At 58.5% G+C, this 115,343-nt stretch carries 107 protein-coding genes and 2 tRNA genes (1 of these 109 running past the window's edge); 52 read left to right on the top strand and 57 right to left on the bottom strand.

The window, feature by feature from the left end:
- The first annotated feature begins 111 nt into the window (after window positions 1-111).
- Window positions 112-188, top strand: a tRNA-Met gene (locus G5229_RS16545).
- 8 nt (window positions 189-196) lie between these two features.
- A tRNA-Leu gene (locus G5229_RS16550) sits at window positions 197-280 on the top strand.
- A 218-nt stretch (window positions 281-498) separates the two neighbouring features.
- Here the strand turns inward: G5229_RS16550 and G5229_RS16555 are convergent.
- A complete protein-coding gene (locus G5229_RS16555; RefSeq protein ID WP_421209694.1) occupies window positions 499-2,331 on the bottom strand; it encodes an SLC13 family permease in 1,833 nt (610 codons plus the stop codon).
- A 263-nt stretch (window positions 2,332-2,594) separates the two neighbouring features.
- Between G5229_RS16555 and pnuC the strand changes: the two genes are divergently transcribed.
- From pnuC to nifJ, 8 genes are all read left to right on the top strand, one after another.
- Window positions 2,595-3,311, top strand: coding sequence for a nicotinamide riboside transporter PnuC (pnuC, locus tag G5229_RS16560; protein ID WP_421209696.1), 717 nt, complete (start codon window positions 2,595-2,597; stop codon window positions 3,309-3,311).
- 3 nt (window positions 3,312-3,314) lie between these two features.
- A complete protein-coding gene (locus tag G5229_RS16565; RefSeq protein ID WP_421209698.1) occupies window positions 3,315-4,040 on the top strand; it encodes a nucleoside phosphorylase in 726 nt (241 codons plus the stop codon).
- Between the two features lie 105 nt (window positions 4,041-4,145).
- Window positions 4,146-4,817 (top strand): Crp/Fnr family transcriptional regulator, encoded by a 672-nt coding sequence (locus G5229_RS16570; RefSeq protein ID WP_040066930.1) that lies wholly within the window; start codon window positions 4,146-4,148, stop codon window positions 4,815-4,817.
- Window positions 4,818-4,860: 43 nt separating this feature from the next.
- Window positions 4,861-5,181: a N(4)-acetylcytidine aminohydrolase gene (gene yqfB, locus G5229_RS16575; protein WP_421209700.1), complete on the top strand. Its 321-nt coding sequence runs from the start codon at window positions 4,861-4,863 to the stop codon at window positions 5,179-5,181.
- An 87-nt stretch (window positions 5,182-5,268) separates the two neighbouring features.
- Window positions 5,269-6,189 carry an alpha/beta hydrolase gene (locus G5229_RS16580; protein ID WP_421209702.1) on the top strand — a complete coding sequence of 307 codons (921 nt, stop codon included), beginning with the start codon at window positions 5,269-5,271 and terminating at the stop codon, window positions 6,187-6,189.
- Window positions 6,190-6,250: 61 nt separating this feature from the next.
- The gene (locus G5229_RS16585; RefSeq protein ID WP_421209704.1) at window positions 6,251-6,631 is read left to right on the top strand and encodes a DUF1622 domain-containing protein; all 381 of its coding nucleotides are present in this window, start codon (window positions 6,251-6,253) and stop codon (window positions 6,629-6,631) included.
- A gap of 199 nt (window positions 6,632-6,830) precedes the next feature.
- Window positions 6,831-8,471, top strand: coding sequence for an alpha-glucosidase (locus G5229_RS16590; RefSeq protein WP_421209705.1), 1,641 nt, complete (start codon window positions 6,831-6,833; stop codon window positions 8,469-8,471).
- Between the two features lie 228 nt (window positions 8,472-8,699).
- Window positions 8,700-12,245 (top strand): pyruvate:ferredoxin (flavodoxin) oxidoreductase, encoded by a 3,546-nt coding sequence (gene nifJ / locus G5229_RS16595; protein ID WP_421209707.1) that lies wholly within the window; start codon window positions 8,700-8,702, stop codon window positions 12,243-12,245.
- 111 nt (window positions 12,246-12,356) lie between these two features.
- On the opposite strand, the gene G5229_RS16600 is transcribed toward nifJ, so the two are convergent.
- Entirely contained in the window at window positions 12,357-13,733 is a 1,377-nt protein-coding gene (locus G5229_RS16600) for an MDR family MFS transporter (RefSeq protein WP_421209709.1), read from the bottom strand.
- Window positions 13,734-13,906: 173 nt separating this feature from the next.
- On the opposite strand from G5229_RS16600, the gene G5229_RS16605 reads away from it, so the two are divergent.
- A complete protein-coding gene (locus tag G5229_RS16605; RefSeq protein ID WP_227341148.1) occupies window positions 13,907-14,509 on the top strand; it encodes an HAD family hydrolase in 603 nt (200 codons plus the stop codon).
- 54 nt (window positions 14,510-14,563) lie between these two features.
- On the opposite strand, the gene G5229_RS16610 is transcribed toward G5229_RS16605, so the two are convergent.
- Window positions 14,564-14,911, bottom strand: a complete 348-nt coding sequence (locus G5229_RS16610; RefSeq protein ID WP_254204217.1) for a hypothetical protein — start codon at window positions 14,909-14,911, stop codon at window positions 14,564-14,566.
- 868 nt (window positions 14,912-15,779) lie between these two features.
- Between G5229_RS16610 and G5229_RS16615 the strand changes: the two genes are divergently transcribed.
- A complete protein-coding gene (locus G5229_RS16615; RefSeq protein WP_421209712.1) occupies window positions 15,780-17,045 on the top strand; it encodes a RidA family protein in 1,266 nt (421 codons plus the stop codon).
- A gap of 72 nt (window positions 17,046-17,117) precedes the next feature.
- On the opposite strand, the gene G5229_RS16620 is transcribed toward G5229_RS16615, so the two are convergent.
- The 3 genes from G5229_RS16620 to G5229_RS16630 all read right to left on the bottom strand — a co-directional run bounded on the left by G5229_RS16620 (window position 17,118) and on the right by G5229_RS16630 (window position 19,718).
- Entirely contained in the window at window positions 17,118-17,840 is a 723-nt protein-coding gene (locus tag G5229_RS16620; RefSeq protein ID WP_216979310.1) for a PA1136 family autoinducer-binding transcriptional regulator, read from the bottom strand.
- A complete protein-coding gene (gene hchA / locus G5229_RS16625; protein ID WP_058057895.1) occupies window positions 17,837-18,700 on the bottom strand; it encodes a glyoxalase III HchA in 864 nt (287 codons plus the stop codon). Before hchA ends, G5229_RS16620 begins: the two co-directional genes overlap by 4 nt.
- Window positions 18,701-18,845: 145 nt before the next feature.
- Window positions 18,846-19,718: a LysR family transcriptional regulator gene (locus G5229_RS16630; RefSeq protein ID WP_201955215.1), complete on the bottom strand. Its 873-nt coding sequence runs from the start codon at window positions 19,716-19,718 to the stop codon at window positions 18,846-18,848.
- Window positions 19,719-19,853: 135 nt separating this feature from the next.
- Between G5229_RS16630 and G5229_RS16635 the strand changes: the two genes are divergently transcribed.
- Entirely contained in the window at window positions 19,854-20,885 is a 1,032-nt protein-coding gene (locus G5229_RS16635; RefSeq protein ID WP_421209715.1) for an NAD(P)H-quinone oxidoreductase, read from the top strand.
- Window positions 20,886-21,061: 176 nt separating this feature from the next.
- On the opposite strand, the gene G5229_RS16640 is transcribed toward G5229_RS16635, so the two are convergent.
- The gene (locus G5229_RS16640) at window positions 21,062-21,595 is read right to left on the bottom strand and encodes a hypothetical protein (RefSeq protein WP_421209717.1); all 534 of its coding nucleotides are present in this window, start codon (window positions 21,593-21,595) and stop codon (window positions 21,062-21,064) included.
- Window positions 21,596-21,730: 135 nt separating this feature from the next.
- Window positions 21,731-23,722, bottom strand: coding sequence for a transketolase (gene tkt / locus G5229_RS16645; protein WP_421209719.1), 1,992 nt, complete (start codon window positions 23,720-23,722; stop codon window positions 21,731-21,733).
- A gap of 349 nt (window positions 23,723-24,071) precedes the next feature.
- Here tkt and metK point away from each other — a divergent pair, with 349 nt between their 5' ends.
- The 7 genes from metK to ruvX all read left to right on the top strand — a co-directional run bounded on the left by metK (window position 24,072) and on the right by ruvX (window position 29,736).
- Window positions 24,072-25,223 carry a methionine adenosyltransferase gene (gene metK, locus G5229_RS16650; RefSeq protein WP_421209721.1) on the top strand — a complete coding sequence of 384 codons (1,152 nt, stop codon included), beginning with the start codon at window positions 24,072-24,074 and terminating at the stop codon, window positions 25,221-25,223.
- Between the two features lie 68 nt (window positions 25,224-25,291).
- On the top strand, window positions 25,292-25,819 hold the full coding sequence (locus tag G5229_RS16655; RefSeq protein ID WP_421209723.1) for a SprT family zinc-dependent metalloprotease: 528 nt from the start codon (window positions 25,292-25,294) through the stop codon (window positions 25,817-25,819).
- Between the two features lie 74 nt (window positions 25,820-25,893).
- Window positions 25,894-26,598, top strand: a complete 705-nt coding sequence (locus tag G5229_RS16660; RefSeq protein WP_266134110.1) for an endonuclease — start codon at window positions 25,894-25,896, stop codon at window positions 26,596-26,598.
- Between the two features lie 119 nt (window positions 26,599-26,717).
- The gene (gene rsmE, locus G5229_RS16665; protein ID WP_227341158.1) at window positions 26,718-27,449 is read left to right on the top strand and encodes a 16S rRNA (uracil(1498)-N(3))-methyltransferase; all 732 of its coding nucleotides are present in this window, start codon (window positions 26,718-26,720) and stop codon (window positions 27,447-27,449) included.
- A gap of 114 nt (window positions 27,450-27,563) precedes the next feature.
- Window positions 27,564-28,514 carry a glutathione synthase gene (gene gshB, locus G5229_RS16670; protein WP_040066605.1) on the top strand — a complete coding sequence of 317 codons (951 nt, stop codon included), beginning with the start codon at window positions 27,564-27,566 and terminating at the stop codon, window positions 28,512-28,514.
- Between the two features lie 201 nt (window positions 28,515-28,715).
- Entirely contained in the window at window positions 28,716-29,270 is a 555-nt protein-coding gene (locus G5229_RS16675; RefSeq protein WP_005349793.1) for a YqgE/AlgH family protein, read from the top strand.
- 43 nt (window positions 29,271-29,313) lie between these two features.
- Window positions 29,314-29,736, top strand: a complete 423-nt coding sequence (gene ruvX / locus G5229_RS16680) for a Holliday junction resolvase RuvX (protein WP_005343821.1) — start codon at window positions 29,314-29,316, stop codon at window positions 29,734-29,736.
- 60 nt (window positions 29,737-29,796) lie between these two features.
- On the opposite strand, the gene dtpB is transcribed toward ruvX, so the two are convergent.
- From dtpB to ampC, 4 genes are all read right to left on the bottom strand, one after another.
- The gene (gene dtpB, locus G5229_RS16685) at window positions 29,797-31,302 is read right to left on the bottom strand and encodes a dipeptide/tripeptide permease DtpB (RefSeq protein ID WP_421209728.1); all 1,506 of its coding nucleotides are present in this window, start codon (window positions 31,300-31,302) and stop codon (window positions 29,797-29,799) included.
- Between the two features lie 709 nt (window positions 31,303-32,011).
- Window positions 32,012-32,974, bottom strand: a complete 963-nt coding sequence (yidZ, locus tag G5229_RS16690; RefSeq protein ID WP_216979315.1) for an HTH-type transcriptional regulator YidZ — start codon at window positions 32,972-32,974, stop codon at window positions 32,012-32,014.
- Between the two features lie 18 nt (window positions 32,975-32,992).
- A complete protein-coding gene (locus G5229_RS16695; RefSeq protein ID WP_421209730.1) occupies window positions 32,993-34,165 on the bottom strand; it encodes an MFS transporter in 1,173 nt (390 codons plus the stop codon).
- A 296-nt stretch (window positions 34,166-34,461) separates the two neighbouring features.
- Window positions 34,462-35,622, bottom strand: a complete 1,161-nt coding sequence (gene ampC / locus G5229_RS16700; protein WP_421209732.1) for an FOX/MOX family class C beta-lactamase — start codon at window positions 35,620-35,622, stop codon at window positions 34,462-34,464.
- 172 nt (window positions 35,623-35,794) lie between these two features.
- Between ampC and G5229_RS16705 the strand changes: the two genes are divergently transcribed.
- Genes G5229_RS16705 through G5229_RS16715 form a run of 3 tightly spaced genes read left to right on the top strand, consistent with a single transcriptional unit; the run spans window position 35,795 to window position 39,712 of the window.
- On the top strand, window positions 35,795-36,715 hold the full coding sequence (locus tag G5229_RS16705; protein WP_201937293.1) for an AAA family ATPase: 921 nt from the start codon (window positions 35,795-35,797) through the stop codon (window positions 36,713-36,715).
- Entirely contained in the window at window positions 36,715-37,710 is a 996-nt protein-coding gene (locus G5229_RS16710; RefSeq protein ID WP_376901510.1) for a DUF58 domain-containing protein, read from the top strand. Before G5229_RS16705 ends, G5229_RS16710 begins: the two co-directional genes overlap by 1 nt.
- Window positions 37,697-39,712 carry a transglutaminaseTgpA domain-containing protein gene (locus G5229_RS16715; protein ID WP_421209734.1) on the top strand — a complete coding sequence of 672 codons (2,016 nt, stop codon included), beginning with the start codon at window positions 37,697-37,699 and terminating at the stop codon, window positions 39,710-39,712. Before G5229_RS16710 ends, G5229_RS16715 begins: the two co-directional genes overlap by 14 nt.
- A 62-nt stretch (window positions 39,713-39,774) precedes the next feature.
- Here the strand turns inward: G5229_RS16715 and G5229_RS16720 are convergent, their stop codons facing one another.
- A complete protein-coding gene (locus G5229_RS16720) occupies window positions 39,775-41,205 on the bottom strand; it encodes an alanine/glycine:cation symporter family protein (protein ID WP_421209736.1) in 1,431 nt (476 codons plus the stop codon).
- 701 nt (window positions 41,206-41,906) lie between these two features.
- On the opposite strand from G5229_RS16720, the gene tal reads away from it, so the two are divergent.
- Window positions 41,907-42,857, top strand: coding sequence for a transaldolase (gene tal, locus G5229_RS16725; RefSeq protein ID WP_005338545.1), 951 nt, complete (start codon window positions 41,907-41,909; stop codon window positions 42,855-42,857).
- A 160-nt stretch (window positions 42,858-43,017) separates the two neighbouring features.
- On the top strand, window positions 43,018-43,200 hold the full coding sequence (locus G5229_RS16730; RefSeq protein WP_005338547.1) for a DUF3545 family protein: 183 nt from the start codon (window positions 43,018-43,020) through the stop codon (window positions 43,198-43,200).
- Window positions 43,201-43,512: 312 nt separating this feature from the next.
- On the opposite strand, the gene accA is transcribed toward G5229_RS16730, so the two are convergent.
- The 17 genes from accA to rpsB all read right to left on the bottom strand — a co-directional run bounded on the left by accA (window position 43,513) and on the right by rpsB (window position 62,779).
- Window positions 43,513-44,463, bottom strand: coding sequence for an acetyl-CoA carboxylase carboxyl transferase subunit alpha (gene accA, locus G5229_RS16735; protein ID WP_005338549.1), 951 nt, complete (start codon window positions 44,461-44,463; stop codon window positions 43,513-43,515).
- 15 nt (window positions 44,464-44,478) lie between these two features.
- Window positions 44,479-47,958 (bottom strand): DNA polymerase III subunit alpha, encoded by a 3,480-nt coding sequence (gene dnaE, locus G5229_RS16740; protein WP_108539953.1) that lies wholly within the window; start codon window positions 47,956-47,958, stop codon window positions 44,479-44,481.
- A gap of 38 nt (window positions 47,959-47,996) precedes the next feature.
- Entirely contained in the window at window positions 47,997-48,587 is a 591-nt protein-coding gene (gene rnhB, locus G5229_RS16745) for a ribonuclease HII (RefSeq protein ID WP_421209739.1), read from the bottom strand.
- Between the two features lie 117 nt (window positions 48,588-48,704).
- Window positions 48,705-49,844: a lipid-A-disaccharide synthase gene (gene lpxB / locus G5229_RS16750; protein WP_040098041.1), complete on the bottom strand. Its 1,140-nt coding sequence runs from the start codon at window positions 49,842-49,844 to the stop codon at window positions 48,705-48,707.
- Complete coding sequence (gene lpxA, locus G5229_RS16755; RefSeq protein ID WP_005338557.1) at window positions 49,837-50,628, bottom strand: acyl-ACP--UDP-N-acetylglucosamine O-acyltransferase; 792 nt, start codon at window positions 50,626-50,628, stop codon at window positions 49,837-49,839. Before lpxA ends, lpxB begins: the two co-directional genes overlap by 8 nt.
- Window positions 50,629-50,633: 5 nt before the next feature.
- On the bottom strand, window positions 50,634-51,095 hold the full coding sequence (gene fabZ, locus G5229_RS16760; RefSeq protein ID WP_005338559.1) for a 3-hydroxyacyl-ACP dehydratase FabZ: 462 nt from the start codon (window positions 51,093-51,095) through the stop codon (window positions 50,634-50,636).
- A gap of 24 nt (window positions 51,096-51,119) precedes the next feature.
- Window positions 51,120-52,139, bottom strand: coding sequence for a UDP-3-O-(3-hydroxymyristoyl)glucosamine N-acyltransferase (lpxD, locus tag G5229_RS16765; RefSeq protein WP_005338561.1), 1,020 nt, complete (start codon window positions 52,137-52,139; stop codon window positions 51,120-51,122).
- 3 nt (window positions 52,140-52,142) lie between these two features.
- Entirely contained in the window at window positions 52,143-52,655 is a 513-nt protein-coding gene (locus G5229_RS16770) for an OmpH family outer membrane protein (protein ID WP_005338563.1), read from the bottom strand.
- A gap of 149 nt (window positions 52,656-52,804) precedes the next feature.
- Window positions 52,805-55,336 carry an outer membrane protein assembly factor BamA gene (bamA, locus tag G5229_RS16775; RefSeq protein WP_421209741.1) on the bottom strand — a complete coding sequence of 844 codons (2,532 nt, stop codon included), beginning with the start codon at window positions 55,334-55,336 and terminating at the stop codon, window positions 52,805-52,807.
- Between the two features lie 34 nt (window positions 55,337-55,370).
- Entirely contained in the window at window positions 55,371-56,723 is a 1,353-nt protein-coding gene (gene rseP, locus G5229_RS16780) for a sigma E protease regulator RseP (RefSeq protein WP_266134120.1), read from the bottom strand.
- Window positions 56,723-57,919, bottom strand: coding sequence for a 1-deoxy-D-xylulose-5-phosphate reductoisomerase (ispC, locus tag G5229_RS16785; RefSeq protein WP_005338569.1), 1,197 nt, complete (start codon window positions 57,917-57,919; stop codon window positions 56,723-56,725). Before ispC ends, rseP begins: the two co-directional genes overlap by 1 nt.
- A complete protein-coding gene (locus G5229_RS16790; RefSeq protein ID WP_227341179.1) occupies window positions 57,919-58,776 on the bottom strand; it encodes a phosphatidate cytidylyltransferase in 858 nt (285 codons plus the stop codon). Before G5229_RS16790 ends, ispC begins: the two co-directional genes overlap by 1 nt.
- A gap of 27 nt (window positions 58,777-58,803) precedes the next feature.
- On the bottom strand, window positions 58,804-59,580 hold the full coding sequence (gene uppS, locus G5229_RS16795; RefSeq protein ID WP_421209742.1) for a polyprenyl diphosphate synthase: 777 nt from the start codon (window positions 59,578-59,580) through the stop codon (window positions 58,804-58,806).
- Window positions 59,581-59,652: 72 nt separating this feature from the next.
- On the bottom strand, window positions 59,653-60,210 hold the full coding sequence (gene frr / locus G5229_RS16800; protein ID WP_216951882.1) for a ribosome recycling factor: 558 nt from the start codon (window positions 60,208-60,210) through the stop codon (window positions 59,653-59,655).
- A 48-nt stretch (window positions 60,211-60,258) separates the two neighbouring features.
- Complete coding sequence (pyrH, locus tag G5229_RS16805; RefSeq protein ID WP_005343782.1) at window positions 60,259-60,993, bottom strand: UMP kinase; 735 nt, start codon at window positions 60,991-60,993, stop codon at window positions 60,259-60,261.
- A gap of 71 nt (window positions 60,994-61,064) precedes the next feature.
- A complete protein-coding gene (gene tsf, locus G5229_RS16810) occupies window positions 61,065-61,946 on the bottom strand; it encodes a translation elongation factor Ts (RefSeq protein ID WP_005343781.1) in 882 nt (293 codons plus the stop codon).
- Between the two features lie 104 nt (window positions 61,947-62,050).
- Window positions 62,051-62,779, bottom strand: a complete 729-nt coding sequence (gene rpsB / locus G5229_RS16815; RefSeq protein WP_204385178.1) for a 30S ribosomal protein S2 — start codon at window positions 62,777-62,779, stop codon at window positions 62,051-62,053.
- 371 nt (window positions 62,780-63,150) lie between these two features.
- Between rpsB and map the strand changes: the two genes are divergently transcribed.
- The 4 genes from map to G5229_RS16835 all read left to right on the top strand — a co-directional run bounded on the left by map (window position 63,151) and on the right by G5229_RS16835 (window position 68,187).
- Window positions 63,151-63,939 carry a type I methionyl aminopeptidase gene (gene map / locus G5229_RS16820; protein ID WP_421209744.1) on the top strand — a complete coding sequence of 263 codons (789 nt, stop codon included), beginning with the start codon at window positions 63,151-63,153 and terminating at the stop codon, window positions 63,937-63,939.
- 86 nt (window positions 63,940-64,025) lie between these two features.
- On the top strand, window positions 64,026-66,674 hold the full coding sequence (gene glnD, locus G5229_RS16825) for a bifunctional uridylyltransferase/uridylyl-removing protein GlnD (protein WP_219263297.1): 2,649 nt from the start codon (window positions 64,026-64,028) through the stop codon (window positions 66,672-66,674).
- Between the two features lie 174 nt (window positions 66,675-66,848).
- Complete coding sequence (gene dapD, locus G5229_RS16830) at window positions 66,849-67,676, top strand: 2,3,4,5-tetrahydropyridine-2,6-dicarboxylate N-succinyltransferase (protein WP_005338581.1); 828 nt, start codon at window positions 66,849-66,851, stop codon at window positions 67,674-67,676.
- 127 nt (window positions 67,677-67,803) lie between these two features.
- Window positions 67,804-68,187 (top strand): DUF3461 family protein, encoded by a 384-nt coding sequence (locus G5229_RS16835; protein WP_005338583.1) that lies wholly within the window; start codon window positions 67,804-67,806, stop codon window positions 68,185-68,187.
- 248 nt (window positions 68,188-68,435) lie between these two features.
- Here G5229_RS16835 and ptsG read toward each other — a convergent pair whose 3' ends face one another.
- The 6 genes from ptsG to G5229_RS16865 form a co-directional block, all read right to left on the bottom strand.
- Complete coding sequence (ptsG, locus tag G5229_RS16840) at window positions 68,436-69,866, bottom strand: PTS glucose transporter subunit IIBC (RefSeq protein WP_005338586.1); 1,431 nt, start codon at window positions 69,864-69,866, stop codon at window positions 68,436-68,438.
- Between the two features lie 423 nt (window positions 69,867-70,289).
- Window positions 70,290-71,261 (bottom strand): MalM family protein, encoded by a 972-nt coding sequence (locus G5229_RS16845; protein ID WP_421209746.1) that lies wholly within the window; start codon window positions 71,259-71,261, stop codon window positions 70,290-70,292.
- Window positions 71,262-71,352: 91 nt separating this feature from the next.
- Window positions 71,353-72,672 (bottom strand): maltoporin, encoded by a 1,320-nt coding sequence (locus G5229_RS16850; protein WP_302054505.1) that lies wholly within the window; start codon window positions 72,670-72,672, stop codon window positions 71,353-71,355.
- Between the two features lie 530 nt (window positions 72,673-73,202).
- A complete protein-coding gene (locus G5229_RS16855; protein ID WP_201991790.1) occupies window positions 73,203-73,643 on the bottom strand; it encodes a flavodoxin in 441 nt (146 codons plus the stop codon).
- 90 nt (window positions 73,644-73,733) lie between these two features.
- On the bottom strand, window positions 73,734-74,507 hold the full coding sequence (truC, locus tag G5229_RS16860; protein WP_019445213.1) for a tRNA pseudouridine(65) synthase TruC: 774 nt from the start codon (window positions 74,505-74,507) through the stop codon (window positions 73,734-73,736).
- Window positions 74,504-74,839 carry a YqcC family protein gene (locus G5229_RS16865; protein ID WP_005338596.1) on the bottom strand — a complete coding sequence of 112 codons (336 nt, stop codon included), beginning with the start codon at window positions 74,837-74,839 and terminating at the stop codon, window positions 74,504-74,506. Before G5229_RS16865 ends, truC begins: the two co-directional genes overlap by 4 nt.
- A 276-nt stretch (window positions 74,840-75,115) precedes the next feature.
- On the opposite strand from G5229_RS16865, the gene G5229_RS16870 reads away from it, so the two are divergent.
- From G5229_RS16870 to G5229_RS16890, 5 genes are all read left to right on the top strand, one after another.
- Window positions 75,116-76,156, top strand: coding sequence for a DUF3549 family protein (locus G5229_RS16870; RefSeq protein ID WP_421209748.1), 1,041 nt, complete (start codon window positions 75,116-75,118; stop codon window positions 76,154-76,156).
- A gap of 111 nt (window positions 76,157-76,267) precedes the next feature.
- On the top strand, window positions 76,268-76,567 hold the full coding sequence (locus G5229_RS16875) for a DUF3301 domain-containing protein (RefSeq protein ID WP_421209750.1): 300 nt from the start codon (window positions 76,268-76,270) through the stop codon (window positions 76,565-76,567).
- 74 nt (window positions 76,568-76,641) lie between these two features.
- Window positions 76,642-76,878 carry a DUF2789 family protein gene (locus G5229_RS16880; protein WP_005338602.1) on the top strand — a complete coding sequence of 79 codons (237 nt, stop codon included), beginning with the start codon at window positions 76,642-76,644 and terminating at the stop codon, window positions 76,876-76,878.
- 84 nt (window positions 76,879-76,962) lie between these two features.
- Window positions 76,963-77,259, top strand: a complete 297-nt coding sequence (locus G5229_RS16885; RefSeq protein ID WP_421172790.1) for a hypothetical protein — start codon at window positions 76,963-76,965, stop codon at window positions 77,257-77,259.
- A gap of 3 nt (window positions 77,260-77,262) precedes the next feature.
- Window positions 77,263-78,048: a Zn-ribbon-containing protein gene (locus tag G5229_RS16890; protein WP_421172789.1), complete on the top strand. Its 786-nt coding sequence runs from the start codon at window positions 77,263-77,265 to the stop codon at window positions 78,046-78,048.
- A 92-nt stretch (window positions 78,049-78,140) separates the two neighbouring features.
- On the opposite strand, the gene syd is transcribed toward G5229_RS16890, so the two are convergent.
- On the bottom strand, window positions 78,141-78,689 hold the full coding sequence (gene syd, locus G5229_RS16895; RefSeq protein WP_075114996.1) for a SecY-interacting protein: 549 nt from the start codon (window positions 78,687-78,689) through the stop codon (window positions 78,141-78,143).
- A 204-nt stretch (window positions 78,690-78,893) separates the two neighbouring features.
- On the opposite strand from syd, the gene queF reads away from it, so the two are divergent.
- The 7 genes from queF (at window position 78,894) to G5229_RS16930 (ending at window position 88,078) form a co-directional block, all read left to right on the top strand.
- Window positions 78,894-79,742: an NADPH-dependent 7-cyano-7-deazaguanine reductase QueF gene (gene queF, locus G5229_RS16900; protein ID WP_216951892.1), complete on the top strand. Its 849-nt coding sequence runs from the start codon at window positions 78,894-78,896 to the stop codon at window positions 79,740-79,742.
- A 177-nt stretch (window positions 79,743-79,919) separates the two neighbouring features.
- A complete protein-coding gene (locus G5229_RS16905) occupies window positions 79,920-82,202 on the top strand; it encodes a hypothetical protein (RefSeq protein WP_216951893.1) in 2,283 nt (760 codons plus the stop codon).
- Between the two features lie 79 nt (window positions 82,203-82,281).
- Entirely contained in the window at window positions 82,282-83,895 is a 1,614-nt protein-coding gene (locus G5229_RS16910; protein ID WP_421209752.1) for a diguanylate cyclase, read from the top strand.
- A gap of 148 nt (window positions 83,896-84,043) precedes the next feature.
- A complete protein-coding gene (gene ppnN, locus G5229_RS16915) occupies window positions 84,044-85,399 on the top strand; it encodes a nucleotide 5'-monophosphate nucleosidase PpnN (RefSeq protein WP_019445906.1) in 1,356 nt (451 codons plus the stop codon).
- 135 nt (window positions 85,400-85,534) lie between these two features.
- On the top strand, window positions 85,535-86,335 hold the full coding sequence (gene xni / locus G5229_RS16920) for a flap endonuclease Xni (protein ID WP_421209754.1): 801 nt from the start codon (window positions 85,535-85,537) through the stop codon (window positions 86,333-86,335).
- 159 nt (window positions 86,336-86,494) lie between these two features.
- Window positions 86,495-87,502 carry an isocitrate dehydrogenase gene (locus G5229_RS16925; protein WP_005349723.1) on the top strand — a complete coding sequence of 336 codons (1,008 nt, stop codon included), beginning with the start codon at window positions 86,495-86,497 and terminating at the stop codon, window positions 87,500-87,502.
- 117 nt (window positions 87,503-87,619) lie between these two features.
- Window positions 87,620-88,078, top strand: coding sequence for a hypothetical protein (locus tag G5229_RS16930; protein WP_136501476.1), 459 nt, complete (start codon window positions 87,620-87,622; stop codon window positions 88,076-88,078).
- 82 nt (window positions 88,079-88,160) lie between these two features.
- On the opposite strand, the gene rlmM is transcribed toward G5229_RS16930, so the two are convergent.
- From rlmM to dinB, 6 genes are all read right to left on the bottom strand, one after another.
- Complete coding sequence (gene rlmM, locus G5229_RS16935) at window positions 88,161-89,255, bottom strand: 23S rRNA (cytidine(2498)-2'-O)-methyltransferase RlmM (RefSeq protein ID WP_005338617.1); 1,095 nt, start codon at window positions 89,253-89,255, stop codon at window positions 88,161-88,163.
- Window positions 89,248-89,634: a DUF423 domain-containing protein gene (locus G5229_RS16940; protein ID WP_227341194.1), complete on the bottom strand. Its 387-nt coding sequence runs from the start codon at window positions 89,632-89,634 to the stop codon at window positions 89,248-89,250. Before G5229_RS16940 ends, rlmM begins: the two co-directional genes overlap by 8 nt.
- 51 nt (window positions 89,635-89,685) lie before the next feature.
- Window positions 89,686-90,315, bottom strand: a complete 630-nt coding sequence (locus G5229_RS16945) for an alpha/beta family hydrolase (protein WP_227341196.1) — start codon at window positions 90,313-90,315, stop codon at window positions 89,686-89,688.
- Window positions 90,308-91,228, bottom strand: coding sequence for a transcriptional regulator GcvA (locus G5229_RS16950; protein WP_005338622.1), 921 nt, complete (start codon window positions 91,226-91,228; stop codon window positions 90,308-90,310). The genes G5229_RS16945 and G5229_RS16950 overlap by 8 nt, the downstream gene beginning before the upstream one ends.
- Window positions 91,229-91,512: 284 nt before the next feature.
- Window positions 91,513-93,654: a methyl-accepting chemotaxis protein gene (locus tag G5229_RS16955; RefSeq protein ID WP_113739001.1), complete on the bottom strand. Its 2,142-nt coding sequence runs from the start codon at window positions 93,652-93,654 to the stop codon at window positions 91,513-91,515.
- Window positions 93,655-93,720: 66 nt separating this feature from the next.
- Window positions 93,721-94,776 carry a DNA polymerase IV gene (gene dinB, locus G5229_RS16960; protein WP_031227617.1) on the bottom strand — a complete coding sequence of 352 codons (1,056 nt, stop codon included), beginning with the start codon at window positions 94,774-94,776 and terminating at the stop codon, window positions 93,721-93,723.
- Between the two features lie 131 nt (window positions 94,777-94,907).
- Between dinB and G5229_RS16965 the strand changes: the two genes are divergently transcribed.
- Complete coding sequence (locus G5229_RS16965; protein WP_245131523.1) at window positions 94,908-95,114, top strand: hypothetical protein; 207 nt, start codon at window positions 94,908-94,910, stop codon at window positions 95,112-95,114.
- 111 nt (window positions 95,115-95,225) lie between these two features.
- On the opposite strand, the gene G5229_RS16970 is transcribed toward G5229_RS16965, so the two are convergent.
- Together G5229_RS16970 and G5229_RS16975 are read right to left on the bottom strand one after the other, a co-directional pair.
- Entirely contained in the window at window positions 95,226-95,786 is a 561-nt protein-coding gene (locus G5229_RS16970) for a DJ-1 family glyoxalase III (protein ID WP_421209757.1), read from the bottom strand.
- Window positions 95,787-95,823: 37 nt separating this feature from the next.
- A complete protein-coding gene (locus tag G5229_RS16975; protein WP_266134133.1) occupies window positions 95,824-96,777 on the bottom strand; it encodes a ketopantoate reductase family protein in 954 nt (317 codons plus the stop codon).
- Window positions 96,778-96,978: 201 nt separating this feature from the next.
- Here G5229_RS16975 and G5229_RS16980 point away from each other — a divergent pair, with 201 nt between their 5' ends.
- Entirely contained in the window at window positions 96,979-97,461 is a 483-nt protein-coding gene (locus tag G5229_RS16980; protein WP_216951900.1) for a YajQ family cyclic di-GMP-binding protein, read from the top strand.
- 97 nt (window positions 97,462-97,558) lie between these two features.
- On the opposite strand, the gene G5229_RS16985 is transcribed toward G5229_RS16980, so the two are convergent.
- The 5 genes from G5229_RS16985 to G5229_RS17005 form a co-directional block, all read right to left on the bottom strand.
- Complete coding sequence (locus tag G5229_RS16985) at window positions 97,559-98,401, bottom strand: outer membrane protein OmpK (RefSeq protein WP_216951901.1); 843 nt, start codon at window positions 98,399-98,401, stop codon at window positions 97,559-97,561.
- Window positions 98,402-98,557: 156 nt separating this feature from the next.
- Window positions 98,558-99,937: an AmpG family muropeptide MFS transporter gene (locus G5229_RS16990; protein WP_421205914.1), complete on the bottom strand. Its 1,380-nt coding sequence runs from the start codon at window positions 99,935-99,937 to the stop codon at window positions 98,558-98,560.
- 174 nt (window positions 99,938-100,111) lie between these two features.
- Entirely contained in the window at window positions 100,112-100,687 is a 576-nt protein-coding gene (locus G5229_RS16995; RefSeq protein WP_216954445.1) for a peptidylprolyl isomerase, read from the bottom strand.
- A 2-nt stretch (window positions 100,688-100,689) separates the two neighbouring features.
- Window positions 100,690-101,274: a YajG family lipoprotein gene (locus G5229_RS17000; protein ID WP_047435490.1), complete on the bottom strand. Its 585-nt coding sequence runs from the start codon at window positions 101,272-101,274 to the stop codon at window positions 100,690-100,692.
- A gap of 17 nt (window positions 101,275-101,291) precedes the next feature.
- Window positions 101,292-102,425 carry a methyltransferase gene (locus tag G5229_RS17005; RefSeq protein ID WP_421209759.1) on the bottom strand — a complete coding sequence of 378 codons (1,134 nt, stop codon included), beginning with the start codon at window positions 102,423-102,425 and terminating at the stop codon, window positions 101,292-101,294.
- A gap of 203 nt (window positions 102,426-102,628) precedes the next feature.
- Between G5229_RS17005 and G5229_RS17010 the strand changes: the two genes are divergently transcribed.
- The 9 genes from G5229_RS17010 to nqrM all read left to right on the top strand — a co-directional run bounded on the left by G5229_RS17010 (window position 102,629) and on the right by nqrM (window position 110,508).
- Complete coding sequence (locus G5229_RS17010) at window positions 102,629-102,943, top strand: BolA family protein (protein ID WP_227341207.1); 315 nt, start codon at window positions 102,629-102,631, stop codon at window positions 102,941-102,943.
- 451 nt (window positions 102,944-103,394) lie between these two features.
- The gene (locus tag G5229_RS17015) at window positions 103,395-104,738 is read left to right on the top strand and encodes a Na(+)-translocating NADH-quinone reductase subunit A (protein WP_421209761.1); all 1,344 of its coding nucleotides are present in this window, start codon (window positions 103,395-103,397) and stop codon (window positions 104,736-104,738) included.
- 3 nt (window positions 104,739-104,741) lie between these two features.
- On the top strand, window positions 104,742-105,971 hold the full coding sequence (locus tag G5229_RS17020) for an NADH:ubiquinone reductase (Na(+)-transporting) subunit B (protein WP_216951905.1): 1,230 nt from the start codon (window positions 104,742-104,744) through the stop codon (window positions 105,969-105,971).
- Window positions 105,961-106,749 carry a Na(+)-translocating NADH-quinone reductase subunit C gene (locus tag G5229_RS17025; RefSeq protein ID WP_421209763.1) on the top strand — a complete coding sequence of 263 codons (789 nt, stop codon included), beginning with the start codon at window positions 105,961-105,963 and terminating at the stop codon, window positions 106,747-106,749. Before G5229_RS17020 ends, G5229_RS17025 begins: the two co-directional genes overlap by 11 nt.
- Window positions 106,742-107,374: an NADH:ubiquinone reductase (Na(+)-transporting) subunit D gene (locus G5229_RS17030; RefSeq protein WP_033114212.1), complete on the top strand. Its 633-nt coding sequence runs from the start codon at window positions 106,742-106,744 to the stop codon at window positions 107,372-107,374. The genes G5229_RS17025 and G5229_RS17030 overlap by 8 nt, the downstream gene beginning before the upstream one ends.
- Window positions 107,375-107,377: 3 nt before the next feature.
- A complete protein-coding gene (gene nqrE, locus G5229_RS17035) occupies window positions 107,378-107,974 on the top strand; it encodes an NADH:ubiquinone reductase (Na(+)-transporting) subunit E (RefSeq protein ID WP_227341212.1) in 597 nt (198 codons plus the stop codon).
- Window positions 107,975-108,006: 32 nt separating this feature from the next.
- Window positions 108,007-109,230 (top strand): NADH:ubiquinone reductase (Na(+)-transporting) subunit F, encoded by a 1,224-nt coding sequence (nqrF, locus tag G5229_RS17040; RefSeq protein WP_216951907.1) that lies wholly within the window; start codon window positions 108,007-108,009, stop codon window positions 109,228-109,230.
- 3 nt (window positions 109,231-109,233) lie between these two features.
- Entirely contained in the window at window positions 109,234-110,274 is a 1,041-nt protein-coding gene (locus G5229_RS17045; RefSeq protein WP_216951908.1) for an FAD:protein FMN transferase, read from the top strand.
- A 9-nt stretch (window positions 110,275-110,283) separates the two neighbouring features.
- Window positions 110,284-110,508, top strand: a complete 225-nt coding sequence (nqrM, locus tag G5229_RS17050) for a (Na+)-NQR maturation NqrM (RefSeq protein WP_216951909.1) — start codon at window positions 110,284-110,286, stop codon at window positions 110,506-110,508.
- A gap of 66 nt (window positions 110,509-110,574) precedes the next feature.
- Here the strand turns inward: nqrM and G5229_RS17055 are convergent, their stop codons facing one another.
- The 7 genes in view from G5229_RS17055 to G5229_RS17085 are tightly spaced (at most 14 nt apart) and all read right to left on the bottom strand, a layout consistent with a single transcriptional unit that may run on beyond the window.
- The gene (locus tag G5229_RS17055; protein WP_216951910.1) at window positions 110,575-111,120 is read right to left on the bottom strand and encodes a DUF3833 domain-containing protein; all 546 of its coding nucleotides are present in this window, start codon (window positions 111,118-111,120) and stop codon (window positions 110,575-110,577) included.
- Window positions 111,121-111,134: 14 nt separating this feature from the next.
- Window positions 111,135-111,677 carry a chalcone isomerase family protein gene (locus G5229_RS17060; RefSeq protein WP_216951911.1) on the bottom strand — a complete coding sequence of 181 codons (543 nt, stop codon included), beginning with the start codon at window positions 111,675-111,677 and terminating at the stop codon, window positions 111,135-111,137.
- On the bottom strand, window positions 111,634-111,855 hold the full coding sequence (locus G5229_RS17065) for a TIGR02450 family Trp-rich protein (protein ID WP_005338671.1): 222 nt from the start codon (window positions 111,853-111,855) through the stop codon (window positions 111,634-111,636). The genes G5229_RS17060 and G5229_RS17065 overlap by 44 nt, the downstream gene beginning before the upstream one ends.
- Window positions 111,852-112,328, bottom strand: coding sequence for a DUF2878 domain-containing protein (locus G5229_RS17070; protein WP_064338593.1), 477 nt, complete (start codon window positions 112,326-112,328; stop codon window positions 111,852-111,854). Before G5229_RS17070 ends, G5229_RS17065 begins: the two co-directional genes overlap by 4 nt.
- Before the next feature lie 2 nt (window positions 112,329-112,330).
- The gene (locus tag G5229_RS17075) at window positions 112,331-113,587 is read right to left on the bottom strand and encodes a cyclopropane-fatty-acyl-phospholipid synthase family protein (protein WP_335841662.1); all 1,257 of its coding nucleotides are present in this window, start codon (window positions 113,585-113,587) and stop codon (window positions 112,331-112,333) included.
- Window positions 113,587-114,369, bottom strand: coding sequence for a DUF1365 domain-containing protein (locus G5229_RS17080; RefSeq protein WP_421209765.1), 783 nt, complete (start codon window positions 114,367-114,369; stop codon window positions 113,587-113,589). The genes G5229_RS17075 and G5229_RS17080 overlap by 1 nt, the downstream gene beginning before the upstream one ends.
- On the bottom strand, window positions 114,366-115,343 hold the 3' portion of the coding sequence (locus G5229_RS17085) for an NAD(P)/FAD-dependent oxidoreductase (RefSeq protein WP_421209767.1). Its footprint extends 282 nt past the window's final position; the window shows 978 of its 1,260 coding nt (coding positions 283-1,260); the start codon falls outside the window, past its right edge; the stop codon is at window positions 114,366-114,368. Before G5229_RS17085 ends, G5229_RS17080 begins: the two co-directional genes overlap by 4 nt.

Below are 115,343 nucleotides of genomic sequence, written 5' to 3' on the forward strand. Positions count from 1 at the left end.
GGTATCGCCAAGCGGTAAGGCAGCGGGTTTTGATCTCGCCATCCCTAGGTTCGAATCCTAGTACCCCAGCCATTTTTCTGTTCTCTTCCACATCAGTGGTCGATAACAAACGGCTATGTAGCTCAGTTGGTTAGAGCATCGCACTCATAATGCGGGGGTCACAGGTTCGAATCCCGTCATAGCCACCATTAATATTGCGGAAGTGGCGAAATTGGTAGACGCACCAGATTTAGGTTCTGGCGCCCTAGGCGTGAGAGTTCGAGTCTCTCCTTCCGCACCATTAATAGCAGTACCAAACAGACCAGCTCACGCTGGTTTTTTTGTATCTGAAATTTGCCTCTCCCCAGTTTTTCTCTCGCTCCTCTATTAACCCGGCTCCACGTTAATTCCCGTCCACATCACTCTTCACTGATTCCGATCACGCCTTGCCACTCTTGTCTCTCGGCCACAAAAAAGCGGCCCGCAGGCCGCTGGTGCACACATTCATCATCCCGGTTATCAGAACGGGAAGAACCAGGGGATCGCTACCACGCTGACCGCCATCACCAACAGGGTGAATGGCACCCCGATACGGATAAAATCGGCAAACTTGTAGTTGCCCGGCCCCAGCACCAGGGTATTCACCGGTGACGAGACCGGCGTCATAAAGGCAGCCGAGGCGGCGATGGCAATGGTCATGGCAAACGGATAGGGCGATACCCCCATCTGCTGGGCCGTGCCCAGCGCAATGGGCGCCATCAGCACTGCGGTGGCGGTGTTGGAGATAAAGAGCCCGATCACCGCGCAGAGGGCAAACAGGCTGGCCAGCATGACCCGCGGCCCCATCTCCCCTACCGCATTGATCAGACCACCGACGATCAGATCCACCCCGCCGGTTTTTTGCAGCGCCAGCGCAAAGGGGAGCATACCGACGATGAGGATCAGGGTCGGCCAGTGGATCGACTTGTAGGCACTCTCCATATCGATGCAGCGAAACTTGCCCATCAGCAGACAGGCGATCAGTGCGGCAATCACGTTGGGCACAGGATCGGTCACCATCAGCAGGATCATCACTCCAAGACAAAAGAGGGCATGGATCGCCTGGCTGCGGGCGGGAGCCATCTCGTCCACTTCAGCGGGCAACCCCATCAGCAGAAAGTCGCGACTATGGGTCTGCAACTGTCTGATATGGCTCCAATTCCCTACCACCAGCAGGGAGTCCCCCATCTGCAACGGCTCGTCCACCAGCTTGCCTGCCAGTGCCTCACCGTCGCGGCGCAGCCCCACCACGCTCAGACCATAACTGGAGCGGAAGGTCACCTCACGCACGCTTTTACCCAGCAGCTTGGATTCGGGGATCAGCGACACCTCGGCCATCCCCACCTCCCGCGCCTGATCGGAGAAATACTCCCCGCGCAGGATCATGGGTTCGAGCCGTGCCTCGCTGCAAAACGCCCGCACATCCACCTCGGGATCTGACATGTCGATCAGCAGAACATCCTTCGCCTGAAATTCACTGATCCCCGACACCGGCACCATCACCCGGCGAAACTTGCGCCAACGCTCCACCCCGATGACGTGGGCACCATAACGGGCGCGTAGTTGCAGCTCGTCCAGGGTGTGACCAATCAGCGGGGAGTCAGGCCGCAGCGCCAGACGACGGGCCCTACCGGCCAATTGGTAGTCTCGGATGAGATCGCGCAGGGTGCGGCGCCCGGTCGGCTTGCCCTTGCCCTCTTCCCCTTCGCCCACCAAGGAGCCGCGCACCAGCAGCATGTAGAGGATGCCCAGCCCCAGGATCAGCACGCCCATGGGGGTGAAATCGAAAAACCCGAAACCATGTATGCCGTGGCGCATCAGCTCGCTGTTGACCACCATGTTGGGGGGTGTGGCCACCAGCGTCATCATGCCGCTGATCAGCCCGGCAAAACCGAGGGGCATCATCAGGCGACCGGCCGGGATCCCCATCCGGTTCGCCACGCTCAGCACCACCGGGATAAAGATGGCCACCACTCCGGTGCTGCTCATGACAGCCCCCAGACTCGCCACCGCCACCATCAGCAGCACCAGCAGCTTGGTCTCGCTGCTACCCGCCACCTTCACCAATGCATCCCCCACCTGATAGGCGATGCCGGTGCGAACCAGCCCCTCCCCCACCACAAACAGGGCGGCAATCAGAATGACGTTGGGATCGCTAAAGCCCGCCAGCGCCTCCGACAGGGTGAGGGTGCCGCTCAGCACAAACAAGATGACCACGCCCAGGGCGACCACGTCCATGCGCACCTTGTTGGTCATAAAGAGATAGATGGCGCCAGCCAGCAGACAGAGCACCCAGACAAGCTCGGAATTCAATGCAACCTCCTTTTATCACGTGATTCTCCTCCCGGAGAGTGGACTCTATCAGACCACAGCCATGGCGCTATCATCTTGCTACATATCAATAAAGTCCGGCCAGCGGGGGCACCATAACCCATCACTGCTGGAATAACCGGGCAGCAGCAGTGATTTCTTTGATATGGGCCAAGTACGGGGCGGACAAAAGTCCTGCCCCTCCTCCCCCTCACCCCTTAGAATGGCGCCCTCGCATACTAACCCTCATGCCCAAGGATCAGAAAATGAGCATATTCGAGCTGTTCAGCATCAATAACACGCTAGTGACCATCCCGCTGGGTGGCGGCTATGCCATGTCATGGATTGAAGCCATCGGCACCCTGTTTGGTCTGGCCTGTATCTGGTTCGCCAGTCAGGAGAAGACCATCAACTACCTGTTTGGCCTGATCAACGTCAGCCTGTTTGCCATCATCTTCTTCCAGATCCAGCTCTACGGACTCTTGATGCTGCAGCTGTTCTTCTTCTACGCCAACGTCTACGGCTGGTACGCCTGGACTCGCCCGGTCAACGATCAGGGGGATACCCTGCAGATCCGCTGGCTCAGCAAATCCAAACTGATGGTGACCGCCGCCGTGAGCGTGCTGGCCATCGCTCTGCTGACACGCTATATCGACCCGGTCTTCGCCACCCTGGCGCGCACCTCGGTCGCTTTGCTCAACCTGTTTGGTGCCGGACTTGCCACTCCCGAGCCCTCCCCTGATGCCTTCCCGTTCTGGGATGCCACCATGACGGTGCTCTCGGTGGTCGCGCAGATCCTGATGACCCGCAAATACGTGGAGAACTGGATCCTCTGGGTCGTCATCAACATCATCAGCATCGGTGTCTATGCCGCGCAGGGCGTCTATGCCATGTCGCTCGAATACCTGATCCTGCTGTTTATCGCCGCCAACGGCACCCGCCTCTGGGTGATTGCCGCCAAGCGCCAGCCACAAGGTCTGTAAGCCATGAGTCTGTTACCCCATCTGCAGTGCCGCCCCGACCAGATTGCCGAGCGGGTGGTACTGTGCGGCGACCCGGCCCGGGTCGATCGCATCGCCAGCCAGCTCGAGCAGTGTGAAGTGCTGGGGCAAAACCGGGAGTTTCGCCTCATCAACGGCCGCTATCAGGGGCTGCCCATCACGGTTTGCAGCACCGGCATCGGCGGTGCCTCGGCCATCATAGCGCTGGAGGAGCTGGTGCAGGCGGGGGCCCGCTCGCTTATTCGGGTCGGCTCCGCCGGTGCCCTGCAGCACGACATCGGGCTCGGCGACCTTATCGTGGTAGAAGGCGCTGTGCGCAATGAGGGGGCCTCGCAGGCCTATCTGCCCGCCGAGTACCCCGCCTGCGCCGATATCTGGCTGCAGGCCGCCCTGCTCAATCAGGTGGCGGCCTGTGGCCAACCTCATTGGCACGGGCTGGTGCGCTCCCACGACAGCTTCTATCGAGATGATGAGCAGGAGGTGTGCCGCTACTGGCATGCCCGTGGTGTGCTCGGCGCTGACATGGAGACCGCCTCCCTGTTGACCGTGGGTCGCCTGCGCAAGGTGCGGGTCGCCGCCGTGCTCTGCAACGTGGTGCTGTTCGAGCAGGATGTGCAGCAAGGGGTAGCGGATTACGCCAGCGCCGAACAGGCGATGATGGCCGGTGAGCAGCACGCCATCGCGGCTGCCCTCAACGCGTTGGTGCAATAAAGCGCAAACCGTTAACTGCGGCACATCCGCTACCGTGCGGGCTGGTATCCGGCCCGCACTCTTGCTAGCCTCATGGCCCTCGTCATCCGGTGCGACAGGCAAGTCATGCAGCAACAGCCCTACCCCCTCGGCCGTTTTCACGCCGAACTCCAGCAGCTTGAACCCCGCTTTGCCGCGGCGCTCGACGCCTGCACCCTGTTTCTGCGCCGTTACCTGCCGGGCGAATTGATCATGCGGCAGGGGGAGCAGAGCGAGCAGCTCTATCTGGTCGAACATGGCCGGGTCTCCCTCAACAGCACGGTACACTCTGGCCGCCGCTTCCAGCTTGGCGAAATTGAGTGTCACAGCCAGATCTTCGGCGAAATGGAGTTCTTCAGCGCCACCCCGGTGCAGTGGAACGTGGTGGCCGAGACCGAGCTGGATGCCCGGGTCATCTGCGCCCACAAGCTGGCCCTGCGGCTGCTGGCCGAACCCGAGCTGACCCTGTTCTTTGCCGCCGCGCTTGCCAGCGACTATCTCGATACCCTGGAGATCACCACCAGCCGACTGCTCCACCCCATCGCCTACAACATCGCCTATGAGCTATGGCGTGAGCGCCAGCGCACTCCGATGCTGGGATCGCGCAAGCGGGCCCACGAGGCAGCACGCTTCGGCACCACCGAGCGGGTCTACCGCCGCGCCCTCAAGGAGCTGGTCGAGCAGGGCATAGTTGCCGACGGCAGTGACGGCCCCGTCATCGCCGATCTGGCCAGGCTGCGTGCCTATCTCGATCTTTGATTTCCATTCACCTCATTTCGATTAACCCTGTCAGGAGAGAGCCATGTCTACCCATCCCGAATTCACCTTCTTCAGCCGCTTCGTCGCCGATATTCAGGCGGGCCACAAAACCATCACCATTCGCGACGAGAGCGAAGCCAACTGGCAGCCTGGCCAGCGGTTGGCGCTGTTTACCAACCCGGAGCACCAGCCCTTTGGCACCATAGAGGTGCTCTCGGTCAAGGCGGTAGCCTTCGATGAACTGAACGACGAGCACGCCCGTCAGGAGAACATGACACTCCCCGAGCTCAAACAGGTGATCCGCGAGATCTACCCCGATCTACCGCCGCTCTATGTGATTGAATTCGTGCTGATTGAAGCCTGATTTTGTGAGCTGCCTCAGCTAACGCCGGTTGCGCTCTTTGGCTAAAAGCGCAAAATAACTGTTTTTATATACAGTTATTGGTGCGTTATGGATACACAACTTGAACCGGCCATTGCGGCCATGGTGACAGAGTTCATTGCCGCAGGCCGCCCCAAGGCGAGCAGCCTGAGCTGGCAGGAGCGGCGTGAAGGCTATCTTGCTTCAGCCATATTGGGTGGTGAACGGGAGGAGGTTGGCGCTGTCGAAGAGTGGCAACATGGCCATTATTCCGTTCGCCTCTATCAACCAGCACCAACCTCAAGTGCAAGCCGTCCGGCACTGATCTACTTTCATGGCGGCTGTTTTGTCAGCGGCGAGTTCGACACCCACGACCGCCAGATGCGGATGCTGTGCAATCGCGCCGAGGCACTGGTGTTTGCGGTACATACCCGCCTTGCCCCTGAACACACCTATCCTGCAGCACATGACGATGCACTGGCAGCCACGCTCGCCATCATGGCCGATGTGGAGAAATGGCATGGGGATCCGGCAAGGATTGCCCTTGCGGGCGACAGTGCCGGCGGCCACCTCGCCCTGATCACCACCTTGCGACTCAAGGAGCAAGGCGCCCCCTTGCCTGCAGCCCAACTGCTCATCTATCCGATGCTCGATGCTGCGAGCGACAGTGACAGCTATCGGCATCTAGGGGATGACTACCTCATCACCCGCGACATGCTGTTAAGCGGTTTTCACGCCTATCTGGGTGAACTGCCCGCCACTCATCCCGAAGCCAGCCCGCTCCACCATCCTGCCCTGTCAGGATTGCCGCCGACCCATATCGTAACGGCGGAATATGATCCGCTGCGCGATGAAGGGGAAGCCCTCTATCGCAAACTGCTGCAAGCCGGAGTCACAGCTACCTGTCAGCGGCAACTGGGTGTTATACACGGCTTCTTCCAGTTGGCAGGTGTGAGCCAGGCAGCCCGTCAGACAATTGAGCAGATCGCGATGCTTATCAGGCACCTCTGATTTGGCCTTTGCCGAGCGATGTGTTAATAGTGTCCTCTTTTGAATCAGGGAGGTGACCCGAGTGTTTGAGATAGCGAGCCTGAGAGAAGGGATGATGCACGGGGTCGAGCTGTTCCAGCTGCTGCTGGAGATCATCTCCATCGCCTGTGTGGTAATAGGGCTTGGCAAGACCCTTTGGCTGGCGGCACGGATGGAGGATCACGAACCGGGCTTTCCGCGCATTCGCCTCTGTTTCGGCAGTTGGCTCATTCTGGCGCTGGAGTTCCAGCTCGCCGCCGATATCCTGGCCACCACGGTCGCACCGAGCAAGGAGGAGCTGATCCGCCTCGCCATCATCGCGGTGATCCGCACCTTCCTGAACTACTTCCTCGGCAAGGAGCTTGAGGCACAAGCGGAACACCAGCAGGAGCAGCGCAGCGAGCAGACCAAGGCTGCTCAATAACCAGTATTCCTGCATAGCATCATCGCTGAGTGCCGTGCCATCCCGACCACAGCCGTGGCCTGGGATGGCACCTTTGTGACCCTTCCCGCACTTTTGGCAATCAGCCAACAATGGAACCCTTTTCAAGGTTTCCCCTGCCCTGTCGAGTAGCAGCTCATCTGCGTAAGATAGAAAATCTCCTCCCCAACCGGCCACGCTGATGAACCCGCAACCCCTCCACACGCCCGATATAGACCTCGATAGCTGCGTCATCTACCAGATCTACCCCATGAGCTTTCAGGACAGCGATGGCGACGGACTGGGCGACATCAACGGCATCCGTCAGCGCCTCGACTATCTGGCCACCCTCGGGGTCGATATGCTCTGGCTCACCCCCATCTATCGCTCCCCCAAACGGGACAACGGCTACGATGTGGCGGACTACCGTGCCATCGACCCCGCCTTCGGCACCCTGACCGAGATGGAGCTGCTGATAGCCGAAGCGGCCGCTCACGGCATCGGCATCATGATGGATATCGTCGCCAACCACACCTCCACCGAGCACGAGTGGTTTATGAAGGCACTGGCCGGGGATCCCCGTTATCAGAGTTATTACGTGTTTCGCGACCAGGCCTTCGTTGACGCTCACCCCATTACCTCGATTTTTGGCGGCAGCGGCTGGCAGTACGTGCCGGAGCTTGATCGCTACTACCTGCACAACTTCGATCCCAGTCAAGCCGATCTGGACTGGGACAACCCGGCGGTGCGCGCCGAAATGGCGGCGGTGATCAACTTCTGGCTGGGCAAAGGGATCAAGGGATTTCGCTTCGATGTGATCGATATGGTGAGCAAGGAGTGGGACCAGCTTGCCATGAGCAATGGCCCGCGCCTGCACGACTATATCCGCGAGCTCAATGCCGCCAGCTTCGGCGGCAAGGGGATCATCACGGTGGGGGAGACCTGGGGAGCCGATCTCGCCCATATGCAGAACTATTCGAACCACGATGGCAGCGAGTTCAGCATGGTGTTCAACTTCGAGCATCTGGGGCTGGGCAGTGACAAGTGGTCATCCCGCTTTGATCCCCTCGCCTTCAAGCGAGCCATGACCCGCCACCAGCAAGGGCTACACGGGCGTGGCTGGAACAGCCTGTTTCTCGGCAACCACGACCTGCCTCGCGCCGTCTCCCGCTTTGGCGATGACAGGCCAGAGTGGCGGGAAACCAGCGCCAGGCTGTGGGCCATGGTGCTGCACATGATGCAGGGCACTCCCTTCATCTATCAGGGGGAGGAGCTGGCCATGACCAACCGTCACTGGCAGCCGGACGAGCTACGCGATGTGGAGGCAATCAACTACCGCGCCAGCCAGTCAGGGCTGGATCCTGCCGAGCTGAGTCGGCGGCTCGATGCCATCGGCCGCGACAACGCCCGCACCCCGATGCAGTGGGACGCTGGCCTCCACGCCGGTTTCAGCACGGCCCCCCCCTGGATCGCCCTCAATGCAAACCACGTCGAGATAAATGCTGACGAGCAGCTGGCCCGCCCCGACTCACCGTTTCACTGCTATCGCCAGCTTATCGCCCTGCGCAAGGCTCACCCGGTCATTCGCCACGGCAATTTCGAGCTGCTGGATGGGGATGATCCCGAGCGTATCAGCTATCGCCGCCACTGGCAGGATCCGGCCAGCGGAGAGCAGCACACCCTGCTGCTGCTCGCCAATCTCACGGCCAATCCCTTGCCGATGCCCCACTTCGACAAGGTGACAGACAAGATGCGGTTGCTGCTGGCCAATTACCCTGGCGAACCACTGCCACTCTTCGCCCCTTATCAGTGCGCCATCTGGCTGCAAGTGGATCAGGGTTAACCCCGTGTTGACGGGCCATGTCAATGGCCCGTCAGCCACCTCCCGTTGGCTGTTAGCAGAAAATCATGCCCCCACGCTGTGGGATTAAATTAACCACTATTACTGACTTATTAATTGATTATTTATCCCGTTTGATACGCTCTCATTGCCCCTTTTACTATGCCTGCGACCTATCCATTGCCGATGCAACTATCGGCTTTCAAACTGGCATAGCAAAGTGGAAAACAGATGATCACCACAGACGGGAATAACGCAGTCGCCTCGGTGGCGTACCGCACCAGCGAAGTCATCGCCATCTACCCCATCACCCCCAGCTCGGCCATGGCTGAGCAGTCGTCAGCCTGGTCGAGCGAGCGAGGCAAGAACCTGTGGGGGGATGTGCCCCGGGTTGTCGAGATGCAGTCGGAAGGGGGCGCCATTGCCGCCGTCCACGGCGCCCTGCAGACCGGCGCGCTGGCGACCTCGTTTACCTCGTCGCAGGGTTTGCTGCTGATGATCCCCAACCTCTACAAGCTGGCGGGTCAGCTCATCCCCTTCGTGCTGCATGTGGCGGCACGCACCGTGGCGACCCACGCGCTATCGATCTTTGGCGATCACTCGGACGTGATGGCGGTGCGCCAGACCGGCTGTGCCATGCTCTGTGCCAGCAATGTGCAGGAGGCGCAGGATTTTGCCCTGATCTCCCAGATAGCGAGCCTCAACAGCCGCCTCCCCTTTATCCACTTCTTCGACGGCTTTCGTACCTCTCACGAGATCGCCAAGATAGCGCCGCTCGCTGACGACACCCTGCGTGCCCTGCTGCCCGCTGATGCCATCCGCGCCCATCGTGACCGGGCGCTCACCCCCGACAAACCGGTCATTCGCGGCACCGCCGCCAACCCGGACACCTACTTCCAGTGCCGGGAGGCGAGCAATCCCTGGTATGACGCCGCCTATGGCCATGTGAGCGAAGCGATGCAGGCCTTTGGCGAGCAGACCGACCGCCACTACCGGCCGTTTGAATATGTCGGCCACCCGCAGGCGGAGCGGATTGTGGTGCTGATGGGCTCGGCCATCGGCACCTGCGAGGAGGTGATCGAGCGCCTGCTGGCCCAAGGGGAGAAGGTTGGGCTGGTGAAGGTGCGGCTGTTCCGTCCCTTCTCGGCCGAGCATCTGCTGGCCGCTATTCCCGAGAGTGCACGCTCCATCGCCGTGCTGGATCGCACCAAGGAGCCGGGCGCACAGGCCGAGCCCCTCTATCTCGACGTGATGACGGCGCTGGCCGAAGCGGTCAGCCGGGGCGAGCGGGCAAGCCTGCCGCGGGTCATCGGCGGTCGCTACGGCCTCTCCTCCAAAGAGTTCGGCCCCGCCTGCGCGCTGGCGGTGTTTGCCGAACTGGCACAGGAGAACCCGCGCCCGCGCTTTACCGTCGGCATCTTCGATGACATCACAGGTCTCTCGCTACCGCTAAACGCGCTGGACACCTCAAGCCCCATTCACAGCCAGCAACACAAGCTGGAGGCGCTCTTCTACGGCCTTGGCAGCGATGGCACCGTCTCGGCGGCCAAGAACAGCATCAAGATCCTCGGCAACCACACCGAGCTCTATCCGCAGGGCTATTTCGTCTACGACTCGAAAAAGGCGGGGGGTCTCACCGTCTCTCACCTGCGGGTGGGCGAGCGGCCGCTACAATCGGCCTATCTGGTGGAAGAGGCGGACTTTATCGGCTGCCATCAGTGGCAGTTTGTCGACAAGTACCGGATGGCGGAACGCTTGAAAGCGGGCGGCATCTTCCTGCTCAACACCCCCTACAGCGAAGCGGATATCTGGCAGCGCCTCCCCAGCGAGGTACAGCATGCCCTGCGCGAGAAAGAGGCGCACTTCTACATCATCAACGCCGCCAAAATTGCCCGCGACTGCCAGCTCGGCAACCGCATCAATACCGTGATGCAGATGGCCTTCTTTCAGCTCAGCGCCATCATTCCCCCCGCAGAGGCGACCAGCCTGCTGAAGCAGGCCATCGCCACCAGCTATGGCAGCAAGGGGCAGACACTGGTCGAGCGCAACTGGATGGCACTGGAGGCAACCTGCGCCGCCCTGACCCGGGTGCCGCTGGGTGAGCTGGATCCCGCCAGCCGCCCCCGTCCGCCGGTGGTTTCGGCCAAGGCCCCCGACTTTGTCCAGACCGTCACCGCAGCCATGCTGGCTGGGCTGGGTGACAGCCTGCCAGTCTCCGCCTTCCCGCCGGATGGCACCTGGCCAGTCGGTACCACCCGCTGGGAGAAGCGCAATATCGCCAAGGAGATCCCCATCTGGGAGGCGGAGCTCTGTACCCAGTGCAACTACTGCGTCGCCGCCTGTCCCCACTCGGCCATTCGCGCCAAGGTGGTGGAACCGGATGCGCTGGCCGCAGCTCCCGCCACTCTCGACGCGCTGGATGTGAAATCCCGTGACATGCGCGGCCAGCAGTACGTGCTGCAGGTGTCGCCGGAGGATTGCACCGGCTGCAACCTCTGCGTCGAGGTGTGCCCGGCCAAGGATCGCAACAACCCGGATCGCAAGGCGATCAATATGGCTTCACGGCTCGCTCACCTCGACGAGCAGAAGGCCAACTACGACTTCTTCCTCGACCTGCCTGAGCGCAGCGCCGAACAGCTGGAGCGCATCGACATCCGCACCTCCCAGCTCATCTCGCCGCTGTTTGAATACTCGGGCGCCTGCTCCGGCTGTGGCGAGACCCCCTACATCAAGCTGCTGACCCAGCTCTATGGCGATCGGCTGCTGATTGCCAACGCCACCGGTTGCTCGTCCATTTATGGCGGCAACCAGCCTACCACCCCTTACACCACCAACGCCGACGGGCGCGGCCCAGCCTGGGCCAACTCGCTGTTTGAAGACAACGCCGAGTTCGGACTGGGCTTCCGCCTCACCGTCGATCAGCACAGGGAGCGGGTGCGCCGTCTGCTGGCGAGCCTGGGCGACACCATACCGGCAGCGCTGCGCGAGGCGCTCGGCGATGCCACCCTGCCGGTTTCCGAGCAGCGGGCCCATATCCAGCAGTTGCGAGCGCTGCTGCAGGAGAGCCAGACCCCGGCAGCCCAAGAGCTGGCTCGCGATGCGGACTATCTGGTGGAAAAATCGGTCTGGCTCATCGGCGGCGATGGCTGGGCCTACGACATCGGCTTTGGCGGGCTCGATCATGTGCTGAGTCTGGGGGAGAACATCAATGTGCTGGTGCTAGATACCCAGTGCTACTCCAACACCGGCGGCCAGCAGTCGAAGGCGACGCCACTCGGTGCCATTACCAAGTTTGGCGAGCAGGGCAAGCGCAAGGGGCGCAAGGATCTCGGGGCCAGCGTGATGATGTATGGTCACGTCTATGTGGCGCAGATCTCCCTCGGTGCCCAGATGAACCAGACCGTGAAGGCGATTCAGGAGGCGGAAGCCTACCCGGGGCCGTCGCTCATCATCGCCTACAGCCCCTGCGAGGAGCATGGCTACGACATGGCCGAGAGCCACGAGCAGATGAAACAGCTGACTGCCACCGGTTTCTGGCCTCTCTACCGCTTCGATCCGCGCCGCGCTGACGAGGGCAAGTTGCCGCTGGCACTCGACTCGCGGGCACCCAATGCCTCGCTGGCCGAGACCTTGCGCCATGAGCCCCGCTTCCAGCGGCTGGAGCGCCAGCTGCCGGAGGTGGCCAGCCAGCTCTATCAAGAGGCAGAGCAGGAGGCCAATCGCCGCTTCGCCTGGCTGAGCCAGCTGGCGGGCAAGGAGAGTCCGGCGCAGGAGTAACCTGAGAATGGCTTGATGGCAACAGCCACTCTATTCGCCAAATAACAATCAGGGCTCCCCGCGGGGAGCCCTGATGCTAGCTATGGTGAGCCTATGTCGGCGCAGGTCAAATCAGGCGCTGATAGATGCCAGCTCGTGGCGCTTCAACGCCAGCAAGGTGATGAGCAGCGCCAGTGTGGCGATCAATGCCATGCCGATATAGGTTGCGCTGAAGCCCGGGGCCAGCAGACCGGGGGCGAGTCGGCTCAGATCGCCATCGCTGCCGGCTGGCAAGCGCAAGTGGAACAGCATGGAGCAGATAGCCACGCCAACGGCACCGCCTAGCTCCCGCCCGAAGTTGAACAGCGACATACCGATGCCGCGATCCTGCCGTGGCAGGGCATTTTGCACCACCACCGAGAGGGCGGGCAGCACCAGACCCAGACCAATACCGGCAAACCCGAGGGCCAGCTTGACCCAGGCATCGAAGTGGATCTGCCAGAGCGCCACCGCGGCCAGCGCAAACCCGACCGCAACAAAGCTCTTGTAGTGACCGGTACGGCCAATCAGCTTGCCGCCGACAAAGGCCCCGGCGGTGATGCAGATCATGAAGATCACCATGCTCATCCCGCTCTCGCTGGCGCTCAACCCCTTCTGCCACTGCATCTGCAACGGCAGATAGACCAGCACGGCAAACATCAGCAACTGGGAGAGCATCACCAGCAGCACGCTCACCAGATAGCCGGGCAGCCGCGCCAGATGGGCGGGCAATATGGGGTCGTGGGCACGCCGCTCAATCAGAATCAGCAGCAGCAACGCGACGCCCAGCGCCGCCGAGAGCCAGACTGCAGGCAGCGCCGCTTCCGGCGAGAGCAGCAACAGGGTGAGCGTGGTGACGGTAATCAGCAGACCCGCCCCCTTCCAGTCGAAGCGACTGTGGCGACGCACGTTGAGTTGCTTGAGGTTGCGGTTGATGAGAAAGACTGCCAGCGCCCCGAGCGGCAGATTGATCCAGAAGATCCAGCGCCAGCTGAGCTGCTCGGTGAAATAACCGCCGAGCAAGGGGCCAGCGATGCTGGAGACCGCATAGACCGCCGAGATGTAGCCCTGATACTTGCCCACCTCCCGCGGTGGAATGGTGTCGGCAATCACGGTAAACGCGAGAGCAATCAGGCCGCCGCCCCCCAGCCCTTGCAGCACCCGCGCTGCCAGCAAGGTCGGCAGATCCTGGGAAAGAGCACAGGCCACCGAGCCCGCCAGAAACAGGCCGATGCCGATATTGAGCATCCGCACCCGACCAAAGAGATCGCTCAGCTTGCCGTAGAGAGGCAGCACAGCGGTGGCCGCCAGCAGGTAGGCGGTGACCACCCAGGTGAGGGCGGCACCGGCATGCAGCTCGGCGCCAATCATGGGCAGCGGGGTGGTGACTATGCTCTTTTCCAGTGAACCGAGCGCGATCACCAGCGCCACGCTAGAGAAAATGGTTTTGGGGGATATTTTCGAGGTCATAAGCGGACTCGCTGATCTGATATGCCAAAGTATCCGGCAATGAACGGATTATTGTCTCACAAATCAGCAAGAGATAGAAAAAACGGCGGCCACAATCTGCCCAACCATGAGGCCGATCCCACAAAACGCCGACCGTTTCTGCTAGCCTGCTCTATTTGATTCGAGGAGCCCCCATGAGCGAGCGTGAGCAGTACGGGTTTGATCACTACGATGCCCTGATTTTCGATATGGATGGCACTTTGGTAGATTCCATGCCCCTCCATCTGGATGCTTGGGAGCTCACCTGCGCCGAGTTCGGCATCCCCTTCGAGCGGGATCAGCTCTATCAGTACGGCGGCATTCCCACCCGCAAGATCATCGCCATGCTGGCCGAGCAGCAGGGGCTGACGGTGGATGTCGAGGCTTTTACCCGTCGCAAGATTGCCCTCTATATGGAACATATCGACAAGGTCAGCGTCTTTCCCAAGATGTGGGAGCTGGTCAGGCACTATCACGGCAAGGTGAAGATGGGGATTGGCACCGGCTCACCGCGCAATCAGGCAGACTCCATCCTCAAAAGCACCGGACTCGACGCCTATATCTCTGTGGTGGTCAGTGCCGATGATGTCACCAACCACAAACCGCACCCCGACACCTTTTTGCAGGTGGCCGAGCTGCTCGGCGCTAATCCGGCCAACTGTCTGGTGTTTGAAGATACCCGGATCGGGCTTGAGGCTGGCAAGGCGGCAGGGATGGATACTCTACTGGTAATGGAAGGCGAACTGCACCAGAGGTAGCTCGCAAGCGGACAGCGGCAACATGGCGCCACCTCGATGGTGCCATGATGCTGTTCAACTCGCGGATAAAGGGTTCTCCTGCAAACAGGAGACGAGCGTCGGCCCGGTGGCAACTGTCAAGGAGAGTGCATCGACCATGGCTTCCTCCTTCCATGCCTGATGCTGGCGCAGCAACGCCAGTGCTTCAACCGGCGTATCTGCAAAGATGGGGGCCGCCATGGCGGCAAATCCCTGCTCAACCAGTTGACGACGCTCATCGCTATAGCGCGGGGCATTGGCATCGAGATAGGTAAGCGCCTGGCCCAGCGTGAAAAAGTGATAGTTGGGCATCGAATGACCCTCAAAAATAAAGTGCCATTCTACTCCTTTCTGCTCCATTTCCAGCCTTAAACCCTTGTCCATCCGGTGATCTCGTTCACATTTTTGTTAACAATCCCGCAGACAACCATGCCACGGCAGCTGGCCTCGCCCGCGACCCTTTCATCCCTGGCAGGCTGTAGACTACAACCGGCGCAGAGAGCCCGATCCATAGCGCTGCGTCGAGCCAAGGTCATCCTCTTGTTTGATGCCTTGACCATGCCGCACCTGGTCAGCCGATATATTGCCAACCCTGGTCACCTCGATATGGGACCACTGGGCTGTGTCACGCATATTTCACCAGATATATAAAAAGATAAAAACGCTCCGAGTCTTGGCCAACCGTCAGCCTACCGATAATTAACAAGCATCCCCCATGCAAATATTTGAATTATATTCCAGCCACATCTTTAACTACTGTTACAGTAATCTCTGCTAGCATATTTTTGCGCGGCAAGATAGATGACTAAAAAAACATAAAGTACATATCTATGCACAATAAAATCGTTTGATGGCAGCTTGATGCATCGCATTAACCCTTTCTTTACACTCCTTCACTGCCAAGGTATCTGCCCCAACCCCCGCCCGGACTGGACTATTGTTCGATGCATGGCCATTGGCGGACAAACAGGTGACTATTCAGCATGAATTGAATAGCAATATGATTAAATTTGCGCCCATTGAGCCATCTCATAGAAATGCAATCAGCGGTTTGCAACCCCTGATAGCCACTCATAGAATCGCAGCGTCTGAAATATCTACCCTGTCCTCTTCTCCCTTATTCCTCTCAGTAATTGAGTGGATCACAAATAATAACCGGGGATGCCGCCGCTGGCGCAGTGGCCGAGGCGTACAACGAGATGGGGTAAACCTGTACCTGAATGAACAACAAATATTAAAAAGAGGCATATCTATGAGTGGCACCATCATCAAATCGGCAAGAAATACCCCCCATGCACCCCAGGATCTGGGCCCCTGCACCCAAACGGTGGCGTTTTCTCATTACAACAATATCTCCGCCCAGCTGCCGGTCGATCCCGCCACCGGCAAGATGGTGAGTGGCGATGTCACCGCGCAGGCCAGACAGTGCCTGAGCAACCTCAAGGCGATCATCGAGAGCATCGGCCATGTGATAGACGATATGGTCAAAGCGACCATCTTCCTGAAAGAGATGGCCGATCTGGAGGCGGTCAACACCGTCTATCGCGAATTCTTCCCGGGCTATCTGCCGACCCGCACCACCCTCGCCGTCGCCGCCCTGCCGCTGGGCGCACTGGTGCAGATCGATGCCATCATCTCCAACGGCGAAGGTACCTTCCCACAAGATCCTTGCCCGCTAGTGAAGCTCGCCCGCAATAGCGACAAGGCGCCGCACAATCCGCTCTCCACCCATACCGTGGCCTTCTCCCACTACAACAATATCGGCGCCCAGCTGCCGGTCGATGCAGCCTCTGGCCAGCTGGTTGCCGGTGGCATCAAGGAGCAGGCGGGCCAGTGCCTGCGCAATATCAAGGCGGTACTGGAGGGGATCGACGTGCCCTTCGACGATATCGTCAAGGTGACCGTCTATCTGACCAATCTGGCCGATCTGGATGCTGTCAACGAGGTCTACACCACCTTCTTCCCCGACTCCGCCATTGCCCGCGCCGTGGCCTATCTGCCCGCCCGCTCGGTGGTCAGTGCCGCCGCTCTGCCCATGGGGGCACAGGTGCAGATGGATGCGGTCATCTCCCACGGTGACGGCACCCCGCCGCAACTGGTGGAAGATCGTCACAATCTGGTGATCCGTGCCCGCAATACCGACAAGGCACCGCGCAGCCCCTTGCACACCCAGACCGTCGCCTTCTCCCACTACAACCATCTCTCTGCCCAACTGCCGATTGACCCCGCCACCGGCAAGATCCTGGCTGGCTGCATCAAGGAACAGACCGCCCAGTGCCTCAGCAATATCAAGGCGATTGTGGAGAGCATCGGCCATGTGATGGACGATATCGTCAAGGTCAATATCCAGCTCGCCAATATCGCGGATCTGGATGCGGTCAACGCCGTCTACACCAAATACTTCCCGGCCTACCTGCCGGCCCGCACCGTGATCGCGGTGCGCGAACTGCCCGCCGGTGCTCTGGTACAAATCGATGCAGTGATGTCCAACGCCGAAAGCACCCCGCCGCAGGCGTAAGGGTTGCAATAAATAAAAAGAGACCGGCTATATGCCGGTCTCTTTTTACATGTCAGACAAAGAGGTAGCCCCTCAGCCCTCGATATCGCGGTTCCTGATCGCCACTCTGACCGCCTCTGCCGTGGTGGCCACCCCCAGCCGACGGCGGGCACTGCGCAGATGGTTCTCGACCGTGCGCACCGAGAGCTTCAGGGTGGTGGCGATGTCGGCATGGCGCCAACCCCGAGAGACCCACTCCAGCACTTCGCGCTCACGACCAGTGAGGCCGCGCTCGTGGCCCGCTACCGGCATCTCCATCAGGCGACGAGCTGCATGAAAAGCTGCCACCGCGATCAGCGCAAGGCCAACCCGAGCGGGAGCGCTGGCATCGATCTGATCACCGCCAAAACTCATCGCCCCCTCCAGTCCCAACGGCCCATAGACGGGTACCTGCAAGCCATGTCGGCCCGGCACTTCGGGCTGGCGAACGATACGGTACTGCTCACCAGAGGCGCCAACCGTTTTGCTCCAGAAGAAGGGCTGGTCTCGCTCCCTGATATGCATCGCCATCGGGCACTCGCGCATATAGGCATGCAGGTCGACCACCTCACCGCTCTCCAGCCACGCCCCCTCCAGCCAGTAGAGATGCTCGACCACCCCCTCCTCGCTGGCGCTGATGGAGAAAAGCGCAAAGCGGTGATACCCCAGCGGGGTGGCAAAGGCGCGCACCAGTTGCTGGATCTCCTCCAGCCGCTGGCACCCTTCCAGCGCCACCGCGACCTGCAATGCATTCGCTGGCGATGACGACAACCTCATCGCTTGGCAACCGCCTCCAGCAAGGTGGTGGCGGCCAGCTTGCCGAGGTTATTACCCGCCAGCGGGCTGTCACCGGTCAGCAGATTGCGATCCCGGCACACCTCTCCCGAGATGCCGTTGTTGACGATCTCGAAGCCAATCTCTTTGAGCTTCTCGCCAAACTTCCAGGTGAGGTGGCCCGGCATATAGCCAATTGCCGGGGTCTGGGCATCCAGCTCGTCGGGGAAGGCGCAGATCTTGTAGCCCGCGAAGGTCTCTGGATTGGCCACCGCCAGCAACGCAGCAGGCCCGTGACAGAGGGAGATGATGAAGCGATCGTTGGCCATCGCCCACTCCAGCAGCGCTTTCACCTCGGCACTCTGCGGCAACCCCATCAGGGCGCCGTGGCCGCCGGGAATAAAGACGCCGATATAGTCCGAGTCGGCGGCCAGCGCCTCTTTCAGCAGATCGGCCAGCTTGGCCGGTTGGCGGAACTGCGCCTGATATTTGGCATAGAGCCCCAACACCTCTTCATCTTCGCCGGGCATGGCCCACCACTCGAACTTGACCGGATTGCCGGAGAGGGTGGCCACGTCAAAGGCAAAGCCCGCCTTGTCGAGGTGATACATGGGCAGCAGGGTTTCGACCGGATGGTTGCCGGTGGAAAACAGGGTGCCGTTGTCGGTGGGCAGATAACGCTCATCGGCCCCGATCAGCAGGATCTTCCAGCGCCCCTCCCGATAGGGAGCGGGATAGTCGGCCCCGGCAAGGTCAGATTTGCGCGAGGTGAACTGGCTCAGGGAGTAGGGCGATGGGAAGAAGGCATTCTGCTCTGCCGGATCCGGGGTCGGTTGTTTATCGTCAACAAGCATATCGGTCATGGGTCAGGCTCCAGTAGTGGTGGACTCGGTCTCACAGTATTGACTGTCAGAGACCAAGTAAATGAGGGTTTTCCCTCAACCGCCATGACTATGGCAAGAGGTGTGACCGCGCTGCGACAAAACCTGAACAGAATCCCCGCCAGACTTAGGCCATCGCGGCAAATGCCCTGACGATGGCATCCATGACGGCCCTGACCCGCGCGGCATGCTGCACATCCTGATGGGTCACCAGCCACACATCGTAGGATTGCTGTAACTGCCGCTCGGGCCAGACCCGCACCAACCCGGCTTGCTCGGCGAGCGGAACCGCCACCTCGCCAAGCCCCAACCCCATCAACAGGGCCTGACGCAGCATCAGGCTGGTATTGACCCCCGCGGCGACCGTGGCCCCCTCGGCCGCCTCTTCGAGCATCATGGGCGAGCGCGCGCTCTGCCAGTGGGGCTCATACACCACCAGCGAATGGCCCGCAAAACCGGTGCCCGCTTCGGGAATGCCATGGCGAGCCAGATAGTCGGCGGAGGCATACAACCCGACCGGCCAAGAGGCCAGCTTGCGAATAATCAGGTCGGGATTGTCCGGCTTCACCGTCCGGATCGCGATATCCGCTTCCCGCAGGGACAGATTGACCACCTGGGTCGAGGTATTGAGGATGACCCTGATATCTGAATAACGCTGATGCAGCTCGGTCAGAGCAGGTATCAAAAAATCCATCCCCAGGGTGTCTGTGGTCGCCACGCTGACCTCCCCAACCAGGCGGTTATCGACCCCTTGCGCCGCCCGCACAAAATCAATGGCCGCCAGCTCCATCTGCTGGGCGCTGGCCAGCACTATCTCTCCGACATGAGTCAGCACATACCCTTTGGATGTGCGGAGAAACAGCGTGGCCGCCAGACGATGCTCCAGTGCGGCAATCCGCCTGCCAATGGTGGCCTGATCGACCCCGACCACACGGGCGGCGCCCCTCAGGCTCCCCTCCCGATGCAACGCCAGAAAAATTTTCGCATCATCCCAGTTCATCACGACTCCCGGTTGAAATGCATTTTTGCATTACAGATAAGGGATAATACTGCGTTTATTCATCAGCAATCTCCACTATCTTGGTGCTCATCCCACTCGGGGAACCTCATATCACCTCGTTACAAGGAGCCGCTGATGCATAACGCCTATTCCATTCCCGCCACCATGAGCGCGGTAGAAATTACCCAACCCGGTGGCCCCGATGTCTTGCAACTGACCACCCGCGCCACACCAGCGCCCAAGCCCGATGAGGTTTTGATCCGGCACTATGCGACCGGCATCAATGGGCCGGATGTGATGCAGCGCAAAGGGCTCTACCCGCCTCCGGCAGGGGCATCGGATATTCCCGGGCTGGAGGTCGCCGGGGTCGTGGTCGCCAAGGGGGAGCAGGTGACCCATCTCAAGATTGGCGACAAGGTCGCCGCGCTGATTTCGGGTGGCGGCTATGCCGAGTACAGCGTCGCCCACCGGAGCAATGTCCTGCCTCTGCCGCCCGGATTGAGCTTTGTCGAAGCCGCGGCGCTGCCGGAAACCTTTATGACGGTCTGGTCAAATATGTTTGAACGGGGTCAGTTCAAAAAAGGGGACATTATCTTGATCCATGGCGGTGCCTCCGGCATCGGCACGACCGCCACCATGCTGGCCAAGGCATTTGGCGCCGCCAAAATCATCACCACGGTCGGCTCACCCGAGCAGCAGGCCGCCAGCCTCAAGCTGGGCGCGGATGTGGCCGTGCTCTACAAGGAGGAGGATTTTGTCGAGGCAGTGCATGCCGCCACCGATGGCCATGGCGCCGACATCATTCTCGATATCATTGGCGGGGAGTATGTCGCGCGCAACTATGCGGCGGCCGCCATCAATGGCCGCATAGTCCAGATCGGCATTATTGCGGGCGCCGCCCCCAATCTGGATCTGTTTCCCATGCTGCAAAAGCGGCTGACCCATATCGGCTCCACCCTGCGCTCGCGTACTCCGCAGGAAAAAGCCGAGCTGATTGCCCAGCTGCAAACTCATGTCTGGCCATTTATCGAACGCGGCGAGGTCAAACCGCAGGTTTACCAGACCTTCCCGCTGGATGAGGCCGCCGCAGCCCACCATTTGCTGGACTCAGGCCGCCATATCGGCAAGCTGGTATTAACCATGGTGCCCTTGTCATCAGATAAATAAGGCCCATAGCAGACTTGGTTGAGGTGGGTGCGGTGATATCCAACGCGGAAAGTACCCCGCCGCAGGCGTAAGGGTTGCAATAAATAAAAAGAGACCGGCTAAATGCCGGTCTCTTTTTAGGTAACAGGAAGGGGTATTATTTTTATGGCATCGTCTTAAAGAACGCGAACGTCCGATTACGCTTCGCTAATCGAACCTACAGACTTTCTTGACTTATTTGACCACGACTTAATCTTTCTACGTTCTTTTTCAACCAATCTTGAACGCCACATTAAATCTGACAGTAATATTGCTATAGAAAAATTAAAGCGCATTCTTGGTGTTGAATTCGATGCCAGCTCATCTGGGCCACACCAAGGTAACTGGCTCACAAGATTTAGTACTTTACCAGAACAAAAATCAACCCCCCTCCAACTATGACCGAACTCATTTCTAATCTTACGGATTATAGTTATCTCATGATACTCACTTTCTTCAATAAGACCGAGCGCATGAGCAGCAGTTACCTTAGCGGCAAACGTTCCAAGTGGTGCATTGAAACCACTCACAAGTTCACTACCTGATTTGTTTTTAACAAAAAATGACTCAAGAATATTTTTTAGCCAGTCATCTAACACTGCGGCTGCATTAAGCACAGCCCCTCGGTCACTCTCTTTATTGAACTCCAACAGAAATTCAGATAGTTCAATGATTTCTGTTTCTGCCTGCATAAAACGCCCCTGGTATTAACTCTTGAATCAGATAAACATTTTTAACATTAATAGCTAAATAAAACGCCCCCCATCTTGCAATGGGAGGCGTTTCTTATTCAAGTTATTGGGCCTGTCAGGCCCAATATTCAGCTATTAAAGGGACTCAGCGGTCGCAACCACGTTTTCCACGGTAAAGCCAAATTCCTTGAACAGCAGCTCGGCCGGTGCGGACTCACCGAAGGTGGTCATACCGATGATCTTGCCGCCGAAACCGACGTACTTGTACCAGTAGTCAGCGATGCCGGCTTCGATGGCCACACGCTTGGTGACGGAGGACGGCAGGACGGACTCTTTGTACTCGGCAGACTGGGCGTCGAACACATCGGTAGACGGCAGAGAGACCACGCGCACGGCACGGCCCTTGGCTGTCAGCTGCTCATAGGCGGCAACGGCCAGTTCCACTTCGGAACCGGTGGCGATCAGGATCAGCTCCGGAGTACCGGCGCAATCCTTCAGCACGTAGCCACCCTTGGCGGTATCAGCCAGCTGCTGGGCAGTACGGTCCATCTGGGCCAGGTTCTGACGAGAGAAGATCAGAGAGGTCGGGCCGTCGGTACGCTCGATGGCGTGTTTCCAGGCGATGGCAGATTCAACCTGGTCACACGGACGCCAGGTGCTCATGTTCGGAGTCAGACGCAGGGAGGCGATCTGCTCAACCGGCTGGTGAGTCGGGCCATCTTCACCCAGACCGATGGAGTCGTGGGTGTAAACGAAGATAGCGCGCTGCTTCATCAGGGCGGCCATGCGCAGGGCGTTACGGGCGTACTCCATAAACATCAGGAAGGTAGCGCCGTAGGGGATGAAACCACCGTGCAGGGCGATACCGTTCATGATGGCGGACATGCCGAACTCGCGTACACCGTAGTGGATGTAGTTGCCGGAGGCATCGTCGTTGGTCAGAGACTTGGAGCCGGACCACATGGTCAGGTTGGAAGGCGCCAGGTCGGCAGAGCCGCCCATGAACTCCGGCAGCAGCTTGCCGAACGCTTCCAGAGAGTTCTGGGACGCTTTACGGGTCGCAATCTTGGCCGGGTTGGCTTGCAGGGTTTCGATGATCTTGGCGGATTCAGCAGCCCAGTTGGCCGGTAGTTCGCCAGCGGTGCGGCGCTTGAATTCGGCAGCTAGAGTCGGGTGAGCGGCTTCATAGGCGGCGAACTTGGCAGCCCAGTCGGCTTCCAGTGCAGCGCCCTTCTCCTGAGCGTTCCACTCGGCAGCGATATCGGCCGGGATAACGAACGGCGCGTGATCCCACTTCAGGAAGGCACGAGCAGCGGCGATCTCGTCGTTGCCGAGCGGTGAGCCGTGGCAGTCGTGAGAACCGGATTTGTTCGGAGAACCGTAACCGATGATGGTGCGGCAGCAGATCAGGGTCGGCTTGCCGGTCTCGGCCTTGGCGGCTTCGATGGCGGCATTGATGGCTTCCGGGCTGTGACCGTCAATAGCCGGGATAACGTGCCAGCCGTAGGCTTCGAAGCGCTTGACGGTGTCGTCGGTGAACCAGCCTTCTACGTGACCGTCGATGGAGATACCGTTGTCATCCCAGAACGCGATCAGTTTGCCCAGTTGCAGGGTACCTGCCAGGGAGCACGCTTCGTGGGAGATACCTTCCATCAGGCAGCCGTCGCCCATAAAGGCATAGGTGTAGTGGTCAACGATGTCGTGACCCGGCTGGTTGAACTGCTCAGCCATGGCTTTTTCGGCGATCGCCATACCAACGGCGTTGGTGATGCCCTGACCCAGCGGGCCAGTGGTGGTTTCAACGCCCGGTGCATAGCCGTACTCCGGGTGACCCGGGGTGCGAGAGTGCAGTTGGCGGAAGTTTTTCAGATCGTCGATGGAGAGGTCATAACCGGAGAGGTGCAGCAGGGAGTACAGCAGCATGGAGCCGTGGCCGTTGGAGAGAATGAAACGGTCGCGGTCGGCCCACTTGGGGTTGTTCGGGTTATGTCTGAGGTGGCTACGCCACAGCACTTCGGCGATATCCGCCATTCCCATGGGGGCGCCCGGGTGACCGGAGTTGGCTTTTTGAACGGCATCCATACTCAATGCACGAATGGCATTGGCAAGCTCTTTACGAGAAGGCATCTGAATCTCCTGCGATTGCTTCATTTGATGGCCAAGATTAAGGCGCGTTATTGTCCCAGCAGGGCGCGCGGCGTGCAAATATTATCTGGATGAATAAAGTGGCTTTGGGAGGACAATCGCTTTTCTTGCCCTCTATTGGCCAAAGCAACCAGAGAAAAACGTTTGATTTCCATCCCTTTCGGGATAGGAGAGCACCGCTTGTGACCCATTGGACACTGCGCGACAAAATAGTGCTGGCAATCGCGGGGGGCGCTAATTAATATAGACGTCCAGATGTAGATACCTCTACACCATCCCATTCACCCGGTTATTGCTGTGGCGATAACCCAGACAAGCTGAGATTCATATCATGGCAAAGCTGTTTACTTCCGAGTCGGTCTCCGAAGGCCATCCAGACAAGATTGCGGACCAGATCTCCGATGCGGTACTGGACGCCATCCTCAAGCAAGATACCAAGGCCCGTGTCGCCTGCGAGACCCTGGTCAAGACCGGTATGGTCATGGTGGCCGGCGAAGTAACCACCTCTGCCTGGGTTGATATCGAAGAGATCGTGCGTGATACCGTGCGTGAAATCGGCTACACCCACTCCGACATGGGCTTCGACGCTGACTCCTGCGCCGTGCTGAACGCCATCGGCAAGCAGTCCCCGGACATCAACCAAGGTGTTGACCGCAGCAATCCGCTGGAGCAGGGCGCTGGCGACCAGGGCCTGATGTTCGGCTACGCCACCAACGAAACCGACGTGCTGATGCCGGCCCCCATCACCTACTCTCACCTGCTGGTGAAGCGTCAGGCTGAAGTGCGCAAGAACGGCACCCTGCCGTGGCTGCGTCCGGATGCCAAGAGCCAGCTGACCTTTGCCTACGACGACGCAGGCAAGATCATCGGTGTCGATGCCGTTGTACTGTCTACCCAGCACGCTGAATCCATCAGCCACAAGGATCTGGTTGAAGCGGTACGCGAAGAGATCATCAAGCCGGTGCTGCCGGCCGAGTGGGTCAACAAGGACACCAAATACTTCATCAACCCGACCGGCCGTTTCGTTATCGGCGGCCCGATGGGTGACTGCGGTCTTACCGGTCGCAAGATCATCGTCGACACCTACGGCGGCATGGCCCGTCACGGTGGTGGCGCCTTCTCCGGTAAGGATCCGTCCAAGGTTGACCGTTCTGCAGCCTACGCCGCCCGCTACGTTGCCAAAAACATCGTTGCCGCCGGTCTGGCCGATCGCTGTGAAATCCAGATCTCCTACGCCATCGGCGTGGCCGAGCCGACCTCCATCAGCGTCGAGACCTTCGGTACCGCCAAGGTCGCCGAGGAGCTGCTGGTCAAGCTGGTGCGCGAGCACTTCGAACTGCGCCCGTATGGCCTGATCGAAATGCTGGATCTGAAGCGCCCGATCTACCAGGCTACCGCTGCCTACGGTCACTTCGGTCGCGACGAGTTCCCGTGGGAGCAGACCGACAAGGCCGAACTGCTGCGTTCTGCCGCTGGCCTGTAAGGCTCGCTGTTGTGATAAAAGGGGAGCCTGGCTCCCCTTTTGCTTATCCGCTATCTGACGAGATGTTGATGTCTGCCACCCCTTCCCAGCTTGTCGCCCTGCTGCAACAACGCGTAGAGGCCTGCTTTGTGCAGGCCGAGGCGCGCCTTGGCCGCACCTTCCCACGCCCGCGGATCTACTGCAATATGCGGGGCCGGGCGGCGGGCTCGGCGCGACTGCAAACCTGGGAGCTACGCTTCAATCCCGCCCTCTATCAGGCCAACCAGCAGGCGTTTCTGGATGAGGTGGTGCCCCACGAGGTGGCCCATCTGCTGGTCTATGCCCTGTGGGGTGAAGGGCGCGGCAAAAACCGGGTCTTGCCCCACGGCAAGCAGTGGCAATCGGTGATGCGGGAGGTGTTCGGCCTTGAGCCCAGAACTACCCACAGCTTCGATCTGGCGGTACTGGCCCAGCGCACCGTGCCCTATCGCTGTCACTGCCAGCAGCATCAGCTCTCTACTCGCCGCCACAACAAGGTGGTACGTGGCGAAGCCCGCTATCACTGTCGTCGCTGCAAGCAGCCGCTGGAGCGGGAACGGCCGGAGCCAGAGCAGTAAGCCAGCTTGTGTCGCGCCCCTGTGGTAGGGTGCCCGCCATCGTTCGTCAATCACCCTGTTTTGCAAGGAATCCCATGCGTTTCATCTCCTCCCTCGCCCTGACCCTGCTGGCCGGTTTACCGCTGCTCAGCTCCCCCCTGCACGCCCAGACCTTTCGCGAAGCCAAGCAGGACCTGGTGAAGCTCTATCGCAGCCAACCCGCGGTCACCACCTTCTACTGCGGCTGTGACATCGACTATCAGGGCAAGAAAATGAGCCCGGATCTCGCCAGTTGCGGCTATGAGCCACGCAAGCAGGCCAAGCGCGCCGCCCGCATCGAGTGGGAACACGTGGTCCCGGCCTGGGAGTTCGGCCACCAGCTGCAATGCTGGCAGGATGGCGGTCGCAAGAACTGCGAAAAAGCGAGTCCCGAGTTCAACAAGATGGAGGGGGACATGCACAACCTCTTCCCCGCCATCGGCGAGGTGAATGGAGATCGGGCCAACTACCGCTTCTCCGACTGGAACGGCAAGCCGGATCAGTACGGCCAGTGCCAGATGCTGGTGGATTTCAAGGATCGTCGGGTGCAACCGCCCAAGGGGCCGGTGCGGGGCCAGATTGCCCGTGCCTACCTTTACATGAGCCAGCAGTATGGGCTGCGTCTGGCAGCGCAACAGCGTAAACTGTTTGAAGCTTGGGATCGCCAGTACCCGGCAGAAGGCTGGGAGTGCGAGCGCAACCGCCGCATCGGCAAGCTGCAGGGCAATACCAATCCCTTTATTGAAAAGCAGTGCCAATAACCCCATTTGACCAGGGAGGGGGATCGCCCCTCCAACCATGAAACCCTTCCCCACTGCCGCGTGAGCCTTGCTCGCCGCAGGATATAAAGGGTTTCCAAGCAAGAGACTGACAAGCAGCCATGCGCATTCCACGTATCTATGAACCGGCCACCCTGCAAGTTGGCCAGACCATCGCCCTGTCGGAAGACGGCGCCAACCATATCGGCCGGGTACTGCGCATGCAGCCGGGCCAGCAGCTTGAGCTGTTTAACGGCGATGGCAATCAATATCCCGCCACCATCGCCAGCATTGGCAAGAAGTCGGTGGAAGTAACCATCGACCGCTGCGACGTCCAATCGGTGGAGTCACCGCTGGCCATCCACCTCGGTCAGGTGATCAGCCGTGGCGACAAGATGGACTTCACCATCCAGAAATCGGTGGAGCTGGGCGTCACCTGCATCACCCCGCTCTTCTCCGAACGCTGTGGCGTCAAGCTGCCGGCAGACCGCTTGGAGAAGAAGCGCGAGCAGTGGCAAAAGGTGGTGATCAGCGCCTGCGAACAGTGCGGCCGCAACGTGGTGCCAGAGGTGCGCATGCCGATGGAACTGGACGCCTGGCTGGCAGAAGAGACCAAGGAACTCAAGCTCAACCTGCACCCGCGCGCCGAGTACAGCATCAACACCCTGCCCGTTCCCGAGCATGGGGTGCGCCTGCTGATTGGCCCGGAAGGGGGATTGTCGAGCGACGAGATCGCCCGTACCGTGCAGGAAGATTTCAAAGAGATGCTGCTGGGGCCGCGGGTGCTGCGCACCGAAACCGCCGCCCTGACTGCGATCACTGCGCTGCAGTGCCGCTTTGGCGATCTCGCTTGATACTATCGGCCGCATCAATCAGCCCCATGGCTGCATCGACGCAGCCGCAAGCGGCCGATTACGCTGCGCTAATCGACCCTACAACCCTATCGAGCCATTAAAAAGGAACAGCGGATGACCATTAAACTCGGCATCGTGATGGACCCCATCTCGGCCATCAACATCAAGAAAGATTCCAGCTTTGCCATGCTCGAAGAGGCGCAAAAGCGCGGCTATGAGCTCTTCTATCTGGAGATGAAGGATCTCTACATGGAAGCCGGTCGCGCCTTTGGCACCATGCGCCCGCTGACCGTCAAATATGACTATGCCGACTGGTACACGCTGGGCGAGGTGGTGGATCAGCCCCTCTCCAACCTCGATGTGATCCTGATGCGCAAGGATCCGCCGTTCGACACCGAATTTATCTACGCCACCTACATGCTGGAGCGGGCAGAGGATGAGGGTTGCCTTATTGTCAACAAGCCGCAGAGCCTGCGCGATGCCAACGAGAAGCTCTACACCGCCTGGTTTGCCGAGCACACCCCGACCACGCTGGTGACCCGCCGCGCCGACAAGCTGCGCGCCTTCCACGCGAAGCACAAAGACGTGATCTTGAAGCCCTTGGACGGCATGGGCGGCGCCTCCATCTTCCGCATGAAGGAGGATGACGCCAACGTCGGGGTGATTATCGAGACCCTGACCGCCCACGGCAGCCAATACTGCATGGCGCAGACCTATCTGCCCGCCATCAAGGATGGCGACAAGCGGGTGCTGGTGGTGGACGGTGAACCGGTTCCCTACTGCCTCGCCCGCATTCCGGCGCAGGGTGAGACCCGTGGCAATCTGGCGGCCGGTGGCCGTGGTGAAGCGCGTCCCCTGAGCGAAGCTGACTGGGCTATCGCCCGCGCGGTGGGCCCGACGTTAAAAGAGAAGGGCCTTATCTTCGTCGGCCTCGACATCATCGGCGATCGGCTGACCGAGATTAACGTCACCAGCCCGACCTGCATTCGCGAGATTGAAGCGGCCTTCGATGTGCACATCACCGGCATGTTGATGGATGCCATCGAGCGTCGGCTGGGCAAATAATCGCCAGGCAGGCTAACCGGCCTGTTCAGGGGTAACCCGTCCCTGACAAGCCCGGAAACAGAGAGGGAGGCCCAGCGCCACCCTCTCTGTTTCAAGGCAATCCGGAAAGAGGCGGGATCTCGCCCAGCCCAAAAAGCGGTTTTTCCCATGGGGATCAACTGCCATAATTGACCTCAAATACCTTTGCACTATTTGGCCTCTATGCAAACACTGCAAAATCACTTCCTGCTTGCCATGCCAAGCCTGACGGATCCCTACTTCGAGCGCTCGCTGGTCTATCTGTGCGAGCACAACGAAGAGGGCGCCATGGGACTGGTCGTCAACATTCCGGTGGAGATGTCGCTGGAAACCATGCTGACCCAGCTCCAGCTCAATCCGCCCAACAACCCGGAGCTCAAGCAGCCGGTACTGCAAGGGGGGCCGGTTCACGCCGATCGCGGCTTCGTGCTGCACAGCTTCCGCCCCGGTTTCAACTCCACCCTGCAGGTGGGGGATGAGATGATGGTGACCACCTCCAAGGATATTCTGGAAACCCTGGGTACGAGCGAGGCTCCTGCCCATTGGCTGGTGGCCCTTGGCTATGCCGGCTGGAGCGCCGGGCAGCTGGAGCAGGAGCTGGTGGACGGCGCCTGGCTGGTGATCCCCCCCAATCCGGCTCTGGTGTTCAAGACCCCCATTCACAAACGTTGGCAGCAAGCTGCCGCCAGCATAGGGGTGAACCCGGTTCACCTCTCCAGCGACATCGGCCACAGCTGATCGGCTGGCCCGCTCCGCTCTCTATTTCGAGGATTTATCAGTTATGTCATCACGCAGCATCATGGGCTTTGACTATGGCACCAAGAGCATTGGTGTCGCCATCGGTCAGGAGCTGACTGGCACCGCCCAGCCTCTGCGCGCCCTCAAGGCCAACGACGGCATCCCCAACTGGGACGAGATTGAGAAGCTGCTCAAGGAGTGGCAACCGGACCTGCTGGTGGTCGGTCTGCCGCTGAACATGGATGGCACCGATCAGGAGATCACGGTACGGGCCCGCAAATTCGGCAACCGGCTGCATGGCCGTTTCGGCAAGCCGGTGGAGTTCAAGGATGAACGACTCACCACCACAGATGCCCGCGCCCGCCTGTTTGAGCGAGGCGGCTATCGCGCGCTGGAGAAAGGCAGTGTGGACGGGGTATCGGCGCAGCTGATCGTCGAAGCCTGGATGGAAGAGCAGTACAACTAAGCCATCAACAGCAAGGCAAGGGTCGCCGCCCTTGCCTTGTCTCGCACTATCCTCCCCTCATTACGCCTGTGATGGACCCGCGACCAGACCTTCGGCCTCTGTCGGCGTCGCATTCATCATCCGGTTGAGCCAGGGCACCATCAGCCCCATCACTACCGCAATCAGCAGGGTCGCCATCCCGATCTTGCCAAATACGCCGGTGTAAATGGGCAAAGTTTGCAGCGGATCCGTCATCCCTTGCGGCACGGCGGTAAAGGTCGCCACATAGCCACCCAGCAGGGATGCCATCGCCTGAGTCAGGAACCACATTCCGAGAATGAAGCCCATCAACCGTTGTGGCACCAGCGCGGCGACCATCGCCAGCCCCAGCGCACTGATCATCAGCTCGCCCAGACTCTGGAACAGGTAGATAAGCACCATAAACCAGGGGGAGGTCAGCCCCTGCTCATCGGCAAACCACCAGCCGGATGCCGCCGCCGTCAGAAAGCCCAGCGAGCAGAAGAACATCCCGAGGGTGAACTTGAGCGGCATGGTGAGATCCCGCCCCTTGCTGCCCATCCGGGTATAGATCATCGCGAGTACCGGGCTACCCACCACCACCCAGAATGGGTTGAGCGCCTGGAAGCTGATTGGGTTGACGCTCATGCCCAGCATCTCGTGGTGCATGTTGTTGATGGCAAAGAAGTTCAGAGACGTCGGCATCTGGGCATACAGCACGTAGAAGAGCACCGCCTCCAGCATCAGCACGAAGGCCACATACATCTTGTTGCGGCCCACGGTGTCAAGCTTGAACGCCTCACGAAAGAAGAAGATCACCACGGCGATGGTCACCGTCATCAGCACCATGTTGGCGATCACCACGTGGTGCATCAGCCAGGCGCAGAAGAAGACCATGGCTACCGAGCCCAATATAACCAGCAGCAGCTTGCTGTAATCGAGCGGCAGGTGATCCGGCGCGGAGCCAATATCCTTGACCATATTGCGGCAGGCAAAGAAGGTAAGCAGCGCAATAATCAGCCCCACCCCGCACAGGTTATAGGTCACGGTATAGCCGTAGTGTTCGGCAATTACCGGCGCGAGCGAGAGGGAAATAAGGGAGCCGATATTGATCGACATATAAAACAGGGTAAAAGCCCCATCCAGCCGCGGATCTTTTGGCTGGTAGCATTTTGACAGCAGGCTGGCCGGATTGGCCTTGAACAGGCAGTTACCGACCGCAATGGTGCCCAGCGCATAGAAAATCAGGTCGGGATTGTAGATCGACAGACCGGTCATAAAGTAGCCTATCACCAGCACTACGGCCCCCAGCACCATGGTGCGCTTGGTGCCGAGAACATGGTCACCGACATAGCCACCGACCGAAATCAGGCCATATACCAGCGCCGAGAAGGCACCGAAGGTAATAAAGGATTGCTCTTGGGAAAATCCCAGTTGTTGCACAAAGAAGACCGCCAATACCCCCTGCACGCCGTAATAACCGAAGCGCTCCCAGAGTTCGACGAAAAATATCATAAAGAAGGGTTTGGGTTGTTGTAACAACCCGGTCGGTGCTGTTGCTGGACGCATATCAACCTGCCTTTGCTGAGATTTATTTTTATTAATCTGATGGTGGCTGCCGCACTATTTTTTGCCCGCCATTGCTATAACGGAGAGCACAGTCAGCCTGCCAATCTGGCTATTTTCGGGTGCAAGCGCCCCGTTCGATGAAAGGTGTTTTTCATCTAGCCGGTTTCAATTACGGGTTATCGGGGGATGGTGAGTGGCGTCTCCCAGTACAGTTACCGGCTCCGGGTTCTACCTTTGCTGCATCCCTTCACTCAAGCCGGTTTATCAACCTTGATGCTTATTCCTCTCTGCTCCGTCACTCATGGCTGGTGGCCAGATAGCCGGGGCATGACACGGCCACAGACGACCTGTGGGGCTGGCTCACGCCGCGCTCTACTGACAGTCACCTACGCAGGCGCTATCTAACCCCGCCATTCCAAGGGGTGTCATGCTATATCACTGCAAATACAGGAACTTAATGGTCGATCACACTTTAAAAGTGACCATTAGTGAAGTTTTCTAATGAAACCACATGAATTTTTTTCGTGAAAAGAGCTTCACTCGAGACGTGCAACCAAGGCTAATCTGTGCATAAAGAGAGTTGAATGGCACACAGTTGAACCCGAACTCGGCACTTAAGTCGTGCAAAAGCCCACTCATCCGGGCGATACGACAACAAAAAGCCGGAGCAGATGGCTCCGGCTGCTCGATGGGCACCGTCACGGCCACATTAGCGTGGCGATTCGTCGTTGTAGAGCCGCCGGATCTCGTTGCGCAGCCACATCACCTTGGCATCCTGATTGTGCCGTTTGTGCCACAGCAGGATGAAGGCGATCTCCAGCTGGGCGTAGAGCTTCTCGGGGAGCGGCAGCGGCATGGCGATCAGATTGTCGTGATGCCGACTGGCATAACCACCACAGTAAGAGGGCGCCACCGCAATCAGCTCGTGGCTCGACTGGGAGGCAATATGCAGCGCCTGCTCGAAGCTGGAGACCATGATGGGCACCTCCCGCTTCAGCCCCTCGTCCTCCAGCAGACTGTCGAGGGCCCAGGTATCGTTCGCTTCCCACACCATGCTGATCTGGGGGCAGGCCAAAAAATTCTCCAGCGACCACTTCTGCTGGAGCAAGGGGTGATCCTTGCGCAGGAACACCACCGGGCGATCGGTGAACAGCACCTCGTGATCGATGTAATAAGGCAAGCGGTTGACCTTGGCCAGGGAGCGGCCATGGGTCTCGCGGGCGCAGAAGCCGAGATCCGCATCGCCATTGACGATGTCGTTGAGGGAGTGGTGATCCCACCCCAGCATCCTGACCACCGAGTTGGGGTACTTCTGGTAGATGGTCATGGGCAGATCGCTCAGGAAGCTGATGTAGAAGGGGGACTCCATCACTAGGGTGAAGCGGGCACCATCGGGGATCGCCTCGCTATTGAGCGAGGTGATGTTGTCAGTGAGCTGGAACCAGACCTTCAGCTCCTCCTCCAGGGTCAGGGAGAGGTTGGTGGGCTGCAACCCCTGCCGTACCCGTACAAACAGGGGATCGTCAAACCACTCCCGCAATTTGGCCAAAGACTTGCTCACCGCCGACGGAGTGACACAGAGCTTTTTCGCCGCCCCTGCCACACTGCGCTCCTGCATCAGGTACTTGAATACCACCAGCAGGTTCAAATCGAGTTCACCCAGATTGCGCATATCCCCTCTCATCTTCCATCAGCCCTGCGACCGCGCTTCACGAAGCGCGAGCCATGGTAACAGCCCTTTGACAGCCAGGTAACTGAGCAGTGCCAGCAGCAGAGCGCAGATCAGCATCTCGGACGGAGTAAAGCCAAGTTGGCCCAGCAGCCAGATATAGAGGCCGGAGAGGCTGATCTGCATGATGCAGAGCACGGCGCTGGCAAAGGCCACGTTATGCTGACAACCATCGAGCGCCTCCCCCATCGCTACCCCGAAGCCACAGGAGAAGCCGACACAGACCAGCGCAAACCCCGGCAGCAAAAGATGGATATCGCCCCCCGCCTGCCAGCTGCCGATCAGTGAGCACGCCGCCAGCAGATAGGAGAGATGAGACACCGCCAGCACCTTCTGTTTGCCCAGCCAGCGCAACAGCAGGGGCATCAGAAAGGAGGTGGACATACTCACGCCGGCCATCACCATCATCACGATGGAGTACTGCTCGGTAGTGAAGCCAAACTCCTTCATCAGGATCAGCGGCGAGACGCTGACATAGACCAGAATGGCGGTCACGCTGGCACTGGTCAGCAGGGAGAGCAACATAAAGCGCGGGGAGCGCAGCAGGGCAAAGGGTTGCCCCGCGCTACTCCCCGGTTGCCGCGCCGGGCGGGTCTCCTTGAGCAGCAGCAGGTTGACAAGACCGCTGACAGCCGCCACCAGCGCCATCGCCACGAAGATCCCGCGCCAGTCAAAATGGGACAGAATTAGGTAACCGAGCACCGGCGCCAGCACCGGGATCACGCAGATCACCCCGTTGATCATCGAGAGCGCCATCGCCAGCCGCTCCTGACTCAGCACATCCCGCAGCACGGTAAAGGTCATGATATAGAGCGCCCCCGCCCCGACTCCCTGCCAGAAACGGCCGAAATAGAACTGGCCAATCTCCTCCGCATTGCCTGCCACCAGCGAGGCGAGGACAAAGATCAGCGCCCCCCCGAGCACCACCCAGCGCCGCCCGTAGCGATCGGCAATCATCCCGCCCAGCAGCACGGTGGCCGCCATACCGAACAGATAGATAGAGAAGGCGGTGTGGATCTGCGCCTCGCTCGCCTGCAAGGCATCGGCAATCTGGGGCACAGCGACCAGATAGAGATCGATCCCGACCGGATAGAGGATGATCATCAGAAAGGCGCACAGCAAAAAAGTTCTCATGGAGGCTCCGTAACAGAAATCTGGCCCCTGTTCGGCCAAAAGCGCGACAAACAGCAGGCAAACTGGTGACTATGCGGAGCACTATAGGAGGGGGCTACCACCACACCTAGTGAAGAGATGGCGATCTATACATTCCAAAATGGAAATATTGTTTCTATCGGTGTGCTATTCAGGCAACTAGATGGACAAGCCGCCGGGCAGAAGAGCACCGTGAGCTGAGTAAAAATAAACGCGATAAAAAGTGCACCGGGTACAATCCCGGCGCACTCGCTTGCGGTAAAACGCAGCCCCCGTGATTAGTCGGCCAGCTTGCTCAAAATGGCGTAGGCCGCCTTGATCCGGGCATCATTGGGATAGTTGCGGTTGGCCAGCATGACGATGCCAATCCCCTTGGCCGGGACAAAGGCAACATAGGCACCAAAGCCGTTGGTCGATCCCGTCTTGTTGTAGAGCCGCGGCTCCCCCATATCTTTGGGCGCGGCAAAGCGTTCCACCGGATTGGCCTTGAAGCTCACTGCCGGCGAGTTGCCCGCCAGCAGTGCCTGCTCGGTGACGGGATAGGCATAACTCTCCCAGCCCAGCCCCTGAGTCATCTCTCCTACCGAGAAGAAACCGGTATGAGTCATGGCAATGGCCTGCTGCATGGTTACATCACCGCGTTTGGTCATGTTGGCCTCGACAAACTTGATGAAATCCGCCGAGCTGGTCTTGATGCCATAGGCCTCGTCCGCCAGCACTCCCGGATTGACCCGGATCGATTTGTCCTCTTTGGAGTAGCCATAGGCGTAATCACCCATGGCTGCCGCAGGCACCTTGAGGTAGGTGTGGGCAAGGCCGAGCCCCGGCAACAGAGTCTGGCTCATCAGTTGCTCGAAGGGTTGGCCCAGAGAGCTCGCAGCCAGATAGCCGAACAGACCTATGCTGGGGTTGGAGTACTCCCGTTTGGTACCGGCGGCAAAGCGCGGCGTCCACTGGCGGTAGTAGGCTTGCATCTTCTCTGCCGAGTCGACCGCATCGGGGAACTGCAGTGGCAAGCCACCTGCACTGTAGGTGGCAAGATCGGCCATGGTCACACCATCAAAGGCAGACCCTTTCAGCCAGGGCGCGTGCAGGCTCACCTTGTCATCCAGCTTGAAGCCCCCCTTGACCACGGCGTAGGCACCGAGGGTCGCGGTCAGGGTCTTGCTGACCGAGCCGATTTCAAACAGGGTCTGCTCGCTGACGCGCTGACCGCTCTCCCGGTTGGCAACGCCATAGTTGAAATAGTGGGTCTTGCCATCTTTCAGTACGGCAACCGCCATTCCCGGGATCCGGTACTCCTTGAGCACCGGCTGAATGGTGCCATCCACTATTGTGCTCAGGGATACCTCACCGGCAGCATAGGAGAGCGAAGATGACAATGAAGAGAACAGCAGGGTGGCCAGCGTTAATAGGGAAGTCGTGGTTCGTGATTGCATTGGGTTATTCTCGTGGCAAATGAAATTGGGATTAGCATAAACAAGATGTATGTGCCCACGATGAAACTGTGTGAAGTCTCGGTGAAGTGAGCATCGCTTACCGCTCGATGAGCCCTTACTCTGCTCGCTGGCGTATAAGCTGTTGGGGCCAAGGAAAGAAACGGAGGCGCAGGTGAGATCACAAGAACAGATCACGACCGTACTGGGGACACTGGAGCAAGTCATTCTGGGCAAGCCGCTACAGCTGAAAATCGCGCTGGTGACCCTGCTGGCGCGCGGTCATCTGCTGATCGAAGATCTGCCCGGCATGGGCAAAACCACCCTGGCCCACGCCCTGGCGCAGGTGCTGGGGCTGGCATGCAGGCGGATGCAGTTCACCGCCGATCTGCTCCCCGCCGACCTGCTGGGGCTTCAGATTTTTGACCCCCAGCAACAAACATTTCGCTTTCACCCCGGCCCCATCTTCACCCAGGTTCTACTGGCGGACGAGATCAACCGCGCCAGCCCCAAAGTACAGAGCGCCCTGCTGGAGGCGATGGCCGAAGGCAAGGTGAGCATCGAGGGCCACACGCACCCACTCCCCGATCCGTTTTTCGTCATCGCCACCCAGAATCCGGCGGATCAGGCGGGCACCTATCCACTGCCGGAGTCCCAACTCGACCGATTCGCCGTGCGACTCTCGCTGGGTTTTCCGCCGCGAGAAGCGGAGCGCCAGCTACTGCGCGGCCACCAGCCGACTGGCCCTTTGCCCGCCATGCTGGATGCCGCCGGACTCGCCACCTTGCAAAGCGAAGGGGATGCCATCCATGTTTCCGATGCCACCCTCGATTACCTGCTGGCGCTGGTGCACCAGAGCCGCTTTGATGGGGATCTGCCACAGCCCCTCTCCCCCCGAGCAGCCCAGACCTTGCTGGCGGTGAGCCGGACCTGGGCGCTGGTTGCGGGGCGGCGCTTTGTCACGGTAGAGGATGTGCAGGCGGTCTTCCCCTATGTGGCCGAGCATCGGCTGCGGGGCAGCTTTGGCGTACAGCACGGCGAAGCCTGTCCCCTGAGCCAGCGATTGCTGGCCAGGGTCGATCCGGACAATCCATGATGAGCAAATTGCTAAACCGTTGGCAGCAGTGGCGAGCCCGCTGGCAGCGACGCTGGCTCGATCGCCGCATTCCCCCGGCCCGCCAGATCACGCTGGCTACCCGCAGCCTCTTTATCCTCCCCACCCGCATGGGGCTGCTCTATCTGCTGGTGCTGCTCGTCATCTATCTGCTCGGCACCAACTACCAGAACAATCTGGTACTGCTGGTGGCCTACTGCCTCGGCAGCCTGTTTATGGCCGCCATGTGGCTTACCCACCGCAACCTGTTGGGGCTGGAACTGCTGGGTGGCCAGCTGGTACTGGGGGAAGCGGGTAGCCAGCTACCTATCCGTATCTTGGTGCAGAGCCCTCGCCCGGTGCAGGCGCTCCGGTTTAGCCTCAACGAAGGTACCCTCTGGCTGGCACAGGCCGACGCTGTGCCCAGCACAGTTATCCTGCCAGTATCGGGCTCGCGCCGTGGGCCACTGCCCCTTGGCCGATTGCGGGTCGAGAGCCGCTACCCCCTCGGTCTGTTTCGCTGCTGGTCCCTGCTGGACTTGCAGTTGGAGGGCTGGCTCGCCCCCAAACCGGCGTTCGGGGCGCTAAGAGGGGAACATGCGACCGAAAGCGAGGGGCATCAGGGCCAGCCCGCTCCGGCCACTCTCGGTGACTTTGACTCTCTGCGGACACATCAGGCCGGTGAACCACTGAGCCGGGTCGCTTGGAAGCAACTTGCCCAAGGGCGCGGCCTGCTGACCAAGCAGTTCCATGAACCGCAGCAGGATGAGACTCACCTCACCTTGCAGCGGGTCGCGGGCGGGGATCTGGAGCAGCGGCTGGCGGTGCTGGCCTGGTGGTGCGCCGATTACGGCAAGCGGGGCATCCCCTTTACCCTGACACTGGCAAACCAGACGCTGGGGCCCGATAGCGGCGCCGCCTTTGTGCAGCGCTGCCTGCTGGCACTGGCCCAATTCGATGCAACACCACCGAAGATCACGCCAGATGCTGCTCGATAACCGCCGCCTGCTGCCACTCATCGCCCTGCAACAGCTGCTGCTGGTCGCGGCGCTCTGGCCCCAGTTGCAACTCTGGGTAGTGGCAGTGGGCGCCATCACTCTCGGCGTCCGGGCCATGATGCTGTGGCGCGGCTTGCCGCCCCTGCCTGCCCGCTGGTTGGCGCTGCTGGCCATCACAACCGTGGTGTTGCTGGGGTTGCAGTGGCGCACATTGGGCACCCTGCCCGCCCTGATCAATCTGCTCTGGCTCGGCTATAGCCTCAAGATGATCGAGGTACGGCGCGAGCGGGATATCGAGCAGGTGCTGCTGCTCGCCTTCTTCCTCATCGCGCTGGCGCTGGTACAACGCCAAAGCATCGGCTGGACAGCCGGGATGGCAGTGGCACTCTGGCTGGCAGTGACCGCGCTGGTGACCGCCGTCGTCCCCGAGCAGAAACGGCCTTGGCGCAGTGCGGGGAGCGCCCTGCTGCTGGCGCTGCCCTTGCTTATCACCCTGTTTATACTACTGCCAAGGCTGCCGCCCCTCTGGCAGATGCCCACCACCAGCCGTGCCCTGTCCGGCCTCTCGGAAGAGCTGGCCCCCGGCGATATCAGCGAACTGGTCAACTCCTCGGAACTGGCGTTTCGGGTCAGCTTTGCCGATGGCCCGCCCCCTGTCCGCGAGCGCTATTTTCCGGTGATGCGCCAAGAAGTTTTCGATGGTCAGCGCTGGTTGCTGAGCCCCGAGGTCAAAGCATGGCAGCAGACAGTGCCGGTGCAGACCGGGCTGACCCTTCTGGCATCATCTTCACGGGCAAGCAATCAGCTGGCAGATAGTCCATTACCCGCCGGGAGCTACGAGGTGATCGCCGAGCCCCAGCGCCACCGCTGGGCCTTTGCCCAAAGTGAACCGACTATTCTGACTGGACCAGTGCTGCTCACCCCCATTCACACCCTCTATCGGCAGGGGAGCGGCGAGGTGGCAATCCGCTATCGCATTGGCCGCGGCGAAGCGCAGCCAGAGAATGATAGCCAAGCCGCTCAGCGCAACCTGCAACTGCCAGCCGGAGGCAACCCGAGAGCGCGCGTCCATGGCCAAGTGCTGGCTGTGCGCTATCCGGATCGCGCAGAGCTGGTCGCCGCCCTGCTAGCGCAGTTTCGCAGCCAATCCTATTACTACACCCTGACACCGCCACGACTTGGCGGTGACGGGGTGGATGAGTTCCTGTTCGATACTCGGCGCGGCTTTTGCGGCCACTACGCCATGGCGACCGCTTTCGTGCTGCGCGCCGCCGGTATTCCGGCACGGCTGGTCACCGGTTATCTCGGCGGTGAGTGGAATCCCAGAGGCAACTATCTGGCGGTACACCAGTTCGATGCTCACGCCTGGGTGGAGTATCTCGATGAAGGAGGAACATGGCGGCGAATCGACCCCACTGCGGCAGTGGCACCGGAGCGCATTGAAGGCGGCGTGAGGGAGGCGCTGAGCGACGAGTTTACCGCCGCCGACCCTCTCGCTCTGCAGCGTTATCGCAACTGGGCCCTGCTCAATCAGCTGCGCTGGTGGGGCAACAATATCGACTACCAGTGGAGTCGCTGGGTGATTGGTTACGATGCGGGCCAGCTCTGGCAGCAAATCGGTCTGCGCTGGCCTGCACTGGCGGGATACACTCCCTGGTTGATCCTCGCCAGCCTGATGCTGGTCGCCCTGCTGGTGAGCTTGCCCCTGCTGTTGCCCGCCCGTCTGCCGCCAGAGCGGCGCATCTGGCAACCCCTGCTCAAACGGGGCAAACGCAGCGGCTATTCCCCAGAGCCTGCCGAGAGCATGGGAGCATGGTGCGAGCGGCTGGCGCGGCTGCGCCCCGACCTTGCCCATCCCCTGCTAAAGAGTGCGTGGCTCTATCGCCGCTGGCGTTATGCCCTCCTCAACGACCGGCAACAAAGGCGCTGCTGGCGCCAGTTGCGACGGCGTGTCAGACAGCTCGCCCAGCGCTGGGATCAACAGCCAACGAGTGCGCCATAAAAGAAGGGGGAGCCACCGGCTCCCCCTTCAGGTTTTCATCAAGAGGTTTGATTCACCGCTTGTTATTTTTTGGTCGGATTGTCCCAAATTCCCTCTTCCAGCTGGGAGCGGATCTCCGGGTACTTGTTGGCATCAAAGGTGGGCACCTTGCCCAGCTTGAGCTGGTCGTTGTAATCCTTCGCCAGCTTGATGGCGACGCCGGAGAGCAGCAGGATCGCCACCAGGTTGACGATGGCCATCAGTCCCATGGAAACATCCGCCATGGCCCAGACAGTGGGTAACTCGCCCACAGAGCCGAACATCACCATACCCAGCACAAACATCCGGAACAGCATCAGGCCGCCCTTGTGGTTGTGCTCGAGGAACACCAGATTGGTTTCGGCATAGGAGTAGTTGGCCACGATAGAGGTGAAGGCGAAGAAGAAGATGGCTGCCGCGATAAAGATGTTGCCACCGCTGCCAATCTGGGAAGAGAGCGCACGCTGGGTCAGCTCGACACCGGTCACACCGGAGCCCGGCTCAAACTGACCTGACATCAGGATGATGGCGGCGGTACAGCTACAGATTACGATGGTGTCCATAAAGACCCCCAGCATCTGCACATAACCCTGGGAGGCCGGGTGCGGCGGATAGGGAGTGGCTGTCGCTGCAGCGTTGGGCGCAGAGCCCATGCCCGCTTCGTTGGAGAAGAGACCACGCTTGATACCGTTGATCATCGCCTGGGAGATGGCATAACCGAGCGCACCCGAGCCAGCCTGCTCAATCCCGAAGGCGGACTTGATGATCAGCATGAAGACATGGGGCAACTCGGTGATGTTCATCGCCACGATCACCAGCGCCAGCAGGATGTAGGCCAGCGCCATAAAGGGCACCACCAGCTCGGCAAAACGGGCGATACCACGAATGCCGCCGAAGATAATCAGGCCGGAGAGCACCACCAGCGCCAGACCGCTGACCCAGTCAGGAATGCCAAACGCCACCTTCATCGCCAGACTGATGGAGTTGGCCTGCACCGCGTTGAACACCAGACCAAACGCCAGGATCAGGCAGAGCGAGAAGACCACCCCCATCCAGCGCATGCCAAGGCCTTTCTCCATGTAGTAGGCCGGGCCACCACGGTAGTTGCCATCCTCATCCTTGACCTTGTAGAGCTGGGCCAGGGTGCTTTCGACGAAGGCGGTCGCCATGCCGATAAAGGCAATCAGCCACATCCAGAAGATGGCGCCGGGGCCACCCAGATAGATAGCGACAGCCACACCGGCCAGGTTGCCGGTGCCGACTCGGGCGGCAAGGCTGGTACAGAGGGCCTGGAAGGAGGAGATGCCTGCGTTGTCCGATTTACGGCTGTTTTTCAGCACGGAAAACATGTGGCCAAAGTGACGGATCTGGATAAAACCCAGGCGGAAGGTGAAAAAGATCCCGACCCCGATGAGCAGGTAGATGAGCACGGCTCCCCACATCAGGTCGTTTAGCATCGCAATCAAGGTGTCCATAATTCTCTCGTTGTTATTCACATCCATGGCCAGTCTGCGCTGACCGTTTTCTGTCTGTCGTTTAATTAGCGTTTCGCTAAAGGGGCGGAATCTAGCACAGCGGGAGAGCCCGGAATAGTGATCCCGGTCACGCGAGACACAAAAAACGAACGGTAAAAGCCCATAAAGCTCCATTTAAATCGCAAACTTTCAACAAACTCAATAATTCAATCAGACAGGCCACCATTAAGCCCCATAAGAGAACCATTTTGATATATCCCTGATGAGCTATCCGGAAACGCAAACGCTTGCATGAAATGGCTTTCAAACGGCGATATTTCGCCAAACGTTTTCGCTGTAATTAAATTTCAAGTGCGTAGCGAGATAATTTATGTGATCGACGACACAAATATGGATATTGGCTAAAAAAGTTCAGCTGAAAGCAAACCGGCGCGAGGTCAGGATGAAATGTAAAAAACCTTACTAATCATATAGTTTCACGCCATAAAGCGGGATAACTCAACAGCCTGAATGTTTAACAACCAAGCGCCCCTATTGCAGGATGCAGCACATCAGTATTAATTAGGCAGGCAATGACGATGGGCCGCCCCCATCGCGCTTTTCTGAGCCTGAGGCACCAAGATCCTGTAATTTTATTTCAGAACCACCGTCTCAAGCCCGCAACCCAGGGATTACTCCCTCATTAAGAGATGATATTCGCTATGGCCGATAAATTAACCCAGCTGAAAGCCCTGACCACTGTTGTTGCCGACACCGGTGATATCGAAGCTATCAAACGCTATCAGCCCATCGATGCCACCACCAACCCCTCTCTGGTTCTGAAGGCCTCCGAGATCCCCGAGTACGCTCCGCTGATCGAAGACGCCATCAACTGGGCCAAAGCCCAGAGCCAGGACAAGGCACAGCAAATCATCGACGCGGGCGACAAGCTGGCCGTCAACATCGGTCTGGAAGTGCTGAAGATCGTTCCGGGCCGCATCTCTACCGAAGTGGATGCCCGTCTCTCCTTCGATACCGAAGCCAGCATCGCCAAGGCCCGCAAGCTGATCCGTCTTTACAACGAAGCGGGTATCAGCAACGACCGCATTCTGATCAAGCTGGCCTCCACCTGGGAAGGGATCCGTGCCGCCGAGGTACTGGAGAAAGAGGGTATCCAGTGCAACCTGACCCTGCTGTTCTCCTTCGCCCAGGCCCGTGCCTGTGCCGAAGCCGGTGCCTTCCTGATCTCCCCGTTCGTGGGTCGTATCCTCGACTGGTACAAGGCCAAAAATGGCCGTGACTACACCGCCAGCGAAGATCCGGGCGTGGTCTCCGTCACCTCCATCTACAACTACTACAAGCAGCACGACTACCCGACCGTGGTGATGGGCGCCAGCTTCCGCAATACTGGCGAGATCCTGGAACTGGCTGGTTGCGACCGCCTGACCATTGGCCCAGCCCTGCTGGAAGAGCTGAGCAAGACCGAAGGCGCCGTGGTACGCAAACTGGACTACACCGGTGAGCGCAAGGCCAAACCGACTCCCATGACCGAAGCCGAATTCCGCTGGGAACTGAACCAGGACGCCATGGCGCACGAGAAGCTGGGCGAAGGCATCCGCATGTTCGCCATCGACCAGGGCAAGCTGGAAACCATGCTGGCAAGCCGCCTGTAATCGGTTCTTTTTTCTGATAAAAACCGGGCCCCCACCAAGGGGCCCGGTTTTTTTTCATGGGCTTTTTTAGCGCTGTCATAGAGTCGTCACGAAAACGTTTTAATTTCAGATTCGTTATGTTATACGGGTGGTGAAAACGAGAAAAACCAAGGAGGGAGCCATGGAAATGTTCAACTTCGATTATGACGAGGTGGTTGAACTCGGTTCGCGTAGCCGCGGGACAACGGGAAAAAAACGTAAATGGCGTGAAATCGAGGCGTTGAAAGACAAACATCGCCTGCAGAAGGAACTGCAATCCATCGATATCGCCTATGAAGGTCTTACAGACGAGATTGAACTGTAATACCGCCAGACACCTGTAAAGCGCTCCGCATAGTCGGGGCGCTTTTTTATGCCGCTATCGGATGATCAAGCGGCTTGTCATGCCACCGCTAACGATGCCACAGGATGCAGCGGGCAGGCGACAGACAACGCGTTGCCGCAGTCCCTGACAGCCATCACCAATAACATGGCATACCAACCCCGCCTCTCACCCGCGAAGACTGAGCTGTGCCGTTTCAGGGCGCGTTGGGGCAATCACCGCAAGACAGGTCTTCAGCAATAAAAAACCCCCGTCGCTGACGGGGGCCTGAATACTCGGGGCTGACGGCTGCGCTTAGCAGTAGCCATAGCCCAGCAGACGCTGGTAGCGCTGCTCCAGCAGTTGCTCGGTATCGAGCGGACGCAAGGCGTCCAGATCCTGCTTGATGCGAGCCTTGAGGTTTTTGGCCATCTTCTCCACATCGCGGTGGGCACCGCCGAGGGGCTCGTCGATCACGTGGTCGATCAGCTTGAGCTCTTTCAGACGCTGGGCTGTGATCCCCATCGCTTCGGCAGCCACGGAGGCCTTGTCAGCGCTCTTCCACAGGATGGAGGCACACCCTTCCGGCGAGATGACGGAGTAGGTGGAGTACTGCAGCATGTTGACGCGGTCACCCACGCCAATGGCAAGCGCACCACCGGAGCCACCCTCACCGATCACGGTGCAGACCACCGGCACGGTCAGACCGGCCATCACTTTCAGGTTGCGGGCAATCGCTTCGGACTGGCCACGCTCTTCGGCACCGACGCCGGGGTAAGCGCCCGGGGTGTCAATAAAGGTGATGATCGGCATCTTGAAGCGCTCGGCCATCTCCATCAGACGCAGGGCCTTGCGGTACCCTTCCGGACGCGGCATGCCGAAGTTGCGCTTGATCTTCTCTTTGGTCTCGCGACCCTTCTGATGACCAATCACCATCACCGGCTCACCGTCGAGACGGGCGATGCCGCCGACGATAGCCTTGTCATCGGCATAGGCGCGATCGCCAGCCAACTCGTCGAAATCGGTGAAGATATGCTCGATATAGTCAAAGGTGTAGGGGCGCTGGGGATGACGCGCCATCTGGGATACCTGCCAGGCCCCCAGATCACCGAAGATCTTCTTGGTCAGCTCTTCGTTTTTCTTCTCCAGCCGGCGGATCTCGTCTTTCAGATCCACGGCGTGATTGCCTTCACTCACATGTTTGAGTTCATCAATCTGCGCCTGCAACTCGGCAATCGGCTGTTCAAAATCCAGAAAAAGACTCATAGGGCCTTAGAACCTCTAATCAAAAACCAATTCAACCCGCTCTCGTCCAAGCAGGACTCGCAAGTCATCTATCAGTTGATCGGTGGGCGTCACCCGCCACTCGGTACCGAGCGTCAATCGCACCCGGGAGCCGGGGCGACGATAGTTTACCTGAACCGGACAGACTCCGGCACGGGCGGGCTCCAAAATCTCGCACAAACGCGGGAAAAAGCGATCATCAATCCGCTGTTCATCGAGGGAGATGCGGATTGCTCTGGCAAAACGCTCCCTCGCATCGTTGATATCCAGTAATTCTCGAGCCGACATTTTAAGGCCACCAGAGAAGTCATCAAAGCTGACCTGTCCAGAAACCACCAAAATGCGGTCTTTTTGCATCAATTCTTCATATTTTTCCAGCGCTTCACTGAACAGGGTCACATCGAGGCGACCGGAACGGTCATCCAGAGTGAAGATCCCCATCTTGTTGCCACGCTTGGTCACCATGCTGCGGGCCGCAATCACCAGCCCCGCCGCCGTGGTTACGGTATCGCGGGAGGTGGGATGCAGATCGCACAGGCGACCCGAGGTATAACGACGCAATTCGCTGCTGTACTGGTTGATGGGGTGGCCGGTGAGATAGAGTCCGAGGGTCTCGCGCTCCCCTTCCAGCCATACCTTGTCAGGCCAGTGCGGCACGTTGGCAAACGCCTTCTTGACGTCGTCAATCTCTTCGGTGAGCACGCCGAACATGTCGACCTGCCCCACCGCCTGCGCCTTGGCGTGCTGCTCGGCGGCACGCATCGCCTCCTCCAGCGTTGCCATCAGGGCGGCGCGGTGGGGGCCGAGCCGATCCATGGCGCCGGAGAGGATCAGCTTCTCCATCACCCGCTTGTTGAGCTTCTTGATGTCGACCCGGTTACAGAAGTCGAACAGATCGCGGAACGGGCCGTCCTGATCCCGGGCGCTCAAGATCGCATCGATGGGGCCTTCACCGACCCCTTTCACCGCCCCGATCCCGTAGACGATATGGCCATCTTCGTTGACCGAGAAGCGATAGCGGCCGGTGTTCACATCCGGCGGGATCACGGTGAGCCCCATCCGCTGGCACTCATCCACCAGGGTCACTATCTTGTCGGTGTTGTCCATATCGGCGGTCATGACCGCCGCCATGAACTCGGCCGGGAAGTGGGTCTTGAGCCAGAGGGTCTGGTAGGAGACCAACGCATAGGCGGCAGAGTGGGATTTGTTGAAGCCGTAGCCCGCAAACTTCTCCACCAGATCGAAGATCTTCATCGCCAGTTCGCCGTCGACGCCATTCTTGACGGCCCCCTCCTCGAAACCGGCTCGCTGCTTGGCCATCTCCTCGGGCTTTTTCTTACCCATCGCCCGGCGCAGCATATCCGCGCCACCCAGCGTATAACCCGCCAGGGTCTGGGCGATCTGCATCACCTGCTCCTGATAGAGGATGATGCCGTAGGTCGGTTCCAGAATCGGTTTCAGGCTCTCGTGCTGCCACTTCTCGTCCGGATAGGAGATCGCTTCATTACCGTGTTTGCGGTCGATGAAGTTATCCACCATGCCTGACTGGAGCGGGCCCGGTCGAAACAGGGCCACCAGTGCGATCATATCTTCGAAGCAGTCGGGACGCAGCCGCTTGATGAGATCCTTCATACCGCGAGATTCCAGCTGGAATACCGCGGTGGTCTCGTAGCGCTGCAGCAAGTCGAACGACTTCTTGTCATCGATGGGGATGGCGGCGATATCGACCGGCGGCTTGCCCTCTTTGGCAAGACGCGGGTTTATCATACCGAGCGCCCAGTCGATGATGGTGAGAGTGCGCAGACCCAGGAAGTCGAACTTCACCAGACCGGCGTATTCCACATCGTTCTTGTCGAACTGGGTGACCGGGTGATGGCCTTCGTCATCGCAGTAGAGCGGCGCAAAGTCGGTAATCTTGGTGGGTGCGATCACCACGCCACCGGCGTGTTTACCGGCGTTGCGCACCACCCCTTCGAGACGGCGAGCCATGTCGATGAGGTCTTTGACCTCCTCATCCTGTTCGTAGAGCTCGGGCAGCTTGGGCTCAGCCTCGAATGCCTTGGCAAGCGTCATGCCCGGATCCGGCGGGATCAGCTTGGAGATACGATCCACAAAGCCGTAGGCGTGACCCAGCACCCGGCCCACGTCCCGCACTACTGCCTTGGCCGCCATGCTACCGAAGGTGATGATCTGGGAGACCGCATCCCGGCCATACATGTCGGAGACGTGCTCGATCACCTCGTCGCGTCGGTCCATGCAGAAGTCGACGTCGAAGTCGGGCATGGATACCCGCTCGGGGTTCAGGAAACGTTCGAACAGCAGGTCAAATTCCAGCGGGTCGAGGTCAGTGATCTTGAGGGCGTAGGCCACCAGAGAGCCCGCACCCGAGCCCCGGCCCGGGCCAACGGGGATGCCGTTGTCCTTGGACCACTGGATAAACTCCATCACGATGAGGAAGTAACCCGGGAAGCCCATCTGGTTGATCACTTTCAGCTCGACATCGAGGCGCTCGTCATACTCGGGACGGCGCTCGGCCCGCACTTGCGGATCCGGGAACAGAAACTCGAGACGCTCCTCCAGACCCTCTTTCGACTTGGCTACCAGAAAATCTTCGGTAGTCATGTCACCGGTCGGGAAGTTGGGCAGGAAATATTCGCCAAGACGCACCGTCACGTTGCAGCGCTTGGCGATCTCCACCGTGTTTTCCAGTGCTTCGGGGATATCGGCAAACAGCTCCGCCATCTCCTCCTGACTGCGCAGGTACTGCTGGGGGCTGTAGCGACGGGGACGGCGTTTGTCCATCAGGGTATAGCCATCGTGGATGGCAACCCGGATCTCGTGGGCATCGAAGTCATCGGCGTTGAGGAACACCACCTCGTTGGTGGCGACCACTGGCAGCTCGAACTCGGTGGCGATGGCCACCGCCATGTGCAGGTAGACCTCTTCGTCGGGTCGACCGGTACGCAGCAGTTCGAGGTAGTAGGCATCGGGGAAGTGGGTCTGATAGAAGGCGACGCACTGCTCGGTCATCTGCCGGTTGCCCTTGAGCAGGAACTTGCCCACATCCCCCTCGCGCCCGCCGGAGAGGACGATCACCCCCTTGGCATGCTCGGCGAGCCAGCTCTTGTCGATAACCGGACGCCCCTGCACGTGGCCGCGCTGGTAACCGCGGGAAATAAGCAGGGTGATGTTCTGGTAGCCGTCGTTATCCATGGCGAGCAGGGTGAGACGGAACTGCTCGTCGCCGAGCTCATCGCTCTGCACCCAGAAGTCGGCACCGACGATGGGTTTGATCCCCTTGCCGTGGGCTGCGCCATAGAAGCGCACCAGACCACACATGTTCATCTGATCGGTCAGCGCCAGCGCCGGCATGTTGTTGGCCGCCGCCGCCCCGACGATGGGGTTGATCTTCTGCAGGCCATCGACCATGGAGAAGTCGGAGTGGACTCGCAGGTGGATAAAACGGGGGTCAGCCATCGTCATCTCCTCTCGCTGCTCAAACTAAATGGCATGGTCTACTCGATCCCCAATGCGCGGCGCACCGGTTTGAAGCTCTTGCGATACTCCGGCAACGGGCCGCGCTCGGCCAGAATGGCGAGATGCTCCGCAGTCGGATAGCCCTTGTGGCGGGCAAAACCATATTCGGGATGACGGCTGTCCAGCTCGGTCATCTCGGCGTCCCGGGTCACCTTGGCGAGGATCGAGGCGGCGCTGATGGCGGCCACCAGGCTATCGCCCTTGACCACGGCACGCGCCTCCATCGGCAAACTTGGACAGCGGTTGCCATCGATGAAGACCAGCTCGGGGATGACCTTCAATCCCGCCACGGCGCGCTGCATCGCCAGCATGGTGGCATGCAGGATGTTGAGCTCGTCGATCTCCTCCGGAGTGGCGCGACCGATGGCCCAGGCGAGCGCTTTCTCTTTGATCTCGTCAAACAGCGCCAGCCGCTTCTTCTCGGAGAGCTTCTTGGAGTCGTTGAGCCCCGCGATTGGCTTGGCGGGATCGAGAATGACCGCAGCGGTGACCACGTCACCCACCAGGGGGCCACGACCCACTTCGTCCACACCGGCAACCAGCTTGTCGTCAGGAATATCGATCATCATCTTGTAGCCTTGAATCAAAACAGGCCCCGTGGGGCCTGACAGAGGTCGACTGGCGCAGCACTACCGCTCGAAAAGGATGAACGGGTAGCGCGGCGCAATCGACGGTCCGAAATAGCGTTATCTGCCGAGCAGATCCGCCACCGCATCGGCGGCCTGCGAGTCGGCATTGCAGCGGATCAGCTGGTGCAGCTCGGTGAAGGTGTTGACCAGCGCACTGTTGTCGTGCTCGAAGTACTTGCTCACCTCTTCCACCAGATTCTCCGGGGTGCACTCGTGCTGGATGAGTTCCGGCACCAGCATGCGACCGGCCAGCAGGTTGGGCAGAGAGACAAATTCGGTCTTCACCAGTCGCTGGGCCAGCCAATAGCTGAAGGGCTTGAGCTTGTAGCCCACCACCATCGGCTTTTTCACCAGCATGGCTTCGAGCGCTGCGGTGCCAGAGGCCAGCATCACCACGTCGGCGGCGATCATCGCCTCGCGGCCCTGCCCTTCCAGCAGCACCATGTCGAGACCCGGCGCTACCTCGGCCTTGATGGCCATAAACTGCTCACGCCGTTTCTGGTTGACCAGCGGAACGATGAAGCCGAGATCCGGATAGCGCACCGTCAGGTGTTTGCACGCCTCGAGAAACAGGGGGGACATAAAGCCCACTTCTGCGGTGCGGCTGCCCGGCAGCACCGCCAGCCAGCGGCGATTGGCATCGATACCGAGATTGCGACGCACGGCGGCCTGATCCGGCACCAATGGAATATCGTCCGCCATGGTATGACCGACAAAACGGCAAGGGGCGTCGAAGCGGTCGTAGAAGGCTTTCTCGAACGGCAGGAAGGCGAGCACCATGTCGGTAGCGGCCTTGATCTTGTGAATGCGGTTCTGGCGCCAGGCCCACACAGAGGGGCTGACATAGTGAACCGTCTTGATACCGGCGCGGCGCAGTTTCAGCTCCACTCCGATATTGAAATCCGGTGCATCCACGCCGATGAAGATATCGGGCGGATTGGCAATAAAGTGGCGCAACAGTTCGCGACGGACCTTGAGGATGCGCGGCAGACGGCCCAGCACCTCGGTGATCCCCATGACGGAGAGCTCTTCCATCTCGAACAGGGCCTTGACGCCGAGGGCCTGCATCCGCGGCCCGGCGATCCCTTCGAACTGCGCATCCGGGTAGCGGGCTTGCAGCTCGCGCACCAGACCGGCAGCCAGAATGTCGCCGGAGACTTCTCCGGCGACGATACCGATACGAACCGGATCAGGCACGGATGATCCCGCGCTCGTTATCTTTGAGGAAGTCCACATAGAGTTGGACGGCCGGTTCGGCTTGCGCCATCTCGATCAGCACCGGCAGCACCTCTTCGATGGTCTTGCCGGAGCGGAAGATCTCTTTGTAGGCACGCTTGACGGCAGAGATGGCCTCGGCGCTGAAACCGCGGCGACGCAGACCTTCAGAGTTGACCCCGAACGGCTTGGCGTAGTTGCCAGCAGCCATCACGTAAGGCGGCACGTCCTTGTTCAGGGCGGCGCAGCCACCGACGAAGGCGTGGGAGCCGACGCGGCCGAACTGGTGAATGGCGGAGAGACCACCAAAGATCACGAAGTCACCGATCACCACGTGGCCCGCCAGGGTCGCGTTGTTGGCGAAGATGCAGTTGTCACCGATGATGCAGTCGTGGGCAACGTGAACGTTGACCATGAACAGGTTGCCGCTGCCCACCTTGGTCAGGGATTGATCCTGAATGGTGCCACGGTGGAAGGTGCAGTTCTCGCGAATGACGTTGTTGTCGCCAATCTCGAGGAAGGTGCGCTCACCGGCGTACTTTTTGTCCTGGCAATCCTCACCGATGGAGGTGTGCTGGAAGATCTTGTTGCCGCGACCAATCTTGGTCGGGCCCTTGATCACCACATGGGAACCTACCCAGGTGTTGTCACCGATTTCCACCTCGGCGCCGATGACAGAAAAGGGGCCGATTTCAACCCCTTTACCGATCACGGCAGACTCATGGACGATGGCAGTATCGTGAATGATGGCAGTCTGGTCGATCACGTGTGTTAAACCTCGCGTTTGGCGCACATCAGCTCGGCGGTACAGACCACTTCACCGTCGACGGTGGCGACACCGGTGAACTTGGCAATACCGCGACGCTCTTTCAGGAACTCCACGTCGAGCACCAGTTGGTCACCGGGGCCGACCGGGCGCTTGAAGCGAGCGTTGTCGATTGAGGCAAAATAGTAGAGTTCGTTGGGAGACGGCTTGCCCACCATGGTAAAGGCCAGGATACCGGTGGCCTGTGCCATCGCTTCCAGGATCAGTACGCCCGGGAACACCGGCTTGGCCGGGAAGTGCCCCTGGAAGATCGGCTCGTTGAACGAGACGTTCTTGATGGCGCGCAGGGTTTTGCGCTCATCGCTGATCTCGTAGTCGTCTACACGATCCACCATCAGAAACGGATAACGGTGGGGCAGCAGATCCATGATTTCCTGGATACCCAGGCTCTTCTTTTCAGTAGTCAAAACAGTACCCTATACCAATCGTGATTATTCTTGATCCAGCTTCTTCTCAAGCTTGCTTAACCGCTTGTGCATCTCTTCGATACGCATCACCCGGGCGGCGGTCTTGCGCCACTCTTTATTGGTTTGCAGAGGGATGCCGGAAGAGTAGACACCGGGCTCGGTAATGGGTCGCATCACCATGGCCATACCGGTAACGGTGGCCTGGTCGCAGATCTCCATATGCCCGTTAAAGACGGAAGCGCCGCCAATGATACAGTATTTGCCGACCTTGAGACTACCAGCCATCACGGTAGAGCCCGCCACGGCGGTGCCGTAACCGATCTCCACGTTGTGGGCGATCTGGCACTGGTTGTCGATGATGACGTTGTCAGCGATGCGGGTATCTTCCAGCGCACCGCGGTCAATGGTGGTACAGGCACCGATCTCGACCCGGTTGCCAATGGTCACACCGCCGAGCTGGGGGATCTTGATCCACTCGCCACGCTCGTTGGCATAACCGAAACCATCGGCGCCGATCACTGTGCCGGATTGAACCAGACAGTCGGTGCCCATGGTCACATTGTGATAGAGGGTGACGTTGGCCCACAGCCGGGAGCGCGCTCCCAGCCGAGTATTTTTGCCAACAAAACAGCCCGGGCCAATGCGTACATCGTCACCCAGCACGACGCCGGATTCGATCACTGCATTGGCGCCGATGGCCACTCTCTCGCCCAGTTGCACGTCAGCCGCGATAACGGCGCTCGGATGAATATCCGTGGCCGGCTGCGGGGTGGTGTCCAGCAGTTGGGCTACCCGGGCAAAGCCCACATAGGGGTCTTTGAGCACCAGGGCATTGGTGGGACAAAATGGCAGATCCGCTTCTGTAATGAGCACGGCGGTCGCCTTGCTCTGCTCCAGATAGTGCCGGTACTTCTTGTTGGACAGGAAGGTGATATCCCCCTCCCCGGCCTTTTCCAGTGTCGCTACCTTGCGGATTTCCAGGGTTCCGTCGCCATGGACCTGGGCCCCCAGTTGCTGGGCCAGCTGTGCGAGAGTGAATGCCATCAATTAGTTGCTCTTGCTTACCTGAGAAATAACCTGGCCGGAGATGTCCAGCTTGCTGGCGGCATACGGGGCGGCATTGCGCTCCAGCACCAGATCGTAACCATTGCTCTTGGCGATGGAATCGATGGCAGCCTGCACCTTGGTCAGGATCTTGTTGCGCTCTTCGGACTGACGGCGGCCGTTGTCCTGCTCAAATGCTTGACGCTTCTGGTTGAACTCCATCTGCAGCTTGGCCAGCTTCTCCTGGTTCTGCTTTTTCTGCTCGGCGCTCATGAAGGCTTCATCCTTGCGGAACTTCTCGACCAACTTCTGGCCTTCCTGTTCCAGCTTCTGCAGCTCACGCATGCGCGGCTCGAATTCACCTTTCAGCTTGGCTGCAACGGCTTCACGCTGGGGCAGCTTTTGGAAGACTTCGCCCATGTCGACCACGGCGATCTTGGTCTCAGCGAAGGCAGAACCCATGCCGGCAGCCATCAGTGCAAAGCTCAAACCAGCTACTTTCAACGCTTTATTCACACTTACTCCTTGTTCCCTCATGGCGAGGGCTACCTGATTTACCCGATTATGCAAGCGGCGTTAGGACCGTCTTGTTACCTGGTGAGGCACGCATACCGCGCGTCCCATCATTGAAGACCCCCACCGCATGGGTGGGGGCGAAACTCTGCTTAGAAAGTACGACCGATGTTGAAGGAGAAGACTTCGGTGCGATCCCCTTCGTATTTCTTGATCGGCTTGGCCAAGGCAAACACCAGCGGGCCCATCGGCGAGAGCCACTGCAGGGAGACACCGGCAGAGACCCGGATATTGCCCGGGTTGGAGTAGTCCTGGCTCAGATAGTTGCAATCAGAACCGGCGGCGCAAGGATATGCTCCGTTGGCAAAATCGGTGCTCCAGACGGTACCTGCGTCCATAAAGACGGTGGAACGGATCTGCGGACGATAGGTCTCGGAGACGAACGGGGTCGGGAAGACCAGCTCCAGTGAAGCGACGGCCAGAGCGTTGCCCCCCACCGAGGTGTCGGAACCTTCGTAGTAACCAGTTTCACACGGCTGAGAACCCGTGCAACTGCCAGCACCCGGCTTGTTGTAGGTTTTGTAGATGGCCTTGGGACCAATGGTATTGCTCTTGAAGCCGCGTACTGTATCGAAACCACCGGCATAGTAGTTCTCGAAGAACGGCAGCATGGAGTCATCGCCATAGCCGTTACCGTAGGAGACGCGCCCCTTGCCAATCATCACCCAGTTATGATCCGCATCGAGCGGGAAGTAATGGGCATCTTCAGCGGAGAGCTTGTAGTACTGCAGTTCCATGCCCGGTACAGTCACCTTGGCGTTGACACGCTGGCGGTCACCGGCGGTCGGGAACATCCCCTTGTTCAGGGTGGAGCGGGTCCAGCCAGCGGTGACATCAACGGTCACGAAATCGAGGTTGGAACCATCCTGTGAGTAAGCATTCCAGAACTGATCCATCTGTACCGACTGGCGGTTATCATTCCACTGATCCCAGCAGTAGGTATTGCCATCAGTATCCGGATTGTCCTTCAGACACTCCTGATAGTTCTGGGCATTGAATGACGGACGGCTCAGCTTGGTGCTCTCGATACCGGTACTGAAGTCGAGACGGTTGAACTCATTGACCGGGAAGCCGCTGGAGAGACGGAAACCGATGGTTTCATTCTCGTAATCAACGATATCGGCATCATCGGCGCGGAACTGGTTGTAGTAGACCCGACCACCCAGGCTGACACCATCCACGGTGAAATAGGGGTCGTTGTAGCTCAGGTCAACGTTCTTGGAGTAGTCGTTGGTGCTGGCGTTGATGGAGACCTTTTTACCGGTACCCATAAAGTTGTCCTGGGAGATCCCCGCCTGCAGGCTCAGACCCGATTCGGTGCCGTAACCGATACCGGCGTTGATGGAACCCGCTGGCTGCTCCTTGACCTTGAAGTCGAGGTCAACCAGGTCATCGTTGCCCGGCACCCGCTTGGTGTCCACTTCTACACTCTCGAAATAACCGAGACGGTTGAGACGGCTCTTGGACTGCTCGATGTTGTCGGAGGAGAGCCAGGTGCCTTCCATCTGGCGCATCTCGCGACGCAACACCTGATCTTCGGTGGTTGCGTTACCGCTGAAGTTGATGTTGCGCACATAGACACGAGGGCCCGGCTCAACGTTGACGATCAGCTCAACTTCCTTGGTCTTGTCATTGACCTGCGGGAAGGTGACCACTTTCGGATAGGCATAACCGTAACGGCCGAGGAACTTGGAGAGCACCTCTTCGGTATGAGTCACCTGACTGGCAGAGTAGGTGCTGCCGGCAGCAATCGGGATCAATCCCTTCATCTCGCCACCGCGGTCGATCAGGTCACCCTTGAGCTGGACACCGGAGACCTTGTACTGATCCCCTTCCTTGATGTTGAGGGTGACGTAAACGCCCTTCTTGTCGGGGGTCATGGAGACCTGGGTAGACTCCTGCTGGAAGCGGATATAGCCACGATCCATGTAGTAGGAGCGCAGGGTCTCGATATCACCCGCCAGCTTCTGTTTCTGATAGCGCTGATCGGCGGTGAAGTTCCACCAGGGCACTTCGTCGCGCAGGGAGAGCTGGGCAATCAGTTTCTCTTCCGGGAAGACGCTGTTGCCGACGATGTTGATCTGCTGGATCTTGGCCGCTTCCCCTTCCACGAAGGTGAACTTGAGGTCGACCCGGTTGCGCGGCAACGGGGTGACGATGGCCTTGACCTTGGCGGAGTATTTACCCACGCCATAGTAGAAATCTTCCAGTCCCTTCTCGAGGGAAGTGAGTACGGTGCGATCCAGCGGATCACCCACACGGATACCGGAGGACTCCAGACTCTGGGTCAGTTGCTCCTCTTTGATATCCTTGTTGCCGGCAAACTCGATGCTGGAGATGGTCGGACGCTCCTTGACCATCACCTGCAGCACCTGGCCGTCACGGTAAACCTTCACATCCTCGAAGTTACCCGAGGCGTAGAGCTTTTTGATGGCGCTGGCCAGAGCCACGGAGTCGACGGTATCACCGACCCGGATCGGCAGGTTCAACAGTGCGGCACCCAGGGTCACCCGTTGCAGACCTTCGACCTGGATATCTTGCACCACAAAAGAGGCAGGGGCCGCCTGGGCCAGGAAACTGGCACCCAGCAGGCAACTCAACACCAATGCTTTTTTAACAGCCATTTTGTTCTTATGTGTCCTTGTTGATGCTCTGGCCTCAGAGGCGAGCGAAATCGTTAAACAGCGCAATGCCCATCAATAACATCAGAATGGCGGCACCGATCCTGAAACCCACTTCCTGTATTTTCTCTGATACCGGCTTGCCGGTGACCGCTTCGATCAGGAAATAGACCAGATGGCCACCATCAAGCACCGGCAGGGGGAACAGATTGATAATCCCCAGATTGACGCTGATCAGCGCCAGAAAACTCAAGAAATAGACCAGACCATAGTCGGCACTGCTGCCGGCGCCCTTGGCAATGGAGATGGGGCCACTCAGGTTGTCCAGCGACACGATGCCACCAATCAACTTGCCAATCATGTCAAAGGTGAGCGTGATCAGGCTCCAGGTTTTGTCCGCGCCATGCCACAGCGCCTGCAAAGGCCCATACTGTAACAGAATTCGATATTCATCCGGTAATGGAACCAGTTGCGGTGAGAGACCGACGAATCCCACCAGCTTGCCCTGCACCTTGCGGCTATCCGGGGTCAGGGTCACGTTGAGATCACTGTTGTTGCGCTCAACCACCACTTGAAGGGGTTCGCCCGGTGCCTGCTGCACCAGTTCGACAAACTGGGCCCACGCGGTAATAGGCTGATCGCCGACCTGTTTGATACGGTCACCGACCTGCAGCCCCGCCTTTTCACTGGCACTCTTGGCCACCACTGCAGCCACGACTGGCAGCACTTTGCCACTCAGGGGGACGATCCCCAAGCTGCCGATAGGCGACTCTTTATCCGGATCGAAGGTCCAGCCGGTCAGCGACAAGGTTTTATCGGTGGCATAGCTGGTATTGGGTGCCTGCACCTTGAGAGTCACTGCATCATCACCCAGATGACTTATAAGAGCGTAGGTGACGCTCTCCCAGTCACCGGTCAGCTCATCGCCGACCCCGACAATCTCCATCCCGGGCAGCACACCCGCCTCGGCCACGATGGATGCCGGACGCACTTCACCGATCACCGGCTTGACGCTCGGCACCCCGATGATAAACATCAGCCAGAGGGCAAACAGGGCAAAGACGAAGTTGGCCATGGGACCTGCGGCGACAATCGCCATCCGCGCCCAGACACTCTTGTGGTTGAAGGCATACTGCTCGTCACCGGGCTTGAGTTCATCGACCCGGCCATCGAGCATCTTGACGTAACCACCGAGCGGGATCAGCGCCAGCACATATTCGGTGCCATCTTTACCCATCCGGCGCCAGATCGCCTTGCCAAAACCGATGGAGAAGCGCTCAACCTTGACGCCACAACGACGGGCCACCCAGAAGTGACCAAACTCGTGCACCGCGACCAGCAGGCCCAGCGCAACAACAAAAGCACCGATATTCCACAACACACCGCCCATCAGCCAAGCTCCTCAATCAAAGTGTGAGCACGGGCTCTTGCCGCACCGTCCAGGGCAAACAGATCATCGAGCGAGCCGACGGCGCTGCTCTCCAGCGCCAGCATCACTGCCTCGTTGATCCGGGCAATATCCATAAAACCGATGCGCCCGGCCAGGAAGGCGGCAACCGCCTCCTCGTTGGCCGCATTGAGCGCAGTAGTCGCCGCTTGTCCCTTCTGGCAGGCATTGATGGCCAGCGCCAGACAGGGGTAGCGATCATAATCGGGCCGGATAAAGCTGAACTCTCCGACACTGAAGAAATCCAAAGGTTCCACACTGGAGGGGATGCGATTGGGATAAGCCAGCGCATGGGCAATGGGGGTACACATATCCGGATTGCCAAGCTGGGCCAGCACGGAGCCATCCTTGTACTGCACCATGGAGTGGATCACCGACTGCGGGTGGATCACCACCTGGATCTGCTCGGGCGCCGCATTGAACAACCAGCGCGCCTCGATGTACTCCAGCCCCTTGTTGATCATGGTGGCGGAGTCGACCGAAATCTTGGCCCCCATCGACCAGTTGGGATGAGCGATGGCCTGCGCCGGCGTCACCTTGGCCAGCTCGCTGATCTCGGTGTAACGGAACGGGCCGCCGGAACCGGTCAGCAAAATCTTGCTGATCCCCGCCGCCGCCAGATCGCAAAAACCGGGCTGGCGCTGCACGGCGGTCGGCAGACACTGGAAGATGGCATTGTGTTCGCTGTCGATGGGCAGCAGCTCGGCACCATGCTCGCGAACGGCCTCCATGAAGAAAGCACCGGACATCACCAGCGCCTCCTTGTTGGCCAGCAAAATACGCTTGCCGGCACGTACCGCGGCCATGGTCGGGGCCAGTCCGGCCGCACCGACGATGGCGGCCATCACGCTATGGGCGTCGGGGTGAGCGGCAACCTCGCAGAGGGCTGCTGCACCAGACATGACCCGGGTCGCACTGCCGTGCGCTTTCAGACGGGCAGCCAGTTCACGGGCGGCATCCTCATCGACCATCACGGCAAAACGGGGGGAGAATTCGAGGCAGTCCCGCAACATGGCATCCACGTTGCGGGCGGCGGTCAACGCCAATACTTGCCAACTGCCCGGGTTATGGCGCAGCACTTTCAAGGTACTCTGACCAATGGAGCCGGAGGCTCCCAGAATAACCAGTGACTTGTGCATCAAAACTCCTGACTGAGTAGCAGATAACTGAGCAGAAACACCGGCAGGGCGGCGGTCAGGCTGTCGATCCGGTCGAGAATGCCGCCATGACCCGGCAACAGGGTGCCGGAGTCCTTGATGCCCGCCTCGCGCTTGAACATGCTTTCGGTCAGATCGCCGAGTACGGAGGCTAGCACCGCCAGCAGAGAGCAAAACAGCACGGTGATCATCTTGGCAGGAACAAATCCCATCGACCAGGTGACACCGATGGCCAGCAGGCTGGCGGTAAAGAGGCCGCCGCACATCCCTTCGATGGTTTTGCCCGGACTCACAGCCGGTGCCAGCTTGTGCTTACCGAACGCCTTGCCGAAAAAATACGCGCCAGAATCTGCCGCCCAGACCAGTCCCATCACGAACAACAGGATCCAGGCGCCCATCATGGGGTCATGGTAAAAGTTGTAACCACGGATGGCGACCAGCGACCAGAAGAAGGGAACCAGGGTCACCAGACCAAACAGGGACTTGAGCCAGAGAGACTCTTTCCACAGCTTGGCGCTTTGGGGATAGCGCAGCACCAGCAGCAGACCCAGCAGCCACCAGCTTACCGCGGTCCAGAGCACGCCCATCACCAGGGGGTGCAGGTGAGGCGTCCAGAGTTGCTCCACCGGCAGCCAAAAGAGGCTGGCACCGAGCAACAGACAAAATACGATGGGTAACCATTGCTGCGGAGCAGCAGAGACAAACCCACTCCATTCGCGACTGGCCAACAAAAACACCAGCGCTGCCAACAGGGCAAAAAATTTCAATGGCAGAAAGAAGAGCGCCCCCAACACCAGGGGGATCAACATCAAAGCAGTAATAATTCGTTGTTTTAGCAAAAGAAACCTCTCTCTTGGGAGCGGGGTTTAGCCGGTCTGCTGCTCGGCGATCAATTCCCGTATCTGTTCACCCGTGCAACCGAAGCGACGCTCGCGGGCAACGAAAGAGGCAACCGCCTCACTGAACTCGGCCTCGTTGAAATCGGGCCACAATACCGGGGTAAAATAGAGCTCTGCATAGGCGAGCTGCCATAACACAAAGTTGCTGATGCGATGATCGCCACCGGTGCGGATCAACAGGTCCACGGGTGGCAGATCGGCCATGCAAACCTCGCGGGTCAACATGGATTCATCAATGTCGTCTGCGGCCAGTTCACCGGCAACAACCGCGCGGGCCAGCTTGCGAGCCGCCTGAGCGATATCCCACTGGCCGCCATAGTTGGCTGCAATGTTCAGGGTCAATCCCTTGTTATTGGCGGTCAAGGCTTCCGCCTTGGCGATTTTGGCCTGCAACCGATCACTGAAGCGATCTGTATCGCCAATCACCCTGAGCCGGATCCCGTGACTGTGAAGTTTGTTCACCTCGCGGCCCAGCACGGTAATGAACAGCTCCATCAAGGCGCTGACTTCCCCTTCCGGACGACGCCAGTTTTCGCTGGAGAATGCAAACAGGGTCAATGCCTCGATCTTGGCTCGCGCAGCAAAGGTAACGGCCTCGCGCACTGACTTGACGCCCGCCTTGTGGCCATAAACCCGCATCTTGCCTCGGTTCTGGGCCCAGCGACCGTTACCATCCATGATGATGGCGACGTGACGGGGTAAAGACGAGTTGGCACAATCACCCAACGCAGCCAAAAGCGACATGGTTTTCTCCCACAAAGACAAAAGCGCCGTGCAGGGGCACTACACGGCGCTCGTAATATACCTTTCAGGCGCTTAGATTTCCATTAGCTCCTTCTCCTTTGCAGCAAGAGCCTCATCGACCAGCTTGATGTAGGAGTCTGTCAGTTTCTGGATCTCTTCCTGGGCGCGACGGTCGTCGTCTTCGGAGATCTCTTTGTCCTTCAGCAGCGCTTTCAGGTCGGCGTTGGCATCGCGGCGAATGTTGCGCACGGCAACACGGGCGTTTTCCGCTTCGGCACGGACGATCTTGGTCAGGTCGCGACGGCGCTCTTCGGTCAGCGGCGGCAGCGGCACGCGCAGGGTCTGGCCATTGCTGGAGGGGTTCAGGCCCAGATCGGAGGTCAGGATCGCCTTCTCTACCGCCTGGATCATGGAGCGGTCAAAAATGGAGATGGAGAGGGTGCGAGCATCTTCTGCCACGACGTTGGCCAACTGTTTCAGCGGAGTGGCAGCACCGTAATACTCAACCTGGATGCCGTCGAGCAGGCTCGGGTGAGCACGGCCAGTACGGATCTTGGACATCTGGGTCTTGAGTGATTCGACACTCTTGCCCATACGCTCCTTGGCGTCGTTTTTAATCTCGTTGATCACAGCGGTTTTCCTTTTGGCGAACGAGCCGCCATGCGGCTCGCATCTATATTATTTGCTGACGTAATGGATCAGGGTACCTTCCGGCTCACCCATGATAACCCGGCGCAAAGCGCCCGGCTTGTTCATGTTGAACACCCGGATCGGCAGATCATGGTCACGTGCCAGAGTAAAAGCAGCAAGATCCATCACCTTGAGCTCTTTTTCAAGAACTTCATCATAACTCAATTCATGGTACAGCACGGCATCCGGATTCTTGACTGGATCTTCGTTGTATACACCATCAACCTTGGTGGCCTTGAGCACTACATCGGCTTCGATCTCGATCCCGCGCAGGCAAGCCGCAGAATCGGTAGTGAAGAAGGGGTTGCCAGTACCGGCAGAGAAGATCACCACTTTGCCTGCACGCAGCTGGCTGATTGCCTCGGCCCAGCTGTAGGAATCACAAACCCCTTGCAGGGAAATGGCAGACATCAGACGGGCATTCACATAAGCACGATGCAGAGCATCACGCATGGCCAGACCGTTCATCACGGTTGCCAGCATACCCATGTGGTCGCCCACCACGCGGTTCATGCCCGCCTTGGCAAGACCGGCACCACGGAACAGGTTGCCGCCACCGATGACCAGACCGACCTGAACACCCAGCTCAACCAGCTCTTTGATCTCTTGGGCCATCCGCTCCAGCACTGCCGGATCAATGCCGAAACCCTCGGATCCTTGCAGGGCTTCACCACTCAACTTCAGAAGAACACGTCTGTATGCAGGTTTGGGATTGGTACTCATGTCACTGATTCCTGGTCATATAAAGACCGCGACATAAGTCGCGGTCTGGGGAAACGGAAAAACCGGTTCGATTAGGCCTTTTGAGCGGCCGCGATTTGGGCTGCAACTTCAGCAGCGAAATCGGTCTCTTGCTTCTCGATGCCTTCGCCCACTTCGAAACGGGTGAAGGAGACAACGTCAGCGCCTTCTTTCTTCAGCAGCTCGGCAACAGTCATGGAAGGATCTTTCACGAACGGCTGACCAGTCAGGGAAACCTCACCGGTGAACTTCTTCATGCGACCTTCAACCATCTTCTCGGCGATCTCTTTCGGCTTGCCGGAGTTGATGGCGATGTCGATCTGGATTTCGCGCTCTTTGGCAACGACTTCAGCAGATACATCTTCAGGCTTGACGAATTGCGGGCTGTTGGCTGCAACGTGCATGGCCAGATCTTTGGCCAGTTCGTCGGAACCACCGGTCAGCTTGGTGATAACACCGATGCGGGAACCGTGAACGTAGGTGCCCAGGTTGTCACCTTCAACCAGCATCACGCGACGCAGGTTCATGTTCTCACCGATCTTGGCGATCAGGTTGGTGATGGTCAGCTCTACGGATTCGCCGTTGCCAAAATCAGCGGCTTTCAGCGCATCAACGTCTGCGATCTTCTGGGTAGCTGCGATCTCGACGATCTTCTGACCCATGGCCAGGAAACCGGCATCCTTGGAAACGAAGTCAGTCTCGCAGTTCAGCTCGATCATGACGGCAACGTTGCCTTCGGTACGGGCGAAAATCACACCTTCAGCGGCGATACGGCCAGCTTTCTTGGCGGCTTTGGCCTGACCGGATTTACGCATGTTCTCGATGGCCAGCTCGATATCGCCGTTGGCCTCTTCCAGTGCTTTTTTGCAATCCATCATGCCAGCGGCGGTGCGCTCGCGCAGTTCTTTTACCAGGGCGGCAGAAATGTTTGCCATGTCCAGTATCCTCGGTCTTGAATTGACAAGAAACAGGGGCCACAAGGGCCCCTGCTAACCAATTACATCAGCTTGGTTAATAAGGGCTTTGCAGACCTTATCAATTACTCAGCTTCAACGAAGCCATCTTGTTCGGCTTGAACAACGATGTCCTGCTCGCGAGCTTCCAGTACGGTGTCAGCAGCAGCATTCAGGTACAGCTGTACGGCACGGATAGCGTCGTCGTTACCCGGGATGACGTAATCAACGCCGTCCGGGTTGGAGTTGGTATCAACGATGGAAACTACCGGGATACCCAGGTTGTTGGCTTCTTTGATAGCGATGTGCTCGTGGTCAGCATCGACAACGAACAGAACGTCAGGCAGGCCGCCCATGTTCTTGATACCACCCAGGCTCTTCTCCAGCTTTTCCATTTCGCGAGTACGCATCAGCGCCTCTTTCTTGGTCAGCTTCTCGAAGGTACCGTCCTGGCTCTGGGTTTCCAGATCTTTCAGGCGCTTGATGGACTGACGAACGGTTTTCCAGTTGGTCAGCATGCCGCCCAGCCAGCGGTGGTTAACATAGAACTGGTCGCAACGCTCAGCGGCTTCTTTTACGGCTTCAGACGCGGCACGCTTGGTACCTACGAACAGTACCTTGCCTTTCTTGGCAGCTACGGAGCTGATGAAGTTCATGGCATCGTCAAACATCGGAACGGTTTTTTCCAGGTTGATGATGTGAACTTTGCTGCGGGCACCGAAGATGTAGGATTTCATTTTCGGGTTCCAGTAACGAGTCTGGTGACCGAAGTGAACGCCGGCTTGCAGCATGTCGCGCATAGAAACTTTAGCCATTTTATACCTCTATATTGGGGTTAGGCCTCCACACATCCCATATAACCGACCCGTTAAGGCACCCCGGCATATGTGTCGATGTGTGTGTGTTGTTTAAGTAAGGGTGATGAAATCGGGACGCAAGTTCCCCATTCCGGCGCGCTTTATACCATAACTTTGTTCAGGACACCACCGGCCGACACTCTAAACAGGTGTAAATCTGGATCCCGCCAGAGGAGGTTGCGACTGCCATTTGACGCTGTGATGACAATCACACTGGAAGTACGCGGGGGTTGCGGATAAAATTTTGGCCTGATTGCAAACGCATCTATTTTTCATTACCTGATTGCCGGACATCGATAGATGCGCGATCAGGTCCCAAGAGAGATCCCATGTCCATTAAAATCAAGACACCGGAAGAGATTGAAAAGATGCGCGTTGCCGGCCAATTGGCCGCCGATGTGCTGGTCATGATTGCGCCCCATGTCAAAGCTGGCGTCACCACTGACGAACTGAACACCCTCTGCCACAACTATATTGTCGACGTGCAGCAGGCCATCCCGGCCCCGCTCAACTATCACGGTTTCCCCAAATCCATCTGTACCTCGGTGAACGATGTGATCTGCCACGGCATCCCGAACCACAAGAAGCTGCGTGATGGCGACATCATCAACCTCGACATCACCGTTATCAAGGATGGCTACCACGGCGATACCTCGGCCATGTTCATCGTGGGCGAGACCACCCCGCTGCGCCGCCAGCTCTGCAAGGTTGCGCAAGAGAGCCTCTACGCTGCCATCAAGAAGGTGCGTCCGGGTGCCTGCATCACCGAAATTGGCGCCGTGATCCAGCCCATCGTCGAGAAGGGCGGCTTCTCCGTGGTGCGTGACTACTGCGGCCACGGCATCGGTGCCGAGTTCCACGAAGAGCCGCAGATCCTGCACTACCGCAACAGTGGCAAGCTGGAGCTGAAAGCAGGCATGTGCTTCACCATCGAGCCGATGGTCAACAGCAAGAAGTATCACTGCAAGGTCAATCCGAAGGATGGCTGGACCGTGACCACCAAGGATGGCGGCGACTCCGCCCAGTGGGAGCACACCCTGCTGGTGACCGAGGATGGCTGCGAGGTGCTCACCCTGCGCCCCGATGACACTATCGACCGCTTCATCAAACACAGCTAACATCGAACCCCGGCCCTGAACTTCCAAAGCGCCGGGGTTTTTACTTCTGTTTCAGCCGTTTGCCTGCCACTTGCGTGTGAGATGCCATGGACGCCAGCCTGCTTTCCCCCCATTTGTTACCCGATGATCAGCTCACTCGCGACAACTGCAAAGAGTACCTGAGCCGCTTTCTCGGCTGGCTGCACGCCCGTTTTGATGCCGGCGACAACATCATCGAGCTGGTTGCCACCCGCTCCGAATACATGGATCAGTTGCTCTGCCGCCTGTGGCAGAAGTTTGGCTTCGACAAGAGCGACCTGACCCTGATCGCGGTGGGGGGCTATGGCCGCGGCGAGCTGCACCCCCACTCCGATATCGACCTGCTGATCCTCTATGACGGCGACGAACTGGACGAAGTGTTGGGACTACGCATTGGCGAGTTCATCACCCTGTTGTGGGATCTCAAGCTGGAGGTGGGTCAGGCGGTGCGCAACGTGGCGGAGTGTCTCGAGCAGGGGCGCGCCGATATTACGGTCGCCACCAACCTCATCGAGGCCCGCTACATCACAGGTCGCCAGGAGGGCTTTCGGCAACTGAAAGAGGCCACCGGCCCCCAGCACTTCTGGCCAAGTGAAGCCTTCTTTCGTGCCAAGCGCCAGGAGCAGGCGGAGCGTCATCAACAGTTTCTCGGCACCGCCTACAAGCTGGAGCCCGATCTCAAGAGCAATCCGGGCGGCCTGCGCGACATTCAAACCCTCGCCTGGGTCGCCCGCCGCCACTTTGGCGCCACTACCTTGTTCGAGATGACCAGCCACGGCTTTCTCAATCGCGCCGAGTACCGCGAACTGCTCGACTGCCAGAATTTTCTCTGGAAGGTGCGCTTTGCCCTGCACATGGCCATCAACAAGGGAGATAACCGCCTGCTGTTCGATCGCCAGCGCACCGTAGCCCAGATGTTGGGGTTCGAGGGGGAAGGCAACACTCCGGTCGAGCAGATGATGAAACGCTTCTATCAGACGGTACGGCGGGTCTCCGAGCTCAACGAGATGCTGCTGCAGCTGTTTGACGAAGCCATCCTCGGCAACACCGCCATGGATGTGCGCCGCCTCTCCGACGAGTTCCAGCTCCGTGGCCGCCTCATCGATGCGGTGGATGCGGAGCTGTTTAGCCGTGAACCGGCCGCCATCCTGCGCCTCTTCTATCAGATGGCCCAGCATCCCGAGATTGCCGGCATCCACTCGGCAACCCTGCGCCAACTGCGCGAGGCACGCCGCAAACTCAACTGCTGGCTGCAGGACTTGCCTGACTGCCGTCGCCTCTTTATGGCGCTGCTGCGCCACCCCAACGGCATCGGCCTGCCGCTCACCCTGATGCACAAGTACGGCATCCTCGCCGCCTATCTGCCCCAGTGGAACCTGATCGTCGGCCAGATGCAGTTCGACATGTTCCACGCCTACACGGTGGATGAGCACACCCACCGGCTGCTCAAAAACATTCACCAGTTCCCCAATCCGGCCAGTCGCCAGAGCCACCCGCTCTGCCACGAGGTCTTCACCCGGCTGCGCAAACCGGAGCTGCTCAGCATCGCCGCCCTGTTCCACGACATCGCCAAAGGGCGGCGCGGCGATCACTCGGAACTCGGCGCCGTCGATGCGCTGGAGTTCTGCCAGCTGCACGGCCTCGATCGCTACGAGAGTCGACTGGTCGCCTGGCTGGTGCGCCACCACCTGTTGATGTCGGTCACCGCCCAACGCCGTGACATCTATGACCCCGACGTGGTCACCGATTTTGCCCAGAAGGTGCGCGACGAGCAGCATCTAGACCTGCTCTACTGCCTTACCGTGGCCGATATCTGCGCCACCAACGATACCCTGTGGAACGACTGGAAGGGCACCCTGCTGCGGGAGCTCTACTTCGCGACCCAGAAGGCGCTGCGTCAAGGGCTGGAGAACCCGCCCGACATGCGGCTGCGCATTCGCGAAAACCAGCGTCAGGCCAAGCAACTGCTTGCGCAACGGGATGTATCGGAAGAGGCAATCAATCAGCTCTGGGGCGACTTCAAGGCCGATTACTTCCTGCGTCACAGCCCGGAACAGATCGCCTGGCACTGCCGCCACATCATCGAGCATGGCGACAATCCGGCACCGCTGGTGATCATCGGCAAACATCCGACCCGCGGCGGCAGCGAGGTGTTTATCTACTGCCGCGATACCCCGAATCTGTTTGCCACCGTCGCCTCGGCGCTGGATCAGAAGAACCTCAACATCCACGACGCCCAGATCATGAACTCGCGCAGCAACTATGTGCTCGATACCTTCGTGGTGCTGGAGCCGAGCGGCGAACCTATCAGCCCCAATCGCACAGCCACCATCAAGAAAGCGCTGGAGAAGGCGCTGCAGGAGCCTGGCAAGCTGGTGCTACGCAACAAGCCGTTGTCACGGCGCCACCGCCAGTTCAGCGTGCCGACCCGGGTGGTCTTCCTGCCCCGCTCTTCGCCCACTAAAGGAGAGAGCCGTCACACCCTGATGGAGCTGACTGCCCTCGATACCCCCGGCCTGCTGGCACGGATCGGTGCCGTTTTCCAGCAGTGCGGGCTGTCGCTGCACGCCGCCAAAATCGCCACCTTCGGCGAGCGGGTCGAGGACTTTTTCAGCCTGACCAGCCTCGATGGCGAGCCATTGACCGCCGAGCAGCAAAAACAGCTGGAAGAGCGACTGGTACACCAGCTCAATCCCCAGCAGTCGGTACTGGATTAAGCGAAGAGTGATTCGAAAGAGGCTGATTGTCGGGCGTTTTTTACCATACCAAACAACTGGTTGGCGCACACCGGATGAAGAAATGGCCGCTGGCCGGAAGAATTCCGGTCAACCCCTTAAAAACAGTCGGAAAAGTGTGATACAACAAACAGAATTTTTTAAAGGAAACCTGTCATGACCGAGTTGCAACAGATCATTGAAGCGGCCTTCGAGCGCCGCGACACCATTACTCCGGGCTCCGTGGATAGCGCCACCAAGTCCGCCATCCTGCAAGCCATCGACCTGCTGGACTCCGGCAAGGCACGGGTTGCCGAGAAGATCGCCGGTGAGTGGGTTGTCCATCAGTGGTTGAAGAAAGCGGTACTGCTCTACTTCCGCATCAACGACAACGGCATCATCAAGGGCGACGATGCCCAGTACTACGACAAGGTTCCCCTCAAGTTCTCCAACTACACCGCCGAGCAGTTCAAGGAAGCGGGTGTGCGCGTGGTGCCGCCGGCAACAGCTCGCAAAGGCTCCTTTATCGCCCCCAATACCGTGCTGATGCCCTCCTACGTCAACATCGGCGCCTTCGTTGACGAAGGTACCATGGTCGATACCTGGGCCACTGTCGGCTCTTGCGCCCAGATCGGTAAGAACGTCCACCTCTCCGGCGGCGTCGGCATCGGTGGCGTACTGGAACCGCTGCAGGCCAACCCGACCATCATCGAAGACAACTGCTTTATCGGTGCCCGCTCCGAAGTGGTTGAAGGGGTGATCGTTGAGGAAGGTTCCGTCATCTCCATGGGCGTCTTCATCGGCCAGTCCACCCGCATCTATGACCGCGAAACCGGCGAGATCCACTACGGCCGCGTACCGGCTGGCTCCGTGGTCGTCTCCGGCTCCCTGCCCTCCAAGTGCGGCAAGTACAGCCTCTACGCGGCGGTGATCGTCAAGAAGGTTGATGCCAAGACTCGCGCCAAAGTCGGCATCAACGCTCTGCTGCGCTCCATCGACGAGTAATCAGCATTGCTGTGATGAAAAGGGCGCCTGATGGCGCCCTTTTGATTTTGGCACCCCTGTCACAGGCAAGCCATGAGGCATCGGTTAAGATGGATGAGACAGGATCGTTTCAAACCGAGGAAGCCTGATGTACGAGAATCTGAAGAGCCTGGGGATCCAGGATCCCGCCTCCGTCGACAGCTATACCCTGCGCCAGGAGGCCAACCACGATATCCTCAAGATCTACTTCAAGAAGCAGAAGGGCGAGTTCTTCGCCAAGAGTGTCAAATTCAAGTATCCCCGCCAGCGCAAGACCATGCTGGTCGACTCCGGTACCCATGAGTACAAGGATGTCACCGAGATCAATGCCAACCTCAAGTATGTAGTGGATGAGCTGGACAACCTGACCCAGGGCGTCCATCAGCAGGCCGACCCGGATATCAAACAGAAGATCCTGCGCGACCTGCGCCATCTGGAAAAAGTGGTACAAAACAAGATCAGCGAAATCGAGCGGGATCTGGAGAAACTCTAGCCCCACCGATTTGACAAAAGAGCGCCCTGGTGGCGCTCTTTTTATTGGCTGACTTTATATAGTGATGGTGTGCAATAAGGTGAGCGAGGCACAACGCCAACAGAAGGTATCCCGTTACATATCGCCCCTTGGGCAACATGACACTAGCCGAGATCGAACTGCAGCGACTCGCTCACCCCATAACCAGAAATAGCAAGAGGGAGGCTTTCGCCTCCCTCTTCAAACACGCTGATATTCAGGCAACAGAATTAGTTGCTCTTCATCCAGATGTCCATGTCGGTTTTCAGGTTGTCAGACTTGGTACCGAAGATGGCTTGTACGCCGGAACCAGCCACTACCACACCGGCAGCACCCAGTTTCTTCAGACCAGCCTGGTCAACTTTGGCGACATCTTTCACGCCAACACGCAGACGGGTGATGCAGGCATCCAGAGAAGCGATGTTCTCTTTACCACCGAAGGCGGCAACCAGAGCAGCAGACATCTCGTCTTTGCCTTGGCCAACGGCCTCTTCAGCAGTCTCGTCTTCACGACCCGGGGTTTTCAGGTTCATGGCACGGATAACGAAGCTGAATACGACATAGTAGATGGCAGCGTAGACCAGACCCAGACCTACCAGCAGCAGCATGTTGTCGGCACGCGGCGATTGCACCACGAAGTCGATGAAGCCGTTGGAGAAGGTGTGACCGTGTACGATACCCAGAGAGTTGGTCAGCACATAAGCCAGACCAGCCAGTACCGCGTGGATGGCGTACAGAACCGGAGCGATGAACAGGAAGGAGAATTCAATCGGCTCGGTGATACCGGTCAGGAAAGAGGTCAGGGCAGCAGAGGCCATGATACCAACGATCTTGGCGCGGTTTTCCGGCTTGGCAGCGTGAGCGATGGCGAACGCAGCAGCAGGCAGACCGAACATTTTGAACAGATAGCCACCAGCCAGTTGACCGAAGCCGTTACCGGCAGCGCGGGACGCGTCATCAGCAGTCAGGAAGCAGGTCATGATACCGTGAACAGTTTCACCGGCACCGTTGACACAGGTACCCGCCTGATAGAAGAACGGTACGTTCCAGATGTGGTGCAGACCGAACGGGATCAGGGAGCGCTCAACCACGCCGTAGATACCGAAGGCCAGTACCGGGTTCTGGTTGGCAGCCCAGTCAGAGAAGGCACCGATGGCACCACCCACTGGCGGCCAAATCACGGACAGGATGACACCCAGACCGATGGAGAGGAAACCGGTGATGATGGGTACGGCACGTTTGCCCGCGAAGAAGCCCAGGTACTCTGGCAGCTGGATCTTGTAGAAGCGGTTGAACGCCCAGGCAGCGATACCACCGGCCAGGATACCACCCAGCACGCCGGTTTCGATGGTTTCAACACCCATCACAGGTGCCATGACCTTCAGGGTTGCGACCATGATGCCGTAGCCAACGATGGCTGACAGACCGGATACACCGTCGTTATTGGTAAAGCCCAGAGCAACACCCACTGCGAACAGCAGGGCCATCTGGCCAAATACGGAACCACCGGCTTGCTCCATCAATTGGGAGACAATTTCCGGCATCCAGCTGAAGTGGGCAGCACCCACCCCCAGCAGAATACCTGCGACTGGCAAAACTGATACTGGCAGCATCAGCGCCTTACCAACCTTTTGCAGATTAGAGAAAGCATTTTTGAACATTGTGTGCGCTCCTGAATGGATTGTCGTCCCTGAACGATCTATCTGGATGAAATAAGGACTGATTCATTCAGATATCTTCGAGTCGGGCTTGTTTATTTTGACCATCAGAATATAACCCAGCGGGTCATAAATTGCTGCTTTCGAAGGCGGGGGAATATTGAATTTGGAGGGAAGATCACAACTTGTTTAGCGGCTAAAAAACGCATCTAATATAAGTTAATAATCCGCACCATCACTCTATTACAAAGACATATAAATAGCAGTTTCACTTTGTATTTTAATAATGCCATTTATATCAAATGGAAACTCATTGTAACTCAATGTAACGGCGTGATTTTTATTTATTACAGTCTACCGATTAAAAAGGCCTCCAACAAGGGAGGCCTCAATAAATATATCTGACCAATAAATGGTCGTATTATTCTATTTTTGCGACCGCTTGACCGCATCAATAAACACGCTTTTTGCCTTGGTTGAACCAGCCCGCTCGGCCTCGTTCACCAGCTTCATCGCCTTGTCGATATCCCCCGTCTTGACCGCTTTTTCGATCTGGCTCTGGTAGAAGGCTTCTGTTTCACTCAGCATGGCAGGAGCAGGTTTGGCTGCGACCGCAGCTGTTGCAGTTGTGGTAACGGCTGCAGTCGTCGCTATCGCGGCAACCTGCTGACCCTGGCTCATGGCCACCTTATCGGCATATTCGGGTTTGAATACCGCTTCAAGACCACTTCCACGGGCCATATCTTTGACTTTGATCTGCACCAAACCCCAAGGGGAGTGCGGGATCACCGGATCCTTGATATCAGGCTCAACGGTACCATTAGCACGAGCAAACGCTTTTGATGGATGAAGGATTGTTGTGCTGCCAGAGAGTTGGTCCGCAGGCGCATAGACGATCATGTATGTTTCGCTGGCCGGGTTGCCAGGCATGCTGCGGTCAACAAAGAGACGCCCTTCGATACGGTCGTTATCGAGCAGGTGAGCAGGCTGATAACTGAATACAGACTCACCCAGTACGCGAGTCACCTTGAACTCGGCATCCAGCATAATGACTTTGGGCACCATCACGGTTTTGCTCACCTGTGATGCCAGGCTAATCGCCAGATTACCGGTGTTGGCCGGCAGGCGATAAGCCGCAAAGTAACTCATCCCCTCATCAAACTGAAAAGTGGGTTGCTTGCCATCGATGGCCAGCAAGGTCTCACCTTCAGGCAAGGGGGCATAACTGAAATCTTTAAACGCCACACAGCAGCTGGAGGCTTTGGCCAACGCTTGCTTGGCTTGATCTGCATCGCTCAAGATAGAGCCATGTTCTTGCAGAGGAACAACCATGTTGCCGGCACAACCGGTTAATAGCGCAGTGATTACGGCTGCAATAGACATCTTTACCCGTTTCATTTTTCTTATCTCCATAATCCGGTGGCCGTGATCCGGCGAAACAAAACTGCCCCCATAAGGGGGCAGTCACTAACTTAACTTAAACTTTTGCTTACCACCAAGCTTCTGCTTGCACACCAAACTGGTAGGTGTCTTTGGAGGTATTGCCTTCGAAGACTTTCTTGTCTTCGTCGTTAGCCAGGTAGGAGGCGAACACACGGATTTCCGGACGGGCCCAGAAGCTGGAACCAGCAGACCAGGCTTGAGCCAGGGTCAGCTTGTAGCCGGCATCTTTGTCTTCGCTGCCATTGGTGGACTTGTTGTTGTCCTTGAAGTAACCGCCTTCAAAGATGGTCTTGTTGAAGTCATCCCACTTGTACATCGGGCGAACAACAACAGACATGGTTTCCCACTTGTCGTTGCCGTCCCACATTTCGTTGCCTACACCGTAAACCAGCTGGTGACCCATCTCCCAGGAGTTGCCCATCGGAACAACGCCCCAGTTGATGATACGGAAACCGTCAGCACCGTCTTTGGCTTCAGCGCCGTACCAGGAACCATCGCCATAGAAAGCCATGGTCTTGGAGTAACCTTCGGTACCGTATTGCAGCACGGTTTTGTTGAAACCACCGAGGATGCCAGCGGTCAGTTCAGCAGTCAGCATCACGCCATCTTGCGGATTCTTTTTCAGTGCTTTCTGATCGTTGGTCTCATTGACCAGAGCATAGTCAACGCCCAGTTCCAAGGACGCATCGGTCCACAGCGGGATGCCGGCATAACGCAGATCCAAGGTGTTAACGTTCAGATCTTCATTCTTCTGATAGGTCGGGTTACCGTTGCCATCCACTCCGGTTTGGGTGTACTGGCCAAACACATCGGCAGCGCTGCGATCGTTGCGTACCCATGCGAAAGATACTTTACCCGGACCAGCCTGGATGCCTTCGATACCAGCACCGGCACCGGAGATGTTCCAGTAGTAGAAGTCGGAGATGTGGATGTCATGGCGTTGATAGTAACGCTTACCAGCCCACAGGGTTGCTTCAGGAGCAAAGTTCAGCAAGCCTTTGGCCTGTACGTTGAACTGACGCAGAGCGAAGTCGGAATCACCATTGCACTGCTTGGCATCGAAGTTACAAACAGTACCGGTACCTTCCCAGTCGTTTGAACCGTTGGAAGCCATGGCAAACATGGAATCAACATAGAAAGTCTTGCCATCTTTGTTGAATACTTCCTGACCCAGTTGCACTTCACCGTAGGTATCATTTTCGTTACCCAGACGGCCAACTTTATTGACGTTGTATTTAACCATGTCGCCGTCGCCGGAAACACCGACGCCGGAACGGAAGTAACCGTGGAAATCTACGGCAAAGGCGGCTTGGGAAGCCAGGGCGGCAGTAACAGCTGCTGCAATCGGGAGCCACTTCATTTTCATTGTCATATTCCTTATTTCCCGCAGTGAGGAGTGTGATCCTGAATATTCAACTTCTTATCACCATGTAATCCTGTTGGTGATAACCGAGGTTGATTATAGGGAGCGTATTTCACGACAAATATGAAGCGACTCACAAAATGGCGACAAATCGCTCGGCAAACGGTCTCCACAACAACAACAAGTAAAAAAGCCATCAACCGCGCAATTAAAATCCGAAGAACAAGAAAAACACACAACAACAACAACCCTGAAAGCGTTATCATTAATTAATTCGCGATAGAACTAAAGTCATTATTTTACGTTCGAATGACAAAAACATGACTGAGATCGCTTTCAAGATGGAACTTTTATTTGGATGACGGGTCTGCGGTGCGCGTGAAACCATTACGGCAATGGAATGCTAAAAGGGGAAAATACCCCTCCGCCATCAGGGGAAATATGCGTTGCAGAGTGAGATGGTTTTTGTGCAAATAACAATCCCCTGCTACTTAAGGCTCAGGGGATTGATATGGCTCTATTCAAGAGAATATTCAGGGCTGAATATCCCACTTTTTCAGCCAGCTGAGTGCTACCTGTTCGGGTTCATCGTGCACGGTGGCATCCAGCTCCAGCGGGGGCATCACTCGCGTGGCCCCCAACTCTTGCAGCAATCCGTCCAGCCGACGGCCCGCGCCACAAAAATGGTCATAGCTGCTGTCCCCCATGGCAATCAGGGCATAACGCAATCCCTTGAGCCAAGGTGCCTTGTCGGCCAGCTCGCTGGCAAAAGGCTGCAGATTGGGTGGAATATCCCCCTGCCCGGTGGTGGCGCTGACCAGCAATAAAAAACGGCCGGGGTCGATGTCCGCCAGCCGTGCTTCTTCGTGCAGAGAACAGTGATGCCCATTGCGTTCCAGCTCATCTGCCAAGGTCTCGGCCACCAACATGGCTGCGCCATAGACAGTTCCTACCACGATATCGATCTGCGCCATTCTCCTCTCCCTGTTTGAGTCACTCTTTTGAGCAACTCTATCAGCAAGCTGGCGTCAGATGCCACCGGTTCAGGGCTGAGGAGCAGGCGCTTAGTAGTCGCTCTCGCTGGCGGGCCAGCCCAGCTCGGCAAACAGGCGCAGCACATCCTGACCGAGCGGAGCCTGGATCCGCATTGGCACCTTGAGCACCGGATGGGTAAAGCTCAGGGTGCGGGCCACCAGCAGCAGCCGCTCGCAACCAAAGTGCTCGCGGAAGAAGCGGTTATGGCGGCCATCGCCGTGGGTGGTGTCGCCCACAATCGGGTGGAACAGATGATCCATATGGCGGCGTAGCTGATGCTTGCGGCCGGTCTTCGGGAACAATCGGACCAGACTGTAACGACTGGTGGGATGCTTCTTGGAGACCGCGTGGGGCAGCTCGACCTGATGCAGGCGCCGGAAAGTGGTGACGGCATCCTGCGCGGGACGATCCGGGTTGCTCATGGCATCGGCAATCTTGTCCAGCTGCTCCTTGAGGGGATAGTCGATCACCCCCTGCTCGGGCGCCCAGCCACGCACCAATGCCAGATACTCCTTGTGCACCTGACGCTGGGTAAAGGCTTCGGTCAGCGCGCGGGCAATCACCGGATCGAGCGCAAACAGCAGCACGCCTGAGGTGGGCCGATCGAGGCGATGCACCGGATAGACATGGCGACCACCGATGAGATCCCGGGTCATCTGCATGGCAAAACGGGTCTCGCCCTTGTCGAGCCAGCTGCGGTGCACCAGCAGACCGGACGGCTTGTTGACCGCCACCAGCCACTCATCCTGATAGAGCAGGGTCAGCTTCAGGTCACTCTCTTCTCGGGTTTGCGCTGGCATCATTGTTCGATCACTTTGCCGGAAAGCAGCAGGTCGAAGCGGGCGATCAGGCGCAGCAGCGCTTCTGCCTCGGCCAGATCCTCTTTGTAGACTTCGCTGGCCATGGGATAGAGGGAGACGCTGGTGGGCAGCGGAGCCTGCAACATCACCAACTGCTCCATGCGCGGGATCAGCACGAACTGCAGCCACTGATCAAAGCTCAGGGTATCGACACAAAAAGGCAAGGTGCTTGCCAGGGCTTCGTCACCGGGATGGTCAGCTTGCCAGCGTTCAAGGCGCTGCAACTCGGCGGTGAGTTCCCCCAACAGGCCAGCTACCAGCAAATATTGATTCATCTCGCTCTCTTCCTCATAACCACAGATTGATCCGCCGACCCGACAGGGTCAGCCAGGATGCCGATACATTCAGTCGCACAGCACCGGCGATTCAGCCGGCTCGTCGACATACACGGCAGCCAGCGCGGCCTGCCGACTTTAAAAAAGGGCAATACTATACACCTCCCCCCGCATGGCTGCCATGTTGATATCTGCCGCAGCGCACGTCTGTTGCCACTGGCTATCCTCGGCAAGGGCCTTATAATCGGCCCGCATCACCATTAGCCGGATCTCACCATGTCTGCTACGCCTACTGCCATCAATACCTTGACCGAATTTCTGACTCAGGCTGGCACCCAGTTCCAGCTGTTTGACATGGGCCGCCAGGTGCGGCCACTGGCAAGCGATACCTTTGTGCGCATCGAACAGCAGCAGGAGCCCTACCCCTGGCCGCTGCAACAGCACGCCTGGTTGGGGGTGCACTTCTTCCAGCCGAGCGAGTCTCGCCACTACCTCTGGTTCCTCAAATTCGCCCTCGATGAGCGCGGCCTGCTGATGTCAAACGGCCCCAAGCTGTTCATGGATCAGGTGGTGGAGACCTTGGGCTACAAGCTCACCGGCGATCTGGACGAGGAAAAAGCCCAGCGCTTGGCCGACAATCCCTACACCTTCCGCCCGGCGGAGGCAAAAATGGCCAGTCTGCACGCCAAGCTGGCGCACCAGCTGGAGCAGGCTCCTTCCGCCTATTACGATGCCCTCTGCCACTATCTGGCCACCCCCAACGACACCGGTTGGCAGACTCTGGGGCTGCAGGGCTTTGCCGATCTGGCCGAGCGACTGCATGATGAACGCAATCTGGCGCTGATCTGCAAGGCGCTGCCCAAACTGCCGCAAGAGCCGCTCTACGCCCTCTGCCAGAGCCTTGAAAACGCCCCGCTGCCGCCAGCAGTACAAGGTGCCCTGCTTGAGCGGATCGGCAAGGAGCAGGAGTGCGCCGCCCCCAACCCTGAGACCCTGGCCTACCTCTGCCGCGCCTTGGCCTCCTGTCCCGGCAGCACGCTGCGCACCAACAAGCTGCTGACCCTGCTGCAAACCCAGCCAAGCCCGGCGCTGCTGCTCGCCATCGCCGGTCGGCTCTGGCCCGATCTGAAAGATGCCAATCTGCTCAGCCACTATCTGGAACAGCTGGCGCTACAACCGACCCAGTTCTTCAATCAGGTTTTTGCCGAGTTGGTCACTTTACCGGCCCTGCGCAATGATATGCTGGCCAGACTGCGCGACCCCGACCGCAGCGATGCGCTGGGCAAGGCCATCGGCCGTCTGTTTGCCTCGGCCTGATCCCTCGCCTCCCCCTCACGCCACGAGGCAACACGGCGGGAAATAGAAAAGGAGATCGGGAGTGCCGAGCAGGACTCCCGGTTATCGACATCACGATAAGGAAGCCCGCCTATGGGAGAGATGCTCGGAATTTTGTTGCTGATTGCCGTAGCCGGCCTGTTCTGGCTGCAACGCCAACAGGCAGAAGTGGCCTGGCAATACATGCGCCGCTACTGCCAGCACCATGATCTGCAACTGCTGTCACTGGCTCGCCATCGGCGGGAGCTGGCACATAATCCCCTGCGGCTGCTGACCCACTATCAGTTTGAATTCTCCAGCGATGGCGAGAGCTACTATCAGGGCACCCTCAAGATGCAGGGGCTGCACGTCGTGGGCGTTGATCTGCCCCCCCATCGCATCCCCTCTGCCTGATCCCCAATCTCGTCTCTGCGCCCGGTTGCTGTGCCTGTCTATAATCTCAGGGATTAAACAAAGGGAGAGACGAGATGGAACCCCTTGTCCACGATCTGCCAGCCCTGTTTGCCCAGCTAGGGATGGCAAACGACGAGCTGAGCCTGCACCGTTTTGTGCACGACCATCACCTAGACAATGAAACCCTGTTGCCGGAGGCCGGTTTCTGGAACGCCGCCCAGGCCAGCTTTCTACGCGACGCCCTGTGGAACGATTCCGACTGGTGCGAGGCGATCGACCAGCTCGATGTGATGTTGCGCCAGCCCCGCTAAGCCGCCCGCCCCTTTCCTCCCCTGCCGGCTTTGGTTAAGATCCCGCCCCGATATCGATCCCCCCTTCTCACCCAGAGCATGCTTATGTCCGCCCACGAGATCATCCGAATTGCCAACGAGCTGGCCGCCAAGGGCCTGACGCCCACCACTGCCATGATCAAGGCCCGACTCACCCAGCCTGTGCCGATGGCCGAGCTGCTGAAAGTGCTGAGCCAGTGGAAGCAGCAGCCCATCGCGACCGCCGAGAGCGAGATCCTGCCAGAGGCTGTGCCTCAGCCAGCACCGGAGCTCACCCTGCAGCAACTCGCCGAACAGCTCGCGCGCATCGAACAGAAGGTGGATCGCCTGACCGACCTGCTCCTCCAGCAGAAGCAAGGCTGAACCATGTATATCATCGAACTCTGCTTTGAGTGCTACCGCGATACCTCCCTTGGCGATGCCGAGCGGGCCATCGTCAACTACCTCGACATGCTGCGTTATCAGGGCCAGATCCTCGGGCGGGAGTTCCCCACCAGCATGCACGACGGCTATTTCGTCAGTCGGGTGGTCTGCCCGGAGCAGGATAGTTTGCATCCGGACAACCAGAGCGATCAGGTCAAGCTGGCCGAACAGCAGCTAAATCAGGCCGGGCTGCTGGCGCCGAAACTCCAGCTGCAGGGGGTGGATCTGCTCTCCGACAACACAGATCCTTGCGGCCAGCAGGGCGAGCGCCCCAGCTGGATGCTGCTCTATACCAGCTTTTTGCATACCTGCTCGCCGCTGCGCTGTGGCGACCACTTCGCCCCCATTCCGCTCTACCAGCTGCCCGCAGTCGCCAACGGCGATCAGAAGCAGATCATCAAGTGGCAGGAGGATTGGGAGGCGTGCGATCAGTTGCAGATGAACGGCTCCATCGCCGAACATGCGGCGCTGCACGAAATCGGCGAAGTGGGCAGCCGTCTCTACCGGCGCGGCAGCGATCTGGCCAAACGGCTGGAAGTGCTGAGCGGCATCCCCACCTACTACTACCTCTACCGGGTGGGCGGGCTGAGCGCGGCCGAGGAGAAGGCGCGCCCCTGCCCCAGCTGTGGCGGTGAGTGGGCGCTGGCAGAGCCGCTGCACGAGATCTTCGACTTCAAGTGCGACAGCTGCCGTCTGGTCTCCAACCTCTCCTGGGATTTCAAGGATTAAGCGCGTTCCCTGTACGCGATGCCACAAAAAAGAGCCTTGCCGCATGGCAAGGCTCTTTTCGTTCCGATGAGTAACCTTGGCTCAAACAGGTGCTATTGCGGCAACGTCTCCAGCCGCTCCAGAAACGCCGGTAAGGAGGGCGCCAGCGTCAGACGGCGGCCTGAATCGAGCCACTCCAGCCACACCTGACCACTCTCGTTATCAAGGGAGATGAGCGTCATCTCGTTGCGGGTGGTGGCAATAAAGATGGAGGGGGTTCGTTTTAGCTTGCGCAGCATCAGCAGGTGGCCGATCAGGTTCTCCTTGAGCAGGTCGAGATCCGCCTCGTTCCACGGCAGGATCAGTTCAAGGCGCAGCCCCTTGAAGAGGCAGGGCACAGGGCGGCTGAACCAGTGGCCAAACAGGGTGGTCGCTGCGGGATGAAGCTGCAGCTCCAGCGCCTCGTTCATGGCGGTGAAATCGCCGGGCTCGGAGCGCTGGTGAGGGCGCCAGGCCACCCGACCATCGGCGGGCTCACCAAGCTGGCAGGGGGAACGCCAGTCCGCCTCCCACTCGCACAGGGGCAGGCCTCGTCTGGCCTCGCCATCCCGTTGCCAGCGGGCAAAAAAGTGCTCCAGGGCAGACAAAACTTGATCCGACATCGAAAATCCCCACAATTGCTGGCAAAGTCCGCTATTGCACCACCAAACCCGGTAACAGACAAGGTTGCCAGCCGACCTAGTGACCCGGGAAACAGAACCCGGGATACAGAGAGGCCGACGCCCAAGCCAAGCGGCTGCAACCATCCGGCCCTGCAATGGCCCGTTTCATTCCACTCATCATGAGCACATTACGTGAGCAACCCTGTGAGCAAACAAGATAGATACGCCGGGGCCAGCGCCCTGACCGGCCTGAGCCTGGGCCAGCAATCCGATTACATCAGCCAGTACACCCCCTCCCTGCTGCAGCCGGTTCCACGTAGCCTGAACCGGGATGATCTCAAGCTGGGCGATGACCTGCCCTTTAGCGGTTGCGATGTCTGGACCCTCTATGAGCTCTCCTGGCTCAATGCCAAGGGCAAGCCGATGGTGGCGGTGGGTGAAGTGGCCATTCCGGCCACCAGTGCGAACCTGATCGAATCCAAATCCTTCAAGCTCTACCTCAACTCCTTCAACCAGACCCGTTGCGACTCTATCGAGGCAGTCGCCGCCATGCTGACCAAGGATCTGAGTGCCTGTGCCGGTGAGACCGTCAAGGTGACCCTGTTCCCCCTCGACAAGGCGCCGCACCAGATTGCCCTGCTGCCCGGCGAGTGCATTGATGAGCAGGATATCGAGGTAGACAATTACGAGTTTGATGCGTCCCTGCTGCAAGGGGCGGTCGGCAGCGAGCAGGTTGAAGAGACTCTGCACAGCCACCTGCTCAAATCCAACTGCCTGGTCACCAGCCAGCCCGACTGGGGCTCCGTGGTAATCCGCTACAAGGGGCCGAAACTCGATCGGGAGAAGCTGCTGCGCTACCTCATCTCGTTCCGCCAACACAACGAGTTCCACGAGCAGTGCATCGAGCGGATCTTTATCGACCTCAAGCACTATTGCCAGCCTGAGCAGTTGACCGTCTATGCACGCTATACCCGCCGCGGCGGCCTCGACATCAACCCGTTCCGCTCCGATTTCGAAGCCGTGCCAACCAACCTGCGTCTGATCCGTCAATAAGAGCAGACGTTGATAAAGGGCTTCCCGGTATCACACCACAGCGCCCTGCTATCTCAACCCTGCTGGCGCCTTGATGCATCCGGCTACAAAGGAGCCTGAGCACACCATCAGTAAACGCTGGACTCGCAGGGGTGGGCTTGGATAACATGCCAACACCTCTGCGCCGTCCTTAATCCAATGAATCAACTGTTTTTTCTGGCTATGATGATGTCTTCTCTGTCCGCTCCAAATCTGGATCTGGACAAGGAGCAACTATCCCTGGATCTGCAACAGGCCCAATCACTGGTGCTGACCGACCCTGCCAGATGTGTTCAGATCACCTCCGCCTTTCTGACGCGTGCGGCCAATAATCCCCAGCAAATCATCAGTAATCGTCAGGAGTTCGGCTATCGCGAGCCTCTGCTCAGCTACAGCACCGTTTCGCAAACCATCGGAGCACACCTGCTTGAAGGGGAGTGCCGAATCCAGCTTGGCCAATATCAAGCTACCCAGCAAACCCTCGACAAGGCGATGGAGCTGGCGGAGAGAGAGCGCCAACCCGAACTCAAGGCCCACGCCCTCTATCTCAAAATCCGTAGCCAGGGGCTAAGGCAAGATGGCCAGAACAACAGCCGTATCCTGCTGGAACAATTGGACGAACAGCTGGCCCGTCCCGACCTCAAACAGAGCCAGTTACAGATCTATAGCCGCCTGCAACGCACCAGCTACGAGATTGAAAATCAGCATCTTGAAGACGCCAAGACCCATCTGGCGGATGCAAGGATCTGGGCTGCCAAAGCCGCCAATCCTCTTGCCAGCGCCTGGGTCAGCGCCATCAGCGGCGACCTTTATCGTGTGCTACAACAACCCCAGCTGGCATTGGGTGAATATATCGATGCCCAGCAGCAGGCCAAGAATCTCAACGACCCGCTCTTTCTCGGCTTGCTCTCCAACCAGATAGTCAAACTCTATCAGCAAGAGCAGGAGCCCCAGAAAGCGCTGCAATATGCCAATGAAGCGGCCAACTATTTTCACTCCATCGGCAATCCGTCACTGCTATGCGACTCACTTATCGTGCTGGCCCGACTCAACCGTGATCAGGGCGACCTCAATATGGCGCTGGTCTACTTCTTCAATGCGCTGGATTTGCTCGATGAGGGAAGCAGTCGGCCGCAGGCCTCTCTGCTCAAGTACGAGATTGGCAAAACCTATCTGCAAAGCGGTAACCTCTCGCTGGCCGGCAACTACCTCAATGCAGCCCGGCAGTCCCACGAGTTGGGCGATGCCAAAGAGCCGCTGATCGATACCCTGCTGTTGCTCGGCGAGCTCTATCTGAAGAAGCAGGAGGCGGCCATCGCCATCCTGCAGCTGGAAAATGCCCGGGCACTGGCCAATCAGGTAGGCGACACTCGCCGCCAGTACGAAGTATTCCGCCTGTTGTCACTTGCGTATGAGCAGAAGGGATACCTGCACCAGGCCCTCGACAGCTACAAGCGCTTCCATCGTTTGGGAGAAGAGGTTCGCCAGCAGGAAATTGATCAGGAGCAGGCTGCGATCCGTGACAACTATGTCCAGGTTGAACGGGTACAACACATCAAGGAGCTGGAGCAGCAGCTTAACAACAGCCAGCACCAGCAGGAGCGCTATCTCTGGTCGAGCATTACCACCAGCCTGCTGCTGGCGCTCTTCATCTACCTCTTCTTCACCCTCTGGCTCAAATTGCGTACCGCCCGTCTGCAACTGAAACGCACTGGCGAGGCCCTGCTGATCGAACCCCGTTCCGGACTTGCCAACTGGCAGCGGCTGATGAATCGCTGGCCACGAGAGATGGCAAAACGCCAGCTGAAATCGGAGCGCTGGTATCTGAGCGAAGAGCACAGCGAATTCGATGACAAGCTGCACTACCTGTTGTTCAGGGTGCCCTTTATGGTCAACACCCTCGAGCGCCACGGCTATCAGGTCAGCCGTGAAATCGAGCAGGCGTTCGGCATCTATATGGATACCCTGACCCCGCAAGATGGCCGTATCTATGACTTGCGGGAAGGGCACATGCTGTATGTGGTGCCACAGCGCCACGTGACCAACCTGCATCAACTTGCGGGAGACCTGCTAACCGCAATCGCCGCCTTCCCTTGCCAATACGAGCTTGATCGCCAGATAAGCCTGGGGATTGTCAGCCACCCCTTCCTGCCCAAGGCGGCGACCGCGCTCGATCACAATGGCCTGTTCGACCTCTGCTATCTCGCCCTTTCGGGAGCCATTCAGCTCAGTGAAAAATACCGGCAAAACGCCTGGTTGGAGCTCGCCGCCATCGATTGCCAGCAGGCTGCATTTTTTAATGGGGATGTGTGGCAATGCGGCTTGATGGCAATTGACAAGGGGCTGGTAAAAGTCAATTCTTCTCATGAAAAGCAATGGGTTAACTGGCCCAGCCTCGCAAGGATGCAAGCGGCTGAAGGCCAGCCGGCAAATAATAGATAACAGACGACACTCAACCTCGGGTTCGGCCACTGTTGCTATCCAACACCAAAAACAATAATGACAACAGGGCGACCTGATAATGAATGACATCGCTGCCGTAGCAGGACAATTGGCCAGGCTCAGGGAATCCCTCCAGCAAAAACAGCTGGAGCTCGACGGCGTTCTCTCCTTTTCCGATGCAGAGCGAGCTCGTGGCATCCAGTTTATCAACAAGCTGATGCTCTCTTGCCGCGGCTTCGATCGTGAGCTGGACAATCGCTTCGCCAAGCTCAAGCAGAGACTGGATAGCAATCCCGCATTCACCTCGCTGGATGCAGAGCTACTTGCCATCGAGAAGTTGCTGCAGCAGCACAGCAATGCACTGGAAGAGTCGCTCACCCTGACCCAGGCAGCCATTGATCTTGGCTCAAAACAGCTAAAAACCATCAAGGGCTTCCCGGAAGAGGCCCGAAAATCCCTCAAGGAATTTCTGAAAAGCCCCGCCGGCTATGGTATTGCCGATCATCAAAAGAAGGTGATCCGCCTGCTTGAATTCTATCAGCAGGCGATCAAGATCCAGCTGCTGCCAAGCCAGCCACTGTCCGGCTCTTCAGCGCCCCAACAACAAGAGAGCGAGCCCGGTTGTGAACCCCAACCTGATGCTGAACCGTTTGACCTCAAAGATCATGCGCGTATCGCAGACGAACTGCAGCGGCTGATCACCGAACTTGATTTCGCCGGTTCAATTGGCGAGAGCCTCGGGGATATCCGCCGTCAACTGCTGATCGGCATCAATCCTGCCATGCTGGCAGAGACCTGTATGCAGGTCATCGAACTTATCATCGAAGGCACCCGCGAGGAGCGCAAAGCCTCCCGCGCCTTTCTCAGCTCCCTCAACGAGAGCCTGTCAGCAGTGCATGTCGGCTTTACCGAATCCCTCGACGAAGGGCGTGCGCTACAAAATGAAACCCGTGAAACCCGCGAAGCTCTGGTCTGCGAACTGCAGGCCATCGACCACTCCCTAGCCAGCCATAACTCCATCGATGCGCTCAAGCGTGCCATCTCCGGCCATATGGGCGCCATCAATCTGCTGCTGCAAGAACGGGAAAGTACCGCAGCACGGGAGCGTCACCTGCTCACCCGCCTCTCCACCATGGAGTCCAAGCTGCGCTTGATGAAGGATGAGACCGCCGAATACAAGAAGCGGCTGACCATTCAGAAGCACAAGCTGTTCCTCGACAGCCTGACTCAGGTACACAACCGGGCCGCCCTCGACGAGCGGCTGGAGCAGGAGTTCAAACGCTGGCTTCGCTACCGCACTCCGCTCTGCATGGCGATCATCGACATCGATCACTTCAAGAACATCAATGACAATTATGGCCACATGGCCGGTGACAAGGCGTTGAAGGTTGTTGCCAAAGCGCTGCAGAGCGCCCTGCGTGACACTGACTTCATCGCCCGTTTCGGCGGCGAAGAGTTCGTGGTGCTGCTGCCCAATATCAACCCGGACAAGTTCCAGAAGCCGCTGGAAACCCTGCGCCAGACCATCAAGAGCATCCCGTTCCGTTTTCGCGATGCCAAGGTGGAGATCACCATCTCCATCGGCGCAACCCTGTTCAAGGATGGTGACAACCCCTCCGATGTGTTCGAACGGGCGGACAGAGCGCTCTACCACTCCAAGAACGCAGGTCGGGATCAAGTGACACTGGCCTGAGTGGTGACTAAAAAAACAGCGAACAGTCGTCGCCCTATTTCCCTCCCCCCTCCGTTGCCACTACTATCAAACTCAGGGGATGCAACATGGTATCCCTTTTCTCCCCAGGGAAAAAACACAACGATAACAAGTGAGTAAAGGGGAACCTATGATTACGCACATCAATCCCGTCGGCAGCATGGATTTGCTGTCACAGCTTGAGGTGGATCGCCTCAAGCAGACTGCCTCCAGCGATATCTATCAACTGTTTCGCAACTGCTCGCTGGCAGTGCTCAATTCCGGTAGCCATACCGACAGCTCCAAGGAGATCCTGGAGCGCTTCAAATCATTCGACATTCATGTGATCCGGCGCGAGCGCGGGGTCAAGCTGGAACTGTTCAACGCCCCCGAGCACGCGTTCGTCGATGGCGAGATCATTCGTGGTATTCAGGAGCACCTCTTCTCGGTGCTGCGCGACATTCTCTATGTCTCCAACCAGCTTGAATCGAACCGGCTGGTCAACCTCACCAATTCGACTCATATCTCCAACGTGGTGTTCGCCATCCTGCGCAACGCCAAGGTGATCCTGCCTGGCGCCGATCCCAACCTGATCGTCTGCTGGGGTGGCCACTCCATCAACGAGATCGAGTACCAGTACACCCGCGCCGTGGGCAGCGAGCTGGGCTTGCGTGAGCTGAACATCTGTACCGGTTGCGGCCCGGGAGCCATGGAGGGCCCGATGAAGGGGGCCGCCGTCGGCCATGCCAAACAGCGGGTGCGCAACGGGCGCTACATCGGCCTCACAGAGCCCTCCATCATTGCGGCCGAGCCGCCCAACCCCATCGTCAACGAGCTGGTGATCCTGCCGGATATCGAGAAACGGCTGGAAGCATTCGTGCGTCTGGGCCATGGCATCATCATCTTCCCGGGCGGGGTCGGCACCGCCGAAGAGCTGCTCTATCTGCTCGGCATCATGATGCATCCGGCCAACGAACGACAACCCATGCCCATCATCCTGACCGGCCCGAAAGAGAGTGCCGACTACTTCCGAGCCATCGACGACTTCATCAAGGCGACCCTCGGTGAACCGGCGACCAAGCTCTACCGGATCATTGTTGGCGATGCACCGGAAGTGGCCCGAGTGATGAAGGAGGCGATGCCGAAAATCCGCGAATACCGCAAATCGGTCGGTGATGCCTACTCCTTCAACTGGTCCCTCAAGATTGAGCCGGAGTTCCAGCTCCCCTTCGAACCGGATCACGCCAGCATGGCAAGTCTGGATCTGCACCGCAACCAGCCGCCCCAGTTGCTGGCCGCCAACCTGCGTCGTGCCTTCTCCGGCATCGTCGCCGGCAACGTCAAGGAAGGGGGCATTCGCGCCATCGAGAAGAAGGGCCCCTTCAAGCTGCACGGCGACAAGGAGCTGATGCACCTGATGGACAAGCTGCTGGAGAGCTTCGTCAAGCAGCAGCGGATGAAGCTGCCGGGCAGTCAGTATGTGCCTTGCTACGAAATCGTCCGCTAGGGTACAGATACATCATCGACAGAGGGGCGCATCGGCGCCCCTCTTTATTGGCGCTATGCCTTCCCGACCGCCATCAATCCCCCATAAGGCGAGCGGTTTGTTACAATGGGGCGTCCCGACCGCCAAGAGTGCCCCATGTCAACTATCCGGCCACACCTGCTCATCATCGATGCCCTCAACCTCATTCGCCGTCTGCACGCGGTACAGGCCCAGCAGGCACTGACCCCTGCCCAGGCGCTGGTTGCAACCCGCGCCAACCTTATCAATACCTGCCGCAAGCTGCTGGCCAATAGCGAGCCAACCCATGTCATTGCCGTGTTTGATGGCGAGGTGCACAGCTGGCGCAAGGAGGTCTATCCGGCCTACAAGGAGGGGCGAACCCTCATGCCCCCTGAACTGCGTGAGGGGTTGGCGACCCTGCAGGATGCCTTCTGGGAGTGCGGGGTCGACGCCCTGCTCTCCGAGACCGATGAAGCGGATGATCTCATCGCCACCCTGGCCAGCGGCATAGCCAGCCATGGCCATCAGGCGACCATCATCTCCACCGACAAGGGCTTCTGCCAACTGATCTGCCCGCAGATCCGGGTGCGCGACTACTTCAACAAACGCTGGCTGGATGCCGCCTTCGTCCAGCAGCAATATGGGGTAGCACCTAATCAGCTGGTCGACTTCTGGGCCCTGACCGGTATCAGCGGTTCCAATATCAAGGGGGTTCCGGGGATCGGCCCCAAGACAGCCACCCATCTGTTGCAGCAATATGGCAACCTGGCAGCCATGCTCGAAGCCTGCCAGCAAGAAGATGCCGCCAAGCCACTGCTCAAGCTGCGCCAGCATCAGGATGAGGCCCTGCTGGCCCAGCGGCTGGTGCGCTTGCAGCGGGATATTCCGCTGGGATTCAACCTGCGGGACATCCGCTACCCGCCCCAGCCGGACTAAATGGCCGAACAAAAATGCGGGCAAGGGCGCGAACCATGACGAGACTCACCCTCGCTGTTGATGAAAGTGAGTAGAATGTAAAGGAATGTGGTTGGTTTGCTGAGTAAATGCTATAAAGCAGCCCCATCCTCCCCTATACCCTGGAAGTGGAACCCTCTCATGTCCAAAAGAAAAATTACCGTGATCCCCGGCGACGGCATCGGCCCCAGCATCATTGAATCAGCCATCCAGATCCTGACCCATGCGGGCTGTGACTTTGAGTACGAATACGCTGATGCGGGTCTGGTTGCCCTCGAAAAGCATGGCGAGCTGCTGCCCCAGGCGACCCTGGATCTGATTGAGAAGAACAAGGTGAGCCTGAAAGGACCATTGACCACACCGGTCGGCGGCGGTTTTACCTCCATCAACGTCTCCCTGCGCAAGAAGTTCAACCTCTACGCCAACGTGCGCCCGGTCATCTCCTTCAAGGGCACCAGAAGCCGTTACGACAACATCGACATCATCACTGTGCGTGAAAACACCGAAGGCATGTACTCGGGCGCTGGGCAAAAGCGCAGTGATGACAACAAGAGCGCCGAGGCGATGAGCATCATCACCCGCGAAGGGGCCGAGCGCATAGTCAAGTTCGCCTTCGAGCTGGCCCGTCAGGAAGGCCGCAAGAAGGTCACCATCATCCACAAGGCGAACATCCTCAAGTCGACCTCCGGCCTGTTCCTCGAAGTGGCACGTGAAATCGCCAGCCACTACCCGGATATCCAGAGCGAAGAGATGATCGTCGATGCCGCCTGCATGAATTTGGTGATGTATCCGGAGCGTTTCGATGTCATGGTCACTACCAACCTGTTCGGCGACATCCTCTCGGATCTCTGCGCCGGTCTGGTTGGCGGTCTCGGCATGGCGCCCGGCGCCAACATCGGCGATGGCGCGGCCATCTTCGAAGCGGTCCACGGTTCTGCGCCGGACATAGCTGGCAAGAATATCGCCAACCCGACCTCGGTGATCCTCGCCTCCATTCAGATGCTGGAGTACCTCGGCATGCAGGATAAGGCAGAGCGGATCCGCGAGGCGGTACGAGCCACCATCGAATCCGGTGATCGGGTCACCCGCGATCTGGGTGGCACGGCTTCCACCAGCGAATTCACCCAAGCCATCATCGATCGCCTGTAAGCTAACCAATTGATTTTAAAAGGGAGCCTAGGCTCCCTTTTTTATATTTCCGAATCCTTTGCCACTCCCCAAACAGCAACTATGTTCAATAGAGAAGAAGAACAGGGAGTGTTTTTCATGAAGGGATACGGGTGCTATCTGGTTTCGGGTTTGATGCTGGTGTGTGGTGCAGCAAGTGCTTTCGAGCAGGATCAACAGACCCAAACCGCCAAACTGCCACAGCAGGAAAAACGGACTGCCACAGAGGTATGGCGCTCGAGCCTGAATACCAACGACCTACTCAAGGCACCCAAACCCCTGTCGTTTGGTATTGAAGTCTCCACCGACAACTTTGGTAATCAAAAGATCACCTCCTACCCGCAGCTCAATCTGACCCCGGAAAAGAGCGTCAGTCTGTCAGTTGAACGCTTTAGACCCAAGGTCAAGTTCAAGGCTGGCGGAATGAACACCGCCCTCAGGCTGAGAGGAGACGGGATAAAGATGCAATTCAATCCGGTCGACAAAACCATCCCGCTGCAGATAGAGATCAAGGTGACCGACGACGAATCCTCCCTGCGCCTCGATTACCGTTTCTGATATTTTCCGGCAGCCGAATAGCAAAAGGCCGACAGGTTTCCCTGTCGGCCTTGGTATTTATCGTACGGGCAGAACCGCTACATCACGCCTTGGGCTCGAGTTTGGAGACCCAGTACTTGTTGTAAACATGCACGGTGATCTCTTCCCGATCGTGATAGAGCTGCTTGGCCTGGATCACGAACGCGTTGTCGATCTCCTTGAGCATCTCGCGCAGCACTTCGATATTGTGTACCGATTCAGCATAACGCTTCTTCATCGGCAGCTTGAGGTTGAACATCGCCTCCTGGCAGTCGCCCTCACGGAACCAGTCCGCAATCATGTGAACGACCCGCGCCGGTTTATCGACCATGTCGCACACCAGCCAGTAGGTGTTCTTCTTGCTCGGACGCCAGACGAAACCGTCATCCCGGATATGCTTGACCTGGCCGGTATCCATCAAGGATTGGGCCATCATGCCATTGTCGACCGCCGTCACCATCATGCCACGGCGTACCAGCTGATAGGTCCAGCCACCCGGGCAAGCCCCCAGATCCACCGCCTTCATGCCTGAACAGAGACGCACATCCCACTCTTCCCGCGGCACGAAAACGTAAAACGCCTCCTCCAGCTTGAGGCTGGAGCGGCTCGGTGCATCGGCCGGGAAGCGCAAGCGCGGGATCCCCATGTGGAATCCGGAGTTGTTGAACGAATAGGAGTAGCCCAGCAACACATGATCATTGGCCATGAAGAAGGCGTGGAACACCGGACGGTTCGGCGTCTCCTTCTTGGTCAGGATCTCGTTGCTGCGCAGCGCCTGACGCAGCGGCACGGTGAACTTGCGGCAGAAGGCCGACAGCTCTTTCGCTTCGTTGGTATCCGCGGTTTCGACCCGCAGATCACCGCAAATGGTGTAGTCACTCACCGCCTCAAGGATCGGGGAGATCCTGTCCGCGACATCCAGATCCTTCAACTCATGGGTGACCACTAGCATCTGGCGGATGAAGATGAGCTCCCGGAACGGCAGCTTGCGAGCCAGCAGGTCCGCCTGCTCCTCGTCATACAGTTCGAAGATCACATAACCGCTGTCGTCCTTGACCCGGGCGAAACCGTAGCACTGCATGTTACCGGCACGCTCGGTGATCTCTGCAGCCGCCTCTTTCTCAAAACCGGGGCGGCAATAAAGCAGCAGATTATTCATTTTTTCCTCCAAGACGACAGCCAGCCCAGATCAGGGCCGTCCATCCCAACATAAAACAGAGGCCACCGGCCGGGGTAATCAACCCCAGCCCCTTGCTGCCAAGCAGCACCATGGCGTAAATACTGCCGGAGAATCCGATGATCCCCAGCACAAAGGCGGTGCCAGCCAGCTGGATCACCCTGCTGCGCACACCACACCAGCCCAGAACCAGCAGGGCCAATGCGTGAAAAAACTGATATTGCACGGCGGTATTGAACGCCGCCAGACGCTCGGGCGTAATGCCGGTCGCAGCCAATCCATGGGCGCCATAAGCCCCCAGCATGGTGGCCGTCAACCCGAAGAGACCAGCCAGTATCAGCCAATGTCGATGGATCTGCATCCTCACTCTCCCTCTCTCATCGAGGCTGGCAATAAAGCCAACCCTCTCGTGCTATCCATGCCGGGCCACAAAATGGCTGATGGCCGCCGCTGCATGCTGCATATTCTCCTGCTCACTCACGCCACTGGCTTTACGCGGTTTGAAACCATGATCACCATCGGTCAACCAATGGACCGATACGGCGGGTGAGAAGGGGAAATCGGCCAGTTCGGCGCGACTACCGAAGGTATCGCGCTCCCCCTGCAACAGCAGGGTTGGTACTGCAATATGCTTGAGTACCTCGCCTCGCCAGCTGTCGGGCTTGGCCGGAGGGTGGAAAGGATACCCGAGAATGAGCAATCCTGCAGCATTCATCTCACCCTCGCCTTCGCTATACAGTTCCGCCGCCATCCGCCCGCCCATCGACTTGCCCGCCAGAAACAGCCGTGGATGGGCAAACTCACGGATCATGTCGCGCCAATGAGCGAGCAGCACTGGCGCCCTGTCAGGCGGGCGGCGCTTGCCATCCTGTGCACGCTTTGTCATGTAGGGAAAGTTGAAGCGCACCACTTCGATATCCGGCCCGGCCAGCAGGCGTGACAACTCGGCAAGAAAGGGGTGATCCATCCCTGCACCTGCCCCGTGGGCCAGCAAAATGCGAACGGGGGCATCAACTGCCCCCTCGCGGATCACCTCATGCATCGGCGAGCCTTGCCCTGCGACGCGCCTCTTCCTGCTCCACCAGCTCCAGCATCCAGTCGCGGAAGGCAACGATCTTGCCCTGATCCGACTGCTGCTCCTGGCACACCAGATAGAAAGCATTCTTACTCACCAACACCTGCTCGAACGGACAGATGAGGCGACCAGCCTCAATCTCGGGCTGAGCCAGCACGCTGTGACCAAGTGCCACTCCCTGACCGTGGATCGCCGCCTGGATCACCATGGTGGAGTGGCTGAAGATGGGGCCCTGATTGACGTTGGGCGCATCGATGTCGAGCTGGCGGAACCACGCCTTCCAGTCGCGGCGGGAGGTATCGTGCAGCAGGGTATGAAGAGTCAAATCTTGCGGCGTACGCAGCGGTTTGGGCCCGGTCAGCAGCAAGGGGGAACAGACCGGGATCAGGTATTCGGTATGCAGCTTGTCCGAGCGCAGACCCGGCCAGTTGCCGCGCCCGTAGTAGATGGCCACATCCACATCGTCGGTGAGCGACCCTTCGTCAAGGTCGACCGCCTTGATCCGTACATCGATATCAGGATGACGCTCGCTGAACTTGACCAGCCGCGGCACCAGCCACTGGATGGCGAAACTCGGCTGCAAACTGACAGTCAACGCCCCCTTGGCACTGCGGGCCAGCAGCTTGTCGGTCGCCTCAGAGATGGAGGCAAAGATGTCCTTGATATCCAGGAAATAGCCCTGCCCCTCTTCGGTCAGCAACAAGGAGCGGTTTTTGCGGCGGAACAGCTTGATGCCAAGATACTCCTCCAGCGCCTTGATCTGGTGACTGATGGCAGCCTGAGTCACAAACAACTCTTCTGCTGCGCGGGTAAAGCTTAAGTGACGAGCCGCTGCTTCAAAGGCCTTGAGGGCATTGAGCGGGGGTAAACGACGAGACATGACACCAGCCGACGATGAGTTTTTCTAATGGGGCGCATTATAATTTGTCGGTTGCGGGTCGACCAGTGAATAAACATAATTCGCCCAGCAATCAGTCGTCATATGGCTCACATTTTCTACTACGTGTTGGTTTACATGTGTTTTTAGTGAGTCTTTCGACTGCGATTGTGGTGTTGTGTTTCTTCCTCTGCGGGAAGAGGGGCTCAAATCTCACCGGTTTGACCCAGTCTGTCATCTGAATGTGTTTGGCGCCTCCAGCTGGATGGCGCCTTTTTTCATCCCTTCTATACCTTGAACTGCCCCACCAGCTGCTGCTGCTTGTCCGCCAGCGCAGAGAGCTCGCGACCATTTTCGGCGGAGGTCGCCGCCTCGGCCCGAATGGTGTGGCTCACATCGCGAATGTTGCTGACGTTACGGTTGATCTCGTCCGCCACCCGGCTCTGCTCCTGCGCCGCCCGGGCAATCTGCTCGTTCATCTGATGGATGGTGGAGACCGACTGGATAATCTGCTCCAGCACCTGCACAGAGAGATCCACCTTGGCTAGCGTCTCGTCAGCCTGACCATGACCATCGCGGATCGCCTTGACCACGGCGCCGGTACCGGATTGCAGTTGGCTGATCAGGGTCTGGATCTCGACGATGGCATTCTGGGTGCGACCGGCCAGATTGCGCACCTCATCGGCCACCACGGCAAAGCCACGGCCCTGCTCACCGGCCCGCGCCGCTTCAATAGCCGCATTCAGCGCCAGTAAGTTGGTCTGCTCGGCAATTCCCTGGATCACGATAAGGATGTCATTGATGTTGTCGCTGTTGGCGGAGAGCCGTTCCACCACCGGCTGGGCATCATTGATGATGGTCATCAGCTTGCGCATCGCCTCCTGGGTGTCAGCAACGACATATTTGCCCTCTTGCGCTGCAGCGTCAGTGGTGTTGGCAGCCGCCACCGCCGAGCCGGCATTACCGGAGACCTGCAACGCCGTGGCGCTCAGCTCTTCAAATGCCGTCGCCACCAGATCGATCTCCTGATACTGGGCCTGCATGCCGCTGCTGGTGCGCTCGGCCACCTGCGCGGCTCGCTCGGCACTATTACGCGTACCGGAGACGGTATCAATCACCTGACTGATGGTGGATTGCAACTTGTTGAGGAAGCTGTTGAACCACTTGGCCAACTCGCCGATCTCGTCTTGCCGCAGGATCTCGATACGCTGGGTCAAATCCCCCTCGCCGCTGGCGATATCCTTGAGACGGGCAACTACGGCGCGGATGGGTGCCACAATCTGGCGCGCCATCAACCAGATAAAACTCAGGGCAACCAGCGAGATCAGCACTCCGATCGACAGCTGCGAGACCACGCTGCGATTGGCCTCACTGGCCAGCTCATCTTGCAGTTGCTGGGCCGAGGCCAGTACTACTGCCCGTGGCAATTCAATGTAGATGCCCCATTTACGGTCGGTGCCACGCATGGATACCGGGACAAAGGTCTGCAACAGGGTGCCATCGCTGCTCCAGCGAGTCAGCTCCTGACCCTGACTGAGCCAGCCTTTCAGCTCGCTGGCCAGCCCCTGATACTTCTGATCCAGCCCACGCCCCATGGTCACATCGAACTCATCGGCTCCCGCCACGCGCCCCTCGTGACTGACCAGCAAGATTCTGCCCTTGCCGTCATAGAGCTCCTTGTCCATGGTACTGACCAGACTCTGCAAAGTGGCCAGCGAGATATCGACCCCGACCATCCCCAGCAAGGTCTCCTGCTCCAGCAGCGGGACCGTCACCGAGGTCATCAATATCTGTTTATCGCCCACATCGTCCAGATAGGGCTCCAGCAGGCAGAGGGCACGGGTGCGAATACTGCAGCGATACCACTCGTTTTCGATTCCACCAGCCTCAGTCGGGCTCTCATCGGCCAGTACATCCTCATTCTGCACTTCCGGCTCAATCTTGCCGTTGTCATAGGCCCAGTAACTGGAAAAACGACCCTTGTCGTTGGAACCCAGCGCCGTTGAGCCCTGATAGTTGCTGTCTTCCCCATCCAGCTGGTCAGGCTCGAACACCGCATAGACACCAAGCAGATTGGTCGATGAGGCAACGGCATCGTGCAGTTGCTGATTGACGGCGCTGCGCAGCGCCTCCGAATGGACAAAGTTCTCGGCCGCATTCTTGCGCTGGAACAACACGCTCTCCGCCAGCAAACTGGCGCGGAAATAGGCCTCATCGAGATAGCTGGTCACCTTGGCCGCCTGCTCCGAGCCCATCGCCTTCATCCAGTTCTCGGCCGACTGCTGCGCCTCATGCATGGTGGCTTGCCGCACCTGCTGTTGCATCTTGTTCGCGTTGTAAATCGAAGAGGCAACCAGAGCGGCGGCTGTCACCAACAGACAGCAACCGGCGATCAGGGTAATCCGACCCTGGACAGAAAGAGCGCTCATGCCAATATTCCTACGTCATACAGATATGGATAGATTATCGACTTTATAAACAAAAACTTAACTCTCTCACAGCAAATCCAGCGAGAGTTGATTAACTTCACCCTCTTTTGGCAAACCCACCACCAAGCCCAGCAGGCGAACCGAACGCCCTTGCGCCCGCTGTAACCCCTCTTTGAGCAGGGGAACGAACAAGGCTGGCTGATAGCCACCCTGACTGCGATAGACAGTGGTCTGGTGGAAATCGGCAAACTTGAGCTTGATTCCCTGCCCCATCACCTGCTCGGCAGGGCACGCCAGCTGAAATCGCCGCTCAAGCTCCGGCAGCAGTTGCTGCAATACCGTCAAACAGGCGGCTTCGTCACAAACATCGCTCGCCAGGGTGGTCTCCACCCCGATGGTTTTGCGGATCCGGTGCGCCTGCACCGGCTGTTCATCCAGCCCCCAGATCCGGGTCGTCAACATCTCCCCCAGCTTGCCAAAACGACTGCACAGCTCTTGTGCCGACAAGGCCCGCGCATCCTCACAGGTGTAGAGCCCCTGCGCCTCCAGCCGCTCGGCGGTCTTGCGCCCCACCCCGGGCAGTTTGCCGAGGGGCAACTGGCAGACAAATTCGGCCACTTCGTCGGGACGAATGACAAACAGACCATCGGGTTTGCGCTGCTCCGAGGCGAGCTTGGCGAGAAACTTGTTGGGGGCCACTCCAGCCGAGGCGGTCAATCCCAGTTCGGTGACGATGGCTTGCCGGATCTCTTGCGCCATCAGGGTGGCGCTGCCGCCACAGCAACGACTGTGGGTCACGTCGAGGTAAGCCTCGTCCAGCGACAGTGGTTCAACCTGATCGGTATAGCGCAGGAAAATTGCCCTGAGCTGACGGGAGATATCCTTGTATACCGCCATTCGCCCAGGGATCAGTACCAGCGGCGGGCAGAGTTTTTTCGCCAGTGCGCTCGGCATGGCGGAGCGCACACCGAACCGGCGCGCCACATAGTTGCAGGTCGAGATGACGCCGCGCCGCTCGGAGGCCCCCCCTATCGCAAGCGGAACTTCCCGCAATGCGGGGTTATCCCGCATCTCCACCGCGGCAAAAAAGCAGTCCATGTCGATATGGATGATCTTGCGCATACCACTGTATAAATAAACAGACATGGCATCATCTTACCCCAAGGATAACCACAGCTCTATCTCTCTCGTTACGGCTAAAATGATAGACTCTAAAGAGACCCTCACCACCACAATGACAAGGAGCGTTCGGAATGAAATATCTCTGGCTGGGACTCTGTGTGCTGCCGCTGACCGGCATCGGCAAGAACAACCCGACGGCGGAGTGCCGCTGGCTGTTCGACCGGATTGAGATACTGGAACAGGCCATCAAGAAAGGAGACACGCTGGGCACTCAGGAAGAGCTGGCACGCTGGCGTGAGGAATACAGCAAGAAACAGTGTTCACAATACGACTACTGAGCCGGACAAGATGGCGTGACCGACAACGGCAGATAACAAACGGGCCCCGATCAAGATGACCGGGGCCCGGTTTTCAAAGCATGGCTAGTTTGATTCAGCAACAGAGTGCGCTCAAGGCAGCACCATAGGGCCAGCCACGGCGGTAGCCACATCATCCCCACGCAGCACCCGAACCAGTTCAAGCACAAACTCGATGGCACTGCCCGGCCCCTGGCTGGTGATAAGGCGATGAGCCTCATCCCTGACGACCCGCTCATGTGACAGTTGCGATGTCGGTAGTCGGGACTGAAAGCCGGGATGACAGGTGACGATGGCATCATCCAGCAGAGCGTGATGTTGCAACACCACCACAGGGGCGGCGCAGATGGCTGCGCGCCAGCGACCAAGAGCGGCCTGCTCTTTGAGCCGTTCGATGGCCAGCGGGGTATCGCGGATCACTTCGCTGCCGGGCAAACCACCGGGTACCACGATGGCTTCAAAGTCCCGACGGATCAGCTCGTCGATATGACAATCAGCCACCAGCTGCACCCCGCGCGATGCCTTCACCTGCCGAGACCCGGCAGGGCAGCAAGAGGCCAGCACCACCTCGATACTGGCGCGCACCAGGGTATCGACAATCGCGACCGTCTCTATCTCTTCCGACCCGGGGGCCACCAGCACCAGTACACTCACGTTCGCCTCCTTGCTGCTTGCTCTGCCATGTAAAAGATCAGACGGCCTGACTCTTCTCTTTGATCGCCTGATAGAGACCCTGATTGACTGGTACGGCAATGCCATGCCGGGCAGCCTTGACCAACAAGAAGCCGGTGATGGCCTCGATCTCGGTCTCGCGTCCCAGCTCCATATCCTGATACATGGAGGAGTAATTGTCAGCGGTCAATTCCACCACTGTCATCACCCGGCGCTGCAACTCTTCGGCCGTGGTTGCAATCCCTTCGGCGCACATCACATCCGCCACCTCCACACAGATCTGCTGCAGGGCATCGGCAAAACGGGGGCCAGCCAGCTCGCCGTTTTTCAGCTTGTAGAGGGCCGTCAGGGGATTGATGGCACAGTTGATGGCCAGCTTTTGCCACTGGCGTGCCACTATCTGCTCATCCCAACCCGCCTGACCCAATGCCTGCGCCAACTCATCTGCCAGTGATGCATGAGCCTTGGCTGCCTCGTTAAATGGCCCCAACCAGGTTTCCCCCTTGCCGGTATGACGGAACACGAAATGGCCCGCTTTCATGGCACCATGGCTGGTCACCCCTGCAATCACCGGGTTATGCGGAAACATCTGGACCACCTTCTCGGCAATCCCCATCCCGTTGTGCAGCAGTACGATCGGCACGCCAGCATCCAGATGGCCAACCAGTGGAGCCAGGGCGCCAACCACCTGACTGGCCTTGGTCATCACCAACAGACGCTGGATTTTTCCCGGCTGGCCGGCAAATGCACGTTCGATATTGAGCAGCTGTACCTGCCCCTCCAACGAAGTAAAGTCAAATCCGGGGTGCAGGGTAGATTGATGATGCTCACGCAACAAGACTCGGGTGGATTGACCGCTCTGGGTCAGCAGGGAGGCAAAAACGCCGCCGAGAGCTCCGCACCCGAGCAGTGTCCACTTGGGCGCTACAGGTGGCATAACGGGTTGTCGGGAATTTTTTAATCCGCTTGGCATGATGTGACTCTGTCAGGGTAAGGGTTGCAATCCTCTCAACCTGTTACCGGGAATAAATGAAAAATAGCGCGAACGGACACTAACGGGTCCAACCTTCCTGTGCGCAGGGGATTCTAGCAGAGCACTCCCATCAAAATCAGCAAATTTGCCGTATTTCTGGTAGATTTGGCCCCCGATAACGCAACATGAGGAGCTTCGGCTATGCCGTCATTCGATATTGTCTCTGAAGTCAAAATGAACGAGGTGTTGAACGCAGTCGACAACGCCAATCGTGAACTGGCCACCCGTTTCGATTTTCGTGGGGTAGAAGCCAGCTTCGAGTTGAACAAAGAAGAGGTAAAGCTGGAAGCCGATGCCGATTTCCAGCTCAAGCAGATGGTCGAAATCCTGCGCGGTGCCCTGCTCAAGCGCAACATCGAAAACAGCTCCATGGAAGTGGGTGACTCCGTTCACTCCGGCAAACGCTTCCACCTGACCGTCAAGTTCAAACAGGGGATCGAGAAAGAGATCGCCAAGAAGCTGGTCAAGCTGATCAAGGACTCCAAGATCAAGGTACAGGTCGCCATCCAGGGTGATGAAGTACGTGTCACCGGCAAGAAGCGTGACGATCTGCAAGAGACCATGGCACTGGTCCGTGGCGCCGACCTGGGCCAACCGATGCAGTTTCAGAATTTCCGCGACTGATGATGGGAGAGAAGGGCTCTCCCTTCTCCTCTTCTTTAATCGTCCGAGCATAAAAAAACCGGAGCAAATGCTCCGGTTTTTTGTTCCCCAAGTTTTATTAGAACTTGTAGGTAACAGAGAAGTAGTGGCTGAAGCCGGTGCTCTTCCACGGGGTACCGTCGTAGGCTTTGGAGCCATCTTTGGTACCGTAGGCATCCATGAAATACTTCAGGCCATAACCAACCGCGTAGCGATCGGAGTGCCAGTAGATACCGTGGAAGGTGGCCAGGTTGTCGCTGGTACGGTCAGCACGGTCATGGGTATCCAGGCCGAATTGATAATCCAGATAACCCTGGTAGGAGACAAAGCTGCCATTGCCGAAGGTATAGAAAGGCTTGAACCAGTTCATGGAGAACTGATAACCGTTCCACTCACCTTCTTCTTCGGTGAAGAACTGGTTCTCGGTGGCGTGACGTGCATACAGGTTCATGCCAACCTTGCCAAACCAGGGAACCATCACATCGGCACCCAGACCCAGCTGGTTTTCCATCTGCTTGTCACCAACGTTGTTCAGGTTGGCAATGTAAAGCTCTTGCACAGGACCAAAGGAGAGATCTTTACCTGTCAGCGCATCCAGAGACATACGCGGTGCAAACTTCATGAACAGGTTCTGACCATGGTGTTTATTGCTGTGACGGGAGTCGAAAATATCGAATACGTCGACGTAACCGTACAGGTCAAACAGGCCGGAGCGACCACCGAACTCCATCTCAAAATAGGTATCGTTGTAGTCCTCTTCACCGGTAGTGAAAGGGCGCTGGTCGATGGTGTGCATGACGTTGAACTGCATCCACTTGTAGTCATTCTTGTGGATATCACCGCTGTAGTCAGCAGCAAAGGCTGGAGTTGCGGCAGCAGCCAGCAGACCGGTAGCGATCAGAGTCTTGGTAAATTTGGCCATTTTATTGGTCTCTTGTGCGTTAGTTGAGGTTTTCCGTAGCCTGCCCACAAGGAGCGAGAGGAATTCTAATCAAATAAAATTGGGGGTGAAACAACTTCTCGGGAACTTTATCCGGAAGTGTGAATCTAATCACCCCCGATTCTACGCAAACGCTTGCTATTTGTCAGCAACTGAGAACAACTCACCCCCTTTACGGGCGACCAGCACAATCAACAACAACACGGGCAAGCCCAACAAACTGGTGCCGACAAAGAAGGCGCTGTAGCCAATCTGCTCCACCACCTGCCCCGAAAAACCGGCCAACAACTTGGGCAGCAGCAACATCACCGAGCTGAACAGGGCGTATTGCGTCGCTGAAAACGCCACATTGGTCAGGCTGGAGAGATAGGTCACAAAAGCTGCGGTGGCGATGCCGGCGCTGAGGTTATCGAGCGAAATGATCAGGGTCAGCAGCTCCAGGTTGTGACCAACCTGATGGAGCAGGGCAAACAGCAGATTGGTGCTGGCGGTGAGCAGCGCCCCGAGAAACAGGATCCGCAGCGTGCCAAAGCGCATCACCAGCACGCCCCCCAGTGCCGCCCCCACCAGCGTCATGATAACGCCAAACACCTTGGTGATAGTGGCGACTTCGGTCTTGCTGAACTGCATATCCACATAGAAGCTGTTGGACATCACCCCCATCACCACATCCGCAATCCGGTAACAGGCGATAAGCAACAGGATAAGCAGCGCCGAGCGACCATAACGGCGAAAGAAGTCGGCAAACGGACTCCAGACCGCCTCATAACCCCAGGCTCCGGCACTTGCCAAGGGGGCGGGCCACCCCTTTTCCTGCAGCAGTGCCTTGCGCTCTGCCTGTTGTCTGCCCTGACCGGCCAGATCGATATCAGGTTCATGGCAGAACAGCGTGGTAATCACCCCGAGTGACATCAGACCGGCCATCACCAGATAGGTGATCTGCCAGCCACGATAGTCATAGCCGCTGTTGCTGCCAAACCAGGCTGCCAGCGCCAATGCGCCGGCACCGGCGATGATCATCGCCAACCGGTAGCCAGTCATGTAGGAGGCCGCCATCGCAGCCTGCAGTCGCTCGGGCGCGGATTCGATGCGATAGGCGTCGATCACGATATCCTGAGTCGCCGAGGCAAAGGCCACCAGCAGGGCGAACAAGGCCAAATGAGTCAACCCGCTCTTGGGATCACAAAGTGCCATACCGACCAGCGCACCAGCGATCAGCAGTTGGGAGAAGAGCATCCAGCTACGACGACGCCCCAGCAGTCTCGAAAGCAGTGGTAATGGCATGCGATCCACCAGCGGAGACCACATCCATTTAAAGCCGTAGGCCAGCGCCACCCAGCTCATGTAACCGATATCGGTCAGGCTGACATCGGCCTCGCGCAACCAGAATGAGAGGGTGCCAAATACCAGCAACAGCGGCAGACCCGATGAAAAGCCCATGGCAAAGAGAATGAGTACTCGGGCTTCGAGATAAACAGCGAGCGATTCCCGCCAACTCGGTGTGCGGATCATATTCAACTACCTGACGACTTTGGAAAAGTGCGTCATTTTGGCAGGTTGATGGCAGATAGCCAAGGCAAGCAAAGAGATAGGCAAAAGAAGCCCGGATAGAGAAAAGGCCCATCCCGAACGGGATGAGCCTTGCATGGTGGCGCGACGGGATCACGGTGACATACCGCATCCGGCGATGGGTTACTTGCCGGCTTTCTTGTCCGCCGGGGTTTCCGCCAGCAACACTACCTTCTTCAGGATGACAGGGCTGGTCGGCACATCGTTGGCACGCAAAATGGGGCTGTAACCGGTCTGTACCTGAGCCAGTTTGTCCAGCACCTCCATCCCCTGAACCACCTGACCGAACACGGTATAACCCGCAGAGCCACCGGCGTTGAGGTTATTGTTGTCGACCAGATTGAAGTAGAACTGGCGAGTAGCGCTGTCGACCGCCTGGGTGCGAGCCATGGCGATGGAGCCACGCTTGTTGGGCAGACCGCCACGCGACTCGTTGACCACCGGCTCATAAGTTGGCAGTTGCTGGAACTGCTGGTTATACCCCCCCCCCTGCACCACAAAATCCTGGATCACCCGGTGGAAGATGCTGCCGTCATAGCTGCCATCAGCCACGTAGCGCAAAAAGTTTTTCACCGTCTGGGGCGCCTGCTTGGACGCCAGCTCCACCACGATATTGCCGTGGTTGGTCTCCATTCTCACTTTCGGTCCCGCGAACGCCAGCGGGGCGATCAACATGGCCAGCAACCAGAGTTTTTTCATCATCAGACACCTGCGCCGTTCGGTTGACCTTTAAGGTAACCGCGCAGCGCCTCATCGGCCATGATCTGCTGCAGCACGCTACCCAGTTGCAGGTTCAGTGTAGACTCGAGATCGGCCATGCTTGGCTCGCTCGGGCTCTCCTTGCTGGAAGACATGTTGAACTGCTTGGTCAGACGGTTGCCCTGGAAATCGGCGATCACCTGCAGACTGACGCGGGACTTGGTGACATAGGTAAAGGTCTTCTCTTCCACATTGACTGCGGCGTTGGAGATCACCAGCGTCAGGTTGGTGGTGCCACTGTTGCCCACTTCGAGACCCTGACTACGCAGTCCTTCAGCCAGCCGTTCGGCCATCAGCAGATTGAGCGGACGCTCGCTGTTGACCAGCACGGGGGCTTTCTCTTTATGTTTGATGGAGAAGACGTAGGCAGCCTCACGCTTGTCTACCCCTTCCATGGTGATGCGATTGCCAGAGTAGTATTGCTGGTTGGCGGGGATCACCTGCGGATTGAGCAGCGCTGTCTCCGGCCAATGAGTGGCACACCCGCCCAGCATCAGGGCGGCCAGCAGCAAGAGTGACTTTTTCATCATGGTTTCCTTTGGCTTTAGCGTTTGATGGCTTTCAAAATAACGAATTTGCTGTTCGACGCAACGACTTGTGCGTTGGCAAACAAGCGCTTGAGTTTGTTGTGATAGTCCAGATGACGGTTGCCTACTATCCAGAGTTCACCCCCCTGAGGCAACACCCGGTGCGCATCGCTGAACATCTGCCAGGCGATATGATCGGTGATCGCCTGTAACTGATGGAAAGGAGGGTTGCAGAGGATCCGATCCGCCGAACCTACCGCCACCCCGTCGAGACAGTTATTGACCATAAAGCGGGCACGCGGCAGTGCATCGGGCAGATTGTGCTCGACGTTGAGCTGTGCCGAGGCGACCGCCATATAGGATTCATCGATAAAGGTCACCTCCACCTCGCTATCTTTGGCGAGCAGCGACAGACCCAAAACCCCGTTGCCACAGCCCAGATCGATCACCTTGCGGGCACTGTGGATGGGCAGGTTGTCCAGCATAAAGCGGGCACCGATATCGAGACTGGTGCGCGAGAAGACGTTGGCATGGTTGTGGATGAGCATGCCACTCCCCTCCAACGGCCAGACAGTCGGGAAGGGGTTGGCCAGCGCGGGGCGTTCTGCCTGCGGCTCGCAGTGAATGAGACGCGCCTTCTTCCAGGCCAACGAGGTACGGGTAGGCCCCAGATACTTCTCGAACAACTTGAGGGTGGAGGTATGAATATCCTTCGCCTTGCCGGCAGCGATAACGCGGGTTGCCGGTGTCACCACCTCCCGCAGCGCCAGCAGTTGCTGCTCCAGCAGTGCCTGATATTTGGAGACCTTGATCACCACCAGCGCAGGAGCATCGGGCAGCGGTGCCAGCGCATCCTGCAAGGTAATCCCGCTCGTATCCAGCCCATTTTCGGCCAAATTGGCCATGGTAGCCCGCTCACTGATGTAGGAGTCGGTGACACAGCAGGGGGAGTGCGGATGCAGATAGGCGGCAAGCGTGCCAAAACCGTCATTCATGATGATGACGTGGCCCGCCTGCTCGAGGGGGGACTCCGCCAGAGTGTTGATCAGATATTCGTCAGCCGCATCCCAGGCTTGCAGTGTCTCCTGACTCTGGCGCGGATAGCGGTAGAGCGTGAGCTGGCAATGGGGAGTGTCGAGAAGGGTTTGCATAGGAAGAGTCCAACCTCGGCTTGATTCATGGATACAGGCGCCAGGGGCGACGCAAAGTGGCGCTATTCTAGCGAGGAGCAGGAATTTCACCAGTTCGGAGCGTGCTAATGAACGGATAGCAGGCGATTTTCCTTTTGCGGGGGCTTATTCCACACCTAGACAGCCGATAGAATGGCCCGACATTCACTCTGGAAGCTGATCCTATGACCATCCAACAACTGATTGAAGCCAAGCTGACGGCAGCCCTCTCCCCCACTCTGCTGGAAGTGATCAACGAGAGCCACATGCACCGAGTGGAGCCGGGCTCTGAGAGCCACTTCAAGGTGGTGATCGTCAGCGAACAGTTTGCGGGTCAGCGCCTTCTCTCTCGCCATCGTCAGGTCAACGCCATCCTGGCCGATGAACTGGCCGGCGCTGTCCATGCACTTGCACTGCATACCTACACGGCAAGCGAGTGGCAGGAGAAGGGTAAGGCACCACGCACACCAGCTTGTGTTGGCAACCCCTCGCACTCCTGAACGGCTAGCTGTCACCCATTGCTCTGACCCACCACCCTATGGGTGACAAACAAACAAAAATTAAACAAAAAGCCGCCAGCCTGCTGATCCTGACAACCATAAATAGGTATTTAATTCAGTTTTCCCTGGCGGCTTAGTCACAGCCTTACACAAACATACCCCCATGGGGGTATTAAAATAAAAAAACCTTTAAAACCACAGCTTACAAGGAATTCAGGGGTTATTCATTGCAGGTTAATTTTGTGATGACGCAGGGATTTTGCCTATTTGGCATGGCAGAAAATGGGCCTTAAGTGGTAGACTCAAGCGCTTTTGAGTGACCTCGCATGTTGAATAATTGCTGAGCCTGACCACCCGGCGCAGCCACAACAGCGACTCATTCAACCACCCGTCGTGATGTATTTCTCGGCGCTAACCAACCTCTCTTCCCGTAACGGTAGTGCAATTAAGTATGATTACAATCAAAAGAGGACTGGACATCCCCGTGCTGGGTGCGCCAGAGCAAGTAATCTACGATGGCCCCGCCATCACCCGTGTTGCTACACTGGGCGAGGAGTTCGTGGGGATGCGACCTACTATGTTCGTCAAAGTAGGTGATCGCGTCATCAAAGGTCAGGAGCTCTTCGAAGACAAGAAGAATCCCGGCGTTAAATTCACGGCCCCCGCCACCGGCGTAGTTTCAGAGATCAACCGTGGAGCCAAACGTGTGCTCCAGTCTGTGGTCATCGACCTCGACGGCTCCGATGAACAGGTGACCTTCGAGCATTTTGCCTCTTCCGAGCTGGTCAAGCTCGAGCGCAGCAAGGTGCAAGAGATCCTGGTTGCATCAGGTCAGTGGATAGCACTGCGCACTCGCCCGTTCAGCAAAGTCCCTGCGGTTGGCTCAGCCCCGCGCGCCATCTTTGTGACCGCGATGGACACCAACCCGCTGGCTGCCGATGCCGAGCTGATTATCAAGGAACAGCCGCAGGCCTTCCTCGATGGTCTGGCCGTATTGACCCGCCTGACCGACGGCACCGTCTATGTCTGTAAAGGCGAAGGCAGTCTGCCTCACTCCTCTTTGGCTCAGGTCAAGGAAGAGATCTTCGTCGGTCCGCACCCTGCCGGTCTGCCGGGTACCCATATCCACTTCCTGGATCCGGTCAGCAGCACCAAGGTGCAGTGGCACATCAACTATCAGGATGTGATCGCATTCGGCAAGCTGTTCACCACCGGTCAGATCTGCACCGACAAGGTGATCGCCCTGGCCGGCCCGAATGTGCTCAAGCCGCGTCTGCTGCGTACCCGTCTGGGGGCCTGCATCAGCCAACTCACCAACAATGAGCTGCGTGCCGATGAAAACCGCGTCATCTCCGGTTCCCTGCTGAGCGGCGCCAAGGCTGAGGGTGTTCACGACTATCTGGGTCGTTACCACAATCAGGTCTGTGCACTGGGCGAGGGTCGCGAGAAAGAGTTCCTGGGCTGGATCAACCCCAGTGCCAACAAGTTCTCCATCACCCGCACCACCCTCTCTCACCTGATGAAGGGTCGCCTTATCAACTTCACCACCACTACCAACGGTAGTGACCGTTCCATGGTGCCTATCGGCAACTATGAACGGGTGATGCCACTCGACATCCTGCCCACCCTGCTGCTGCGGGACATGGTCTCCGGCGATACCGACGGTGCGCAAGCACTGGGTTGCCTGGAGCTGGATGAGGAAGATTTGGCCCTCTGTACTTTCGTTTGCCCCGGCAAGACCGAGTACGGCCCGATCTTGCGTGAGTGCCTGACCAAGATTGAACTGGAAGGTTAAGCGATGAGTTTCAAGCAACTTCTTGAAAATATGGAACATCACTTCGAACCGGGTGGAAAGTACGCCAAGTACTACGCCCTGTTCGAAGCGGCGTATACCCTGTTCTATACCCCGGGTAGCGTTACCCGCAATGCCGCCCACGTCCGTGATGCGCTCGATCTGAAGCGCATGATGATCATGGTGTGGCTGGCCGTGTTCCCGGCCATGTTCTGGGGCATGTACAACGTTGGCAACCAGGCCATCGCCGCCATTGCCCACATGGGCTCGGCAGCCGGTGCCAGCAGCTGGCAATATGCCCTGGCCACCATGCTGGGTGCCTCCCTCGATCCGTCTGTTGCCGGTATCGGCAGCAAGATGCTGATTGGCGCCACCCACTTCTTCCCGATCTACATCACCGTCTTCTTTGTCGGTGGTTTCTGGGAAGTGCTGTTTGCCATGGTGCGCAAGCACGAGATCAACGAAGGCTTCTTCGTGACCTCCATCCTGTTTGCCCTGATCGTGCCGCCCGAGCTGCCCTTGTGGCAAGCTGCGCTGGGCATCACCTTCGGTGTGGTAATGGCCAAGGAAGTGTTCGGTGGTACCGGCAAAAACTTCCTGAACCCTGCGCTGGCAGGTCGTGCCTTCCTGTTCTTCGCCTACCCAGGCCAAATCTCCGGTGACGCAGTCTGGGTTGCCGTTGATGGCTACTCCGGTGCAACCGCGCTGAGCCAGTGGGCTCAGGGCGGCCAGATGGCGCTGATCAACGGTGCCACCGGTCAGGCTATCAGCTGGATGGACGCTTTCCTTGGCAACCTGCCGGGTTCCATCGGTGAAGTCTCCACCCTGATGATCCTGCTGGGTGCGGCCATGATCGTCTATATGCGCATCGCCTCCTGGCGCATCATCGCCGGCGTGATGGTCGGTATGATCGCCACTTCCCTGCTGTTCAACGTCATCGGTTCCGATACCAACCCCATGTTCAACATGCCGTGGCACTGGCATCTGGTACTGGGTGGCTTCGCCTTCGGTATGGCCTTCATGGCGACCGACCCTGTCTCCGCCGCCTTTACCAACAAGGGCAAGTGGTGGTACGGCGCCCTGATCGGCGTGATGGTCGTGCTGGTTCGCGTGGTCAACCCTGCGTTCCCGGAAGGCATGATGCTGGCCATTCTGTTTGCAAACCTGTTTGCTCCCCTGTTTGACCACTTCGTCGCTCAGGCAAACATCAAGCGGAGGATTGCTCGTGGCGTTTAATAAAGACTCAACCTTCGGCACCATCAGCGTGGTCACCGGCCTCTGTCTGGCCTGTTCCATCGTGGTATCCGTTGCTGCCGTTGGCCTGCGTTCTACCCAAGAGGAGAACAAGGCGCTGGATAAACAGAGCAATATTCTCTCCGTAGCCGGCGTGGACATCAGCGATGTAGCCAAGCGCGATCTGGCCAAGCTGTATGGCGACAAGATCGAAGCCCGTCTGGTGGATCTCGCCACCGGTAACTTTGTTGACGGCGATGCCGACAACTTCGATACCAAACAGGCGGCCAAAGATCCGGCGCAAAACATCCGTCTGGCTGCTGCCGAGGACAAGGCTGGCCTGCGCCAGATCTCCAAGCTGGTTCCGGTGTTCTTCGCCAAGGATGCCGATGGCAAGATCGACAACATCATCCTGCCCATCTACGGTCAGGGTCTGTGGTCTACCATGTATGCCTTCGTCGCGGTTGCCGCTGATGGCCAGACTATCAAGGGCATCACCTACTATGACCACGGTGAAACCCCTGGTCTGGGCGGTGAAATCGAAAATCCAGCCTGGCGCGAGCTGTTTGTCGGCAAGAAGCTGTTCGATCAGGATGGCATGCCGGCGCTGCGCGTCATCAAGGGTCACGCTCCGGCGAGCTCCGAGCACGAGATCGACGGTCTCTCCGGCGCCACCCTGACCGGTAACGGTGTACAGCATACCTTTGACTTCTGGATGGGTCCCAAGGGCTTCGGTCCTTTCCTGGCCAAGGTTCGTGCAGGAGAAATCAACAATGGCTGACAAGAGCGAAATGAAAAAGTTGCTGTTGACTCCAGTGCTGGGCAACAACCCCATCGCCTTGCAGGTGCTGGGTGTCTGTTCCGCACTGGCGGTTACCAGCCAGATGAAGACAGCGTTTGTAATGACCCTTGCGGTCATGGCGGTCACCGCCTTCTCAAACCTGTTCATCTCCCTGATCCGCAACCAGATCCCGAACAGCGTGCGGATCATTGCCCAGATGGCGATCATCGCCTCGCTGGTTATCGTGGTTGACCAGGTGCTCAAGGCGTATGCCTATGACATCTCCAAGCAGCTGTCAGTCTTCGTCGGTCTGATCATCACCAACTGTATCGTGATGGGCCGCGCCGAAGCGTACGCCATGAAGAGCGCGCCGCTCCCCTCCTTCCTGGATGGTATCGGTAATGGTCTGGGCTATGGCGCCATTCTGCTGAGTGTCGCGACCGTGCGTGAACTGCTGGGCTCCGGCACCTGGTTTGGCATCGAGCTGCTGCCGCTGGTGAACAACGGTGGCTGGTATGTACCCAACGGCCTCCTGCTGCTGCCGCCGAGTGCATTCTTCATCATTGGTCTGATCATCTGGGGCGTGCGCACCAAGGATCCCAAGCAGGTGGAGGCGAAGGATTAAGGTATGGAACACTATCTGAGTCTGTTGATTAAATCGATCTTCATCGAAAACCTGGCACTCTCCTTCTTCCTGGGGATGTGTACCTTCCTGGCGGTATCCAAGAAGGTCAAGACCTCCATGGGTCTGGGTATTGCCGTTATCGTGGTGCAAACCATCGCCGTACCGGTCAACAACCTGATCTACAACTATGTGCTGAAGGCCGGAGCTCTCTCCCCTGACCTGGATCTGAGCTTCCTGAGCTTCATCACCTTTATCGGGGTGATCGCAGCGCTGGTACAGATCCTGGAGATGGCGCTGGACAAGTACTTCCCGGCTCTCTACAACGCGCTGGGCATCTTCCTGCCGCTCATCACCGTGAACTGCGCCATCTTCGGTGGCGTTTCCTTCATGGTGCAGCGTGACTACACCTTCGTGGAGTCTGTGGTCTACGGCGTGGGCTCAGGGGCAGGCTGGATGCTGGCGATCGTTGCGCTGGCGGGTATCCGCGAGAAGATGAAGTACTCCGATGTTCCGGAAGGCCTGCGTGGTCTGGGCATCACCTTCATCACCGCCGGTCTGATGGCGCTGGGCTTCATGTCCTTCTCTGGTATCTCCCTGTAATCGGCTTTCCTGCAATCAGAAAGGAACGATAGATGGAAATTATTTTGGGTGTGGTCATGTTTACCGTGATCCTGCTGGCACTGGTGGCAGTCATTCTGTTCGCCAAGTCCAAGCTGGTGACCGCGGGCGACGTGACAATCAGCATCAATGGTGACCCGGCCAAGGCTGTGACCAGCCCGGCCGGTGGCAAGCTGCTCGGCGTACTCGCCGGCAACGGTATCTTCGTCTCTTCCGCCTGTGGCGGCGGTGGCTCCTGCGGCCAGTGCAAGGTACGGGTGAAATCCGGTGGCGGCGACATCCTGCCGACCGAACTGGATCACATCAGCAAGGGTGAAGCCCGTCACGGCGAGCGTCTGGCCTGCCAGGTCACCGTGCGTGGCGACATGGACATCGAACTGCCGGAAGAGATCTTCGGGGTGAAGAAGTGGGAATGTACTGTTATCTCCAACGATAACAAAGCCACCTTCATCAAGGAGCTCAAGCTGCAGATCCCCGATGGCGAGAGCGTACCGTTCCGCGCCGGTGGTTATATCCAGATCGAAGCGCCGGCTCACCATGTGTACTACAAGAACTTCGATATTCCCGAGGAGTATCGCGGTGACTGGGATCGCTTCAAGATTTTTGAGCTGGAGTCCAAGGTCGATGAGCCGATCATCCGTGCCTACTCCATGGCAAACTATCCGGAAGAGTTCGGCATCATCATGCTGAACGTGCGTATCGCGACCCCGCCCCCGAGCAACTGGACTGCCCCTCCGGGACAGATGTCCTCCTACATCTTCAGCCTGAAGGCTGGCGACAAGGTGACTATCTCCGGTCCGTTCGGTGAGTTCTTCGCCAAGGATACCGATGCCGAAATGGTATTCATCGGTGGTGGTGCAGGTATGGCGCCGATGCGTTCCCATATCTTCGACCAGCTGCGTCGCCTGAAGTCCAAGCGCAAGATGAGCTTCTGGTACGGTGCCCGTTCCAAACGCGAGATGTTCTATGTCGAAGACTTCGACATGCTGGCGGCCGAGAACGAGAACTTCACCTGGAACGTAGCCCTGTCCGATCCGCAACCGGAAGACAACTGGGATGGCTACACCGGCTTCATCCACAACGTGCTCTACGAGAACTATCTCAAGAACCACGAAGCGCCGGAAGATTGCGAGTTCTACATGTGTGGACCTCCCGTGATGAACGCAGCCGTCATCAACATGCTCAAAGATCTGGGCGTTGAGGACGAAAACATCCTGCTGGATGACTTTGGTGGTTAATCCATGAACAGCGTTGTAAAGACCTGGCTAGCCTTCGGGCTAGCCTTTTTCTTGACAGGGTGCGGTCAGGAAAGCACGGTCCAGTCGAAACCGGAGATCCATATCACCGGCAGCACCATGGGCACTTACTACTCCATCAAGGTGGCGGACAACGTCATCAGCGATGCAGCCAAGTTTCAGGCCGAGGTCGATGTACTGCTGGAGCGAGTCAACGATCAGATGTCCACCTATCGCCCCGATTCCGAACTGTCGCGCTTCAATCAGCACCACAGTTCGACACCGGTAGTGGTATCGCGGGACACCGCGCGGGTCATTACAGAAGCCATTCATATTGGCCGTGAGAGCCAGGGGGCGCTGGACGTCACCGTCGGCCCCTTGGTCAATCTGTGGGGCTTCGGTCCGGACAAACGGCCGACCAAGATGCCATCAGAGGAGCTGATCACCCAGACCCGTCAGAAGACCGGCCTGGGCAACCTGCACGTCATCACTTCGGTCGATGCCGACACCCTGCAAAAGGACATCCCGGATCTTTACGTTGATCTCTCCGCCATTGCCAAGGGCTTTGGTGTGGACAAGGTGGCCGAGTATCTGGAGTCTCTGGGTGCGCGCAACTATCTGGTGGAGATCGGCGGCGAGCTGCGGATCAATGGCGTCAACGGCAAGGGACACCCCTGGCGCGTTGCCATCGAAAAGCCGACAGCCAATGCCGGTTCGGTGCAGGAGGTGATCGTTCCGGGTGACAACGGAGTGGCCACTTCGGGCGAATATCGCAACTACTATGAGATGGATGGCCAGCGCTTCTCCCACACCATAGATCCACGCACCGGCAAGCCAATCCAGCACCGCATGGTGTCGGTCACCGTGATCCACCCCTCCTGCATGACCGCAGACGGGCTGGCGACCGTATTCATGGTAATGGGACCGGAGAAGAGCCTGGCCTATGCCAAAGAGCGCGGCCTGGCGATCTTCGTGATCACCAAGACGGACAACGGCTTTGAAGAGGCCTACTCCGATGCGTTCAAACAGTATCTGGTCAGGAAATAGGGAGGATAGATGCAGGTTTTTCTGATCACCTTCGGGGTATTCATGCTGGTGATAGCCGCCATGGCTATCGGCTATATCTTCCAGAAAAAATCCATCTCCGGCTCCTGTGGCGGTCTGGGGAGCGTTGGCATCGAGAAAGAGTGCGACTGCCCCGAGCCCTGCGACAATCGCAAGAAGAAGATGGCCAAGGAAGAGGCCCGTCGCAAGATGCTGGAAGAGAACCGCATCATCTGATGACTCTGATTGTTCGATAAACAAAAGCGCGCCATCGGCGCGCTTTTTACTGGGCGTTATCTTGCGTTAACGGTCAGGTTGACGTTCGATATAGAGGATCACCTCGCCAAGATGGATACCGAACTTGCTGATCTCGGCACGATTGATCAGACGATCTTCGTCCAGCAGATACATCCAGTCATCGAAGCTCACCCGCACTACCTCGCCATCCGGCAGCGCCAGATCAAGCTGATAACGCCAGTTGAGGGCAAACCCTTGGCTTTTACCCATCGCCTCCCCCACCACATCGGAAGCAGTACCTCGCCAGTGACCGTCAACCCCCTTGCTCAGATACCAGGTACGGGTCTGCTGGCGGCCATCATCAAAGTAGAACTGCTCGAACAGCTCTCCCTTGCCATCCTTCCAACGACCCACCATCTCGACCCGAAAGCGACTGGTCACTTCGCCGCTGCGGTCGGTTACCAGGCCGTGAGCCACTAATTTACCGTTGAAGAAACGGGCGAGATCCCAGTTTGGCCCCTGCCCCCGATAGTCATCGAGACTGGCACCACAGCCGCTCAGCAGCAAAAAAGGGAGCAACAGCAACCAGCGGTATGCACGATAGAAAAACATTGGAAACTCCATGTTCAGGGTTGGCCACGCAGGCGGCGGGTCAGGGCAGGATCGCGGCTGTTGTCAGCCAGCCAGATGGCGAGAAAAGCGGCCGAGAATTGCGGATCGGCCAGAGTGCCGAGGGGCTTCTCCTGCCACCAGAAGTGGCCTGTCCCACCCTTGTCGACATAGAAGGTAAGCCGGTCACCCGCCTGGATATCGGGCCAGAGTGCGGCGAGCTGGCCTAGCCAGCGCTGACGGTCGGCGTCAGAGCCAAGACCGAGTCGCTGCCACTCGGCGGCGGTGGCGCTCAGCAGATCTTGCCGCTCGATGGATCTGGCATAGGTGAGGGTCAGTGCCTGTGGATAGTGACCGGGCTGATAGCGCCCGCTCGCACTGTAGAGGGTGGCATCGTAGAGCTTGAACCAGAGCCAGTTCATCTCCCCCTGCCCGACCGGGCGCAGCTGCTGCCAGGGTGCGGCAGAAGCCTGCACCGCGGTTGCAGCAAAGAGCGTAAACGCCAGCAGCAGCGGGTTAATTCCACCCCATATGCCAGTGGTTGGGGTCTTCCAGTTCATGCCAATCCATCTCCTGTTCCTGCAGGGTGTTGATATCCTGCATCACCACCTGCACCAGCTGCCCCTGCGCATCCCGCTGGCAGGCAACCACCAGATAGAAGCGATCAGTCAGCTCATGCTGGCTCTCTTTGGTCCACTTGGAAAAAAGCAACGAGTCGGTCGAAAAGGTGTTTGTCATGACTCACCCTCCAGCTTGACCATTACCCACAGGAGTACGGGTAACCACCACATCCAGATCACAGCCAGCTGCGCCGAACTGATCCAGATGCCCCAGGGTAAGTGTACTGCCCCCATGGCGGCCCCCGCCACATAGGAGGAGGCACCACCAAATACGCCAAACAGTGCCTGCTGCCAGCGAGGCAAGCGCAGCAGCCAGCGCATACCGTGGGCCAGCGTCAGGGCAAAACCGAGCCAGAGCAGCACCAGCCAGAGGGGAAAACCGGACGGGAAACGGAACAGGCCGAGCTGCCAGAGCAGGGCATCCAGCAGACAGCCAGCAACCGCGATGGGGAGCAGCCGCCAGTCACGCAGGCGGCTGGGTGAGAAAATAAAGTGCAGCAGCAACATTGCCAGCAGCGGGCCCGGCTGCTGCCACTTCACCGCCAGCAACCAGTAGAGGTTGAACCCCAGCAGATGAGCCCACTGCCACATGGTCAGTGACCGCTTACTGGCACATCACCCGACCAGCCAGCGGGCCCCGGCTTGGCGGCCTCCAGCTGCACCAGACTGATGGTGCGCTCCCAGAATCCCCCCTCGCAATAGGCGAAGTAGAAGTGCCACAGCCGGATGAAATCCTGGCTGTAACCGAGCTTGGGCAGCTCGGGCGCCAGCGCCAGAAAGCGATCGCACCAGTGAGCCAGGGTGCGAGCATAGTGATGGCCGTGATCGTGCAGCCGCACCAGCTGCATATCGGTCTCCCGTGCCAGCAACCCCGCCATCTGGGAGACGCTCGGCAGGCAGCCACCGGGGAAGATGTAGCGCTGGATGAAATCAACCCCGCGCAGATACTGGGCATGACGCTGATCGGCGATGGTAATGGCCTGAATGAGCAGGCGGCCACCCGGCTTGAGCAACCGTGACAACTGGCGGAAATAGTCGGGCAGGAAGGCGTGGCCCACCGCCTCGATCATCTCGATGGAGACCAGCTTGTCATAGGTGCCCTCCAGCTTGCGGTAATCCTCCAGCAGCAAGGTGATGCGATCCCCCAGCCCCTCCCGCGCAATCCACTCCTTGGCGTAGTCATGCTGGGCCCGGGAGATAGTCGTGGTGGTCACCCGGCAGCCATAGTGGCGGGCGGCATAGACGGCGAGGCCGCCCCAGCCGGTGCCGATCTCCAGCAGATGATCGTCAGGGCCCAGCTCCAACCGCTCGCAGATGGTACGCAGCTTGGCCTGCTGCCCCTCTTCCAGAGTGGCGTCGGCGCTCGGGTAGATGGCGCTCGAGTACTGCATATGGCTGTCGAGAAACCCCTGATAGAGGGTATTGCCGAGATCGTAGTGGGCGGCAATGTTGGAGCGCGAGCCGGTCAGGGTATTGCGATTAAGCCAGTGGCGCACCTTATTGAACGGGAAACTGAGCCAGCCGAGGCGCCGCTCAAGGGAGTCGAGCAGGGTCAGGTTGCGGGCCAGCAGCCGCACCAGCGCCACCGGATCCGGGCTGGTCCAGAGCCCCTCCACCCAGGTTTCCCCAGCGGCGATGCTGCCTCCCAGCAACAAGCGACGATAGAAGGCCGGATCCTGCACCACCAGTTCGGCATGCAGATCGGTGCCCGCCACGCCAAAGCTGTGGCGCTCACCGCCATCCCGCAGCAGCAGCTGGCCATGTTCAAGGCGTCCCAGCAGATTGAGCAGCAGTTGCCTTGCCCCCTTGTCGATGAAAGAGGCAGAGAGGGTTGATTGAGCAAGTTCCATTAGCGGCTCTCCGGATGGGTAAAAATCGGGGTTCGTTTGATAAAAAGACGCAGGGCCTGCCAGTAGATCCCGAGCAGTACCTTCATGGTCATCCAGGGCCAGCGGGCCAGCAGGGCCACCAGCCCCTTGCGCGACAAGGGTTCGCGAGTGAGCGCCAGGGTTGCGTCAAACAGCTTGGCTTCACCGGATACGGGATGACTCTCGATATGGATCAGTGTCTCCTGCGCGGGCGGCCTGATCCGCCAGTGATAACGCATCGCCAGCCCCATAAAGGGGGAGACGTGAAAATCCTTATCATGGGGCGCCAGCGCCGCCAGATCCAGCAGGTAGTAGTGACGCTCGTTCCAGGGGGTGTTCGACACCTCCGCCAGCAGATAGCGCGCCTCGCCCTGCCGGTAGCAGAAGTAGAAGTTGACCGGACTGAAGTAGAAGCCCAGACAACGCACATTGCCGAGCAGCAGCACCCGCCCCTCGGGGTCGGCATCGCCCCCCAGTTCGCTCACCTTCTGCCACACCGCCTGCTTGAGGCTTCCCTCACTGCCCTTGAGATAATCATGGCGGTGAAACGAGAGCAGCCCCGAGCGCTCCACACCGAACCAGCGCCCCTGATCGAGCTGCGGCAGTTCGTCGAGATCCAGTCCCAGCATAAAGAGGCTGTAGGAGAAGGCGTGGGCCCAAGGTGCGAAACGGCGGTGGCGCACCGAACCCTGCCAGATGGCGCTAGTGACACCGGCCAGTTCGCCAGCGCCCTCATGTTCGGTGGCCACGGTGGCGCCGTTCATAGCTCGGCACCGAAGCGCCTGGCGACATCCAGCGCGCTGCGCACCCCATCCTCGTGGAAGCCGTTGTACCAGTAGGCGCCACAGAAATGGGTGTGCTGCTGGCCGCAGATCTCCGCGCGCCGCTGCTGAGCGGCGATGGAGGCCTGATTGAACACCGGATGGTGGTAGACGAAGCGGCGCAGTACCTTGCTCTCATCCACCTTGCCCTTGGGGTTGAGGCTGACGCAGAAGGGCTCCGGCGAGTTCACCCCCTGCAGGATGTTCATGTTGTAGCTCACCAGCGGCCGCGCCTCGTCATTGCCATCGAGCTGATAGTTCCAGCTGGCCCATGCCTTGCGGCGGGTGGGCAGGCAGCGAGCATCGGTATGGAGCCAGACATCGTTGGCCTGATAGGGCATGTCGCCGAGGATGGCCTGCTCCCGCTCGCCGGGATCCGCCAGCAGCGCCAGCGCCTGATCGCTGTGGCAGGCGAAGATCACCTCGTCAAACCGCTCCTCGCCGTAACTGCTCTGGATCACAACGCCATCCGCGTCCCGCCGTACGCTCTTCACCGGACAGGCGAGTCGGATCTGCGACTGCCAACCCGCGGTAAGGGGGCCGATATATTCCCGCGAGCCACCCGGGATCACGTACCACTGGGGGCGATTGGCCACATCCAGCAGGCCGTGGTTGGCAAAAAAGCGCAGGAAGAAGCCAAGGGGAAAGGCGCGCATATCGGCCAGGGTCGATGACCAGATCGCCGCCCCCATCGGCAAGATGTAGTGGCGGGCGAAGTAGTCGCTAAACTCCCCCGCCAGCAAAAAATCCCCCAGCGTCAGCTCGGGGCCAGCCCCCTGATGCTGACCATCCGCCAGCCAGGCCCGCGCCTCCCGGTTGAACCGCAAGATCTCGGCGACAAAGCCATAGAAGCGCGGACTCAGCAGATTGCTGCGCTGGGCAAACAGGGTATCGAGATTGTGGCCGTTGTACTCCAG

It is taken from the genome of Aeromonas sp. 602396 (genome assembly GCF_049173735.1).
Classification (GTDB): Bacteria; Pseudomonadota; Gammaproteobacteria; order Enterobacterales; family Aeromonadaceae; genus Aeromonas; species Aeromonas veronii_A.

Bases quoted from the DNA above. Each gene is read 5' to 3' on its own strand.
- pnuC (WP_421209696.1), top strand. From the start codon at position 2,595: ATGAGCATATTCGAGCTGTTCAGCATCAATAACACGCTAGTGACCATC.
- G5229_RS16565 (WP_421209698.1), top strand. From the start codon at position 3,315: ATGAGTCTGTTACCCCATCTGCAGTGCCGCCCCGACCAGATTGCCGAG.
- G5229_RS16570 (WP_040066930.1), top strand. From the start codon at position 4,146: ATGCAGCAACAGCCCTACCCCCTCGGCCGTTTTCACGCCGAACTCCAG.
- yqfB (WP_421209700.1), top strand. From the start codon at position 4,861: ATGTCTACCCATCCCGAATTCACCTTCTTCAGCCGCTTCGTCGCCGAT.
- G5229_RS16580 (WP_421209702.1), top strand. From the start codon at position 5,269: ATGGATACACAACTTGAACCGGCCATTGCGGCCATGGTGACAGAGTTC.
- G5229_RS16590 (WP_421209705.1), top strand. From the start codon at position 6,831: ATGAACCCGCAACCCCTCCACACGCCCGATATAGACCTCGATAGCTGC.
- nifJ (WP_421209707.1), top strand. From the start codon at position 8,700: ATGATCACCACAGACGGGAATAACGCAGTCGCCTCGGTGGCGTACCGC.
- G5229_RS16600 (WP_421209709.1), bottom strand. From the start codon at position 13,733: ATGACCTCGAAAATATCCCCCAAAACCATTTTCTCTAGCGTGGCGCTG.
- G5229_RS16605 (WP_227341148.1), top strand. From the start codon at position 13,907: ATGAGCGAGCGTGAGCAGTACGGGTTTGATCACTACGATGCCCTGATT.
- G5229_RS16610 (WP_254204217.1), bottom strand. From the start codon at position 14,911: ATGGACAAGGGTTTAAGGCTGGAAATGGAGCAGAAAGGAGTAGAATGG.
- G5229_RS16615 (WP_421209712.1), top strand. From the start codon at position 15,780: ATGAGTGGCACCATCATCAAATCGGCAAGAAATACCCCCCATGCACCC.
- G5229_RS16620 (WP_216979310.1), bottom strand. From the start codon at position 17,840: ATGAGGTTGTCGTCATCGCCAGCGAATGCATTGCAGGTCGCGGTGGCG.
- hchA (WP_058057895.1), bottom strand. From the start codon at position 18,700: ATGACCGATATGCTTGTTGACGATAAACAACCGACCCCGGATCCGGCA.
- G5229_RS16630 (WP_201955215.1), bottom strand. From the start codon at position 19,718: ATGAACTGGGATGATGCGAAAATTTTTCTGGCGTTGCATCGGGAGGGG.
- G5229_RS16635 (WP_421209715.1), top strand. From the start codon at position 19,854: ATGCATAACGCCTATTCCATTCCCGCCACCATGAGCGCGGTAGAAATT.
- G5229_RS16640 (WP_421209717.1), bottom strand. From the start codon at position 21,595: ATGCAGGCAGAAACAGAAATCATTGAACTATCTGAATTTCTGTTGGAG.
- tkt (WP_421209719.1), bottom strand. From the start codon at position 23,722: ATGCCTTCTCGTAAAGAGCTTGCCAATGCCATTCGTGCATTGAGTATG.
- metK (WP_421209721.1), top strand. From the start codon at position 24,072: ATGGCAAAGCTGTTTACTTCCGAGTCGGTCTCCGAAGGCCATCCAGAC.
- G5229_RS16655 (WP_421209723.1), top strand. From the start codon at position 25,292: ATGTCTGCCACCCCTTCCCAGCTTGTCGCCCTGCTGCAACAACGCGTA.
- G5229_RS16660 (WP_266134110.1), top strand. From the start codon at position 25,894: ATGCGTTTCATCTCCTCCCTCGCCCTGACCCTGCTGGCCGGTTTACCG.
- rsmE (WP_227341158.1), top strand. From the start codon at position 26,718: ATGCGCATTCCACGTATCTATGAACCGGCCACCCTGCAAGTTGGCCAG.
- gshB (WP_040066605.1), top strand. From the start codon at position 27,564: ATGACCATTAAACTCGGCATCGTGATGGACCCCATCTCGGCCATCAAC.
- G5229_RS16675 (WP_005349793.1), top strand. From the start codon at position 28,716: ATGCAAACACTGCAAAATCACTTCCTGCTTGCCATGCCAAGCCTGACG.
- ruvX (WP_005343821.1), top strand. From the start codon at position 29,314: ATGTCATCACGCAGCATCATGGGCTTTGACTATGGCACCAAGAGCATT.
- dtpB (WP_421209728.1), bottom strand. From the start codon at position 31,302: ATGCGTCCAGCAACAGCACCGACCGGGTTGTTACAACAACCCAAACCC.
- yidZ (WP_216979315.1), bottom strand. From the start codon at position 32,974: ATGCGCAATCTGGGTGAACTCGATTTGAACCTGCTGGTGGTATTCAAG.
- G5229_RS16695 (WP_421209730.1), bottom strand. From the start codon at position 34,165: ATGAGAACTTTTTTGCTGTGCGCCTTTCTGATGATCATCCTCTATCCG.
- ampC (WP_421209732.1), bottom strand. From the start codon at position 35,622: ATGCAATCACGAACCACGACTTCCCTATTAACGCTGGCCACCCTGCTG.
- G5229_RS16710 (WP_376901510.1), top strand. From the start codon at position 36,715: ATGAGCAAATTGCTAAACCGTTGGCAGCAGTGGCGAGCCCGCTGGCAG.
- G5229_RS16715 (WP_421209734.1), top strand. From the start codon at position 37,697: ATGCTGCTCGATAACCGCCGCCTGCTGCCACTCATCGCCCTGCAACAG.
- G5229_RS16720 (WP_421209736.1), bottom strand. From the start codon at position 41,205: ATGGACACCTTGATTGCGATGCTAAACGACCTGATGTGGGGAGCCGTG.
- tal (WP_005338545.1), top strand. From the start codon at position 41,907: ATGGCCGATAAATTAACCCAGCTGAAAGCCCTGACCACTGTTGTTGCC.
- G5229_RS16730 (WP_005338547.1), top strand. From the start codon at position 43,018: ATGGAAATGTTCAACTTCGATTATGACGAGGTGGTTGAACTCGGTTCG.
- accA (WP_005338549.1), bottom strand. From the start codon at position 44,463: ATGAGTCTTTTTCTGGATTTTGAACAGCCGATTGCCGAGTTGCAGGCG.
- dnaE (WP_108539953.1), bottom strand. From the start codon at position 47,958: ATGGCTGACCCCCGTTTTATCCACCTGCGAGTCCACTCCGACTTCTCC.
- rnhB (WP_421209739.1), bottom strand. From the start codon at position 48,587: ATGATGATCGATATTCCTGACGACAAGCTGGTTGCCGGTGTGGACGAA.
- lpxD (WP_005338561.1), bottom strand. From the start codon at position 52,139: ATGGCATTCACTCTCGCACAGCTGGCCCAGCAACTGGGGGCCCAGGTC.
- bamA (WP_421209741.1), bottom strand. From the start codon at position 55,336: ATGGCTGTTAAAAAAGCATTGGTGTTGAGTTGCCTGCTGGGTGCCAGT.
- rseP (WP_266134120.1), bottom strand. From the start codon at position 56,723: ATGGGCGGTGTGTTGTGGAATATCGGTGCTTTTGTTGTTGCGCTGGGC.
- ispC (WP_005338569.1), bottom strand. From the start codon at position 57,919: ATGCACAAGTCACTGGTTATTCTGGGAGCCTCCGGCTCCATTGGTCAG.
- uppS (WP_421209742.1), bottom strand. From the start codon at position 59,580: ATGTCGCTTTTGGCTGCGTTGGGTGATTGTGCCAACTCGTCTTTACCC.
- pyrH (WP_005343782.1), bottom strand. From the start codon at position 60,993: ATGAGTACCAATCCCAAACCTGCATACAGACGTGTTCTTCTGAAGTTG.
- tsf (WP_005343781.1), bottom strand. From the start codon at position 61,946: ATGGCAAACATTTCTGCCGCCCTGGTAAAAGAACTGCGCGAGCGCACC.
- rpsB (WP_204385178.1), bottom strand. From the start codon at position 62,779: ATGGCTAAAGTTTCTATGCGCGACATGCTGCAAGCCGGCGTTCACTTC.
- map (WP_421209744.1), top strand. From the start codon at position 63,151: ATGTCCATTAAAATCAAGACACCGGAAGAGATTGAAAAGATGCGCGTT.
- glnD (WP_219263297.1), top strand. From the start codon at position 64,026: ATGGACGCCAGCCTGCTTTCCCCCCATTTGTTACCCGATGATCAGCTC.
- dapD (WP_005338581.1), top strand. From the start codon at position 66,849: ATGACCGAGTTGCAACAGATCATTGAAGCGGCCTTCGAGCGCCGCGAC.
- G5229_RS16835 (WP_005338583.1), top strand. From the start codon at position 67,804: ATGTACGAGAATCTGAAGAGCCTGGGGATCCAGGATCCCGCCTCCGTC.
- ptsG (WP_005338586.1), bottom strand. From the start codon at position 69,866: ATGTTCAAAAATGCTTTCTCTAATCTGCAAAAGGTTGGTAAGGCGCTG.
- G5229_RS16845 (WP_421209746.1), bottom strand. From the start codon at position 71,261: ATGAAACGGGTAAAGATGTCTATTGCAGCCGTAATCACTGCGCTATTA.
- G5229_RS16850 (WP_302054505.1), bottom strand. From the start codon at position 72,672: ATGAAAATGAAGTGGCTCCCGATTGCAGCAGCTGTTACTGCCGCCCTG.
- G5229_RS16855 (WP_201991790.1), bottom strand. From the start codon at position 73,643: ATGGCGCAGATCGATATCGTGGTAGGAACTGTCTATGGCGCAGCCATG.
- truC (WP_019445213.1), bottom strand. From the start codon at position 74,507: ATGATGCCAGCGCAAACCCGAGAAGAGAGTGACCTGAAGCTGACCCTG.
- G5229_RS16865 (WP_005338596.1), bottom strand. From the start codon at position 74,839: ATGAATCAATATTTGCTGGTAGCTGGCCTGTTGGGGGAACTCACCGCC.
- G5229_RS16870 (WP_421209748.1), top strand. From the start codon at position 75,116: ATGTCTGCTACGCCTACTGCCATCAATACCTTGACCGAATTTCTGACT.
- G5229_RS16875 (WP_421209750.1), top strand. From the start codon at position 76,268: ATGGGAGAGATGCTCGGAATTTTGTTGCTGATTGCCGTAGCCGGCCTG.
- G5229_RS16880 (WP_005338602.1), top strand. From the start codon at position 76,642: ATGGAACCCCTTGTCCACGATCTGCCAGCCCTGTTTGCCCAGCTAGGG.
- G5229_RS16885 (WP_421172790.1), top strand. From the start codon at position 76,963: ATGTCCGCCCACGAGATCATCCGAATTGCCAACGAGCTGGCCGCCAAG.
- G5229_RS16890 (WP_421172789.1), top strand. From the start codon at position 77,263: ATGTATATCATCGAACTCTGCTTTGAGTGCTACCGCGATACCTCCCTT.
- syd (WP_075114996.1), bottom strand. From the start codon at position 78,689: ATGTCGGATCAAGTTTTGTCTGCCCTGGAGCACTTTTTTGCCCGCTGG.
- G5229_RS16905 (WP_216951893.1), top strand. From the start codon at position 79,920: ATGAATCAACTGTTTTTTCTGGCTATGATGATGTCTTCTCTGTCCGCT.
- G5229_RS16910 (WP_421209752.1), top strand. From the start codon at position 82,282: ATGAATGACATCGCTGCCGTAGCAGGACAATTGGCCAGGCTCAGGGAA.
- ppnN (WP_019445906.1), top strand. From the start codon at position 84,044: ATGATTACGCACATCAATCCCGTCGGCAGCATGGATTTGCTGTCACAG.
- xni (WP_421209754.1), top strand. From the start codon at position 85,535: ATGTCAACTATCCGGCCACACCTGCTCATCATCGATGCCCTCAACCTC.
- G5229_RS16925 (WP_005349723.1), top strand. From the start codon at position 86,495: ATGTCCAAAAGAAAAATTACCGTGATCCCCGGCGACGGCATCGGCCCC.
- G5229_RS16930 (WP_136501476.1), top strand. From the start codon at position 87,620: ATGAAGGGATACGGGTGCTATCTGGTTTCGGGTTTGATGCTGGTGTGT.
- rlmM (WP_005338617.1), bottom strand. From the start codon at position 89,255: ATGAATAATCTGCTGCTTTATTGCCGCCCCGGTTTTGAGAAAGAGGCG.
- G5229_RS16940 (WP_227341194.1), bottom strand. From the start codon at position 89,634: ATGCAGATCCATCGACATTGGCTGATACTGGCTGGTCTCTTCGGGTTG.
- G5229_RS16945 (WP_227341196.1), bottom strand. From the start codon at position 90,315: ATGCATGAGGTGATCCGCGAGGGGGCAGTTGATGCCCCCGTTCGCATT.
- G5229_RS16950 (WP_005338622.1), bottom strand. From the start codon at position 91,228: ATGTCTCGTCGTTTACCCCCGCTCAATGCCCTCAAGGCCTTTGAAGCA.
- G5229_RS16955 (WP_113739001.1), bottom strand. From the start codon at position 93,654: ATGAGCGCTCTTTCTGTCCAGGGTCGGATTACCCTGATCGCCGGTTGC.
- dinB (WP_031227617.1), bottom strand. From the start codon at position 94,776: ATGCGCAAGATCATCCATATCGACATGGACTGCTTTTTTGCCGCGGTG.
- G5229_RS16965 (WP_245131523.1), top strand. From the start codon at position 94,908: ATGAAATATCTCTGGCTGGGACTCTGTGTGCTGCCGCTGACCGGCATC.
- G5229_RS16975 (WP_266134133.1), bottom strand. From the start codon at position 96,777: ATGCCAAGCGGATTAAAAAATTCCCGACAACCCGTTATGCCACCTGTA.
- G5229_RS16980 (WP_216951900.1), top strand. From the start codon at position 96,979: ATGCCGTCATTCGATATTGTCTCTGAAGTCAAAATGAACGAGGTGTTG.
- G5229_RS16985 (WP_216951901.1), bottom strand. From the start codon at position 98,401: ATGGCCAAATTTACCAAGACTCTGATCGCTACCGGTCTGCTGGCTGCT.
- G5229_RS16995 (WP_216954445.1), bottom strand. From the start codon at position 100,687: ATGAAAAAACTCTGGTTGCTGGCCATGTTGATCGCCCCGCTGGCGTTC.
- G5229_RS17000 (WP_047435490.1), bottom strand. From the start codon at position 101,274: ATGAAAAAGTCACTCTTGCTGCTGGCCGCCCTGATGCTGGGCGGGTGT.
- G5229_RS17005 (WP_421209759.1), bottom strand. From the start codon at position 102,425: ATGCAAACCCTTCTCGACACTCCCCATTGCCAGCTCACGCTCTACCGC.
- G5229_RS17010 (WP_227341207.1), top strand. From the start codon at position 102,629: ATGACCATCCAACAACTGATTGAAGCCAAGCTGACGGCAGCCCTCTCC.
- G5229_RS17015 (WP_421209761.1), top strand. From the start codon at position 103,395: ATGATTACAATCAAAAGAGGACTGGACATCCCCGTGCTGGGTGCGCCA.
- G5229_RS17020 (WP_216951905.1), top strand. From the start codon at position 104,742: ATGAGTTTCAAGCAACTTCTTGAAAATATGGAACATCACTTCGAACCG.
- G5229_RS17030 (WP_033114212.1), top strand. From the start codon at position 106,742: ATGGCTGACAAGAGCGAAATGAAAAAGTTGCTGTTGACTCCAGTGCTG.
- nqrE (WP_227341212.1), top strand. From the start codon at position 107,378: ATGGAACACTATCTGAGTCTGTTGATTAAATCGATCTTCATCGAAAAC.
- nqrF (WP_216951907.1), top strand. From the start codon at position 108,007: ATGGAAATTATTTTGGGTGTGGTCATGTTTACCGTGATCCTGCTGGCA.
- G5229_RS17045 (WP_216951908.1), top strand. From the start codon at position 109,234: ATGAACAGCGTTGTAAAGACCTGGCTAGCCTTCGGGCTAGCCTTTTTC.
- nqrM (WP_216951909.1), top strand. From the start codon at position 110,284: ATGCAGGTTTTTCTGATCACCTTCGGGGTATTCATGCTGGTGATAGCC.
- G5229_RS17055 (WP_216951910.1), bottom strand. From the start codon at position 111,120: ATGTTTTTCTATCGTGCATACCGCTGGTTGCTGTTGCTCCCTTTTTTG.
- G5229_RS17060 (WP_216951911.1), bottom strand. From the start codon at position 111,677: ATGAACTGGAAGACCCCAACCACTGGCATATGGGGTGGAATTAACCCG.
- G5229_RS17065 (WP_005338671.1), bottom strand. From the start codon at position 111,855: ATGACAAACACCTTTTCGACCGACTCGTTGCTTTTTTCCAAGTGGACC.
- G5229_RS17070 (WP_064338593.1), bottom strand. From the start codon at position 112,328: ATGTGGCAGTGGGCTCATCTGCTGGGGTTCAACCTCTACTGGTTGCTG.
- G5229_RS17075 (WP_335841662.1), bottom strand. From the start codon at position 113,587: ATGGAACTTGCTCAATCAACCCTCTCTGCCTCTTTCATCGACAAGGGG.
- G5229_RS17080 (WP_421209765.1), bottom strand. From the start codon at position 114,369: ATGAACGGCGCCACCGTGGCCACCGAACATGAGGGCGCTGGCGAACTG.